A 115,343-nucleotide genomic window follows, 5' to 3' on the forward strand; every position below is an offset into this window, starting at 1 on the left:
CATGAGCCGCTGGTGCGTCAATATTGTGAGCTTGTGGTATCGACTCACTTATGGTGGTGTTAATAAAGCCATAAGTGAGAAGAAATTCTTAACTCATAATTATACCAATTCATAAGATTTAGCAATTTGATTAAGAATACGTTGAGCTGCTTGCCCGTCACCAAATGGGTTTTCTACGTGCGCCATTTTTTCATAGTGCTGTTGGTCAGTAAGTAGCTTTTCAGCTTCTTCAATAATTTTTTGTTGGTTTGTACCCACTAAAACACCTGCCCCAACTTCAACAACTTCAGGCCGCTCTGTAGTATCTCGTAAGATTAAAACTGGCTTATTAAATGATGGACTCTCTTCTTGTAAGCCACCTGAGTCCGTCAAAATAAAAGTAGATCGGTCTATGACTGCCAATAAACTAGGATAGTCTAATGGTTTAACAAGATGGATTTTCGGATGATCTTTAAACTTATCATGAACCACATCATGTACGGCTGGGTTTAAATGGACTGGCCAAATAAAATGTAAATCAGGATGGTCTTTGGCTAAATGCTCAACCGCATTGCAAATATTTTGAATTCCCCCGCCAAAGTTTTCACGACGATGAGCAGTAATAAGTACAACTTTGTCATCTTGCTTTAATTGAATTCCATAAGGTTCAAGCTGGTTCTTCAAATCAGATTTTTCGGAAATTAATTTACGTCCTAAATACACTGCATCAACAACGGTATTACCTGTAACTGTAATGAGTTCTAATGGAATTTGCTCATTGAGTAGATTTCTTTTTGATTGTTCTGTTGGGGCAAAATGCCATTTGGTAATACGTGAAACCAACTGACGATTTCCCTCTTCTGGAAAAGGATGATCTAAATCATAAGAACGTAAACCTGCCTCTACATGAGCCACAGGAATCTTCATTGAAAATGCGACCAAACCAGCCGCTAAAACAGTTGTTGTATCTCCCTGAATAACAATTGCATCTCTTTTTTGCCCATCCGTGTATACATTCTCGATTTGGCTCAAACCGTGTATTAGTAGCTGATTTAAACTTTGTCCAGCATTCATAATTTTAAGACGGTGGTCAATTTCAACCCCAAAGAAATCTATAGCATCTCTTACCAATTCATCGTGTTGTCCAGTAAAAATTACCTCAACTTGAAAACGAGGATCTTGCTTTGCCAATAAAATAACAGGGGCAAGTTTGATTAATTCAGGACGAGTTCCAAATACAATAGATATAAATATTTTCTTCATTTTAGAAATCCTTATAAAAGACGAGTTCTACTCGAGTATTGTTGTAGTGATCTTTCGTATTTACTGGTACATCTTTAAAGTAATTGCCATATAGTCGTTCAACACGTAGTTTTATCGGCTGATAATTAAAAGGCTGCCATGAAATGCCAGGGCCATATTCAAATAAATTATTGTAATATTCATCTTTACTGTCAGCTAAGCCATGCAATTTCATATAAGCCTGAACAGTTCCATTCTCGCCTTTATAGACATTCAAACCCGTACGTAAGCGTAAATCGCCAATAACGTTATAATCTTCTCTAGAATAAGTTGCTGCATTACCATATAAATCAGTGAAGTAATCATTAAAGCAAAGTGAATGATTACAACTATTTTGAGAATACCACTCTTGATACCCTGTCACCCCACCGACAACACTTTCACGAAATTTATCTCTATTTCGATCAATCAGATCGTAACTTCCGCCTACTTCTAAATACATGCGCACAGGTATAGATGTCCAAGGTTGGTAATTAGCGCCAACACCTAGAGTTACTGCATTTTCATCAATAATTTCAGGTCGTACCCCGCCCTGAGATTGGGTATCACGGTTTAGGTTTAAAAAGCCATACACCTGTGCTCGACCATTATCAAGATTCTTACCATAACGGGCTTTCAGAGGAAAAATCACATCGTCATAACGTGACTCATATGAAGGCGCAAAATACACATCACGGAAATAAGTTTTGACTTCCCCTCCACTTAAATTCTTTACAGCTTGTGTCGCCTTATTGGCAATATCCTCATCTTTAGATTGCGTAAGTTCTTTAAAAACCACCAAAGCTTCTTTATTATTTTTTTGAGAATTAAGTAGATAGGCTTCTTGGAGTTTTAAATTATCGTCTGCTGGGTCTAATGCCTCTGCTTTTCTTAAACTTTGCAAAGCGGCTTCTTGCTTGCCTATTCTGATCTGCAAATAAGTTAAACTTTTCCATACTTTAATATCTTGAGGTGTCATTTCGCCGAGTTCTAATAATAACTTCTCGGCATTTTCCGGTTGAGTCTTCTCAATTTTATAAAATTGGTCCCATTTATCATAAATCGGATTACCCGGTTTATATTCAGGATTTATTTGATCCTGTGCAAAAGCCGAGCTTATGTTTAGCACGCCTACACAAGAAATCACTGCTCCCATAATTAATATTGAATGAGTTATAGAATTTATTGTTTTGCTATTCTTCATTTTCACCTCTACAGTAAATTAGACTTATTAGGGAGGGCAAGTTCTTTGAATGACCAATAATATTATAATTAAAAAGAATAATTTACATCGTTAAATTAGGTTAAGCATTTTTAAAACTAATTATTTAGTCTCCATTTTTATTATTGATCTATTCTTTAGCATCCCCAAATTCCCTATAATGATGACATATTTTTTGATCAATAAATTGTAAAATTTCATAGCATCTATAAAACATTTATAAGGCAAAACACATGGCTTTTCCACATCATACAGAGCATCATGCAATTCACCGTTCAGGTTGGTTAAGAGCTTCAGTATTAGGAGCCAATGATGGGATTATTTCCGTCACTAGCTTAATTATGGGTATGGCAGCAAGTGGAGCCAATTCACACACCCTATTAATTACATGTATTGCCGGACTAATTTCTGGTGCTACATCAATGGCTGCTGGAGAATATATCTCTGTAAAATCTCAAGAAGATATTGAAAAAGCAGATCTAGCGATTGAAGCAAAAGAACTCTCGAAGCACCCTCAAAAAGAATTAGATGAGCTCACCCAAATTTATATTTCTAGAGGCCTGTCTAAAGAATTGGCTCAAGAGGTTGCTTTGCAGTTAACAACCCATGATGCATTAGGTGCTCATGCCCGTGATGAGATCGGTATTCACGAAAATACCGCAGCAAATCCGGTTCAGGCAGCGTTCTCATCTGCTGCTTCATTTTCTTTTGGGGCTTTTTTCCCTATGCTCGCTATTTTACTCAGTCCAGATATATGGATCGAAAAAACAGTCTTAATATTTGGCATTATTTCATTAGCCTTTTTAGGAGCGCTATCAAGTCATTTCGCAGGTACTTCCAAGCTTAAAGGGAGTCTACGCATTACCTTGTGGGGAATTTTAGCGATGGGCTTTTCAAGCTGGATCGGCTCTTTATTTCATGTTACTCCACTTTAAAAAATCAGAACTTATCAATGTTTAAGAACTAAATATTTAAAAACTAAATGCCCAATATTATTTGCTCTTGGTTCGGTTTTCACGCTATGGTGAATAGAAAGAAATGAGGTGAATAAAATGGACCTATTACAACAACTTGAAATTAAACATCCAATTTTTCTTGCCCCTATGGCAGGTGTATCTACACCTGAACTTGCAGCAGAAGTTTCTAATCAGGGTGGTCTTGGATCCTTAGGTCTAGGTGCAAATACGGCGCAAAGTGCACGTGAACAGATTTTAAAAACCCAAACACTTACAGAAAAATCATTTCAGGTTAATTTTTTCTGCCATCAACCCGAACAACTAAACCCTCAAACCTCAGCACAATGGATTGAATATTTACGCCCCCAATTTGAAAAGTTCGGAGAACAGCCTCCTCAAAACTTAAACTGTATTTATCCAAGTTTTCTTGATAATGATGATTTTCTAAATGTCGTATTAGAAACCAAACCTAAAGCGGTCAGTTTTCATTTTGGCATTCCCCATCCCCATCAAATTCAGGCATTAAAAGATGCCGGAATTATTACGATGGTGTCTGCTACCAATTTAGTTGAAGCACAAGCCATTGAAGCGGCTGGTATAGATATTATTATTGCTCAAGGGGTTGAAGCAGGCGGACACCGTGGAATCTTTAATAAAACCTTTGATGCAGCAATTAAAACGAGCGATTTAGTACACCTTATTGTCAAGCATTGCAAACCACCTGTGGTAGCCGCAGGCGGTATTATGAATGGAGCTCAGGCACGACATATGTTGAGCTTAGGAGCTACTGCGGTTCAACTCGGAACAGCATTTGTGCAATGCCATACATCAAATGCATCTGCCGAGTATCGTAAGGCTTTATTTAATGAGCCTGTGACACAAATCAGCGCCAGTCTTTCTGGGCGTCCAGCCCGTGGCCTGCTCAACCATTGGCACACACAAATTGATTTACCTAATCGCCCTCCTCAACCCGAATATCCATATGCATACGATCTAGCCAAGCAATTAAATGCCATTGCAAGCAAGAATAAAGACTATGGCTTCGGTGCTTTTTGGGCGGGTAGTAATGTCTCTCAAATACGAGAGCTAGATGCTGCTGATCTGGTTAACCAGTTAGTTGTAGAAATGCTAGAAGATGAGTAAATCTTAAAAAGCCAGTAATCATATACTGGCTTTTTATTTAATGGGTTTCTAGTAAGTTAACCTGCTCAACCTGAACATCACTCATCAAATTGCCTTCAGCTAATAACTGATTAAAATAGTTTTCGACCACTAATGCTTGTTCAGCAGTGCTTTCAACTTTATACATATTTTGGCGAAATTCGTTACTTGAGCGTAAACCTTTTGTGTACCAAGCAATGTGTTTGCGGGCAATACGGCAGCCAGAGTATTCACCATAAAATTGATAAAGTTCTGATAAATGTCCTAGTAACACCTGCTTCACCTCTTCAATATTAGGTGCAGCCAAATGTTCACCAGTTTTTAAATAATGAGCAATTTCACGAAAAATCCATGGTCGACCTTGAGCAGCACGACCAATCATAATTGCATCGGCCCCTGTATAGTCGAGTACATATTTTGCTTTTTCAGGACTATCAATATCACCGTTCGCAATAAGTGGAATATTGATTAATTCTTTGACATGTTTGATCAAATCATAACGTGCTGTATTTAAATACATGTCTTCACGGGTGCGGCCATGTAAAGCTAGCGCGGCAATCCCCGCTTCTTCTGCTCTTTTTGCTACTCTTAAAATATTTTCCTGACCATTTAAAAAGCCTAAACGGGTTTTCAAAGTCACGGGAACATCAACAGCAGCGACCACTGTATCAAGAATTCGAGCCACTAAGTCTTCATCTTGTAATAACGCTGAACCGGCGAGCTTATTACATACTTTCTTGGCAGGACATCCCATATTGATATCAACAATTTGTGCGCCATTTGCTACTTGATAGCGTGCAGCCTCTGCCAATTGTTCAGGATCAGAACCTGCAATTTGAGCAGAGATTGGAGCGAGTTCACCTTCAAAGTTCGCACGGTAGAGGCTCTTTTTGCTCATCCGCAAAGTTTTATCAGCAGTCATCATTTCACTGACTGCATGGCCTGCGCCAAAATACTTGCAGAGTGTTCTAAATGGACGGTCAGTAACTCCGGCCATAGGAGCAACAATTAAATTATTTGACAGTTGATAGGGACCAATATACATATATATTCATACAATTGATGATCAACATAGTATACTTCATCCGCTTAATCGGCTCATCTTTTTATGCAGGTGCTTTCCTCGCCATGAACAAACCGTTGTCTTCCCGTTTTTTATTAAAATCATTCGGTATGGTTGCCGTGTGCATGAGTTTAGCTGCTTGTGGAGATAAAGCTTGGTGGTCAAATAATGATGAGCCTGAATTAGAAAGCCAACAGATTAAACGTCTAATCCCATCGCGTGTACATGATCGTGAGTCATGGGCTAAAGATATTGACGACATTATGAAAGACTTGGATATTCCTAAAACCAAGAAAAATGTCTGTAGTATTGTGGCTGTAGTAGATCAAGAATCTAACTTTGTTGCCAACCCTCAAGTACCGGGATTAGGCCAAAAAGCAGTTGAAGAAGTTAGCACACGTTTAAATGAAAAGTTTGAAGATAAGCTTGGTAAAACCATTGGTGGAACAATTGCCGGTTATTTTGAAGAAGTGCTAAGAACTCAGCCTTCTCCCGATAACAACTATATGAGTCAAATGCGCAAGGTTAAAACAGAGAAAGACCTCGACTTACTTTACCGAGAAATTTTCGATTTTATGGCTAAGCATTACCATGTGAGTGCATTAACAGGTGCTGCCAAATTGGTTGGGCAAGATATTGGCGAGAAAATGAACCCTATTACCACCTTGGGTTCTATGCAAGTTCATATTAACTATGCGAAAGCCAATAAACGCTCAAGCATGAATACCGCTGCACTTCGTGATGACTTATATACTGAATATGGCGGTTTATATTATGGTATTCATCGTTTAATGGTTTATCCAGCAGACTATGATAAAGCCATTTATCGATTTGCAGACTATAACTCAGGTATGTATTCTAGCCGTAATGCTGCTTTTCAAAGCATGTTAAATGACCTAACAGATACTGAAATCAGTCTTGATGGTGATCTACTTCTTTACACAAAAGATGGTGATCCGCGTCCGACTCAAAGCCAGTCAGAAAAAGAACTGATTACTGTATTTGCAAAAAATAATGTATTGGTTACCCCACGACAAATTCGTGATGACCTTAAATTAGAAAAAGAGAAAAAGTTTGAAAGTACTCAAACTTATATCGCTCTAACGAAACTTTATAAAGCAAAGACAGGTAAAGAACCTATCTATGCAATGATGCCACAAGTGGTCATTTCTGGGCCAAAATTAAGTCGTGACTATAATACCAACTGGTATGCAACCCGCGTAAACGGACGATATGAATCATGTATGCAACGAGCGAAACGCATAAGACTATAAAAAGTCTCGCCCTGTTCGATTTTGATGGAACCTTGTGTAGTAAAGATAGTTTTACAGGTTTCATCTTTTATGCTTTGTCTAAGCGCCATATTGTTAAACAAGGTTTGAAAATCCTGCCATGGATTCAAGCCTACTATCTTAACTTTTATCCAGCTCATGCTATGCGTGCCAAGTTATTTCGCAGCATGTTCAAAAATACCCCTGCAATTGAACTGCAAAGATTAGGTGAAGAATATGCACAAGAGTTAGTCTCTTCGCTTTCACCTGAACTTTTCGCACAGTTACAACATCATCAGTTACGTGGTGATCGAGTGGTACTGGTTTCAGCTTCAATTGATGTTTATCTTGCTCCACTTTGTAAACTACTGAATATCGAATTAATTTGTACTGAAACTCAAATTAAAAACGGCATGATGACAGGTTACTACTCCACCCCAGATTGTAGTAGTGAACAAAAGAAATTAAGAATACATCAGCAATATACGCTCCAGCATTACCATCAAGTTTATGCGTATGGTAATAGCTCAGAAGACCTAGATATGCTCAGTCTCGCGACACACCCCTATATGGTAGGTGAAGACCGTGTGCTACCTATTTTAACGCCAGAAAAAAAGCTCGCATAAAGCGAGCTTTTTTTTATTTAGACATAACTTAATAAATTGCCATATGATCACGATGAATCATTTCAAGTGAACGAGCTTCACCTAACACTTGATAAACCTTATCTGAGGCTAAGCCTTTAATAATTTCAGCAGACCGTGAACTGAAATTCACTCGACCTACTGCAATACGTTTACCTTGTTTATCTACACATTCAACCACATCGCCCCGATCAAAATGTCCTTCAACAGTTTTAACCCCAACTGGAAGCAAACTGCGATGTTTTAATTTAATCGCTTCAACAGCACCATCATCAATTACAAGACGGCCTGCCGTTTGTAAATGAGCAGCGAGCCATTGTTGATGAGCAGTCATACGGTCTTTATCTGTAGTAAACAACGTACCTAGCATTTCACCTGCCATCGCACGTGACAAGACATTGTCACTTTCACCACTCGCAATGAGCGTTGGACAACCCGATTTAGCAGCTAAACGTGCGGCACGAACCTTAGTCACCATACCACCTCTGCCGAGCACACCACCACCGCCAGCCATTTCGAATAAAACATCGTCCATGGCACGAACAGTAGAGAGTAATTTAGCATCGGGATTGTGACGCGGATCTGAATCAAACATACCCTGCTGATCAGTTAAAATGATCAACAATTCTGCATGAACCTGACCTGCAACCATCGCAGCTAAAGTATCGTTATCACCAAAGCGAATCTCGTCGGTAGATACCGTATCATTTTCATTAATAACTGGAATCACACGCCAATCAATCAAGTTTTGCAAAGCATCACATGAGTTTAAATAACGACGGCGGTCCGCTAGATCATCATGGGTGAGTAAAACCTGAGCAGTACGAATACCATGTTCTTCAAGCACACTAGACCAAGTATGAATTAAACCCATCTGCCCAATCGCAGCACAGGCTTGTAGACTGGGTAGATCGGTGGGTCGACTTGCAAGCTTCATACGAACCATACCTTCAGCCACAGCTCCAGAAGACACTAGAATAATTTCGTGTCCGGCATTGTGTAGATCTGCAATCTGTTTCGCCCAATGCGAAATAGCATTCAAATCTAAACCTTGCCCATTGGCTGTGAGTAAAGATGATCCGATTTTAACAACGATTCGTTTACACTCACTGAGCTGACGTTGCCCATCGACCACTTCTATCATGTTTTCCTCGGTTTTTTAGTCACGAACGTAGATGCTTTCTACATCATTGTCGTCTTCATCATCGTCAAAATCATCATCATCGCCCAACATGCCTTCAAGACGTTGTGCTCGACGCATAGCACGATATGCTTCTTTTGCCGCAATGGTTTGTTCACGTGTTTCAACTTCTAGTTGTTCACGGAAAGCTCTTACTTCTGCTGCATATTCAGGATCTTCAACTTCGCGTTCACGTTGTTGTTCAATCTGATCCATGAGGTAATACACAACGTCTTTTGTACCTTCACTTAATAGACCTGATGTCTTAAAGACAGGCCCAGTCCACTCTAGTTCATCTAGAATATGCTGACACCACTCTTCACGACTTTCTTCAGCAATCTGATCCAGTTTATTCAGTACTAAAACAATCGGAAGTTTAGCCAAAGTAGGAGAAAACTTAGCTAACTCATTCATAATTGCTTTTGCATTATGCGCAGGATCCGAACCGTCAATTGGTTGCACATCAATAATGTGTAAAAGGATACGCGTACGTGCTAAATGTTTAAGGAAACGAATTCCCAAACCTGCACCTTCCGCTGCACCTTCAATCAAACCAGGAATATCGGCCATTACAAATGAACGATGACGGTCAGCATCTACAACACCCAAGTTTGGAACCATGGTTGTAAATGGATAATCTGCTACTTTTGGTTTTGCAGCACTTACAGCACGAATAAAGGTTGATTTACCAGCATTTGGCATACCCAATAAACCAACATCTGCCAATACTTTTAATTCAAGACGAATTTCACGAAATTCACCTTTGATGCCTGTCGTACATTTACGCGGAGCACGGTTAGTTGATGATTTAAAGTGGGTATTCCCTAAACCACCATCACCACCACCTGCAACCAGAATTCTTTGGCCATCTTCAACCAAATCGCCAATAATATCGCCTGAATCTGTATCAACAATTGTTGTACCAACGGGTACTTTTAAAACCACATCTTCACCACCACGTCCGGTACAGTTAGCGCCTGCACCATTCTTTCCGCGTTCAGCACGGAACTTACGTGTGTAACGGTAATCGACTAGCGTACTCGTATCATCATCAGCTTGAATATAGATACTTCCACCACGTCCGCCATCACCACCATCTGGGCCACCAAATGGTACAAATTTTTCACGGCGAAAACTGGCTACGCCATTGCCACCGTCGCCAGCCTCTACGGTAATGACTGCTTCATCAACAAAGCGCATCTGCCAATCCTCTAAAAACTCTAAAACCGCCTATTCTGCCATATTTTCATAAAATTCTCGAATAGAAAATGGGACAATTCCCATTTATAACGGTCTGTTTTTATCTTTAAGTCATCAAAAGCATTTTAGATTTACAAATACGGGCTTTACCCAACATAAAATGCAGAATAACTATTTAATTTTTAAGGATGGACATTACGTAATGGCAAGGTCATTTGCATATCAAGATTTGCTTTTGTTTTTGGAACCGAATTATACATGATCGCATTAAATGAAGAGACATTCCCCATTTCCATAGGGTCATTCACTTGTAGACTTGGGTTAAATCGATGTTTAACCGATAAATTTACTGGCTCATCAAATTCAAAATAAACAGGACCATCAAAAACAATTTTAACTGGAATGGTATAACTACGTTTTAAATTAAAAGGAACATCCAGCTTGATGGGAATATCTAGCTTAAGTGGAAATTTTGGCAAAAATTTACTTTGATAGACGAGGTCAGTCGTAGTTTCAAGAGGCATAATCTGATCAATTTTTAAAGTTGTTGAATAGTCAACACTCACTGTAATTGGTGTCTCTACAGCAAAACTTAAATCTGCCAGATATTTCCCTTTTAAAGGTAAAGTTAGTTGGCGGTCTATATCTAATGTTGTATCAAGTTTACCAATAGATTGGACCTGTAAAGTATTGCCAACTTGAATCTTTGTTTCTAAAGAGTCAGGTAAAGTAATATCGGCATTATGAGCCGAAACAACTAAATTAGCTTGAATATTGAGATATACCCAAAACATAACAGCAGCAAGGATCATCATTAAGAAAAAACTGATTAACATACTTTTGAGTGAACGAAACATTACTATTCACCCTATTGATCAGTTGTTGTCTGCGATGTTTCTGAACCCACTACCCGATTTAATCGCATAGTGGACAGAGGAATTTTCAACTCACCATTTGCAATCTTCACAGGCAATGTATTTTTCACATCGACCGAAGCATTTAGTGCTGTTTTAACAGGAACATTCAAATTACCCTCAATTGGAATATTAGTATCCAATCTTGCTTTTAGAGGAATATGGAGATTTTCTTTTAATACCGTCCGTACTGGCGCATCAAATTTTAAATGAACCTTTTGCTCAAGCGGAACATTAATATCAATCGGAACATCAAGTTTTAATGGAATTGTCCCTTTCAATGGTAAGGTAATATCACGTCCCAAAACCCTCACTTGAACCTTCGTATCGATTGGTAAATTCTGCTCAACTTTTAAAGTTTCTTTGACAGGAATTGTAGTGCTAATCGGCACCATATTATCGAAGTAAACACGCGGGGTTAATGTTTGAGTTAATGGAATATTCAGTTTCTCATCAATTGGAATACTGGCATTTACCCGCCCTTTTACATCCACGTTTAAAGCATCTTGTACTTTAACCTTAACTTGTAGAGGTTCTTGCAAGTCAATAGCAACTGCCTGATTTTTCAGTGGAATATAAATATTAAAGTGCTTAAATACCCATATTGCGATGAGTACACCACATAAATTGGCAATAATGATGAATATAAAAACGACCAACAAACGTTTAAACTGCGACAATTCCTATCCCTTACTATTTTCTTTTTTTCCTTAATTCCTATTCTCATTTATTTACAAAAAATAGTCAGCATATATTTTGTACGGTTGTAAAAAAACCCAGTCTAAACTGGGTCTTTTTGTGAAAATCTTTTATAGATCGTTAAATGATCTTAAGCATTCAATTCTGCTGGAATTTTTTTGTAGCTTACGCCGCACATTTGTTCAGCGATACGTAATACCTGACAGCTATAACCAACTTCGTTATCGTACCAAACATAAGCAGTTAAGCGGTTACCAGAAGTAATCGTTGCTTGAGCATCATAAACACCAGCAGTACGAGAACCGATAAAGTCACTCGATACAACTTCAGTCGAGTTGGTATAACCAATTTGACCTTGAAGGCTAGAGTTAATCGAAATTTGACGAATGTATTCGTTCACTTCTTCACGATCAACTTCTTTATCAAGCGTTAAGTTCAAGATAGCAAGAGATACGTTTGGCGTAGGAACACGTACAGAGTTACCAGTTAACTTACCTTTCAACGCAGGTAATGCTTTAGCAACAGCTTTAGCAGCACCAGTTTCAGTAATAACCATGTTCAATGTAGCTGCACGACCACGACGATCTGCTTTATGGTAGTTATCAATTAAGTTCTGGTCATTTGTAAATGAGTGAACAGTTTCAACGTGACCGTTAAGAACTTTATATTTGTCATCCAATACTTTAAGAATTGGAGTAATTGCATTTGTTGTACAACTTGCAGCAGAGATGATTTTGTCTTCATCTAAGATGTCTGTGTTGTTTACGCCAAATACAACGTTTTTCATTTCGCCTTTACTTGGTGCAGTCAATACAACACGTGCAACGCCTGGGCATTTCAAGTGTTGGCTTAGACCTTCAGCATCACGCCATTTACCAGTGTTATCGATTAAAAGCGCGTTTTGAATACCGTATTCAGTATAGTCAACTTCACTTGGGCTCGATGCATAAATCACTTTAATGAAGTTACCGTTAGCAATGATTGCTTCGTTTTCTTCATCAACAGCGATTGTACCAGCGAAAGTGCCATGAATAGAGTCACGACGAAGTAAAGAAGCACGTTTTGCTAAATCGCCATCAGAAGATTTACGCACAACAATTGCTTTAAGGCTTAGGCCACGACCTAAACCTGATTGGCTAATGATTAATCGAGCCAAGATACGGCCAATACGACCAAAACCATAAAGAACTACATCTTTAGGTTGTTCAGAAGTTGCACTACCTTTAATTGACTCAACTGCTTGAGCAACAAAAGCGTCAACATCACCGCCTTTTTCTTTATATTCAACAGCAAGTTTACCGATATCAACTTCTGCAGAACCAATGTTTTCAACTTTTGCTAAAGCTTCTAAAATTGGAAAAGTATTTACAACAGAAAGCTCAACATCTACAACACGTGTACGACGGTGAGTTTTCAAAATTTGAATAACAGAACGGTTAATTAAAGAGCGACCGTAAACAGATACGACAATATTTTTTTCACGGTATAATTGACCGATTACGGCAATCATACGTTCCGCGATTTCTTCACGGTTTTTCCAACGGCCTTGGTGTTCAGCATGCAGGGCGATGATAGTGTCTTTGCTCACAGATACGTCCTCTAATTAATTATATCTAGGCGTGATTTTTTAAACCCCGTAATTGTAATGGAATTATCGACAAGAATGAATCAAAAGCTGACGTTAGTGGCTAGATTTTCCTAAAATTCATCATAAATTCATAAAATACCTATAATTATTTTTTATTATCTTATTGTTTAAAGCAGCTAAATTTTTGCTTTTTCTTACTTTTTAGATTCTGATGCTCTAATCGTGAGCATCATTTTTTAATCTTTTTTGATATTTTGCGACGTTTAGCTGCAAATTTTTGGCTTTTTGACGTTGCTGATTAAGGTGAACCGCTCCTTCTAAAACGAGTACAAATACTGCACACCAGATCGGAATATAAGTAAACCATTCTTCTTGGCCAATACTCTCCCCTAAAACTAGAGAAGCTAAAGCAAGCAAAACTGGTTCCAAATACCCTAAAAGTCCAAACACAACTAAGGGTAAAAAGCGACTTGCCAGAATATAACTTCCTAAACCAATAGCACTTAAAATTCCAAGCCCAATAATGATCAAAGCAAGGCTCGGTTGATCTATAAATTTGCTATAAGGGAGTAAACCTGTATGGGTTAAATAAATCGCAATCGGCAAAATAATGACTAAGTCCCACCAAAAGCCGCCTAAATTGTCTGTTTTAATTTTTTTACGTAATAAAAAGTAGGCAGAATAGCCAACCGCAACCAATGCAGTTTCCCAAGCAATACTTCCTAAACGCCAGATTTCATGGCCCACGCCAATGACAGCAAGAATAATTGCGACCCATTGAAATTTAGATATTTTTTCGCCATATAGCACACTTCCAGCCAATACTAAAACAAGCGGCAATAGAAAATATCCTAAAGATACTTGCAGGCCTCGCCCATGCATAGGCCCCCATAAAAACAGCCAAAGTTGGACTGAAGTTAGAACGGAGGTGGTGATTAACAACAATAATAAAGATGGCTTAGCCAAAATACGCTGGTAGATATTTTTGATATACGCTAAATCGCCACTCCACCACATAAACAAAGTTAGAAATGGGATTGTTGCAATAATCCGCCATCCGAAAGTTTGCTCACTATCAAGCTGGCCTAACAATTGAGTATAAAAATAAAGTACACCAAAAGTGACAGATGCCATGACAGACAAGCTCACGCCCTTAAACATCACCACCCTCTTGGACTTTAGTAAAAACAGCTCACCACAATACTTGATTTATCCACTATAAAAAAGAAAAAACCATGTGAAAACATGGTTTTTTCTTAATCAGACATTTACATTTATTCTTTATGTTCTGTACGGATAATATCGCGAATATCAAAACCCAATGTTTTTGCATAATTTAGATATTCATCCACCACTTCTTGTTCAGGATGAGGAGTTCTTGATAATACCCAAAGATATTTACGAGAAGGTTCTCCTACTAATACAGTTTGATAGTCTTCATCTATTTTTAAAATCCAGTAATCTCCGCGTATAACTGGAATCCATCGCACAGCTTCCGGTAAGAAACTCACCTTCAATTTGCTGTTATATGGCGGGTTAACCACGAAGGCTTCACCAATAGATTGCTGTAATTGTTTTCTATTGTCATAGCAGCGATTATCTACAACCACATTTCCATTTTCATTTAAGGTGTAAGTTGCAGATACGTTATAAGCACATTTTTTTTGGAAAAATGCAGGCTTACGAGCGACTTCATACCAAACACCTAAATATCGGTCCAGTTCAACTTTATAAACAGTTTGCAAGGGTTTCGGCTGAGCATAGACATAGGTTCCGACAGCTAAACCAGCCAAAACGACACCGCCCAACGCAATTTTAGCCAAACGCCAACTCGCTTGCGGAACATTATTTCTAAATGCCATTGTTGCCCTCAACGATTAGTTGTGAATACAAAAGAACTCAAATATCTACAGTAGCTTGTTTTTTAAACACATTATGTAGCGTTATGTATTCATTTATTGCAACATCTGCGCTTTTAATCGAAGAATTTCATCACGTATCCGCGCTGCTTGCTCAAACTGTAAATCTTTCGAGGCCTTTAACATATCCTTTTCAAGCTTAGTAATATGTTTACTAAACAATTTAGGGTTAGAAAGAATATGTCTTTCATCGGCACTCAATGCTTGTGCTTGTTCAAGTACTTTTTCATCGATCTCGTCGTCTGAAAGTACCTCACCCGAGTCAATTTCTTTGACAGCCTGACGAACCGCACTACGTGGCGTAATACCATGCAACTCATTAAATTCAATTTGCTTGGCTCTACGGCGATCAGTTTCATCTATTGCCTTTTGCATAGAGTCAGTAATTCGGTCAGCATATAAAATTGCTTTACCTTTTACATTACGTGCAGCACGACCAATTGTCTGAATGAGTGAACGTTCCGAACGTAAAAAGCCCTCTTTATCTGCATCTAAAATAGCAACCAAAGAAACTTCTGGCATATCCAGACCTTCACGTAGCAGGTTAATACCGACTAAAACATCGAATACACCTGTACGTAATTCATGAATAATTTTGACACGTTCAACGGTATCAATATCTGAGTGGAGATAAGCCACCTTAACGCCATATTCTTTTAAATATGAAGTCAGATCTTCTGCCATACGCTTCGTTAAAGTCGTAATTAATACCCTTTCATTCAAATTCTTACGAATATTAATTTCCGAAAGAACATCATCCACTTGGGTTAATACAGGACGAATCTCAATTTCAGGATCGATGAGACCTGTTGGACGTACCACCTGTTCAACGATTTGGTCTGACTTTTCTAATTCATATTTAGCAGGTGTTGCACTTACAAAAATGGTAGTCGGTACAATACGCTCCCACTCTTCAAACTTCATTGGACGGTTATCAAGCGCACTTGGTAAACGGAAGCCATAATTTACTAAGTTTTCTTTACGCGATCGGTCACCTTTATACATCGCTCCAATTTGTGGAACCGTAACGTGTGATTCATCAATAATCAGCAAAGCATCTTCTGGAATATAGTCAAATAAAGTCGGCGGAGCTTCACCAGATGGTCGTCCAGACAAATGACGTGAGTAGTTTTCGATACCATTGGTATAACCCAACTGCTGCATCATTTCCAGATCGTAACGTGTCCGTTGCTCAATACGCTGTGCTTCGAGCAATTTGTCATGTTCACGGAAAAATTTAAGCTGATCTTGTAATTCATCCTTAATTGTATCGATGGCACGGGTTAGATGATCTTTTGGCGTTACATAGTGACTTTTTGGATAGATCGTTACCCGAGAAACTTTACGAACCATTTTACCAGTTAGCGGGTCAAACCAACGGATTGAGTCGACCTCATCATCAAATAGTTCAATGCGAATTGCATGTTGATCAGATTCTGCTGGAAAAATATCAATAATTTCGCCGCGAATTCGATATGTACCACGTAAGAATTCAAGTTCATTACGCGTATATTGCATTTCAACCAAACGGCGAATGATTTCATCACGGCTTACTCGGTCACCCTCGACCACATGCAGCAACATTTGCATATAAGCATTTGGGTCACCCAAACCATAAATTGCAGATACCGATGCGACAATAATTGCATCACGTCGTTCTAATAAAGCGCGTGTTGCAGATAATCGCATCTGGTCAATGTGATCATTAATGGCTGCATCTTTTTCGATGAACGTATCCGATGATGGAACGTAAGCCTCTGGCTGGTAATAATCGTAATAACTTACAAAATATTCAACCGCATTATTGGGGAAGAAAGATTTAAACTCACCATAAAGTTGGGCAGCCAAAGTTTTGTTATGGGCCATCACAATTGTAGGGCGCTGTGTTTGAGCGATCACATTTGCCATGGTATAGGTCTTACCTGAGCCAGTTACCCCTAGCAATAACTGATTACGAAAACCATGCTCGATACCATTGACCAGCTTTTCAATTGCCTGTGGCTGATCACCTGCTGGCTGATAATGAGTGACCAAATCAAAAGGTTGATTTTCGTTCAAAGTTATCTCTCTTTATGAAAAAATTGAATTTAACGTCTCCCCTTTTAATGGGGATTTTTATCTTAATTTAAAGTGCAAATTGAGTTGGAAATTCAATGTAAAAGATTAAGCATCTTAACACTTGACCAATACCATAATCAGTTGCAACATGAACCTATCCATTAAATAAAAAGCATAACCATGACCTATCAATATCATGATGAAAGTATTGTAACCGAACTCCCAGAAGATACAGTTTTTGTATTTGGTAGTAACCTTGCTGGACAGCATGGTAGCGGTGCAGCACGCGTTGCCAGTCAACACTTCGGTGCAGTTGAAGGTGTGGGTCGCGGCTGGGCTGGTCAAAGCTTTGCAATTCCAACTTTAAATGAACACATTCAACAAATGCCTCTTTCCCAAATTGAGCACTATGTTGAAGATTTTAAGATATATGCAAAAAATCATCCTAAAATGAAATATTTTGTCACTGCTTTGGGTTGTGGCATCGCAGGTTATAAAGTTTCTGAAATTGCACCACTTTTTAAAGATATTGATCACAACGTTATCTTTCCAGAATCTTTTAAACCTTATGTTGAAGATAATGCTGTTTCACAATTTCCAACATTAACTCAAAAGATGGTAAAAAGTTTCATTAATGATGAAGTAATTTTTTACTTTAATCACGGAAGTGAATCTTTCGAAGAAGCCTTAGATAAAACAGATTTATCCGCTGCTGAAAAAGCGATTGCTCTTATTGTTCTAAATGAAGAACTCTACCCTCGAGATCGATATGGCCGAGGCCGCGATCATGAGCTTAGCGATATTTTAGGTAAGCTCAACGGTAAAATTTTTGACCTGCATGGAAACTCTGAGGGCGCTATGATTTTTGTGAGTGCAGTCGTTGCACTCATGGAACTTTATGATTTTGACGAGCAAGACTTTATCAAGTTATGGCGTGGTGAAAAGAATATTGATCACCCAATTAATCGTTAATTTCTCTAATAAACTTATGAGCTAAGCAGATAATATCTGCTTTCTCATTATTTTATTTTTACTTACATTTAATTTTCTTATTTTTAATTATTCTAATAAATTTAAGTTCTTTATATTCCCAAATCTTAATTTTTCTCATTATACTTTAAGGCAAACTGAATACTTAAAGAAACATATGGAAACTTTAGATTCTTCAATTTTTGACCTTAGCCCAATTCCAATGTGGATTGAGGATTTCAGTGAAGTTAAACAACAATTTGATCTATGGAGAAATCAAGGTATTGAAAACCTCCATGAATTTTTAAGCCAAAATAAAAATTTAATTATTGAATGTGCGCATAAAATTAAAATTATTCGTGTGAATCAAAAAACATTAGAACTTTTTGAAGCAAAAACTCACGAAGAACTGTATTCGAGTTTAAATCTTATTTTTAAAAAAGAGATGTTTGAATCACATATTAATGAATTAGAAGAACTATGGAATGGTAAAACCCATTTTTCAAGTACGACTGTAAATTACACTTTATCGGGCAAACGTATTGATGTTCAGTTAAGAGGATCAATTTTACCCGGTTCTGAATCAACCTTTGAACGTGTATTAATTACCACCGAAGACATAACCCCCTATCAAAATGCGCTTCGTGAAGAAGAAAAAAATCGTCGCTTAGCTGAATCCATGTTTATCTACTCACCCACGTCTCTTTGGGTCGAAGATTTCAGTCGTATAAAAAATAGAATTGATCAACTTAGGCTATTGGGAATTGAAGATTTTAGAACTTTTCTAGATGTTCATCCTGAATTTGTCCGCCAGTGTGTAGAAGATATTCTAATTTTAGATGTTAATCAGGCAACTCTTGATTTATTTAAGGCTCCTGATAAGTCTACCCTCTTAAGAAATACACATAAGATTTTTGCGGAAGAAATGATTGAAACCTTTCGGGAGCAACTCATCGAATTATGGCAAGGTAATATTCATCATAAACGTGAAGCCATTAACTACGCTTTAGATGGCCAAATAAGAAATGTCTTGCTTCAATTTACGGTTTTTCCCGGTTATGAAGAAACTTGGGGGCTAGTACAAGTTGCACTTACAGATATTACCGCGCGGAAAAAAGCGGAAAACTATCTTGAATATTTGGGACAACACGATGTCCTGACCAAACTATATAACCGCGCTTTTTTTACAGAAGAACTTAACCGTTTAAACCGAAGCATTATTCGCCCTGTTTCTTCAATTTTCTTAGATATGAACGGATTGAAAGAAACCAATGATCAGTTTGGTCATGATATTGGGGATGGTTTATTGCGTCGCGTTGGAAATATTTTAAGTCAGGCCATTTTAAATACGCCCTATACGGCTTCTAGAATAGGTGGCGATGAATTTGTGATTTTAATGCCGGGGGCAGATGAAGCAAATGTTCTTATTATGCTTCAGACCATTCAGGAGCTTTTTAATATCGACAATCAATATTATTCAAGTCATCCAGTTCGGATTGCAATTGGACATGCAACTACTCAAACAAATGAACAAATTGAGGACATGTTAAAGCGAGCGGACCATCACATGTACCAAAAGAAAAAAAGTTATTATCAGGAAATTTTACTCAATCAATAAAAAACAGGCATATTGCCTGTTTTTCAAAATTAGCGTTTTCCCATAGAACGACGCGTACCACGTGGAGGCATCCACGTTCTATCTGCGTATTGCTCTGGTTTAGGACGTACTTGGTTGTGTACCGCATCGTCGGCTTGATTGCTTTCATTCGGCATTGGGAATGGCAATTTCACCAAAGCCTTTTTCTGTTTTGGCTGTTGCTCAGTCATGATTCATTCTCGAAATTTCGATTGCGACTTATTATAAATGATTTTTATCATTTCTTTCCAAAAAAGCTTCAATTGAATGAAACAGCGACAAGATCTTTCTTAAATCAAACTTTTTTACATCTAAAAATACCTACATCCGCAAATTACTTAATTTTTGCGATAAGATAGTATGCTTTTTATTTTTTAATCCCATAAGAGGAATATTGCCGTGGACGTACGTCTTTCTGATCGTGTCAATGCTATCAAACCGTCCCCTACACTTGCTGTAACCAACAAAGCTGCTGAACTTAAAGCTGCTGGCAAGAACGTGATTGGTTTAGGTGCTGGCGAACCAGACTTTGATACCCCGCAACACATCAAAGATGCTGCAATTGAAGCGATTAATAATGGTTTCACCAAATATACGGCTGTAGATGGTACTCCTGGGTTAAAAAAAGCAATTATTGCTAAATTTAAGCGTGATAATAATCTTGATTATCAAGCGAATCAGATTTTGGTTTCATGTGGTGGTAAGCAAAGCTTCTTTAACTTGGCACTTGCTCTATTAAACAAAGGCGATGAAGTTATCATTCCAGCACCTTTCTGGGTAAGCTATCCAGATATGGTCATTATTGCTGAAGGTACTCCAGTCATTGTGAAATGTGGCGAAGACCAACGTTTCAAAATCACTCCTGAACAATTAGAAGCTGCTATTACACCTAACACTCGCTTAGTTGTATTAAACAGCCCTTCTAACCCGACTGGCATGATTTATAGCAAAGCTGAATTAGAAGCTTTAGCTGAAGTTTTACGTCGTCATCCACAAGTATTTGTTGCATCTGACGATATGTATGAACCAATTCGTTGGGAAGATGAGTTCTACAACATCGCAACAGTTGCTCCAGATTTATATGACCGCACGATTGTTTTAAATGGTGTATCTAAAGCATATGCAATGACTGGTTGGCGTATTGGCTATGCAGCCGGTCCAGCAAAAATCATTGGTGCAATGAAAAAAATCCAATCTCAATCAACTTCTAACCCAACTTCTATTTCGCAAGTTGCTGCTGAAGCTGCATTGAATGGTCCACAAGATGTTTTAGAGCCAATGATTGAAGCGTTTAAACGCCGTCATGACTTAGTTGTAAACGGCTTAAATGACATCAAAGGTATCTCTTGCTTACCTGCTGATGGCGCTTTCTATGCCTATGCAAACATTCGCCCTCTTATTCGTGCAAAAGGCTTAAAATCTTGCACAGAGTTCTCTGAATGGTTACTAGAAGAAACTGGCGTAGCAGTAGTACCTGGTGATGCATTTGGTTTAGGCGGTTTTATGCGCATTTCATATGCTACAGCTGACGAAGTACTTGTTGATGCGTTAGCACGTATCAAAAAAGCTGCTGACTCAATTGAAGGTGTAGATGCTGCGATTGCATCTATTGAAGCTGAAAAAGCTGCGAAATAATCTGCATTTTGCATAAAAAGGGTTCTCTTTAGGGAACCCTTTTTTAATTGATCTATGCTTTGTTTTTCTTTGGCACCATATAAATAACCAGAAAAATTCCAAACAAAACCATAAAACCAGAGAAAATCACTCGCCCTGTTACAGCTTCATTCACAAATAAGCTTCCACCTATAATTGCCAAACATGGCACACTCAACTGCACGGTACTGGCCGTCATTCGATCAATATGCTTCAAAATTGCATACCAGAGTACATAAGCTACACTTGAAGTCACACCACCAGACAAAATCGCTAATACCCAACCCTGCAAATCAATATACCGCTCTTGATTAAGCAATACATTTGCCAACAAAACGATTGGCACAGCTAATGTAAAGTTTGCCAATGTACTGCCGACAGGCTGCGTCATATTACGACCAGCAATACTATATCCAGCCCATGCCAAACCAGATATCGCCATTATTAGTGCGTATCCCCAATCAGGTGCATGAGCACCAGGTAATAACAAAACAATAATTCCGGCTAAAGCAATACATAAGCCTATACCACGGTATATACCAATCTGCTCACCATGCCAATAACCGTAAAGCACCATAGTCAGCTGTACAACGCCAAACAATAGTAAAGCACCAATACCAGCATCGATTTGAAGATAGGCGCACGAAAATGCCAAAATATAAATCGCTAGAAAAAATGCGTTTTTTAGACTCCATTGGACTTTGGCTTGAGGTGATTTTGAATATGAAAATAGCCCCAATAAAACAACTGCACCACTTACTACTCTTACTAGACTAAAACTCATTGGGTCAATATGATGCCCTGCTAGAGCCAAACGGCACAACACGGAGTTTGCTGCAAAAGCCATCATTGCTAGTGCAATTTTTAAAAGCATTATCCCTATGCTCCTGCTATTTTTTTATAGTGTATAAGAAGAACCTCTTATCTATCTAATTCATTATGCAACTCATTTAATTCAATTTTTATAATAAAGGAATATTATATTAGATTGACAAGTTTCGAAGATTCACCTTATCAGTTCATTTTTTAACTATAGAATTGACATATCGATGACTTAATAATAGGCTAATATCAAGTTCCATTTTAGAACCTAAAGAATTAAAGGACTCAAAAAATGAAAAATCCGATGGAAATGACTGGCCTTGAATTTTTACAAGCCATGATAGATGGCCACATTCCAGCAGCGAGTATTAGTAAAACCATACCTATGCAACCTTCTGAAATTTCAGAAGGATCTGTTACATTCAAAGCCCAAGCAGATCATAACCATCTAAATCCACTAGGTGGCGTACATGGTGGTTTTGCTGCCACAGTTCTAGATTCGGTGACTGGTTGTGCAGTACATACGATGTTACCTGCGGGTGTAGGCTATGGCACAATCGACCTTAACGTGAAAATGTGCCGCCCCATTCCAAAGAACCATCCTTTAATTGCGACAGGAAAAGTTATTAATTTAAGTAAAAATTTAGGTATTTCCGAAGGAAAGATTATTGATGAGGAAGGTAAACTGTATGCCTATGCAACAGCAACCTGCATGATTATTCGTCCCTAAGAATTAAAGGCAGCCTTAAACTGCTGCCTTTTTTATTGAGTAATTTTGATTATTTGGACGTTCACAAGTTTGCGCAATCACATAAGGCGACCAAATATTTTTAAGTTGAAGTTCTATAATTTCTTGATGCTCAGTAGACCAAGCTAACACTTTATTTTTACCCAACAATAACTCCCCTTCCAATTGAAAAATATATAGAGATTTAGAGGAATTTAATAATTTCGAGCTTTTTAAAATTTTAAGTGAATTATGCACGTTCCATTTAGAACTAAACCAAAGTTGCAGTAAATCACCTAAATATAAATTCTGTTTTTTGAAAGGATAAACATCAATCCATGCATCTTCTACAGGTGTGTAATAAGATTCTGATTGAGTTAAGACATTAAGATAATTTTGTTGATAAAAATCAAAATTAGAAAAAAAAGAAGCGATCGTAAGCGTTTTCATACTTATCTCCGATTTAGCCATTTTAGTGCTGGCAAGTTGGTTTAAATCCACACTGTTTGGATTTCTCCAAACGCTTGTTCTTTCTTGAATCTAGCAACTGAATTTTTAAAGTGCAAGTAATTTCTTAACACAGCACCCAACTGATCAAATAAAAAGCATACAACACAAAAATGAAGTAAACATGACAATTTAGACTTGACCCTTCTCAAAATCTCCTTATAATCGCATGCAGATTCTCCCATAGCTCAGTCGGTAGAGCGACGGACTGTTAATCCGCAGGTCCCTGGTTCGAGCCCAGGTGGGAGAGCCAAATACTAAAAAGCCCGCAGCATTAAAGCGGGCTTTTTTTTGCCATAATTTTATTAATAGCTATAAAAAAATCCCCTATCAATATAGAGGATTTAATTTTCATGCTTGAACCCATTTAGTTAGCTTAATGATCTAATCTAAGTTTGAAAAAGATATTCCTTTCTTAAATCATTATTCCATTTCAACCACTTTTAAAGGATTAAAAGACTGGCTGGTCGGCATCATTTCAATACGATTAATATTAATGTGCGGAGGTTGTGAAGCAACCCAAGCTACCGTATTTGCAATATCTTCAGGCAAGATTGGATTCTTTTTATCATAAAGACTGTTCACTTTCTCTTGGTCACCTTTAAAACGTACCAAAGAAAACTCTGTACCCCCACAAAGCCCTGGTTCAATATTAGTTACTCGAATGCCCGTACCTGATAGATCAGCTCGAAGGTTTAAACTAAATTGCTCCACGAATGCTTTCGTTGCACCGTAAACGTTACCACCTGGATATGGGTATGTACCTGCAATTGATCCCATATTAATAATTAAGCCAGACTTTTTCTTTACCATGCTTGGCAAAATTAATCGGGTAACAGTAATAAGCCCCTTAACATTGGTATCAATCATAGTGTACCAATCATCTAAATCTGATTTATCGGCTGACTCCAACCCTAATGCTAGACCAGCATTATTTACCAATAAATCAATTTGACTGATTTGAAATTCGGTTGGTAAATCAACTAGTGCCTTATTTATATTTTCTACGGTATCTGTCATGTCAAATACTAAAGGATAGAACTTTTCACCAAGCTCTTGTTGTAATTCTTTTAGCTTTTCTTCCCGTCTTCCACAGCCAATAACTTTATAACCTGACTCAATCAGTTTTTTTGAAATACTATAACCAAAGCCCGCAGAGGCACCTGTAACTAATGCTAACATTCTTATATCCTTAAAATATTCGACTAATTTAGTTGAACCGATTATGAACAAAACTATCTTTATATTTACATAATATTCGTTATTACTTAAAAAAATAAAAGCAGAACACGCCTACCACCGAAGGTATAAAGCTTACTTAATAAAAAAGTTTACCTTTCACGGTAAACTTTTTTATTAAAACTTCTAATATTATGCAGGCACGCCACTGTGAAAACGGAAGGTGTCGTCAGGCGTTAAAATCAGATTCTTTTCAACTTCACGAATATGATCAATGCGCTGCTGAATATCCTCTTTAGGATTTTTCATTTTTGCAGTTTTTGCAACATCAAGTGCAAGTGCCAAGTAGTCCTCAAAATGACGAGACTCCGACTTAAGCAAATAGCGATAATAGCGTCCTAACTCATCATCTACACGTGGGGCAAGAGCATGAAAGCGTTCGCATGAGCGCGCCTCAACAAAAGCACCTACCACAAGTACATCAATTAAAGCCTCTGGCTCATAAGTACGAATCTCTTTACGGAGCCCACCAGCATAGCGCCCTGCACTTAAGCCATCCCATTTCTGACCACGCTTGGCCATAAGCTCAAGCACTTGTTCATAATGAAGCATTTCTTCCCGTACCAGCTGTGCAAGCTTTACTTGCAAATCAGGGAAGAAGCTATAACGGAACATTAAGTTCATTGCTGTACTAGCTGCTTTTTTTTCACAATTAGCATGATCTTGCATCAAAATATCTAGATTATTGATTGCCTCATCTAACCATGCTTTTGGCGTTTGACAGCCTAAAAAAGCCAAAACAGGTTGCATTAATTCATCGTAATTGATACTCGACATAACCAATTAACCCGCCACCTGAATTGCTGCTTTCATATCTTTAACAGCTTGAACTAGACCTACAAAAACACTATCTGCAATAATTGAGTGCCCAATGTTTAACTCGTGAATTTGTGAGATAGCAGCAATTGGAGCAATATTCTTAAGGTTAAGGCCATGACCAGCATTTACAACCAAACCTTTTGAAGCTGCGTATTCAACACCTTTGATAATACGCGCCAGCTCAGCTTGTTGATCTTGCTCTGTTGCCGCATCTGCATATGCACCCGTATGTAACTCAATCGTAGGTGCACCACATGCAACTGCTGCATCAATTTGAGCTAAATCCGCATCAATAAATAATGATACGTCGCAGCCAATAGCAGCTAAAGTCTGAGTTGCAGCTTTAACTTTTTCAAAGTTACCTACTACATCTAAACCACCTTCAGTGGTTACTTCTTGGCGTCTTTCAGGAACAAAACAAACATGCTGTGGCTGAATTTCTTTCGCAAACTCGACCATTTCATCAGTAACAGCTAACTCAAGATTCATACGTGTTTTTAATAATGGACGCATGCGGCGTACGTCATCATCTTGAATATGGCGACGGTCTTCACGCAAATGCAAAGTAATGCCCTCTGCACCGGCTTGTTCACAAATAAGAGCAGCTTCTACAGGATCTGGGTAAGTAGTACCGCGCGCCTGTCTCAAAGTAGCAACATGGTCTATGTTTACACCAAGCAATGCAGCCATAAATAAATCCTAATTACGATTGAGTTTGAGTGTTTTGAATCCACAATTGTCGACTTTTTAGGGGACGATCACCTAAAAGCGATGTAATCATTTGACGGTATAGTTTACCTAATAATTGCAATTGTTCGAGAGAAAAATCCTGCCCTTGCTCATAATCCAACATAGACAAAATCGCTTTCCCTGACAAAGAAGAACGACTCGCCTGCACAACAGGAGCGAAACCTTCTGTCACTTGAAATTGATAAAACTGATGAGCCTGAATCGGCTGTTGTTGGGTATCGACTGAGAAATCAATCGCGTATCCAAGTTCAGGAAGTAAAACATGCTCGAACTGGCGCAAAATCTGCCGAAGAAAAAGGTCAGGATTTTCGTGGGAAGATAATTCTTGTAATTGAAGTAAGGTTAACTGATATTGCTCAAACGTTTGTGGCATTGTCTCTTCTAAGGGACAAAGTCTAAGAACAACTTCATTTAAATAAAATCCGGCAAAAAAAGCATCACCAAAAAAGAAAACAGGCTGATTTAAGATTTCAAGCTTTGTAAAGTTTTTCAGCTCACTTTTACCCGTGGCTTGCAAGCGAATAGGCTGATATTGAGGAGGCGGAGTCTGCCTTAAAATACCATCGACTCGCCCATACTCCTGAGTAAAAAGATGCACAATATGACTTTTTTCACGGTATTTACGGTGATGAATCATATATCCATGGAGGACTTCATTGCGCATCATAAAAAGAAACTATTCCTCAGATTCTTTTTCTTTTTTGTCATCCTCATCATCACCATCAGGAATTACCGCCCCTACAACAGCCGCTGTACCTTTAACAACACCTTTTGTAGTTTTATAAGCAATACCTACTGGTACGGTTACAAGCTTATATACACAACCTTGTAACATCAATGTACATCCAATTATAGCGACCAATGATGTAATTGTTTTCATACCAGCATCCTTATCCTTTAGATATCACTATACCCTAAGCTTTTTAAAGCACGCTCATCATCAGACCAGCCACCTTTAACTTTAACCCACAAGGTAAGCATGATCTTTTGCTCAAACATTTTTTCCATGTCTTTACGAGCATCCATACCGATTGTTTTAAGCTTGGCACCTTTTTCACCAATCACAATCGCTTTTTGGCCTGCACGATCTACAAAAATCGTTGCATCAATATAAGTACAAGCTGGTTTTAAACGACCAGTTTTTTCATTAACAGTCTCTTCTTCCGTTTTGAAAGATTCAATTTGTACTGTTAAGTCATAAGGTAATTCTTCACCTAACTGACGCATGATTTTTTCACGAATAATTTCGCTAGCTAAAAAGCGTTCAGAACGGTCAGTAATCTGATCAAATGAATACAAAGGCGCTTGGTAAGGAAGATACTTCTCAATCGTTTCGCTCAAGTGCTCCAGATTTGCTCCGCGTAATGCAGATACAGGAACAATCTCGGCAAAATTCATAAGCTTAGCGCGCTCTTGAATCAAAGGAAGAATATCTCTTTTATCTTCAAAAGTATCAGCCTTGTTAATCACCAAAATAACTGGCATTTCAGCATTCTTGAGTTTTTCAAGCACCAAGTCGTCATTTTGTGTCCACTTATAAGCATCAATAACAAATAAGACCAAATTGACGTCGCGCAATGCAGAATGAGCTGCACGGTTCATCATTTTATTAATAGCGCGCACTTCTTTTTTATGCATACCCGGGGTATCTACATATACCGCCTGCATTTTTTCACGCGAATCAATACCAATAATTTTATGACGTGTTGTTTGAGGTTTACGCGAAGTAATAGAAAGCTTTTGACCTAACAAATGGTTCATGAGGGTAGATTTACCCACATTTGGACGTCCCACAATCGCCACAAATCCGCTCTTAAAATCCGAAGGAATTGTTACGCCTTTGGAACTAAAAAATTGATCAATCAGATTATTAGGATCTTGGTTCTCATTTGAATCTGGATTGATTTGATCAGAATGCATCGACATGCAGGTTATTGCTCCAATAACTTTAAAATTTCCGCCGCTGCTGCCTGCTCGGCAAAACGACGACTTGAACCCTCACCATGAATCTTTGATAAGCCATCTATCAAACATTCAACTTTAAAGTGCTGGTGAGGTGCATCACCCTGAATATCTACAACCTCGTAAACAGGGAGAGGTTTTTTACGTGCTTGTAGATACTCTTGTAAACGTGATTTAGGGTCTTTAAGTTGATCCGTAGGCTCAATATGGTCTAAATACGGTACATACCATTTTAGCACAATATCTGTAAGTAAGTTGAGATCACCACTATCAATATAAATTGCACCAATAATGGCTTCTACCGTATCAGCCAATATTGACTCACGATGATGACCACCAGATTTCAATTCACCCGTACTTAATATTAAACACCGACTAAGTTGCAAATCGGTTGCAATCTTACCTAACGCTTCCTGACGTACTAAAGTCGCCCGCATACGCGTTAGACGACCTTCGTTTTCATTTGGATAGGCATGATATAGATAATTGGCAATAATCATGCCCAATAATGAATCGCCTAAAAACTCCAAGCGCTCGTAATTGTATTTATGACTCACCGAACGATGAGTCAAAGCTAACTGTAACAATTCAAGCTGCTTGAATTGATATCCGATTCGACTCAATAAGCGAGGATCACTTAGTTTGAACTGATGTTTTATCAAAACTCTTCTCAAATGTTAAAACTAAATCAATATTTGATAAGAAGGGTTTTCTTACCTCATATTTCTTTTGGACTTTTAGACCAGATTCATTAAACACTTGCGCAATCTCTTTGAAATGAAGATCACGAATATTGTTCATTTCCAGTCGCTGATCCATTTGTGTCATAAACTTCTGCGGGGTGATGTCAGAAGAGCTTTCTTGTAAAAGCTCTTCTATTTGATTATTAATCAATCGATCATCCCAATATGCTGGCCAAACTGCAAGTACAGCTTTTACTGCAATTGCAAATATAACCACCCCAAATAAAATTGCTAAATACGAAGTACCTTGTTGTGCCTTACGCATTTCTTTTTTTCCTAATGGTTGTTTTTAATCTATTTTTCCATTTCGGCCAAAGTTAGGAAGATGTAAACCCGGTTCTTTATGCATCCAGACATAGAATGCTCGTCCTGTTAAATTCTCTTCAGGAACAAAGCCCCAGAAACGACTGTCTGCACTTTGATCACGGTTATCCCCCATTGCAAAGTAATGTCCTTTTGGAACAGTCACTTCCCAATATAAACCGTCTTGATTTGCATATTTACCATTTTCAACATAGTTGATAAACGGTGCTTGACGCGCCACATTTACGCCTTCAAGTTCACGCATTGTAAAAGTGTGCGTACCAATCGTCTCTTTATGATAAATAGACGTTGGTGTATCTAATACATCTTTTTCACGGCTAAACTGTGTTAATACTTTCGGTACTTTTTGTCCGTTAATAATCAATTGTCCATGATCATAAACAAGATGATCGCCTGGTAAACCGATTACACGTTTAATATAACTGATGGTAGGTTGAGGTGGATAACGGAATACAATCACATCGCCACGCTTTGGTTCCCCCACATCAATAATTTTCTTATTAACGATAGGTAAACGCACACCGTAATCAAATTTATTCACCAGAATAAAATCACCAGTTTCTAAAGTAGGTACCATAGAGTCTGATGGAATATTAAATGGTTCATAAAGGAATGAACGAAGTACAAGTACTACAGCTAAAACTGGCCAAAAGTCATAAGCCCATGTAATAACAAAATTTTCGTTCCCGCGCCCTTTATTTGCACGCTGTTTGAATACAAGTTTATCTAACAACCACACTGCAAATAGAATCAGCGTAACTGGAACAAGAATTAAATTAAAATCAAAATCCACACGACCTCACTCGCAGCCTAGCTGCTTGTCTTAAAGTAGGGAAAAGTAATGTCTTACTTCCCCCGACCTTCATTTCTTATCTTTCTACTTTCAATACAGCCAGGAACGCTTCTTGTGGAATTTCAACACTTCCCACTTGTTTCATACGTTTCTTACCTTCTTTTTGTTTAGAAAGTAGTTTTTTCTTACGTGAAACGTCACCACCATAACATTTTGCTAATACGTTTTTACGCATCGCTTTTACGGTAGAACGAGCAATAATTTGTGCACCGATAGCTGCTTGAATAGCAACATCGTACATTTGGCGAGGAATCAAATCTTTCATTTTCTCAACCAATGCAATACCACGATGACGCGCATCATTACGGTGACAAATCATAGCCAAGGCATCAACCTTGTCACTATTAATTAATACATCAACCTTAACTAAAGCTGAACTTTCAAAACGTACAAAGTTATAGTCTAGCGATGCAAAACCACGCGAGCATGATTTTAATTTATCAAAGAAATCCATAACGACTTCAGCCATCGGGATTTCAAAGGTAATAGAAACTTGATTACCCAAGAATTTCATATCTTTTTGAACACCACGGCGTTCAATACAAAGGGTCATTACATTCCCTAAGTACTCTTGCGGAACAAGAATATGACACTCTGCAATCGGTTCACGCAAATCTTCTACCGTAGATCCGTCCGGCATTTTTGATGGACTGTCGATATAAATCGTTTCGCCCTTCTTGGTTAATGCTTCATAAATTACAGTAGGCGCAGAACTGATGAGATCAAGATCGTACTCACGCTCTAAACGCTCTTGTACAATCTCCATGTGTAGCATCCCTAAGAAGCCACAACGGAAACCAAAGCCTAGTGCATCAGAACTTTCTGGTTCAAAGAATAAAGCTGAGTCATTAATCTGCAATTTTTGTAGCGCTTCACGGAATGGCTCAAAATCACTCGCATCAATCGGGAAAAGACCAGCATACACCTGTGGTTTAACCTTTTTGAAACCCGGTAAAATCGCTACATCAGGAGTAGAGGCAAGCGTAATCGTGTCACCTACTGGCGCACCAAAAATATCTTTAATACCCGCAATTACAAAACCTACTTCACCAGCTTCAAGAATATCTGTTTCCGTATGCTTCGGATTAAATACACCCACTGAAGTTACTGGATGAGTTTGACCTGTCGATTTAACCAACATTTTGTCGCCCTTACGGATACGACCTTGTTTAATACGTACAAGAGAAACTACACCTAGGTAGTTATCAAACCATGAGTCGATAATTAATGCTTGTAATGGAGCATCGCGATCGCCTTCAGGTGCTGGAATAACATCGACTAAACGCTCTAAAACACCTTCAACACCCAAACCGGTTTTTGCTGAACAGGTTGGTGCATCAGTTGCTTCAATTCCGATAATTTCTTCAATTTCATGAATTACACGTTCAGGTTCAGCCTGCGGTAAATCAATTTTATTTAAAATAGGAAGAACTTCGAGACCTTGTTCAATTGCTGTATAGCAGTTTGCAACTGATTGTGCTTCTACACCTTGTGCAGCATCTACAACCAATAGCGCACCTTCACATGCAGCTAATGAACGAGAAACTTCATACGAGAAGTCTACGTGTCCAGGAGTATCAATAAAGTTAAGTTGATATTCCTGACCATTAGGATGAGTATAATATAGCGTGACTGAAGCGGCTTTAATGGTAATCCCACGTTCGCGCTCAAGCTCCATTGAGTCCAAGACTTGAGCTTGCATTTCACGATCTTGTAGACCACCACACATCTGAATAAAACGGTCAGCCAATGTAGACTTACCATGGTCAATGTGGGCAATAATCGAGAAATTTCGTATATTTTTGATATCGACGGATTTTTTAGCTTGCGCCATGGGTTACCTTGAGAAAATATAGAGTGCTATGTAGCTTGTTTTAATACACAGCCAAAGCAGTTAAATAAATTGCGTGAGATTATAACAGATGGATATTTTAAAGTATCCAAAATAATCATGAGCTTTGTACTTATGTTTTAAAAATGACAATCACAGTGAGCCTATTGTTTCAGGTTATTGGGCATATGAAACCGTAAAATCATAAGGGTTTATGCTTGAATCAAGCGGCTTGTATGCATGGGTAAAAGTTGGTGACATTCGCTTTGGACGTCCTGTAGCAATTTCAATACATGCCCATTTTGTATTTCCAACAAATAATACGGCCTGATCTGATGGACGGAAAAATACATATTGGCGGAACGAATAAAGAGCATTGATATCATCTAACCATGTGCGTAATACAATTTGTTCGCCTTCAAATGCAGCTTTACGATATTGCACATGATGCTCAACCGCGACCATTGCATGTTTTAGTTCGAGATATTTAGTTACCCCGACTCCTAAGGTCTCAACATGAGCAGCAGCTACATCTTGCATCCACTGTACATACATCACATTATTCACATGTCCTAACGCATCAATATGATGTGGCTGCACCTGAATATGTAAATCAAAAATACTACTCACAAATATTCACTCTTATTTATTAACTTTTAAACTGAAATAAGTGTAGGTAGATATCACTATACGCTCAAGATAAATAACAAAAAACCACCCATGTTTAGGGTGGTTCATTGTTTCTTTTTTAAATTTACTGAATACGTAAACCAAGCATTGCGCGTTGTCCTTGACGAATAATTGCCACACGCGCTACCGTATTTTTTTGCAAGTTAGAAACGACTTTTGCAAAATCCTGACTATTTAAAATCTGGCTATTGTTGACTTGAACAATCACATCACCCGGAATGATATTTGACAATGATGCTAAGCCACCACGGCGAACATCTTGTACATAGATACCACCTTTCACACTTAAAGCACTTTTTTCTGGCTCAGCTAAATCACGAATGCTCATTCCTAAAACTGGTCCTTTAGATACCGTACTTTGCGCACCTGTGGCAGGCGTTTCATCTGGAGCAGTCGTTAAAGTTGCTGAAATATTACGGGTTTTGTCATCACGTAATACTTCAAATTGAACAGTTTGATTCGGCTGTACTTTGTTTAATGCGTAGAGTAATTCACTCGTGCGCGATACCGGATTACCGTTATATTTCAAAATCACATCACCCGCTCGCAAGCCGGCTTTTTGTGCAGGCGAGTTCGGAGAAATTTGAGTAATTAGAGCCCCTTCAGGTTTTGGTAACTTGTAAGCATCAGCAAGGTTTCGGTCAATGTCTTGCATCATCACACCAAGATAAGAGCGTGTTACCTTACCTTTAGTTTTAAGCTGTTCGGCTACATCCATCGCTACGTCAATCGGGATAGAGAAAGACAAGCCCATATAGCCGCCAGTACCACTAAATATTCGAGAGTTTACCCCGACTACTTCACCATTTTGGTTAAATAGTGGACCACCAGAGTTACCGGGGTTTAGCGCAACGTCAGTTTGAATAAATGGTACCGAAGTTTCACCACTCATATTTCGTGATTTAGCACTCACAATACCTGCCGATGCAGAGTAGTCAAAACCAAAAGGTGAACCAATTGCTAAAACTGGCTCTCCTACTCGCAAACGATCAACATTTCCTACTCGTAAAGCTGGATAGCTATTTCCAGTCACTTTTAACAATGCAACGTCTGTACGCTCATCACTCCCAACCACAGTTGCATCAATTTCACGGCGGTCATTTAAAGTAATACTAATGCGTGAGGCATTTTCAATCACATGGTGGTTGGTGAGTAGGTAACCATCTTTACTAATAAAGAATGCACTACCGTATGCAGTTTTTTCTTGTGGACCCTGTTGCTGTGGAATGATCACCTGATTTCCAAAGAAACGTTTCAAAATTTCAGGGACTTGCTGCTGCAATAGTTCATCCTGAGTCATTTTTTTTACGACGTTTACACTCACCACTGCTGGACTAACTTGTTCAACGAGGTTTGAAAAATCAACAGCAGCATTTGCCTGAACAGCAGCAACTGTAAATACCGCTGCATACATTCCTTGTTGTAAATAGCGAGTTTTCATTCGGTGCTCACCCACAATTGGTCTACGAGAATAAGAATAAAAATGTTGTATCACAACGCTTTGGGGTTGTGCGTAACAATATGTTTATTTGTAAGGCATCCTTACATTCATTATTTTACGCATTGCAACTTTTTAAGCCAATTGCAATTTTTCTCTGAGTTAGAGCGCTTAAGCTCTTGCCTTTTTAGATAAAAAGGGGTGTCATTAGCGGACGTTTTAGATTGTTGCGAATGGACATGCCTAATTTACAGACAATTCACCACTTTGACGTGATTATTGTGGGCAGCGGCGGCGCTGGTTTAAGTCTGGCTTTATCGTTACCAAATCATTTTAATATTGCAGTTTTAGCCAAAGCTGCTCTAACCGAAGCAAGTACCTTCTATGCTCAAGGTGGCGTTGCTGCTGTTCTTGACGAGACTGACTCTATTCAACAGCACATTAATGACACTATGATTGCAGGCGCTCATTTATGTGAAATGGACGCGGTACAACATACCGTAGAAGGCGGCCGCCCTTCTGTTGATTTTCTTTTAAAGCAAGGCGTGCAATTTACTCTAGATGAGGATGAGCAACTTCACTTAACTCGCGAAGGTGGTCACTCTCAGCGCCGCATTATCCATTCTGCGGATGCAACAGGTAAAGCTATTTCAACCACTTTGGTTGGACGTGCCAAAGAACGTAAAAATATCACTATTTTTGAAAACTATATTGCGATTGATTTAATCACTTCGCATAAATTAGGCCATACCGACCAAGCGAATCGTGCTATTGGTTTATATGCATTAGATGAAAACACTGAAAAGGTCCATACTTTCCTTGCCCCATTTACCGCGCTGGCTTGCGGCGGTGCAATGAAAGCTTACCTGTACACATCTAATCCAGATATTGCTACAGGTGATGGTATTGCAATGGCCTTCCGTGCAGGTTGTCGTGTAGCGAATATGGAATTTAATCAGTTCCATCCAACTTGTCTCTACCACCCTCAAGCCCGCTCTTTTTTAATTACCGAAGCTATGCGTGGTGAAGGCGCTTACTTGCGCTTGCCGGATGGCGAACGTTTTATGCTACGTTTTGATGATCGTGCAGAATTAGCTCCTCGCGATATTGTGGCACGTACCATTGACCATGAAATCAAACGTCTCGGTATTCGTCATGTCTGGTTAGACATTACCCATAAATCACCTGAGTTCATTAAAGAGCACTTCCCTACACTTTATGCAAGATTGCTTGAGTTAGGCATCGACATTACCAAAGACATGATTCCAGTGGTGCCGGCCGCACATTACACTTGTGGTGGTGTCGTGGTTGACTCAAATAGCCAAACCGATATCGAAGGTCTATATGCAATTGGTGAAACGTCATATACGGGCTTACATGGTGCAAACCGTATGGCAAGTAACTCATTACTTGAGTGCTTCGTTTACGGTATGAGTGCAGCAAAAGATATCGAAAATAAATTTGATGAAAACTTCAAATTACCGGAAGTACCCACTTGGGATGACTCACAAGTAACTAATCCAGATGAAGATGTGGTGATTTTACAAAACTGGGATGAGTTACGTTCGACCATGTGGAACTACGTTGGTATTGTAAGGACTACGAAACGTTTAGAACGTGCTTTACACCGTATTGAAATGTTAAAGCGCGAAATCACTGAATATTATCAAGATTACCGTGTCAGTAAAAACCTGATCGAGCTGCGTAACCTTGTTTTAGTATCTGAAATGATTGTGCGCTGTGCTATGCAACGCAAAGAATCACGTGGTCTGCATTACACACTCGATTATCCGGAAACTTCGAGTGAGATTCGTAAAACGGTTTTAACTCCTCCAAATTTTGCAGTAGAACAGCCCTTAGTTAATACTGATATTTAAGTTGTTCTTCTACAAAAAAGCACAGTTCAGACTGTGCTTTTTATTTGCTTTGATCTTTATGATTTAGGTGGGATTGAATAAGTCGCGGTCACATGCGCAACGGGTTCATCCAAACCGACCGAATAAATCCAAACCTCACCCACTACTAAACTCTTTCCTACTTTCATGAGTTTACACTCACTACGTAAGTCTTGATCGCCCGCGGGCTTTCTTAAAAAATTAATATTAAAGTTAGTGGTTACGGCTAAACCAACAAGGCCAATCTCACCTAATATCGCAATATATAAAGCAAAATCTGCCAAAGTCATCATGGTTGGGCCAGATATGGTGCCACCGGGACGTTGATGTCTTTGATCAACATGATAGTAAACAACTGCTGCTTTAGGTGTGACTGATTCAATCGTGCAATGTTCAAGACTGGGTGGAAATTCCTTTTCAAGAAATGCCACGATTTCTTCTTTTGAACTTTTCATCCTTGTTATTCTTCAATCTATAAAATCATATGTAAGATAGCATAAGAAAATAACAGATCTTTTCTATGACGTTTTAAATCAGAATTAACGTCATTTTTAACCACTCCCATTTTTATAAGAGTGGCTCATTCAATTGCTTATCCTAAATATTGCAATGCCTGTACGAACACCTGATCAGGACTTTGGGTTGCATCTATTCGCTTAATACGTTCTGGTTCAGCTTTCCACAAGGTTTCATAGCCTTCACGAACCTTAGTAAAGAAGCTTAACTTTTCTTGTTCAAAACGGTCTAATGCTCCACGCTCACGGGCACGGTTCATACCAAGTTCAATCGGTGCATCTAACCAGAAAGTCACTTCTGGCATGCGCGAAACAAAGTTCTGATTTAAAAGCTGTAATTTATCTTGGCTTAAACCACGACCAGAACATTGATAAGCAAAACTTGCATCAGTAAAACGATCACTTAATACAATTTTGTTAGCGTCTAGAGCCGGCAAAATAACCTGTTGCAAATGTTGAGCACGTGCCGCATAAATAAGCAATAGTTCAGTATCATGACTCATGTTTTCATCATGATTCACTGCTAAAAGCATTGAACGAATTTGTTCAGCTAGCGGCGTCCCACCCGGCTCTCGAGTTAAAACAACTTGTTTACCTTGTTCTTCAAAATACTGATGAATTTTTCGAATGAGTGTAGTTTTACCTACCCCTTCCGTGCCTTCAAAGCTAATAAACATCTCTTTTCCTTATTTCTTCGATCTCAACACGGATAAATAGTCCTGCACCGCTTGATTATGCGCCTGCAAACTTGCCGTAAATTTATGTCCACCATTGCCAGTCGCTACAAAATAGATGTTGTTTGAGTTATCTGGATGTAACGCTGCTTCAATCGCTTTTTGGCTTGGTAAAGCAATTGGAGTTGGAGGCAAACCATTAATGGTATAAGTATTATATGGCGTTGGGGTACGCAGGTCTTCTCGGGTAATATTGCCTTTATAGTTATTACCCATACCGTAAATAACCGTAGGATCTGTTTGTAAACGCATACCGAGTCTTAAACGGCGGACAAAAACGCCAGAAACTTGTGTAAGTTCACTGTCTAAACTTGTTTCTTTCTCAACAATAGAAGCCATAATTAATGCTTCATATTTGTCTTTATAAGGTAAATTCGGCGCACGATTTGCCCAAGCAGCATCTAAAGCTTTCATTTGACGATGATATAAATCGGTAAGAATTTTCTTGTCAGTCTCGCCTTTAGCAAAGAAATAAGTATTCGGCGCGAACAAGCCTTCTGGATGATCGTAAGGAATCCCAAGCGCTTTCATAAGCTGATCGTTAGGTAAATCCAATATTGTATTTTTTACATTTTTATCATTTTTGAGTGCAGTAATAAGCTGCTTAAAAGTTGTACCTTCAATCACCAAAACACGGTTCATCTGAGCATTATCAGCGTCAGATAACATCTCTAATACTTGTCTTACACTCATCCCTTGTTCAATTTCATACACACCAGCTTTCATGCTGTCATGAATTATAAACTTTTGATAAAGCTTCAATACGATAGGAAAGCTAATTTTGCCTTCTTTGGCCAAACGATCAATAAAACCAGAATAAGTTTCACCAGATGTAATCGATAACATCTGTTTTTTGCCTTCAACAGGATAAGCTTTGAATAGACTCGACCATAAAATGGCAAATGTAGAAATTAAGACAATAAACAGGCCAATTAAAACCAGTCGCTTAGAAAATTTTGGAGCTTGTTTCTTGTTATTTTTCTTGGCGTTTTTTGCTTTCGCATTCACAGGTGGCTTCGGCATATTAATGAATCTGATTTAAGTTAAGGATATGAAATAAATCTATGCATGCCTGTGTATCTAGCGTTTTTTCGCCTAAATGAGTGACTACTCGCATAGGGTTTAAAGCATTACAAAAGAATAGACTTTGTATTTCAGGTACTTCATCTAATTCAATTACACGTACTTCACAGGCAATACCATGGTGCTGCATACGCGCCAGAATTTCTGCCCGCATTACACCGTGGACGCCATTATAGCGAAGTTCAGGAGTAATCCATCTATCATTTAAACGAATAAAACAATTACTGCTGATCCCTTCAACAATATAACCTTGTACATCAGTAACTAATGCTTCAGCCCACCCGAGTTGATCTGCTTCTTTTTTTAGCAATACTTGTTCAAGACGGTTTAAAGATTTAAGTCCGACCAAGCTCGGCATGGTTAGACCTAGAGCCTGATTTAAGACACCGCACTGGATAGAGTCTGGCAAAAATGGCTCTAAAGCTTTTGGATAAAACCAGATATAAATATCTGCTTCATGCTTTGGCAAACTATAACCACGGTCACCTTCACCACGACTAATCACAATTTTTAAAGTGCCGTTGAGCACAAGATTTTGCTTTTGTAATTGCTGTAAGCTTTGTTCTATGAGTTCAAAATTCGCAGTTAAAGACAGTCTTTGACATGCAAGTTTTAGACGTTCCCAGTGTCTTTCTTTAAGCTCAATCTGGTTTTGAAAAACACGAATTGTAGTAAAGCACCCATCGCCATAATGAAATGCTCGATCCAATAAAGGAATGGTCTCAACAGGTTGCCCATTTTTAAAACACCACATGTTTGATCACCCTTTCTTAAAAATCGCACAACAAAAACAACACCTTTCATTTAAATAATAAATGATTGATTTTAAAAAATTATACCGATTTCGTATTAACTTTTAAAACTTGTTATATATCAAGATTTAAGAATAGTTTATCTCTTTTTACTATTTCTATTTTTTTCATATTAAATTCGTTTTTTATTATTTTTTTAGAATAAAGACTAGCGCTATTCTGCGTTCATGTTTTGAACATTTCATATTTTTTGAGGACTTATCTCATGCGTTTTTCACAATTAAAAGTCGGGGTTATCGCTGCACTTCTTTCTGTTTCATCATTTGCAGCTCAAGAGTTTTTAAATGTTTCTTACGATCCAACTCGTGAGTTATATACAGATTTCAACAAACAGTTCGGTACTTACTGGAAACAACGTACGGGTCAAGATATTGAGTTTAAGCAATCACACGGTGGTTCTGGTAAACAGGCGCGTGCGGTTATTGATGGCTTAAACGCAGATGTAGTGACATTGGCACTTGCGGCAGATATCGATGAAATTGCGGAAAAAGCAAAATTACTTCCAGCTGACTGGCAGAAAAAGTTACCGCAGAACTCTACCCCATACACTTCAACAATTGTGTTTTTAGTGCGTAAAGGTAATCCAAAACAAATTAAAGACTGGGGTGATTTAATCAAACCAGGTGTAGAAATTATTACGCCAAACCCGAAAACTTCAGGTGGTGCTCGTTGGAATTATCTTGCAGCTTGGGCTTGGGCAAAACATCAACCGGGTGGCAATGATGCAAAAGCACAAGAGTACGTTCGTCAAATTTATAAACACACTAAAGTTCTAGATTCGGGTGCACGTGGTGCCACGACTACTTTTGCTGAGCGTGGTATTGGTGATGTGTTACTCGCTTGGGAAAACGAAGCTCATTTAGCTCTTCGCGAACAACCGGGCAAATTTGAAATTATTACCCCGTCTCTTTCGATCTTAGCTGAGCCTCCAGTTGCAATTGTAGAGAAGAATGCAGCTAAAAAAGGCAACTTAACGATTGCTAAAGGTTATCTCAACTACTTGTACTCACCTGCTGGTCAAGAAATTGCAGCTCGTAACTTCTACCGTCCGCGTAACGCAGCTGTTCTTAAGAAATACGGCAATGTATTTAAGCCATTAAAGCTTGTAACCATCGACAAAGAATTTGGTGGTTGGACAAAAGTGCAAAAACAACATTTTGATAATGGTGGTGTTTTCGATCAAATCGTGAAAATCAATAGTGCAGAGAAATAATTCTTTGTTCTAAGGATAAGGAGAACAGACATGATTCACACTGTAATTGTTCCGGGTGTAGGTGGTAGTGAACATCAACATTGGCAATCTTGGTTGCAGCGTCAACTCGTGTCTAGTTCTCGTGTTGAGCAAAAAAACTGGGATAGACCCGTACTAAGCGAATGGGTTGAACAATTTGTTAAAACAGTTCAAGCAGCACCAACTCCTGTTCAGATTGTTGCACATAGTTTTGGATGTTTAACAAGTGTTGCTGCTTTAGCAGAGTACCCAGAATTAAGAAGCCAAGTGAAGAAACTTATTTTAGTCGCGCCAGCAAATCCAGCACGCTTTGGGGAAGCAGGATTTGCTCGTCATAGCTTGACCGACTACAAAGCGTATTTTCATCAATTAAAAATTGATGTGCCTGCAACGCTACTCATTAGTGAGAACGATCCTTGGCTCGGTCTTTTTGATGCTTTACAACTTGCAAAATCATGGAAGTTAAATCCAGTTAATCTTGGTGAAGTTGGCCATATTAATGTTGCCTCAGGTTTTGGGCCATTTCCAGATTTACTGAATTATTTGATTCCAGAAGATTCGATGTGTAGTTACTCATCTATCGACCCGGTAAAAACACATTTCTCTTTGAAATTTGCTTAATACCAATCTTTATACCGCACCGTTTATCTTTATTTATTCGCTTACTGGTTTCAGCAGGCTTTTCTCTTTGAGGAAATATCATGTCGCAGCGATCCCGAGTGCTGCCTGGGTTTGGCCTATCTTTGGGCTTCACCCTCGCCTACGTTTCTTTTATTGTGCTTATTCCATTAGCCGCAGTCTTTATCAAATCATTTGGAATTGGATGGGACGGATTATGGGAAATTTTAACCTCTGAGCGTATTTTAAAATCGCTTCAGCTCAGCTTTAGTTCAGCTTTAATCGCAGCCTTTATTAATGTTGTGTTTGGCTTACTTTTAGCTTGGTGCCTTGTCCGTTATAACTTTCCTGGGAAACGCTTGGTTGATGCATTAGTCGATTTACCTTTTGCTCTTCCAACTGCGGTTGCAGGTATTGCGCTTACCTCACTCTATGCACCCACTGGTTGGATCGGTCAGTATTTAGAACCACTCGGTATTCAAGTTGCATATACGCCAATCGGTATTACGTTGGCATTAATATTCATCGGTATTCCATTCATTGTAAGAACAGTACAACCTGTACTCAGTGATATAGAAACTGAACTTGAAGAAGCAGCTTCGGCACTCGGCGCAAATCGCTGGCAGACCATCACTAAAATTATTTTACCGATATTACTACCCGCTCTATTCACAGGCTTTGCTTTAGCATTTGCTCGCGGTGTCGGTGAATATGGTTCAGTTATTTTTATTGCAGGTAACCAGCCGTTTAAAACAGAAATCGCTCCGCTCATGATCATTTCACGCCTTGAAGAATATGATTATGCTGGTGCAACAACAATTGCTGCGGTCATGTTGGTTCTCTCTTTCATCATCTTATTTGCCATTAATTTACTTCAAGCATGGGCAAACCGTCGTACAGGGAGAAATATCACATGAACCTACATACTGACAGCAATGCACTTGCGCTTAAATTGCAATCACGAGATGCAACACGCGAACCAACTTGGGTACGTTATACCTTAATTACAATTGCGCTGATTTTTTTCCTCAGTTGTCTTATGTTGCCACTTATTCTGGTTTTTGTAGAAGCATTTAAACAAGGACTTGAAGTCTATGTTCAGGCTTTGATTGATCCAGACACGCTATCAGCAGTGAAATTAACCTTACTCACCGCAGCAATTGCTGTTCCAATTAATGTGGTATTTGGTGTTGCCGCTGCATGGGCTGTTTCTAAGTTCCAGTTTAGAGGTAAGGCAGTTTTAACTACCATTATTGATATGCCTTTTTCAGTTTCACCTGTTATCGCAGGTTTAATGATTGTACTGATTTTCGGTGCTCAAGGTTGGTTAGGCGGCTGGTTAATGGACCATGACATCAAGATTCTATATGCCGTACCTGCAATTGTTTTAGCGACTATCTTTATTACCGTTCCATTTGTAGCACGTGAGTTAATTCCACTCATGGAAGCTCAAGGAACTGAAGAGGAAGAAGCAGCTATCGTACTCGGCGCTTCCGGATGGCAAACCTTTTGGAAGGTCACACTCCCTAACATTAAATGGGGGCTAATTTACGGCGTAATTCTTTGTAATGCCCGTGCAATGGGTGAATTTGGCGCAGTATCGGTGGTTTCTGGTCACATTCGTGGTGAAACCAATACCCTGCCACTTCATGTCGAAATTTTATATAACGAGTACACCTTTAGCGCAGCGTTTGCCGTGTCCTCATTACTTGCTTTTTTAGCCATATTAACGCTGGTATTGAAAACGTGGTTAGAACTACATCAAGACAAACCAGAACCACATTCAACTGATTCGTAAGGAATGAAATCATGAGTATTCAAGTTAAAAATATTGAAAAACACTTTGGTGCATTCCATGCGCTTAAAAATATTTCCCTAGACTTTCCAGAAGGTGAACTGGTTGCATTACTTGGCCCATCTGGATGCGGTAAAACGACTCTACTTAGAATTATTGCAGGTCTAGAATCAGCCGATGGCGGTCAAGTGTTACTTGAAGGTGAAGATGCGACTAATGTACATGTACGTGAGCGTCAGGTTGGCTTTGTATTTCAGCACTATGCTTTATTCCGTCACATGACAGTATTTGACAATATTGCCTTTGGTTTACGTGTTCGTCCTCGTGCAACACGCCCATCTGAAGCCGAAATTAAAAAACGCGTTACGCGTTTACTCGATCTAGTTCAACTTGGATTTTTAGCAGACCGCTACCCTGCACAGCTTTCAGGCGGCCAACGTCAGCGTATTGCTTTAGCCCGTGCTTTAGCAGTAGAACCTCGAGTCTTATTACTTGATGAGCCGTTTGGTGCGCTAGATGCTAAAGTCCGTAAGGAGTTACGCCGCTGGCTACGCAACTTACATGATGAATTGCATATTACTTCAATTTTCGTAACTCATGATCAGGAAGAGGCACTTGAAGTTGCAGATCAGATTATTGTAATGAATAAAGGTAATGTCGAGCAGATCGGCTCACCTCGCGAAGTTTATGAAAAACCATCAACGCCATTTGTATTTGATTTCTTGGGTCAGGCAAATCGTTTTGAAGGTGAAAACACAGACGGTATTATCCGTATTGGCAATGACCGTATTCAATTACCAACGTTAGTTGAAGCACCTCAAGGAAAAGTGATTGCTTTTGCCCGTCCAGATGAGTTACATATTCACTCGCAACCGCAGGCGAATAGCATTGAAGCCATTTTTGTACGAGAAATCTGGATTGCTGGAAAAGTTGTGGCGGAATTACAAGACCGTAATGGACGTTTAATTGAAATTGCTCTGAGCAGTGAAGCTGCAAAATTACATGCATTTAAACCGAATCAAACTGTTTGGGTGAGTGCATCTCAATTGCACTTATTTGCAGATCAAGTTGCTTAAGAAATATATTTGGTAAGGAAAAGTGTGAATGAACTTTCAACAATTAAGAATTATCCGAGAAACTGTACGCCAAAACTTTAACTTAACCGAAGCATCGGCTGCACTCTACACGTCTCAATCAGGTGTAAGTAAACATATTAAGGATCTAGAAGATGAGCTCGGCGTACAACTTTTTATACGAAAAGGTAAACGTCTTTTAGGTTTAACAGAGCCAGGACAATCTCTTCTTGGTATTGTTGAACGCATGTTGGTTGATGCTGAAAATATTAAACGCCTTGCAGAAGACTTTAATAAAGTTGATGAAGGCACATTAACGATCGCAACAACCCATACTCAAGCACGTTATGTGTTACCTCCGATCGTAAACCAATTTAAGAAGTTATTTCCTAAAGTTCATTTGATTTTACAACAAGCCAGCCCTGTTGAAATCTCAGAAATGCTCTTACAAGGCGAGGCGGATATTGGGATTGCCACAGAGTCTTTAACAACTGAAGAAAACCTGGCTAGTATTCCTTACTATCAATGGCAACACAGCATTATCACACCGCAAAATCATCCTTTAGTAAAGGCAGACAAGATTACGCTTGAACTTTTAGCGGACTATCCACTCATTACTTATCATGGCGGTTTTACAGGTCGCTCTAAAATTGACAAAGCTTTTGAAGAAGCTCACCTTGATGCAGATATCGTAATGTCAGCTCTCGATGCAGACGTTATTAAAACGTATGTCGAATTGGGTATGGGAGTCGGAATTGTCAATGACGTGGCCTATGACACAGAACGTGATCATCGCTTAAAACAAACTAAAACTGATATTTTTGGTGTCAATACGACATGGATTGCAGTTCGTAAAGGCCATCTACTACGCGGTTATGGTTACGAGTTTATTTCCTTATGCTCACCTGATGCAGATATTAAAGCACTTAAGAAAATTGCTTACCCAGATGAATAAAAATTCAAAAATAAATAAAAGAGCTAAAAAGCTCTTTTATTTTATTAGATGCAAAAAAAACGAGCCGAAGCTCGTTTTTTATTTTAGATCTTACCAGTAGAAGTTCACACCAACTTTACCAACTGGTAACCATTGATATTTATCGTCATTCGCGATTTTACGCGCTTCCGCATTTACTGCTTCTTCAAGTGACTGATCACCTGTAGTAGTAGCTGAACCTGTTGAAACAAGTTTAACTGTTGGGTTACCAGTGTAGTAAGCGCCTACTTCACCAAATACACCCCAGTTTTTATTAATTTTAGGTGCAAAACCAAAACCTAAATATGGAGCAATGTCATTTTTATAAGACATTTTACCATTAATTTTTACTCCACCCTCATTAGCAAGGAAGTCTTGATTATTGACACGGAATGAACGAGTCGCATCAACGTTACGAGATAAATCGTAATCATTATCAAGATATGCTGCACCAGCCGCTACATATAAGCCTTGAGCCCAACGGTTAGTACTTGCACCCCATGGACGAATCTCAGCATTTAAATAGACATTGTTGTTGTCCATATCAAGATCATAAGTTGAGCCGTTGACTTTTACGTCGTCAGACCAAGAGATGTCACCACCATTATAACCAAGTGCCAAACCTACATATGGGTTTGCTTGCCACAATAAAGCACCACCGTAACCAGTTGTACCTACCTCAGCACGCGCCCCCACAGGAATTAATTGGTTTTTGTCAAATGCGTAGCTGTCATGAACAACGGCTTCATCTGCCATTACAGCACCAGCAGCGAATAAAGCTGTTGTTGTTACTAATACACGTAATGCTTTCATAGTTTTCTCCTCAAAAAGGCTCTGTTTTTAATTTTGTGACTAAAATCATAATAAAAGAGCTTAGATTCTTTTTTATACAAAAAATGCTAGATTTCTGTTATTTTTTGATACAAATTGAGTTAAATTTTTATTTTCTAATCATTTTTGTGTAAAAAACACTTGATTATCTAATAAGCTTAATTTCATTTAACCTATTTGCATCCTCAATTAAACGTAACACGTTTTTTCAAAGATTCTTGTCACAAATTAGTGTAAAATCTTTAAAATTTTTTATGGAAGGAAGATCATGTCTCAGCTTTCTACGATCATTGAGCAAGCATTTGAAGACCGCGCAAATTTTACTGCAGCAGATTGCTCAAGCGAAATCCGCCAAGCTGTTGAAGAAGCAATTGCTGGTTTAGATAACGGTACTCTTCGAGTTGCTGAAAAAATCAATGGTGAATGGGTTGTTCACCAGTGGTTAAAAAAAGCTGTTTTATTATCATTTAAACTAAATGACAATAAACCAATCGAGTCATGTGATCTTCGTTTCTACGACAAAGTTGAAACTAAATTCTCTGGTTGGACTGAAGAGCAATTTAAAGCAGCAGGTGTTCGTGTTGTTCCTCCTGCTGTAGCGCGTCGTGGTAGCTTCCAAGCTAAAAACGTAGTGTTAATGCCTTCTTATGTAAACATTGGTGCTTATGTAGATGAAGGCACAATGGTTGATACATGGGCAACTGTAGGTTCATGTGCTCAAATCGGTAAAAATGTTCACTTGTCTGGTGGTGTAGGTATCGGTGGTGTTTTAGAACCATTACAAGCTAACCCAACCATTATTGAAGACAACTGCTTTATCGGTGCGCGTTCAGAAATCGTTGAAGGCGTAATTGTTGAAGAAGGCTCAGTCATTTCAATGGGCGTTTTCATTGGTCAATCAACTAAAATTTATGACCGCGAAACTGGCGAAATCCATTATGGTCGTGTACCAGCAGGTTCAGTTGTAGTTTCAGGCAGCTTGCCATCTAAATGTGGAACTTACAGCTTATACGCTGCAATTATCGTGAAAAAAGTTGATGCAAAAACACGTGCAAAAACGAGCTTGAACGATTTGTTACGCGCTGACTAATTTGCTATAACGCTCTTGCGGAGCTTTAATCGCTCCTCATCTCTACGATCCAACTGATCGTAGAGATTTTATTTTTTATATAGTGTGGTATTTCTAGAATGGCTTCCTTACGTTCCTCTGCAATTCCTGTCTCTGACCCTGCGTCTGGTTTACGCATTACCGAGATTTTTTACTCGTTGCAGGGTGAAGCGAATGCTTCTGGTTTACCGACTGTATTCATTCGCTTAACAGGCTGTCCACTACGTTGTAGTTACTGTGATACGACTTATTCTTTTGAAGGCGGAGAACGTTTTTCACTTGAACATATCATTGAAACAGCTAAACAGTATCAAACACCTTATATTTGTGTTACTGGTGGCGAACCATTAGCACAGCCAAACTGTTTGATTCTATTACAACGCTTATGTGAAGCAGGCTTTGATGTTTCTTTGGAAACTAGCGGCGCGCTCGATGTCTCAAAAGTAGATTCGCGTGTTTCTAAAGTTCTCGATTTAAAAACTCCAACTTCTGGTGAAGAACATCGTAACCTCATCAGCAATCTTGACCATTTAACTGCACATGACCAAATTAAATTCGTCATTTGTAACCGCGAAGATTATGAATGGTCAAAGCAGCAAGTTGAAAAATATCAACTGCATAAAAAAGTCAGTACCGTTTGGTTCTCCCCTGCCTTTGCAGTTGAAAAAGGTGCTGTTGGCCTGCCACGTCTAGCACGTGATCTGGCACAGTGGATACTTGATGATAAACTCCCTGTTCGCTTCCAACTTCAGTTACATAAACTGCTTTGGAACGATGAATCAGGTCGTTAATCACTCAATAAAATAAATCATTCCGAATATGGAGAAAAATATGCGCCCTCGTGCCATTGTTTTGCTTTCAGGCGGCTTAGACTCAACCACTTGCCTAGCTTGGGCACAAGCACGCTATGAATGTATTGCTATTAGTTTTATGTATGGCCAACGCTCAACGACTGAACTCGATGCAGCAAAAGCATTAGCTCAACGTGCAGGTGTTGAACATCGTGTAATTAATATTGATTTGGCGAATTTAGGTGGGTCTGCACTTACAGACCACAACATTGCCGTACCAGAACAGTTACAAGAAGGTATTCCTGTAACTTATGTACCAGCACGTAACACTATTTTCCTCTCTTATGCTCTAGCAGCAGCTGAAGTATTTAATGCCGAAGCGATTGTTATTGGTATCAATGCTGTTGATTATTCAGGATATCCTGATTGTCGTCCTGAATTTATTGATGCTTTTGCGAATATGGCGCGCTTAGCAACTAAAGCTGGCGTAGAAGGAAAACCACTTAAGTTTGAAACACCACTGTTACATTTATCCAAAGCGAATATTATACGTTTAGGGATTGAACATGGCGTAGACTATAGTCAAACGGTATCTTGCTACCAAGCAGATGCTCAAGGACGTGCGTGTGGCAAATGTGACAGTTGCCGTTTGCGTAAAGAAGGCTTTATCGAGGCTGGTGTTGCCGACCCAACACGCTATATACCGTAATAAGTAGGTAAAATTTATGAAGTTGTTAAAATCAAATCTTATTCTTTCATCTTTGTTTTCAACAGTTGCGCTTATGGCTGGTGCAGCACATGCTGCCGAAAACCCAGTTCAAGCAGCATATAAAAGTACTAACGTTAAAGGTGCATTAGTTAACGTTTGTAAAGATCAAACAGCTAAAGGCGGTAAACTAAGTTCATCTGAAGTTAGCAAATTCTGTAGCTGCCAAGTTGAAGCACAAGGTAAAGTAACTGAAGCACAAAAATGGGAAATCCAAAGTGCAATTAATGCGAAGAAAAGCCCAAGCTCTCTAGGATTTGTACAACAACAAAACCGTGATCTTAAAGCATGTTTCGGTCCTCAGTTAACAACTAAACTTGAAAAATTAACTGAAGATGCAATGAAAGCTGCTCAACAACAAGCTCCTAAAAAATAAGCTTTTGTTATTCCAAATTAAGCCTGCATTTATGCAGGCTTTTTTGTAGCTCTGTTAAAATGATCTTATCGAACTTGAACAATTTATCCGAAATAAACCATGCAAGAACAATGGAAAACCAACGCAATAAATAAGACCTCTATTGTTTCATTCAGTGGTGGTAAAGACAGCTCCCTTGCACTCTACCATGCCATGAAAACTGGCACAGTGAGTGGGCTCATTGTCATGCTGGAAGAACAAGGTCAGCGCTCTCGTTCACATGCTATGCCACTTGATATTATTCAAGCACAAGCTAAAGCAATCGGCTTACCAGTATTCATGGCTTCATCAAGCTGGAATGACTATGAAGCTAAATTTATTGAATTGCTCACTCAGGCAAAACAACAAGGTGCTGAGGTACTTGTTACAGGCGATCTGGATATGCCTGAACATGGATGTTGGCATGATCGAATAACTCAACAGGTAGGACTCAAATTAGGAATGCCTCTTTGGCTTCGCCCACATCGTGAAGTTGTTGAAGAATTCATCAATCTTGGTTTCCATAGTGTGCTTGTAACAGTGAACTTAAAACTAGGAATGACAATTCAAGATTTAGGAAAAACTTTAACCTTAGAATATATAAAAGAACTTGAAAACCGTGGTATTGATCCATGTGGTGAAGGCGGTGAATTTCATACGACGGTAATTGATGGCCCAATTTTTAACAAACCAATTCCTGTAAGAAAGCTCGATATTGTTTATCATGAAGAATATGCTTTTTTACCACTTGAATTAGATCAAATTTAGCTTTTTTGAAGGATGAGAAATGACTGACAATATCCAATTACCAAATCAGATATTCCCAACAACACAAGGTGAAGTTAACTTGACTGAGGTCGAAAACGAATGGTTAATCATTTACTTCTACCCTAAAGATTCAACTTCAGGATGTACAACACAAGCAGTTGGTTTTTCTTGTCTAAAAGATCAGTTTGAAGCTTTAGGTGCTCGTATTTACGGTGTTTCGCGCGACTCAGTAAAAGCCCACCAAAACTTTACTGAAAAACAGGCACTGACTATTGATCTGATTAGTGATAAAGAAGAAGTACTGTGTAAGCACTTCGATGTGATTAAAGAAAAAAATATGTATGGCAAAAAAGTAATGGGTATTGAACGCTCTACTTTCATTTTCCATAACAAAACTTTAGTTAAAAGCTACCGTAAAGTTAAAGCTGCTGGGCATGCGGAACAAGTTCTAGAAGACTTAAAAGCCCTTCAAACAGCTTAATAAAATTAACAAAAAAAAAGCGAATTTTACACTCGCTTTTTTTTGCAAAGCATTACCCAATACTTTGACTTTGGCGTATCATAAAAATATTAGAATAATTATTTTAAGGCAATGATATGAGTCTACTACTCAAAACTTGCTCTTTGCTGCCTGCTACTCTTTTTATCGGTGCATGTAGTGCAAATACATTAGCAATATCCACTGACACGCCCACATCAATTGCTCAAATTCAAAAAAATCCCAATGAAATAAGCTGCCAAGATTTGCAAAACCCAGCCTATCAACAAGCTGTACTAAACACAATTAATCAGATCCGACAGCAATCACGCCAATGTGGTCAGCAGTATTTCCCAGCAACCAAACCTTTGAGCTGGAGTAATAATTTATATAAAGGTGCACTTTCTCATAGTGAAGATATGGCTGCACACAACTTTCTCGGGCATGTTGGCTCAACCGGTCTGGACTTAAAATCACGTTTGAAGATTTACAATACCCTTGGTAGAGCCAATGGTGAAAATGTCGCTAGTGGCCAAAAAACTTTAGGGCAAGTTATGTCTAAATGGCTAACAAGTCCCTTGCATTGTAGTAATCTAATGAATCCAAAATTCACAACTTACGCAATCGCGTGTGCTTCTGATCAGTCTATAAAGCAAAAGAGTTATTGGACTCAACAATTTGGTACACGTTAAAAGGAAAAATGATGCAATCTGGTTCAATCACTCCAATTTTAAGAATTTTTGATGTTGATTTAGCTCAATCATTTTATCTTGATTTCTTAGGTTTTCAGCTTGATTGGCAACATCAATTTGAAGATAACTTCCCGTTATATTTACAAATTTCTAAAGATAATTGTGTTATTCATCTATCTGAGCATTTTGGAGATGCAAGTCCACATAGTGCAATTCGTATTTATTGGGAACATATTTATGAACTGCACAGTGAACTAAGTCAAAAAGATTATAAATTTTGTAAACCTCAAGTTGAAAAAACAGATTGGGAAACACTCGAACTCAGCATCACCGATCCTTTTTCCAACCGAATTATCTTTTGGGCAGATGCTTAATCATTCAGTCCGCTAAAATTTGATAATGGAATACTTTCGATATAATTCTCCATTGATCATCTTCAAACACAAATGTAAGTGCATCATAAAAATATTTAGGGTGGATAACGCATTCAACATGGACTAGCGCCAACCGTTCATGAATCAAATTGATTGAACTGATTTTATCCTGTCGTGTTTGTTGCTTTGAAGCTGGAGAAATCCGACTCGCAACAATTGGAAAATATTCAGCCATGCTAAGTCGTAGTACAGGTTGCTCGGTTACATTGATATATATAGCATCAGGATGAAAAACATTATTTAGAAGTTGCACATCACAAAAATACAAACCATCGAAATATTGCTGTAGTTGTTTCTGAATCTCAGTAATAGGATTATTTTGCATTTTAAGTACTCAAACTTTGTCTTTTTCGTATCGCAGAAACAGTTTCACCTGCAACACCCCAGTTATCAGTTTCAACTTCATCAATGACTACAAATGTAGTTGCAGGATCTTTATCAAGTACACGAACCACAAGCTCTGTTGCTTCTTGAATTAATTGCTGTTTTTGCTGTATTGAGACATTTTCTTTGGTAATTTGAATTAAAATATAAGGCATATAGACCTCCTTTTATAATTTTATTTAATAACAAAAGTATTAGGCTGCTTCGGCTGCAATTGCGTCTTGAACTGTTTGGCGCTCAGAAATTCTGTTCATAAAACTGGCTAAATGGCTAAAGTGTGCTAAATCAAGGCCAATAAAATCAGCCCAGCGTGTGACAACAAAAAGATAAATATCAGCAATCGTAAAGTTGGTTCCTGTTAAGTAATTTTGCCCATTTAATTGTTGATCGACCCATGCATAGTGCTTATTGAGGGTTCTGCTATATACGTTTTTACTTTTTTCACTGTAAGATTCATTAAAAAATGGTGAATACGCTTTATGAATTTCAGAAGCAATAAAGTTCATCCATGAGAGAACCTCGTAACGCCCAGCGGTATTTATTTCAGCTAATAAATCTTTTCGTAAAGATTGATCAACAAGAAACTGGCTAATTACTGCACCTTCTGTTAACAATGAACCATCATCAAGTTGTAATAAAGGGACTTGTCCTTTTTGATTAAATTGATAAAAGTCTTCATTAAATTCAGTTAAATGTTGGTCCAAATCGACTTTGATTAATTCAAATGCAAGTCCCAGCTCTCTTAAAACAATATGTGGTGCTAAAGAACAAGCATTGGGTGAATAATATAGTTTCATAAAATAACTCCATACAAGATATGAAAATCATCTTATTATTTACTTATATGTGCTTAAATAGCCCAGAACTTAAATCATTTTTTACATGGTGTAATAAATGGCTCAACAACTAAAAAGAATGATGTTTAGTAGCGTAGAGCTATTTTGCTTAGTCGCAGAAAACGAAAGCTTTTCCAAAGCAGCACTTCATGCAGGTGTTAGTCCAGCAGCTGTAAGCCGTTCAATCGCCCGATTAGAAAAGCATTTAGCCACACCACTTTTTGTGAGAACAACTCGACAAGTACGTTTAACACCACAAGGAAAAATGTATTTTGAAGAATGCAAACAAGCGTTAAATCAAATTCTAGAAGCTGAGCAACAACTTAAAAACCAAAAACAACAACCTTCAGGTTTGATTCGAATTAGCGTACCAACACCTTATGGGCATTATCGAATATTGCCATTATTAGCAAAATTCTCGCAGCAATATCCAACCATCGAAGTGGATGTTCAACTCACCAACAAAAATGTGGACTTTATTGCAGAAGGATATGACTTAGCGATTCGTGGACGACAATTTGCTGATTCGAATTTGATTGCACGTCAGCTCGAACAAGCTGAGCTAGTTATGGTGGCCTCACCGCAATACTTAAAACATTTCGGCACACCGCAAAGCATTGAAGATTTACAGCATCATCAATGCATTCAATTTGTGCTACCCAGTACAGGGAAAAATGTACCGTGGCTATTCAATTCAAACCATCAAATTATTGAATATCAAAGTACAGGTAAAATCCGCTGTTTAGACGATATTCTAGGTACCATCACCCTAGCAAAACATAGTGCAGGATTATTACAAACCTACCGTTTTATAGTAGAAAAAGAGCTACAAAATGGGGAGTTGATTGAGATTCTTACAAAATTTTCAGGAACTTCACGTCCGTTTTCTCTACTCTACCCACTCAAAAAACACGAATCTTTTCATATTCGTGTTTTTATCGAGTTTCTGATCAAAGAGTTAAAACCACAAACTGAATTAATTTAGATTGGTTTTATCATCTATAAGATATTTGCGTTGTAGTTCAGCATAAACTTCAGTCTCTTTAAATTCATCTAAAAATTTAATCGTTCCTACAGGAAAAAATTCCGTTTGGATTTCACCACGATAATAAGCTTCACGCATTGGCGTTGCCGAAATTGAATCTTTTAAGCTATCCAGCTCAACCATGATCCACTCTGGAAATAATCTTAAATAATATGAAGACTCATCCTTAAAATGCCCAATTAAACCAACTTTTGAGTTCGGTTCAATCACGCCATTCACTAAAGTTTTGACTTGTTTTACCCACTTTTCGTCGTTATAAACATCCACTACATGTACAAAAAGAATGCGCTTTTGTTCTTCTAGAGAAAAATTTGACAAGATCATTTGCTCACGCTCTATTGCTAAGAACGGATTTTTAATATTACGTTCCATTTGAGCAGAGCCTAATGCCAAAACCACATAATGGCTTTGTTGTAAGGCAATTTCAATTGTCTGCATATGAGCCAAATGAAATGGTTGAAAACGCCCTATAAAAACGAGATAGTCAAATTTATACATAATTAGATTTTCACTTTTTATGAACTCATCAGTAACGCTCATTACAAAAAATATGCGCCATAATGAGAACCTAAAAATTAACAACGTGGTTTAAAGCAAGGATAGTACGATGACACTTAGCTGTATTCAACAACCTCATCAACATTTAAACGCAAATTTAGAAGGTGGCGTACTCACCTTAGCCATAAATCGCCCAGATGCAAAAAATGCACTCTATGGCGAACTTTATTTATGGATTGCCAAAGCATTGAATGAAGCCGACCTTAATAAAGATGTTCGAGTAGTTATTCTACGTGGTGTCGAGCAAGATTTTACCGCTGGCAATGACATGAAAGATTTTATGGGTTTTGTACAAAATCCAAACATGGGGCCAGCTGGAGAAGTTCCACCATTCGTTCTACTTAAAGCGGCTGCCAAATTATCAAAACCACTTCTTATTGCAGTAAAAGGTGTGGCAATTGGAATTGGCGTTACGATTTTATTACACGCAGATTTAGTTTTTGCTGACAACACTGCCCTATTCCAAATTCCATTTGTAAGTCTTGGCCTTTCTCCAGAAGGTGGTGCAAGTCAGTTACTCATTCAACAAGCGGGTTATCACAAAGCAGCTGAGCTTCTGCTTACTGCAAAAAAATTCAATGCTGAAACCGCAGTACAAGCTGGCTTAGTTAATGAAGTAGTTGAAGATTCTTACGCATCTGCTCAGACAACAGCTCAGCATTTAGCAGCTTTGCCCCTTGCATCATTAAAGCAAACAAAAGCGCTTATGAAGCATAATTTAGAGCAAATTATTGAATGTATTGATCATGAAGCTGAAATCTTTATGCAGCGCGTTCACTCACCTGAAATGCTAGAAGCAGTACAAGCATTTATGCAAAAACGTAAACCAGATTTCTCTCAGTTTAATTAAAATCAATTTCTATGATTTGAATAAACTCAAAGGCAGGCTCTTCATAAGGATGGCTTGCCTTTAATGCTTTCGCTACGGTCTTGGCGTTTTCTTCAATTACAATTGTTTCTACACGCCACTCATCAACTTGTTCAAGTTCACCTAGCTCTCCGATGTAAGGATCGGCGCCTTTAACTGGCTTAAACTGCCCTATTCCTTTCACTTGCCATGCGCAGTGTTCATAATTACCAATACCACCTGCACCAGCAGAGAAAATGGCTTGTTTAGTCGACTCAAGATGTGACTCAGGTACGTAATAAATCAGCTTTAACATGGGCAAAATGACTCAAAAACTAGCGAACTTGCTTTAAATCATACCCTTAAAAAAGCCTCAAAATCAAAGTCAGCTCATCATTACTAAATAATTTGCTCCAATAAAGAGGATTTGAATTGCAAGCGCTAAGCCAAATAAACGCCAGCCCATATCTTTTTTATAAAACGTTTTTATGTGATTTCCATTTTTCATCATTTTGATCTCCGATTTTTTATCGTTGTTACAGAGAAAGCAAAAATTGAACCAACCTCAAATAAAGCATAAGTGGTTAAATAGTAAGCTGCTTATACTTTTATACGTTTTTTTAAAATGCTTCAAGAGCTTCAACACTCCATATGTAGCTATTAGTTTGAAGAAATTTGAAAATTCAATAATTTATCTTCATCCATATAATTTTAAGCATCCGATTTCTTTAAATATCTATTTTCATATATTGTCATAGCGAAAGCTAAACCACACAAAATGACAAAACCACAGGTCATTGGAATTAATGTACCGTTATATAATTGCCCAATAATAGAGGCAAGAATAAGGGACAAGACAGAAGAAGCTGCACCAATAATAGCCGACGCCATTCCAGCAACATGCCCCATTGGTTCCATCGCAATCGCGTTTAAATTACCAAATAGAGTTCCGAATAATAAAAATAAAATGCAGGCATAAAGCATAAACATCCAGAATGATACAGCCACGCCTAAAAACTGAATTCCTAAGAAAATTAAAGAAATTAAGCACAAGCCTAAAAAGCCATAAATACAGATTGGACGCATACCAAACTTCATAACAATTTTAGAGTTTGTAAATGAGGCAATTCCCATCACACCAGCAAGTACAGCAAAATAAGCGCTAAATTCTTGTCCTGTTTTACCAAACTGCTGCATAAAGATTTGTTGAGAAGTTCCCAAATAACCAATGAATCCACCAAAGCAAAAACCTGCACATAGCAAATAGCTCATGGTGGTTTTATTACTTACAACTTCTTTAAAGCCCTCTTGAAATGCTTGCAACCGCATAGGTAAACGATTTTCAGGCACTAAGGTTTCTTCTAATCTTAAAGCAACCCATGCTCCAATCACTGTGGCATAAACCATATATAAAACAAAGATCTCACGCCAACCAAAGAAATGGATTATGAGTTGCCCTAAACTCGGTGCAACTGCTGGAGCCACCATAAATACCATCATGATTAAAGACATGATACGAGCCATTTGAGCTCCACTGTATTTATCTCTAACAATTGAAATAGTAGCAACATAAGGCCCTGAAACACCAATACCTTGAATAAAGCGCCCAACTAAAAACCACTCAAAACTTTGTGTTGTAAAGCACAATAAACTTCCCAGGAAATAAATAATAATTCCTGTGAATAAAATGCGTTTACGCCCAATCGCATCGGATAGAGGCCCCGCAATGAGCTGCCCAATGGTCATGCCAGAAAAGATACCAATGATGACCCACTGTGACTGATTATTATTTTTTAATTCAAAAATACGTCCAATCTCGCCTAAAGCAGGCAAAACTGCATCTATCGAAAAAGAAACAATCGACATGAGCAATGCCATGAGCAATGCGAATTCACGGAAATGGATTTTTGATTTCATTTTTCTTCTCTACTATTTATTCTATTTACATTGTACTACATACAAATAAGCCACCTTACGGTGGCTTATTTCACTTTTTATATTAACCAATAAACTTACGTGCATTACGGAACATACGTAACCATGCACCATCTTCAGTCCACTCTTCTGGACTCCAAGAGTGCTGAATTGCACGGAAAGTACGCTCAGGGTGCGGCATCATAATCGTTGCACGACCATCTTTAGAAGTAACACCAGTAATCGCTTCAGGTGAGCCATTCGGGTTCAATGGGTAATGTTGAGTCGGGTTACCGTGGCTATCAACATAACGCAATGCAACTTGGTTAGCTGCGTTCAAGCTTGCAATGTTAGCTTCACTTGCAACAGCACGACCTTCACCATGTGCAACAGCAATCGGTAAGATTGAACCTTCCATACCATCAAGCAATACAGAAACAGATTTTTCAACACGAACGTTTACGCTACGAGCTTCAAAAACTTCTGACATATTGCGGTGGAAACGTGGCCAGTGCTCAGCACCCGGAATAAGTGGTGCTAATTGTGACAACATTTGGCAACCATTACAGATACCTAAGCTGAATGTTTCTTCACGATGGAAGAACTGTTCAAACTGATCACGTAATTTAGCATTGAACAATACTGATTTTGCCCAACCACCACCTGCGCCCATTACGTCGCCGTAAGAGAAACCACCACAAGTCACTAAACCTTCGAAATCACTTAGGCTTACACGACCAGCAAGTAAATCGCTCATGTGTACATCAATCGTATTAAAGCCAACTTTGTCAAAAGCTGCGGCCATTTCAATATGACCATTTACACCTTGCTCACGCAAGATTGCCATATTAGGACGACGTGTATTAATGAACGGTGCTTCAATAGGTTCATTCAAATCGAATGTTGGTTTAGCAATTAAACCTTGGTGTGCATTGTCAGTAATTAATGAAAATTCCTGATCAGCAGTTTCTACGTTATCACGTAAACGTTGGATCTGATGAGATACCTCAGACCAAGCTTGTTGTAATTCAGCACGATCTAAGGTTAAACCATTTACAGATAATTGATCTGAGTTATTTACACGACCAACTACAGCAATTGCATCTTTTAAGCTAGAAGCTGCGATTTCTGCCTGTAAAGCGTTCCAATCAGTTGCTTTGACTTGAAGTACTGCACCAATTTCTTCTGCAAATAAGCCCGCAGTAGTCTGGTTTTCTAACGCAACACCTAAACGTGCAGCAAACATCATTTCAGCTACAGAAGCTAACAAACCACCATCACCGATGTCATGGTAAGCCTGAATTAGGCCACGATTGTTCCAGTCTTGGATTAAAGCGAAGAACGCTTTGAAATCATCAAAACTATCAACGTCTGGAGTGATTGAACCGATTGCTTTATATACTTGAGCAAGAATCGAACCACCTAAACGGAACTGACCTTTAGATAAATCAATACGTACAAGTACTGAATCTTCTAAATTTTTAAGTTCAGGTGTTAAGGTTTTACGAACATCAGTTACTGGAGCGAATGCAGTAATTACACCCGTCATTGGAGATGTTACGGCTTTATCTTCACCGTTGTCATTCCAAGTCGTGCGCATTGAAAGCGAGTCTTTACCTACAGGAATCGCAATTCCTAAAGCAGGACACATTTCCATACCAATTGCTTTCACGCCTTCAAACAATGCTTGATCTTCACCTTTTTGACCAGCAGCAGCCATCCAGTTTGCAGAAAGTTTGATATCGCTAATTTGTTCAATGTTTGCACATGCAATATTGGTAATTGCTTCAGCAACTGCCAAACGAGCAGATGCTGCTGGATTTAACAATGCAACTGGTGGACGTTCACCCATTGCCATTGCTTCACCAGTGAAACCTTGCAAACTTGTTGTCGTTACTGCTGCATCCGCAACAGGAACCTGCCAACGACCAACCATTTGATCACGTGCAACCATACCTGTAATTGAACGGTCACCAATTGTGATCAAGAATGATTTAGACGCAACTGTAGGGTTTTTCAATACACGGAAAATCGCATCTTTCAAATCAACTTTTGAAGCGTCAAAATCATCGCCACTACGTTCAATAGTTTCATAAGAACGCTGCATGCGTGGCGTACCGCCAAGCATCACCTGCATTGGCATATCAACAGCATCATTTTGGAACAATGGATCTTCAACTGTTAAGTGACGTGCTTCAGTTGCTTCACCTAACACAGCAAACGGACAACGTTCACGTGCACAGATTGCTTCGAACTGCTCTAAAGATTCTGGACGAATAGCAAGAACATAACGCTCTTGTGCTTCATTTGACCAGATTTCCATTGGGCTCATGCCCGGCTCTAATGAAGGAATCTTACGAAGGTTAAGAACTGCACCTAACTCATGATCGTTCACAAGTTCAGGCATAGCATTTGATAGACCGCCCGCGCCAACGTCGTGTACAGAAACGATTGGGTTGAAGTCTTCTAAACGCCAGCAAGTATCGATTACTTCTTGACAACGACGCTCCATTTCTGGGTTTTCACGTTGTACAGAAGCGAAATCAAGGCTTTCACCCATTGTACCGCTATCTACAGAAGATGCTGCACCACCACCAAGACCGATTAACATTGCAGGACCACCCAACACAATGAGTAAATCACCTGGTTGAATCGCATCTTTTTCTACATGGTCAGGACGGATATTACCGTAACCACCAGCAATCATGATTGGCTTGTGGAAGCCTTTCACTTCACCATTTACATTCTGTTCGAAAGTACGGAAATAACCATTTAACGCAGGACGACCGAATTCATTGTTAAATGCCGCGCCGCCTAATGGACCTTCAATCATGATTTGTAATGGCGAAGCCATACGTGAAGGTTTACCGTAGTTTTCTTCCCAAGGTTGTTCAAAACCAGGAATATTTAAGTTCGAAACTGTGAAACCTGTTAAACCAGCTTTTGGTTTACCACCACGACCAGTTGCACCTTCATCACGGATTTCACCGCCTGAACCTGTTGCAGCACCAGCAAATGGAGAAATTGCTGTTGGGTGGTTATGAGTTTCAACCTTCATTAAAATATGAGCAGCTTGGCTCTTATATTTATAAACAAAGTGACCATTTTCATCCGCTTTCGGATAAAAACGCATCGTGTCATAACCCACAATTACTGAAGCATTATCTTTATAAGCAGATAACACATCCGTTGGAGATTCTTTATAAGTGTTTTTAATCATCTGGAACAATGATAATGGTTGTTTTTCACCATCAATTGTCCATTCAGATCCAAAGATTTTATGACGACAGTGCTCAGAGTTTGCCTGTGCAAACATCATCAACTCGATGTCATTTGGATTACGACCAAGCTTAATGAATGCTTCAGTTAAGTAATCAATTTCTTGTTCAGATAACGCAAAACCAAACTCATTATTAGCTTTAACCAAAGCTTCTTTGCCTTGACCCAAAATATCAATTGAATTTAATGGTTTTGGAGCTGTTTCTGAAAATAATGCTTTTGCATCATCAATTTGAGCAAAAACTGTTTCTGTCATACGGTCATGAAGTACTTGTTTAACTTCATTCGTAATTTCAGTAACACCTTTTAATGTGAATAAAAGACCACGTTCTAAACGGTGTACTGGTGTATTACAGTTTTTGAAAATATCAGTTGCTTTAGAAGACCAAGGTGAAATAGTACCCACACGTGGTGTAACTAAAATCTGAATCTCATCACTTGCAGATTGACGAAGTTCAAAAGACTCACCGTCATTCAATAATTGCAAAGCAGATTGATGTTGCTGCTCGTTGAGCGCTTGATCAAACAAATAGACCCATTGGCTGTCAAAAGATTGAACAGAACTAATTGACGATAAACGTGTTAATAGTTGAGCTTTCTTAAAAGAAGAATGTGCTGCTGCACCGGCCACGATAAACATGTTGATTTTGGCTCCACGGGCAGGTCTTGTGAACCTTACCGCAATGTGACTTTAGAGAGAGCGCATATTCTACTGCTTCTTGCTAAAATCAGCTAGATGTAGAATCAGTATTCTGTAACCTAATTCTGCAAGAAGTGAGTAGTTTTTTGTTCAAAATCATTTTTTTAGGCATTCTAGCTAAAAATAAATTGTTTCATGTTTATTCAATAACATAATAAAACCTGAACTAAGACAAACTATGTCGCACCAAGCTAGTGCTTTTAACTTTTTTTTGGCATGATCAGGTTTTACAGTTTTGAATAATGATAAATGGAACAAATGCGTTGGTTAGAGCTGCTTTCTGCAGTTCGTTTAGGTAGTAAAAAAAGCAGTACAGAACTGGCTCGTAGCCCATTCCATAAAGATTATGACCGCATTATATTTTCTCAAAGTTTTCGTCAGCTAAACCGTAAGACGCAAGTTCACCCTTTAGCACAGCATGACGGTATCCATACCCGTTTAACTCACTCTCTTGAGGTTTCCTGTATTGGCCGCTCAATGGGTATGCTTGCTGCAGAAAAAATAAAAAATGAATTACCTGTCTGGATTTCCCCTGCCGATGTCGGCGCAATTATTCAAGCAGCTTGTCTTGCCCATGACATTGGCAATCCACCTTTCGGACATGCAGGTGAATATGCAATCCGTGAGTGGTTCGATGATGCATCACATGATGATTTTTTAAAAAAGCTAAGTCCCGAAGAAGAAGCCGATGTTCGCCAGTTTGAAGGTAATGCTCAAGGATTACGTTTATTAAGTCGCATTGACTATCATCCAAATGATGGAGGTATGCGTTTAACCTATGCAACCTTAGGCGCTTATTTAAAGTATCCATGGCTTTCAAAAACCATTGCGTCGCAAGGTGATCGCCCTTCTCATCAACGAGCAAAGTTTGGTTGTTATCAATCTGAAAAAGAAATTTTAAAACAGATTGCCGAACAGCTTGGCCTTATTCAGTTAGGCGAATATCATTATTGCCGTCACCCACTCACCTATTTGTTAGAAGCTGCGGATGACATTTGTTATGCCTTAATTGACTTAGAAGATGGCATTATCTTAAATATGTTGAGTTACCAAGAAGTTGAACCAATTTTCTTAAACCTTATTGCCGACTATGGTCAGCCTGAAGAATTGTCACATCCAAATAGTACATGGCAACAAAAGATTTCGGCATTACGTGGTCGTGTCATGAAACGGCTTGTAGATGAAGTCACTACAGCCTTTGCTAAACATCATTATGAAATCATTACAGGCCAGCTTAAAGGTAACCTTTTACAATATTGTTCACCCGATATTGCAATTGGTATCGAAACAGCCAAGAATCTGGCACGCGACAAAATTTTTGAACACCCACAAAAATCGGGATTAGAAATTATTGCGCATCAAAGTTTGCAAACAATTTTGGATGCATTTGTGCCTCTGACCACGCCACATAAATCTTTGAGCTTTAAAGAACAACGTTTAATGTCTATCCTTAATCTGTATGGTGCTAACTTTAGCAATAATCACTACAGTAATATTATGCAAGTGCTCGATATTATCAGTAAGTTCTCAGATCATCAGGCTTATAGCTTGGCTCAAGAGCTACAAGGTAATAAAATTGGCTTGTTTTAAGCTGGCTTAATATAGAAAGAAATAAAACCTGTATCGTTTTCAATAAATGTTAAAACGATCAGATTTACAGTTATGAATAAGTGAAATTACTCTATGATCGGATGTTTAATTGGCGAAGTGTTTGCCCTAGAAGCCCCTACTGTCTTACTGAATGTAAATGGTGTGGGATATGAAATCGATACGCCACTTTCAACATTTTGCCAATTACAAAAAGGCCAAAAAGTTACGTTATGGACGCATTTAGTTGTCCGTGAAGATGCACAGCAACTCTACGGTTTTAGTGATGCTCAAGAAAAAACAATTTTCCGCACCTTATTGAAAGTAAATGGTGTTGGTCCGAAAATGGCATTGGGTATTCTATCGACACTAAGCGTTGAGCTATTGGTTCACACCATTGAACATGATGATATTAATACGCTGGTCAAAGTTCCGGGTGTTGGCAAAAAAACAGCTGAACGTTTAATGATTGAGCTTCGTGACCGTTTCAAAACATTAGCCCAAGGCACTTCTACTTCAGCTAGCCTGCCTCAAATTCAGTTCGCTGCAAACTCGCCTGTGGCAGAAGCAGAAGCCGCTTTGCAATCTTTAGGTTATAAGCCACTTGAAGCACAAAAAGCTGTTGCTGCGGTTAAAGCCGATTACACAGAATCAGCCGATATTATTCGTGCTGCTCTTAAATCAATGATGAAGTAAAACACTTATGCAAGACCGTCTAATCAGTGGAGCGGAAAAACCTGAAGATCATTTTGATCGGGCGATTCGACCAACTTCTCTTGCCGACTACATCGGACAGCCTGTAGTCCGCGAGCAAATGGAAATTTTCATTGGCGCAGCTCGCGGTCGTGGTGAAGCACTTGACCACACGCTGATTTTTGGTCCACCGGGCTTAGGTAAAACCACCCTTGCCAACATTATTGCGCGTGAAATGGGCGGTAATCTGAAATCTACTTCGGGACCAGTTTTGGAACGTGCCGGCGACTTAGCTGCAATGCTGACCAACCTCGAAGAAGGCGACGTCTTGTTCATTGATGAAATTCACCGCCTTTCACCAGTGATTGAAGAAATTCTTTATCCAGCGATGGAAGACTACCAATTAGATATTATGATTGGTGAAGGCCCTGCTGCTCGTTCAATTAAACTCGATTTACCCCCTTTTACACTTGTCGCGGCTACAACACGTGCGGGCTTGCTCACCTCTCCTCTACGTGACCGTTTTGGGATTGTGCAACGTCTTGAGTTTTACTCTGTAGAAGACCTCACTCATATTGTGTCACGCTCTGCAAACTTGATGAATGTACCCATTACAGTTGAGGGTGCAGAAGAAGTTGCACGCCGTGCACGCGGAACACCTCGTATTGCCAATCGTTTATTACGTCGAGTTCGTGACTATGCTCAAGTGAAAGGTACAGGCGAAGTGACTCATGAAATGGCACAACGTGCGCTTGATATGCTCAATGTTGATAAAGCTGGCTTAGACACCTTAGACCGCCGTTATTTGAGCATGCTGTTAGAGCGTTTTGATGGCGGCCCTGCTGGAGTCGAAGCACTTGCAGCAGCAATGGCTGAAGATAGCGGTACACTTGAAGATGTGATTGAACCTTATTTAATTCAACAAGGTTATGTGATGCGTACTGCGCGAGGCCGCATTGCAACGAACCAATCTTATTTACAGTTTGGAATGACACCACCAGAGCCTAAAAACTAATTGAAGGAAGAGAATTTTCTCTTCCTTTTTTAATTCTTCTATTCTTCCAACTCAAATAATTATTTTCTTATCAATAGATTAGTTACTCGATACCTTTTAAGTCTTTCTTTATACCTTATTGATTTTTTAATATTTTCAAAAACTGAATTATAAGAAATCTAGATATTAAATCTTATGAACAATAATATTTTTAGGATAAGGACATGTATAAGAAAGCCGCTTTATTTTTTCCACTTGCCTTCATGACTCAGCTAAGCCTAGCAGATTGGGTCAGCGATGCTACCCAACAAAATGAAAATCAAGTCATTCAGCTAAGACAAAACATTCATCAACACCCTGAACTCGGCAATATGGAATTTAAAACCTCCGCCCTTGTTCAAAAAGAATTAAAGTCTTATGGCATTCAAGTCAAAACAGGCTATGCGAAAACAGGTGTAATTGGCATCTTAAAAGGTAATAAACCTGGCCCCACGATTGCACTTAGAGCAGATATGGATGCTTTACCTATGGAAGAAAAGAGTGGTGTTCCCTTTGCCAGTAAACAAAAAGCAATTTATCAAGGTAAGGAAACCTATGTGATGCATGCATGTGGACATGATGCACACACAGCAATGTTATTAGGCGCAGCAAAAATTTTAGCTGCGAATAAAGATAAAATCTCGGGCACAGTTATTTTTGTTTTCCAACCTGCTGAAGAAGGTGGTGCAGATATAGATAACTTCACTCAGGGTGATCAAATCGGTTCACGAAAAATGATCGCTGATGGTGCTTTTAAAGACTACAAACCAGAAGCTATTTTTGGAATGCATGTGATTGCGGGTATGAAAAGTGGTCATCTTTATTATAAAGATGGTGCCATTTTAAATAGTGCAGACCACTTACGTATTCAGGTCAACGGCAAGCAGGTTCATGGTTCGACACCATGGTTAGGCAGAGATCCAATTTATGCATCGGCACAAATGATTAATAATTTGCAAAGTCTTATTAGCCGAAGAACAGATCTAACCCAAGGTATGGGCGTGGTCAGTATTGGCAATATTCAAGGTGGTACAGCAGGAAATGTGATTCCCGAACAGGTCAATATGATTGGTACCATTCGCTCTAATAACGAAGAAATAAGAAATAACATCTTAAAAAGTTTACCAGTCATGATAGAGCACAATGCTCAAGCCAATGATGTAACTGCTAAAGTTGAAATTGCACCTTATGCACCAGTAACCATGAATGATAAAACCCTTACTCAACTTATTCAGCCAACATTAGCCAAAGTTGCAGGAGATTCAAAACTGCATGTGCTTGATCACAATGCAAGCGCTAGTGAAGATTTTGCCTATTATGGCAAGTTAATGCCCTCATTCTTTGTCTTCTTAGGGGCGACACCAGAAAATCAAGACTTAAATCAGGCTGCACCGAATCATAATCCCTATTTTATTGTAGATGACAAGACCTTAAAAACTGGAACTGAGCTACATGTAAGGTTCGTATTAGATTATCCGAATATATCAAAACAAGTCCAAACTTCATGGAAGCCCTCTTAACTTAAAAAGCTTGCTAGCCATAAGATGTAGCGTTTTTAGATTAGAAATTCAGCAATCGCAATTGAAAGGTTGTGCCATAGGACTTAGTATGCAATCTGCTAAACTGCCCCGTATTTAAAAGCAGATGTATGGCTTTTGAATGGAACTAATGTTTTATTCAGCAGTCATATTTTAAATGCAAAGCTCTATAGTGAACTAAAACGGAATCCTCTCATGGCGAATCATTTTGAATTCAACATTCGTGTTTATATTGAAGATACGGACGCAGGCGGTATTGTTTACCATGCCAACCACATTCGCTATATGGAACGTACCCGTACTGAATGGCTCCGTGCTTCTGGCGTTGATCATTACTGGCATCAAAAAGACTACAACTTTGTCGTACACAAAATTGACGTAAAATACATGCGTCCTATTTTAATGGATGATTTAATTACTGTTACAGCACGTGTAGTTTCATGTAAAGCTGCGTCATTTGTGTTGCAACAAAATATTTATCGTGGTGAAATCTTGCTTGCTTCTGGCGAGGTTGAGTTGGCATGTTTAAGCAAAGAACTTGTAGCTCGTCGTCTTCCAGAAGAAATACGTGATCTTATTCGTAAAGAATTGGAACAAGACTAAAAAAACAACCGGCATATGTAACTATGGCAACAAACATTGAATCAACCCTGCATATTTCTGACCTTATTTTACAGGCAAGTCCAGTCGTTCAGTTGGTCATGCTAATTTTATTATTAGCATCAATCTTTAGTTGGTATCTGATTGCCAAGTTACATATGAGTTATAAAAAAGCCCATCAAGAAGATGAACATTTCCAGAAAATGTTCTGGTCGGGTGCTGAACTCAATACGCTTTACAACAATGCTCAGCTCAACTCAAAACGCTCAGGTCTTGAAGATATTTTTTATCAAGGGTTGAGTGAGTTTTTTAAACTTAAAAAACGTCAGGCCCCTGTTTCACAAACGATTGAAGGGACTGAACGTATTTTACGTGTAGGTTTGAGTCGTGATCAGAGCCATCTAGAATACGGCTTAGGTACTTTAGCAAGTATTGGCTCTGTAGCTCCTTACATCGGTCTATTCGGTACCGTTTGGGGGATTATGAATGCGTTTATCGGTTTAGCTGCTGTTGATCAAGTCACTTTGGCAACTGTTGCACCGGGTATTGCCGAAGCACTTATTGCAACCGCAATTGGTTTATTTGCTGCAATTCCTGCTGTATTGGCTTTTAACCACTTCACTTCCAAAAGTGAAAGTGTTTACTCTGATCGTGCCTTATTTGCTGAAGAGATGATTGCCTTATTGCAACGTCAGTCTGTGGGTTCATCACAGGAAGATGCATAATGGCAATTCAGCGTTCAGGGCGCTTTGAGCGCATAAAAAAACCACTAAAAAGTGATATGAACGTCGTACCTTATATTGACGTTATGCTCGTACTTTTGGTTATTTTTATGGTAACTGCTCCCATGATTACCAGTGGTATCAAGGTTGATTTACCTCAAGCAAATAACCATCCTATCGAATCAAAAGATATGCCAGCCATGGTAACCATTGGTAAAGATGGCAATATTTATCTTCAGTACGAAGATTACAAAGATAGTGAACCATTGTCTCGTGAAAAACTTGAAGAAGTTTTAAGCGGTGCTCAAAAACAAGCTGAACAAGAAAATAAACAACTCACAGTTTTAGTCAATGGTGATAAGTCTCGTCCTTATGGAGAAGTCGTATCATTGATGGCAAGTTTACAAGAAGCAGGTTTAACTCAAGTTGGCCTTCTGACAGAGCCTTTAAAATAAGCTATGAATAAAAATCAAAAGCCACACTTTAAACAAAATGCGATTGCATTGAGCTTTACACTAGGAGTTCATGCAATTGCCATTGTTGGCTTGCTTTTTTTAGGCTTGAGTAAACCACCTGAACAGCCAAAAAAGCTAACAACTATTTTAGTTAAGCCAGAAGATTTACCTCCTCCTTTAGCCAAAGAAGTTGAACAAGAGACTACAGCTACCAATGAAGCAAAAGAGGTATTAGCCCCTATTGTGGATGAAACGCTACCTCAAAATCTTCCAGTTGCACCTCCTCCTCCAACAGCTCAACAACTTGCTGCTCAAAAGCAAAAGGCCGAACAGGCCCAGCAAGCCAAGTTAGCTGAGCAAAAGCGTAAAGCTGAAGAAGCTGCGAAAGCGAAACAAGCAGCAGAACAGCAACGCATAGAGGAAACTCAAAAACAGCAGGCTGAAGCTAAACGCCAAGCTGAGGCTAAAGCAAAAATAGAAGCCGAACAAAAACGTAAGGCTGAACAAAGTGCAAAAGCTGATGCTGAAGCTAAGGCCAGTCAAAAAGCTGCTGAAGACGCTAAACGTAAAGCTGAGGCCGATGCAAAATTAAAACGTGAAGCTCAAAAGGCTGAAAACGCTAAACTTCAAGCACAACAAGAAGCTAAGCGAAAAGCCGAAGCTGATGCTAAAGCTAAGCAACAAAAAGCTGCTGAAGATGCTAAACGTAAAGCTGAAGCAGATGCTAGAGCTAAGCAGCAAAAAGCAACTGAAGACGCTAAACGTAAAGCTGAAGCAGATGCTAGAGCTAAGCAGCAAAAAGCAACTGAAGACGCTAAACGTAAAGCTGAGGCCGATGCGAAAGCTAAGCAGCAAAAAGCCAATGACGATGCTAAACGTAAAGCTGAAGCAGACGCTAAAGCTAAACAGCAAAAAGCTGATGATGCTAAACGTAAAGCTGAAGCAGATGCTAAAGCTAAGCAGCAAAAAGCCAATGACGACGCTAAACGTAAAGCTGAAGCAGATGCTAAAGCTAAGCAGCAAAAAGCTGACGACGCTAAACGTAAAGCTGAAGCAGACGCTAAAGCTAAGCAGCAAAAAGCTGCTGATGATGCTAAACGTAAAGCTGAAGCTGAGGCCGAAGCAAAAGCTGCATCTGCTCAAAAAGCACAAGAAGAAGCAGCTCAGAAGAAAGCCGAAGCTAAAAAAATTGCTTCTTCTGCTAGACGTGATTTTGAGCAAAAAATTCGACGCTCTTGGGATGTTCCGACTGGCAATAGCGGTAAAACAGTTGGTGTTCGTTTTACCCTTTCAGACTCAGGTAGCGTTAATTCTATTGTGATCACACGTTCAAGTGGCGATGATGCTTTAGATGCAAGTATTAAGGCTGCAATTCAAGCCGCAGCACCATATCCTATGCCATCAGACCCTGATGCAAGACGCGAAGCAAGAAGTGTTAACTCTACATTTAGAGCGCAATAATTTTGAAAGAGTTACATGCTTTAAATAGTTTAAGGCATGTAACTATGCTACAAAATCAACAGTCACAAAAATACCTGCTATGACTTTAAACTTATGAATACGAGCCGCAAACACCTGCTATCTTTAGCATTGATCACCGCCTTAAGCCCTATTGCTTCTACAACTGCTTTTGCCCAGTTATATCTGGAAATTGCCAAAGCACCAGATCAGGCACCAAAAATTGCTATTGTCCCGTTTAACAATGACAATGGGCTTTCTCCTATTGTTGAAACTGACTTAAACCGTTCTGGACGCTTTACAAGCTCATCTAAAAATTTGCCTGCCAATGCTGCAATCAATCAGATTCAAGCTTCTGACTGGCAAGCTGCCGGAATTCCATATGTAGTTACTGGACAAATTAAACAAACAGCTACAGGTTTTGAAGTTCATTACCAACTTTATGATGTACAAAAGCAGCAATACATTTTAAATGAACTTTTAAATGTACCCGCTTCACGCATACGTCAAGCTGGCCATATGGTGAGTGATGCTATTTATCAGGCACTTACTGGTATTCCAGGTGATTTTAGTGGCCGTATTGCATATGTACTCAGAAATCCTGCCACCCCTGCAGAGCGTTATACTCTACAAATTGCAGATACCGATGGCGAACAGCCAAAAACTGTTTTGTCATCTCGTGACCCAATTCTTTCTCCAGCATGGACACCAGATGCCAAGAAAATTGCTTATGTTTCTTTTGAAACCAAACGTCCAGCAATTTATCTACAAGATTTATCTACTGGAACACGTGAAGTACTCACTAGCTTTAAAGGCCTAAATGGCGCACCGAGTTTTTCACCTGATGGCCAATCAATGCTATTTACAGCATCAATGAATGGCAATCCAGAAATCTATCAAATGGATTTATCAACTCGCCAAGTTAAACGTATGACAAACGACTCGGCAATTGATACAGAAGCACGTTATACACCAGATGGAAAATCGTTTATTTTCACTTCTGACCGTGGTGGTTCAGCCCAAATCTATCGTTATACCTTTGCTGATGGTTCAGTAAAACGTCTAACGTTTAAAGGTTCATTTAATGCACGCGGAACTTTGAGTGCAGATGGCAAAAAGATTGCTCTTGTTCATCGCCCAAGTGGCAGCAGTTATAAAGTTGCAATTCAAGACATTAATACCGGCATCACCAATATTCTTACTCCAACCAGTTTAGACGAATCACCAAGTTTCTCACCGAATGGGCAAATGGTGGTCTACGCGACTCGTGAAGGTAACCGTGGCTTGTTATCTATCATGTCTACTGATGGACGTTTCCGTATGAATTTACCAAGTGAACAAGGTGAAGTACGTGAACCAGCTTGGGCACCAAAATAACTTTTAATTCCATTGATGGAGAAGATCATGAAATCAATCAAATATTTAGCTTTACCCTTTCTTAGCGTAGCACTTGTAATGACGGGTTGTGCAAGCCGCAAACCAGCAACAACTACTGCAACTGGCACAAATCCAAGTACAGTTAACACTTCTGGTTTAAGTGAAGATGCGGCATTAAATGCTCAAAATTTGGCTGGTGCTTCATCGAAAGGTGTAACTGAAGCAAATAAAGCTGCCTTGGCTAAACGCGTTGTTCATTTTGATTATGATAGCAGTGATTTATCTACTGAAGACTATCAAACGCTCCAAGCTCACGCTCAATTCCTTATGGCAAATGCAAATTCAAAAGTTGCATTAACTGGTCATACAGATGAACGTGGTACACGTGAGTACAATATGGCTTTAGGCGAGCGTCGTGCTAAAGCGGTACAAAGCTACTTAATTACCAATGGTGTAAACCCACAGCAACTTGAAGCTGTAAGTTACGGTAAAGAAGCGCCTGTGAATGCAGGACATGATGAATCAGCGTGGAAAGAAAACCGCCGTGTTGAAATTAATTACGAAGCAGTGCCTCCTTTATTAAAATAAGGCATATGCATAAAAAAACGCTCATATTTTATGAGCGTTTTTTTATAACAACACAACTTAAGAAGATTTCTTTTCTTCTTCAGAATGTTGCATAGATTCAATCAAATCGTGCTTATTAAAATCTTTATATTCAGGTTTAGCCTCGTAGTCTTTCCAAGCTTCCTGAACATTTTCTTTCGAAATTTCATCTAGATTGATTGGTTCACCTGCTGTTGGGGTCGCATCAAACTTCTTTGTTGTCATTTCGATTCTCCTAAAAATATACAGTCCGTTGCCATATAATCAACATACCATTTAAAATGGGGGTTGTAAGCATAAATCCAACACAAATAAAGTAAGATAATTTTTATTTTGTGACATTCTCATCTAGAATATGCCACGTATTTATCTGACTCATTTTGATGCTTGAAGCACAGGAGCTTTTTTTATGTCCAACCTCACATTGTCCCAATTTTTACAACAACAAAAAGGGAATCTAACACCTGAGTTGGCTCAAGTCATCGACACTATCGCCACCACCTGTAAAACGATCGATCAAGCCTTACAAAAAGGTGCACTCGCTGGTATTTTAGGTAGTGCTGGTAATGAAAATGTTCAAGGTGAAACACAGAAAAAACTTGATGTGATTTCAAATGACTATTTAATTGATGCTTTAAAAGTTCATCCACAAGTGGGTGGCCTCGCTTCTGAAGAACTTGATGAGTTCACACCTGCACAAGAAAATGGTAAATATCTGGTTTTATTTGATCCATTAGACGGCTCAAGCAACATCGACATCAATATGTGTGTAGGCACAATTTTCTCTATTCTGCCTGCGAAAAATGCGGTAACCCAAGCAGAAGATTTCATGCAAGCAGGTACACAGCAAGTTGCTGCTGGTTACGTACTTTATGGCCCATCAACTATGATGGCCTTAACTGTAGGAAATGGCGTAGTATTCTTTACTTTAGACCCAGAAACTCAAACATTCTTGCTTACTACTGACAATGTTCAAGTTTCAGCAGATACTCAAGAGTTTGCAATTAACGCATCTAACCAACGTCATTGGGAAGAGCCTGTAAAACAATATATTGATGAATTACTTGCAGGTAAAACATCTGTACGTGAAAAAGATTTCAATATGCGTTGGGTAGCATGTATGGTGGGTGATATTCACCGTATTTTATGTCGTGGCGGTATTTTCCTTTATCCATACGACTTAAAAGACCCGAAAAAAGCAGGTCGCTTACGTTTAATGTATGAAGCAAACCCAATGAGTATGCTGATAGAACAAGCTGGTGGCACCTCAACTACAGGCCGTGTTCGCATTTTAGATATTGAACCGACAGAACTTCACCAACGTGTTCCTGTAATTATTGGTTCTAAAAATGAAGTTGAGCGTGTAACAAGCTATCATTAATAATTTTAATTATTTAGGGCATCATAGTATCATGATGCCCTTTTGTTGGATATTTTCTCATGGCGGTTATTTTTTTAGAATCAAAAGACAATGCAAAAATTAAACATTTGCGTGGATTAATCGAACTTAATAGCGCCCGAAAAAAGCACCAACAAACAGTCCTTGAAGGTACCCATCTCTGCTTGACATGGTTACAACAGCAAAAGAAGATTTTTTCTTTATTTACGACAGAACAAGCATTAGAACACACTGATTTAAAAAAAATAATCGAACTGCATCAAGGTCATATCTTTGTTATTAGTGAAGTTTTATATAGAGATTTAAGCACATTAGGTACAAGCTTACCTTGTTTAGCTATTATTGATTTACCTAAAACTGCATCAACAATTGACTATAAGGTAGATACTTTAATTCTAGAAAATATACAAGATCCAGGTAACGTAGGCACCTTGCTACGTTCAGCAGCGGCAGCAAATATTAAACAAATTATTTGCACACAAGGATCTGCATCACTTTGGTCGCCACGAGTTTTAAGAGCAGGCATGGGGGCTCATTTTAGCTTACATTGTTTTGAAAACTTCCAACTCACAGATATTCTTCCAAAATTTCAAATTCCAGTTTTTGTTACAAGTTCTCATCGCTCAACTAGTCTTTACTCAAAAGATCTTTCAAAACCATGTGTCTGGATTTTAGGAAATGAAGGCCAAGGTGCAAGTGATTACGCCTTAGATCACGCAGAATCTGTGACTATTCCTCAGCCTGGTGGACAAGAGTCACTAAATGTAGCAATTGCAGGATCAATTTGTTTTTTTGAGATGGTTCGTCAACGCCAATAAAACGTTAATTTATTTTACATCTCACATATTTGTGAAAAAAATCAATTACACTAGTAAAAAATAACCGATTGTTGTCAACCTCCCACCTCTTTTCAACGTTATATAAGAGATATATTGAAGATAAGGTGGGTATGTCCAATGACAGGATTTTCCATCTCCATGGATTTAGCACCGAAAAAGTCTCGATCGGAAACATCTAGTGCTCATGCAAGCACGGCTGAACAACGCCTGAAAGTTTTCATGCAAGATGTTACTGGTCGTGCTTTGGTGATGATGGAGAGTGCTACCCAAGGTCAACAAGGTATTGCAATGGATTTGGTTCAAGAAGCATTTATTGCTTTACACAAATCTTATGCCGATAAAAGTACTGAAGAATGGTATCCCCTGTTTTATACTATTTTAAACAACAAACTTCAGGATTGGCGCCGCAAAGAATCTCGTAGAGCAAACCCATTTTCATTCTTCAAAAAAGTTAGTCTGGATAATGACGACGATGAAGTTATTGATGTAGTTGATGAAAAAGCCATTAATCCTGCGGATTTTCTTGATCAAGCAGTGACTATCGAAGAAATTCGAGAAGCAATTTCAAAGCTACCTGTTCGTCAACAACAGGCATTTATGTTACGTGCGTGGGAAGGTTTTGACACACACACAACGGCTCAGATCATGAACTGTACTGAAGGTAGTGTAAAAACCCATTATCACCGAGCAATTCAGGGACTTAGAGAGTACTTAGCCCATTTAAATCCCTTGGGAGGTTCTGATGAATCATGATGATTTCACTAAAAAGGTGACGTCTAAACTTGATAGTTTGGCACATCACCATAAAAATAAAACAGTGGTCATGAATCATGTGCTTGACCATATTCAACAAAAACCAGCCTCTTTTTATAGTGTCTGGAAAATGTCTGGTTTTGCACTTGCAGCTGCGATCACAGGTTTTGTAATTTTACCTAATTCAGCAGATATTGTTGATAAGCCGCAGAATCAAGTGATTGTAAATCCTAAATTATCTCCACAAATGGTGGAAGATTTAGAAATGCTAATGGTCTTGGGTGAGGATAAAGTACAACATGGCAGCTAAAAAATTAGCACTTATCCTTTGTTCATTAAGTTTCCTGCAAACGAGTTTTGCAGGTTTTGAACGATTTTGGATTTTTTCTAAGGATGCCAATACACAAGTTGATGACACATGGAATGCTCTTTCTGAAGAAGAACAACGGGCAGTTATTAAACGCTACCAGAGCTTAAAAGAGTTACCAGCAAATCAAAGTACGAACCTGCAGCAACGTATGGACTGGTTTACTCAACTTCCCGATGCTGAAAAAGAAAAAATGCGTGAAGCATGGCAAAAAATGAGCACACAAGAACGTAATGATTTACGCCAGCGTATGCTTAAAGCGAACGGCGAAGAAAGAACAGCTATTCGTGAAGAATATATGAACAAGTATTTAGAACATTAAATATAACTCTGTAAAATTCGTATGAAGTGAATTTAATGTATTACATAACTTCTATAAAAAAGCCTCCAATTGGAGGCTTTTTTATTTTATATCGTTTATTTACGGTAGCGTCTATACGCTGCTAAACCAACTAAAGATGCTATAGATAGAATTCCTAAGCCACCACCACCGCCACTTCGAGAATCATCCGTTGTAGTTGCTGTACTTATCAAGTTAATTGTGCCAGCTTTAGATGAAATTTTACCATCTGCATCATAAACGTTATAACTTAATGAATCATTAAAAACGTTAAAGACGTTATTTGCCTGTATATAAATATTTCCACCATAACAAGTTTTATCTTTATCATCCTTAGGACAAGGTCCTTCTCGATCTGCTTTAACGACCTTAAAGATTCCATCTTTTGAAGTTTTGCTTGGTAAATAAATTGGTAACTCCACACCGTCTTCATTTACCCAAAATTGTGATTTAGGTTTTAAAAGCGTATTTACAGGTCCATCACCATCATCATTCGCATATTTAAGCAAGTTCAATGGAATAGTTTCATTTGCAAGATATTTAAATGTAATTGTTCCATCACCAGACACTGGTTCAATATTATTAAAACGAGCTTTAATCAAACCGCTTGAACTTAATTTATTATCGGCTGTAGTAATTGTATATTTACAATAAGCATAGGTACCAGCTTGAGTAACTACATCGTCCTTGCGATAAAAAACAATTTGCTGTAAAGCACTATTCCACTCACAGAATAACTTGTCCTGATCAGATAGATCTTTAACTTGTTGAGCATCATATTTATCATCAAGAGATCCAATACCTAATGGCTCAGTTGTAATACGATAGTCTGTTGTGTTGAAGAACTTCAGCACATGATTAGCATCTTCTGTCGGTAATGGTAAATCATAGTTCTTTAAATCAAGATAAATTGCGCGATATTTAAGATTTGCCTTAGTTGTATCAATTAGATTCTTAAACTCCTCTAAACGTACTTTATAGTAAGTAATAAAGTTAGAAGGTGTCTTAGGGTCTTTAATATAATTATCAAATAAATCATAATTTTGTTGATAAGTATCAATTAAAGTCGTTAATGAAATATTACTAACATCCTCTAAATCACCTGCAGTGAGCTTCATTAACTCGACAGAACCAATATCACAACTATTACGACTTTCTGGCTGATAATATGAGGTACTATCTGTCAAACGGTTTAAACCACGTTGATCAATTGTGGCACAACTTCCTTTACTATCTTGATCAACGTCAATTAAATCTGTGCTAGAAGAAATATTTTTTGGATAGTAAATAGGTAAGAACCCAGTATAAGCAGTTGCCGCTTGTAAAGGACTTAATAAATTGCTGAATGCTTGTGTACTAATATTAATATTAGTCTGACCATCTGGCAAAGATTCCTTTGGAACATCACACTTTGCTGTTGCTGATGTCCAGTCAAGTGCATTGAAATCTAGCGTTAGACCTACACTCTTTTGCTCTGCTGCCGCACCTAAAAGATATTTACAGGCATAACTTCCGGTATTATAAGCCAATACGTTAAAACTTAGCTTTTTTGCGCCCAATTTATCGTAGAGGAAAGTACTATTCGCGTTGTTTTCAACAATTGTATTATTTAAAAGTACTAAACTACTGCTTGAACTTAAAATACTTGATGTATTGGCTGGATTATTGGTATCACCAGTAAACTTGATAATACTGCCGTTAGTGTTATTGGCTATATTTTGTGCAATAGTATTAACCGATAATGTCGCAGTAGGTTTACCGCAAAACTCAAATGCACTTGTTGTAGATGTATTACCATTATTCACAATACTATTTGATGTAAGAGTAATAGTACGTGGCGCATAGACGGTGTCACTAAAACACCCCATTGATAAAACACTACCTTGTGTTGCGTTATTGCCTTTCAGTAATGAATGATTCACTGATAAAGTAATATTCGGTGAAGCTAAATAAATTGCCCCTCCGCTTGTTGCCCGAGATGATAAAATTTGGCTATTTTGTAAAGCAATGTCAGCACCTGCATAAATTGCCCCACCCTGACCAGTTGTGACACCATTTTCAAGAATTACATTATTTATGCTTAACGGCTGTTTATAAGTAGTCGTATTAAAAATGCGTGACTTACCTTGAGCATTAATAAGTGTTTGTAATTCAAGTTGTGCAGGATAATCATTGGTTAATACACTTTTTTTCTGCCAATCTACGGGATCAGCACCAAAAATAGCAATATTCGCATTTGGAACTAATTCCTTATTTAGAGTGTACATTCCTGCTTTAAGCTGAATCGATTTTTGAGTAGTTTCACGTGTATCAATAACAGCACATCCGCCATATGACTTACGTAGCTCAGCAGTCTTTATCGCTTCACGCAATGAACAGGCATTCGTATTTTCACCATCTTCATCATCAAAAGTTGTAACGTCAATTCTTCCAGTCGTAGTATCTGCAAATAATGGCATTGCAGCAATCACAGCTAATGCTAAAAAAGCCTTTTTATAATTTTTCATAGCCTTTATCATCCTTGATTATGACTTTAAACGTCTTAGAGCAATTAAACCAAATAAACCTAAAACTAAACCACCACCTACACTTCCGCCACCACCCGTGCTTACAGATTTATCCTCAATACCTGATGGTGGATCTTGTACAATTTGAACTGGAATTGTTAAATAAACATCCGCAGCATCATTAAAACGTGTGGTAGTAGTAACGACTAAAAGGTTAAATACATCTGCTCCATGCCAGTTTCCATTTGGAACATAAGTTAGATTTCCCTGAGCATCAATAGACAAAGTTCCTTTAGATGGTGTACTTGTTTGAACAATCTTCATACAGCCTGACTGCCAAGCTTGACCATCTGTTCTTTTTCCAAACATTTTTTCACATGTTTGTGGAGAAACTAACTCTCCATCACCTACCACATCGGCAATATTAAATTTGGCAATTTCACCATATTTAATATCTTGGCCATGTGTACTAATATCATCGCGGTTAGTAATTAATTCAATTGCCCCTAAATCACACAACTCATCATAACCACTTCTATTTTTTCCACGTTGATCTTGTTTTTCACAACTTGCCAGACCTACAGAAGTCCCATCACTATATAAACGACCTTTGTTAATTAATAATGATTGCGAAAGACTAGTATATTTATCTAAAACTCTTGGTTTAAAGAATCCTAAAAAGCTATTGCTCGGTGTTGAATAAGGACATAGCAATCCATCTGCTGGTGGAACATCACAGGTTCCTTCATCTGCATTTCCAGCAATTAGTTTTTCACTTGCAGGATATAGAATATTTGGTAACTCTGCAGAAGCATTACGATTACATTCTGTTGTTACTAAATTGCTCTGCACAATCGTTTTATCTGTTGTAGATACCTTACAGTTTGTTGTATTACCTACTAGAATACTATTAGAGACAGACGCTTTTCCTTGTGGGGCATCAAAATACAAACCTCCCACATTTTTAATGAGTGTAATATTATTGATTACCATGCCATCACGAACATTGGCAATGAAACTACCTTTATTATGAAAAATCGTACTATTACTTAAACCAATAATACGAGAAGTTAAATATCCGCCCGTACTTTCATCTGCAAATTTAGTTTCAGCATGAAACAATGCGCCATCTGCTGCAGTCACTTCATTATCACGCACTACAGAGCGACTGATATAGTAAAGTGGCATATCACTATATAAAACACCCCCCTGACTCGCTTTATTATTTTGAAGCAGGCTATTAATAATCGTTACCGAACCTGCTGTTTTAGTAGTATTTGATAAATTGCCAGCATTATAAATTGCGCCCCCATTTGTTGCATACCCATCCATTAAACGAGAGTTTTGAATAACCAATTGTTCATGATTATAAATTAATCCACCGTTACCTTGAGGTATTACACTCTTTGAGCCAGCACCTTTTAAATTGATATCAACAAATGAAACTGTAAAAGAAGCTTTTTCAACACTACCATCATCTATACGGAATAGTTGATCCGTACCCGCCATTTTAATAGTTGCATTATGAGAGTTGGGCGCTCCCTCCTCAACTAGAGTAGAATCATTTTTTGCTGTACTAATAGCTACAGGAACCGTAATTATTATACTTTTATTTAAAGTATACTCTTTATCACGCTGCAAAATAATATTTGATGAGGCATCTTTATTACCACAACCATTGTAGCCATTTGCATATTTTTCAACATCAGCTGCATTAGATGATGCACGATATTTTAGAAATTCTATTGCTTCACGTAATGAACAGACAGTGTTATCGATGTCTTCATCAGTTGTAGTTGTGACTTGAATATCGGCAGAATAAGCGTGTCCAGCAATAGCCAATAAAGCAAAAGCAATGCTCCGTTTGAGCATACCCATCTCCTTACATCTTTTTTTCATTTTTCTTTGTCAAAATTGCAAAATTTCCGCTTTTGCAATCGCATCCTTTGTGCGTACTTTGTCACAGCAAGTAGAATTTCTCAAGACATTTTGGTCGGTCTGTAGAGTCATTTTTGAACCAGCTTACAAAAAGCTTCATACATTTAAAAAACTTTTTTAAATACAAAAATGTGAATGGTTTAAAATTAGAAGAAGCTTTAAAAGATGTAGAAGTAAGTGCTCTGAAATTAGAAATCTTATGTCAGAGACTCTATTTTTAATAGTTTTTTATATGCGCAGGTGAGGCAATAAGACAAGATTAAAGGATATCTATTGTTGATATTCATCAATCAAAGCATAAATTTGTCTTAAAGTTGCATTCGAAAGTTTTGTTTTTTCGCCTTTGAGAAGTTTTTCTAACTGAGCAACTGTCTGTAGTAAAAGAGAGGCTTGATGAGGGCCATGTAATAATAAGTAGTCAACAATTTGCTGATCAAAATGGATACCACGTCTAGACATTACAGACGTAACTAAAGAGTAGCGGTCCGCATATAAGCTTCCACTCGGTACTTTAACACTAACAGCTTGCGTAAGTCGTGACTGTAAGTCTGGCAATTCTAACTTTAATTCGATAGGCGCTACACGTGAAGAAAATACTAGCTGTCCTTCGTGATTATTCATTAAATGAAAAACAGCTTTTTGCCAATGAGGCACCCCACTAATTGATTCAATATCATCCAAAGCAACAAGATCATAATGCTCTAAAGAAGTAATTGCTTCGATAGGAGCATCGAGGAGTTCAAGCAAAGAAACTTTAATTGCAGATTTGCCTATTTCTAAATAAGAGTCACAAATTGCGGAAAGTAAGTGACTCTTTCCTGTTCCTGCTCCCCCGTAGATATAAAACCTACTCACCAGACCAGCATGTAGTTGACGCACAGCATCGACTACATTCCCCCAACTTGGTCCCGAAAAATCACTGATTCGGGCATCAAGTTGAGGTTCTATATCCAGTTGGAGTTGACGCATATATTGAATTAACCTTGAAATTATTTCTGGTTAGGGGATTTCAGTTCATCTGTATCTTGCTGTGTTTTAACTTCAAGATCAAGCTTAGTGCTTTCGGTTTCTACATGAATTTGCTCAATATCGCCATGTTGGATCACTAATGTAGAAGGTGGAGCATAAAGTGAGCTTCTTTCATAATTCTCTCTTAAATGCTTCAACAACACTACAATAACAGCAGCAACAGGCAATGCAATTAGCATTCCTAAGAATCCTGCAAGCTGTGCACCTGCCAATACGGCAAAAACAACTGCCACAGGAGATAAACCAATTTTATCGCCTAGTAGGAATGGCTGAAGAATATACCCCTCTACGGCTTGGCCAATCATGAAAACCACACCAACCAGTAATAAATGCATCCAGTCCAATCCGAACTGGAATAAGCTCGCGATAACCGCAGCAATAATACCGACAGCAAATCCTAGATAAGGAATAATACTGGCAAGACCAGCCACCATACCAATAATAAGACCAACTTCCAAACCAATGAGCTGTAAACCAACTGCGTATACCACGCCTAGCAATAGCATGACGAGAAACTGACCTTTAACAAACGCTCCTAAAACGCTATGGCATTCACCAACGATCTGTAAAGTAGTTGCTTCATATGGGCGTGGAATGAGACGGCGTAAGTTTTGTAGCATACGGTCCCAGTCTAATAAAAAATAAAAAGCAATAATTGGAATTAGAACAACTGTTCCACCAATTTGAATAAAATTGAGCCCTGATTGTGCAAGCTTTAATAAGACAGCTTGAATACTATCGGCACTGTAATTTGTCTGAACATAATCCATGACAGCTTTGGACATTTGATCAGTATCAATTTCCATTTGCTGAACATTAAATGTCGAAGAAACCCATGGCAATAGTTCTGCATTAATCCAGTGAATACCTGCTGGAATGCTATCTCGGGCGTAAACCAATTGTTTCCAGATCAGAGGAACCAAATACCATAATGCAATGGTTAGTGTTACACCAATTCCGATGAACACCACGCTAATTGCTAACCAGCGCGGCAATTTGATTTTTACCAGAACATCAACGAGTGGACTGAATAAATAAGCCAGGAAAAAAGCACCGATAAAAGGAATGACTACAGGCTTGAGTAAGTACAATACCCATACCAGCAATACAATACCTGCGAGTAAAAGAATACGGCGCAGTATACGATCTTGCATAAAATCTAGCCTTTTTTGATTTAATCGTTATAAATGAAAAAATATTTTTATTAAAGATAGCATTTTCGAGCATAAATAACATAAGAGTTTCGTATATTCAGGTTATAATCTGCCGCCAATGCGGAGACTTCATTTATGAGCAACTCAACTTCTACCCCAAATACCGGTTTAAGCTATAAAGATGCGGGTGTCGACATTGAAGCGGGCGACGCACTGGTCGATCGTATCAAGTCAGTCGCTAAACGTACAAGTCGTCCTGAAGTAATGGGCGGTCTTGGTGGCTTTGGTGCACTATGCAAAATTCCTAAAGGTTATGAAGAGCCTGTTTTAGTTTCTGGAACCGATGGTGTAGGAACTAAATTACGTTTGGCACTTAATCTTAATCGTCATGACACAATCGGCCAAGATCTTGTGGCTATGTGTGTAAATGACCTTTTAGTTTGTGGTGCAGAACCATTATTCTTCCTTGATTATTACGCGACTGGTCACTTAAATGTTGACGTTGCTGCAAATGTTGTTACTGGTATTGGTAAAGGTTGTGAGCTTGCAGGTTGCGCACTTGTAGGTGGTGAAACCGCAGAAATGCCAGGCATGTATGAAGGCGAAGATTACGATCTTGCTGGTTTTGCGGTTGGTGTTGTTGAGCAAAGCAAAATTATTGATGGCACTAAAGTAAAGTCTGGTGACGTACTTATCGGTGTTGCATCAAGTGGTGCTCACTCAAATGGTTACTCATTACTACGTAAAATTTTAGACGTTAAAAACGTTGATTTAACTCAAATAATTGATGGTCGCCCTCTTGCAGATGTTGCAATGGAACCAACACGTATTTATGTAAAACCAGTTCTTGAACTTTGCAAACAAGTTGATGTGCATGCTATGGCACACATCACTGGCGGCGGTTTACCTGGTAACTTACCACGTGTATTACCAAATGGTGCTCAAGCAGTCATTGATGAAGCTTCTTGGGAATGGTCTGAGTTATTCCAGCTTCTACAACGCGAAGGCAATGTAGAGCGCTTTGAAATGTACCGTACGTTTAACTGTGGCGTAGGTATGGTCATTGCTGTTGATGCAAATGATGCTGAAAAAGCAATTGAAGTGCTTAATGCTCAAGGCGAAAAAGCTTGGAAAATTGGACACATCCAAGAAAATGCTGAATCAGTGGAAGGTGCAGACGAAAAAATTCGTGTGATCTTTGCATGATAAAAATTGCTGTTCTAGTCTCTGGGAATGGCAGTAATTTACAAGCCTTGATAGATGCAAATCTATCAGGGCAAATTGTAGGTGTACTGTCTAATAAAGCAGATGCTTATGCCCTAGAGCGTGCTCAAAAAGCCAATATTGCTACAGCCGTTATTTCTCATAAAGACTTTCCAACTCGTGAAGTGTTTGATGAAGCAATGCATCAACAGCTCTTGGCTTGGCAAGTGGATGTGGTTATTTTAGCCGGTTTCATGCGCATTTTAACTCCCACCTTTGTCAACAAATGGCAAGGGAAAATGCTGAACATACATCCCTCACTTCTTCCAGCTTATAAAGGTGTGAACACTCATCAACGTGTTTTAAACACAGGTGATCGTTTACATGGTTGTACCGTACACTTTGTAACGGCTGAACTGGATTCTGGTCAATCAATTGCCCAATCCGCTATTTCAGTTAAAGAACATGATACTGCCGCTTCATTAGCAAATCGAGTGCATGCACTTGAGCACTTTATCTACCCACAAGTAGCAGAGTGGTTATGTAACGGTCAACTTACATGGAAAAATGGCCAAGCTTATTTCCGTGATCAAGTTCTTGAACACCCTATTCGTTTTGCAAATTGGTAAAACTTTTTACTCAAAAGCAAAAATAAAAAAGGACATGCCAGCATGTCCTTTTTTATAAGTCTAAAAATTAATTTGGCTGATGATGAATTAATTTCTTTATAGAATTCACTGTATCAATTGGATGCTCTAAAGGGAACATATGCCCCCCTTCAACCACAGTAAACGGAATTCCCATTTTTCGCTTTGCCATTTGAGGAAAGCCTCTCTTTAAGAAATCACTTCCTTTACCTACAACTAAATGCACAGGCATCTTAGGTTTTGGCATAGGCAGCCACCACCAAGAAGGATTCTTACGGAAAATTGCAACTTCATCCTCACGAGAAATCGTTAAAGTAACTCCACCGCGAACCGAATCCTCTTTCAAAGCATAATCAATATAAGCCTGAAAACAATCTTCATCAAAATCTTTATAGAAACCTTTAGGACGTAGTAACTCAGCAGCCTGCTCTCTCGAGTCCCAATGTTCACGACGGCGTGCAGATAAACCAGCTGGAGTCATCGCATCAACCAATTTAGGACGAAATAATTTTGCCATATGAAAAGCAAATGAATATCGTCCTAAAATAAGAGGCGGATCTAACATAATGACTTGAGAAAAGAGTTCAGGACGCTGAAAAGATGCCATCAACGTTAAAACCGAACCAAGAGAATGCCCAAGTCCAATCACTTTACGTCCTTTCGCCTGTCGTACAATACTGTCAATTACCTGATCAACCAAAGCAGGCCAATGGTTAGTCACAGGATAGCGTTTATCAGGACCAATCAGGGGAACATAAATAATGTCATATTCCCCTTTTAACTGGTCAAACAGTTTTTGATACACTTTTGATGGCACGCCATTCGCATGAGCAAAGTGTATAACTGGTTTCATTGACATACCGCTATCCTAAAACAGATTTTATTGTAATTTTGCGCTTTGACGAGTCTGCACTTCTTGAGCAATAGATTCACTTACCCCTTGCCCGATTTGTGCTCCCATACGACCTAAAATGGATTGTAATGGGTTGCGCTCAATTGTGTAGTCAACTTTATTATCAAGGTTTAGTTCACGCATCAAGCTCGTAATGTTACCTGAACGGTCAGCAACGCCCAATTGGATTGCTTGTTCGCCAGTCCAGAATAAACCAGAAAAAATAGCTGGATCGTTCGATTTCAAACGCTTTCCACGCCCTTCTTTAACTGCAGTGATAAAGTGAGTGTGGACATTATCAAGAACAGATTGAATATGTTGCTTTTGCACAGGATCAATCGGTTTTGTCATACTTAAAATGTCTTTATTCGTTCCTGCCGTTAAAGTGCGATCTTCAATGCCAAGTTTCTGAGCTAAACCAGTAATCCCATAGTTAGGCATGATCACACCAATTGAACCGACTAGACTTGATGGATTGACAATAATCTCATCCGCAGCAGACGCAATATAATAAGCACCTGATGCGCCCATATCACCAATTACAGCGTAAACCTTTTTATCTGGATGCTGTTTTTTCAAATAACGAATCTCTTGCCAGATTTCATCAGACTGAACTGGGGAACCGCCAGGTGAGTTAATATTAAGTGCAATAGCTTTACTATTTGAAGCTTCAAAAGCACGTTTAAGCGCTTTATTGGTATCTTCACTATTTACTGATTGATTACTCGAAGCATCAATAGTTCCAATAATATCCACTACAGCCAAATGGGCACTACTGCTACTTACAGCAGAGCCTTCTTTGCTGGTTGAACAGCCTTTACCCATGAGTACAATAATGAATAATAAATAAATAAAAGTTAATGTTTTAAAGAAGATTCCCCAACGGCGACTACGGCGCTGCTCCTCTACTGAAGCAAGTACAGCCTTCTCAAGAATTTGCCATTCTGGTCCATTTTGTTTAGGGATTATAGGTTCATTTTGTGGTTTTGGTGGCCAATCGGACATAAAATTCCAATCCAAATTAATCTAAAATGATGTCATTATATACGTTGATTTGATAAAAACTGTCTAAATAATATGATTTCATTTATAATAATTTTATCTTTTTTTAATTATTGCTTCCTTTTTACCGCGATAGATGACCAAATTAGATACAAAAAGCATGAACTACTACCTACTCAAAACTTTTAGCCGCCAGCCAATTCAATTTGGACGTTTTCTTGCTCGTATGTTGGCAGGGTTAATCAATACTTTAAAAATTACTAAAACATCAAAAAGTATAGAACTAAATCTACAAATCGCCCTTCCACATTTAACGCCACAGCAGCGAATAGAAATTACGCAACAAGCTATTCGTAATGAAGTCACCTCATACTTTGAATTTTTAAGTATTTGGGGCTCATCAAATAGTAAGAATATCGAAAGAATTCATCATATTGAAGGTGAGCATTACTTTCACGAAGCACTTGCAGCAAAAAAAGGTGTGGTTTTGATTGTTCCACATTTTGGTACATGGGAAATCCTGAATGCTTGGTGTTCACAATTCACTTCAATGACAATTTTATACAAGCCAGTAAAGAATGAAGATGCAGACCGTTTTGTTCGAGAAGCACGTAGTCGTGAACAAGCTCACTTGGTTCCTACTGACGAAACTGGTGTAAGACAAATTTTTAAAGCTTTAAAACAAGGTGAAACTACCGTAATTTTGCCTGACCATACGCCTAACGTCGGCGGCAGTATGATCAATTATTTTGGTGTTCCCCTTGCCTCAAGTAATTTAAGTACCAAGCTTATTCAAAAGACTAAAGCAAGAGCTTTATTCCTTTACGCGATTCGTAACGAAAATGACGGTTTTACGATGCACGTTGAACCTATGGATGAGAAAATCTACGAAGGTAGTGCAGATGATGGAACTTATGTCATTCATCAGGCTATTGAACAACTTATCCATCGTTATCCAGAACATTACCATTGGAGCTATAAACGTTTTAAAGCAAATCCTGCTTTAGATAATATTTATAATATTGATCCAACTGAAGCTCTTCAAATTGTGGATAAGCTTAAAGCAGAAGCTTCACAAATTTCTGTGAAGCCAAGTACGCTTGAAACGTCGAGTGTATAAAATCATTTGATGATTCTCAGATACAAAACTTAATGTTCCTTGCTCAACTGTGGTTTTAAATGGAATATTAAGTTCTTGTATTCTCGCTAAAACCTCTTTGCTTGGATGACCATATCGGTTATTAAAGCCGGCAGACGCAATAACAAGCTTGGGGTTTAACGTCGCCAAGAAGTCATAGGCTGAACTATGCTTACTACCATGATGACCTAAGACCAAAACATCTACTTTTAAATCAGGATATTCTTTTATCAATTGATATTCGGCTTCCCATCCCGCATCCCCCATAATTAAATAATTCTGATAACCCCCTACTTGTTTTAAATGAATATAAACGACACAAGAATATTCATTTTGATTAGAAGGAACTAAATTTAAATCATTTTCTTTAGGCCAAAGTATCTCAATATCTAACTGTGGATATTGCCATTTTTGCCCTTGATGACAATAGCTAAATGGTTCTTTCACCTGCTCTGCCCATAGCTGATTTGATATGACTTGTTTGATAGGAAAAGCCTGAGCGATAAAAGGAAATGCCCCACTATGATCTTGGTCAAGATGAGATAACACCACATGATCTAGTTGCTTAATACCTTTCTGACGTAAATATGGAATTACTACATTTTGACCAATACTGAAAGCCTTCTCATCATAAGAACCACCCGTATCAATTAACCATGTCTGCTCTGGATATTGTAGAAAAATCGCTTGTCCTTGGCCTACATCTATAATATTTAATTGAATTTGCTGAAAGGTTTTATTCGGAATGACTAAGGGTAAACAACAAATAAGACTCCAAGATTTTGGTAAAACACCACGTGGTAAAAATAAAATAATAATGGCACAGCTTAAGCCTATCAAAGCCAGTGGTGTCAGACTAAAACCTTGCAACGGTAGAGATAATTTCTCTAAAAGACTAAAACATGTCAGCACCATACTGAGCAAAATATCATTAATCTGAAAGAGCACATTTCCAAGTGAATTAAAAATAAGCCACACACAAGCAGCGAAAATATTTAAAGGAACAATAACTCCTCCTAACAGAGGAACAGCAATAATATTTGTAAGAGGTGCTACCCATGAAATCTGCTGAAAGAAAATCAACATTAGAGGACATAGAGCAATAAATATTTTGCCCTGAGATTCAATTAGGGTTTTAGCTAAAAGCATTATTCTAGATAGCAAACTCAATGAGGCAAGATTTGGTGCCTGTACTATGGTTTGATAAATGCGTAATAAAATAAAGCAAGAACCATAAGAGAGCCAAAAACCTGCTGATAAAACACTAAATGGATCAAAAAGTAAAAGTAGACTTGCGCTATAAACCAAGAGCGAAAATGGCTTAACTGGCAGTTTGACCAACAATAAAAAGGCAAATAAAAATACTGAGAGTAACGTTCTTAAGGCTGGAATTTCAAAGCCGACAAAAGATGTATAAATCAATACTCCAAAACATAACGGAATCATTGCCCATATTTGTTTGGGTTGCCACAAATAAAGCTGGGGATAATAACGTCGTACTAATTGATGTAATCCCCAAGATAACAAGATTGCAAAAATGAGGACATGAGGCCCTGAAATGGCCAACAAATGAGAGATTCCTAACTGTTTAAATTGATTTTTAATGTCTTCATTTAAGAGACTTTCATCCCCTGTTAGAAGCGCTAATAACAATCCTTTATTCTGAAATGGAGATTTTTTTAGCATTAATCTAAATTTTAGACGGAGTTTTTCTATATTTAATTGTTGTCTAGTCAAAAAATTTTGTTGCTGTTTTAAGTGACTTTGATAACCCAACCGATAAATTTCATTCGAGTTTAAAGGCTCAATATGCTGAACACTAAAACCTGACATTATGTTTCGTTGAATGAACCATTGTTCTTGATCAAAAGCACCTGATACTGCATAACTATGAGCTGGTCTGGTTTTACCCGAAATTCGATAGTAATGACCTAATTGTAATTTTGGCCCCTCTATTAATGCCCTCTCATTTTTATTTTTTAAATATAGCAACCAATTCACCGTATGGGATGACCGCCCTAGAACCTGAGCGAGTTGCTGTGTCTTATTATCTTTTTCTTCACTTATTCGGTCTATATAAACCACAATCTCTAAAGACTCAGGTTGCATCTCCCGTAGTTGTAGTCTTTCATTTAAGGCATGCTGAGCATACTGATGGCCTATAACAAAAAGGCTTAGACCACAGATTAAATAATAAACTCCTTTTAATATGGGACGATTTACAACAAGATGCCGCTTAAAAATATAAAACATTAAACAGATAAAGAGCAAAACTTTACCAATCCAACCATATTGCATTATGAGAGGAAGATCTATTCCCATAAATGCAATACCTACAACCCACCCCAATAAAATAAGCTTTAACATTTAAAATCATATCGTTATCTTTTTAGGGGCAAAATTAAAGCCCAACTGAGTGGGCTTTAACAATGTGATTTAATGACAATTTTTAAGAACCACTCACCCAGAGTCCATCTTGCATATGCAAAATAGAATCAGCAGCCTGAGCTAAATGCTCATCATGGGTCACAATTAACATTGCCATGTTGAGTTCTTTCTTAAGATCGGTCAGTAACTCAAAAATACCTAGAGCTGTTTTACGGTCCAAATTACCCGTTGGCTCATCCGCTAAAACTACGGCAGGTTTAGTGACTAAAGCACGCGCCAAAGCAACACGTTGGCGCTCACCACCTGAAAGCTCACCAGGTTTATGATCCATACGGTGAGATAATCCCACTCGATCTAGTAAATATTCAGCTTGCACTTTTACCGATTTGTATTGACTGTCTGCTCGAAGCATTAAAGGCATTGCCACATTTTCAAGCGCAGAAAACTCAGGTAATAAGTGGTGGAATTGATAAACAAAACCAAGGTATTTGTTCCGTTGAAAACCACGCTCGGCTTCACCTAAATTATCAAAACGCTGACCATTTAAGAATACTTGTCCTTGTGTTGGTTGCTCTAGACCACCTAACGCATGAAGCAAAGTACTTTTACCTGAACCACTCGCACCAACAATCGAAACAAACTGTCCTGCTTCAACTTGTAAAGAAAGACCTTTAATGACTTCAACCTTAGATTTACCGTCATCAAAATGTTTATATATTTCTTTCGCTTCTAAAACAATTTTACTCATAGCGCAGTGCCTCGGCAGGTTGAACTTTGGCAGCACGAAGCGCCGGATAGATAGTCGCCAAGAAGCTTAAAAGTAAAGAAACAATCACGATAATCGTCACATCTTGCCATCTTAAATAAGAAGGAAGGTAATGCACGAAGTAAGCATCAAATAGATTTAAGCCCAATACATTGTTAAACCATGAAATGATATCACTAATGGTTAAAGCTAAAATTACACCTAAAACTGTACCAGCAACTGTACCAATCACACCAATGACAGTACCCTGCACCATAAAGATTTTAGTAATCATTGATGGGGAAGCGCCTAATGTACGTAAAATGGCAATATCTGATTTTTTATCAGTCACAACCATGACTAACGACGAAACAATATTAAATGCTGCAACCACAATGATAAGTACAAGCAATAAACCAACGAGTGTTTTTTCCATTTGAATGGCATTAAACAGATTGCCATGCGTATAGGTCCAGTTCGTTGCATAGAAATTGCTTGGTAAACTTTTTACCAAATCATCTGCAACTTGTGGCGCGGCAAAAATATCATCTAGTTTTAAACGAACACCTTGAGCACCATCAGGTAAGCGTAATAAGGTTGAAGCATCATATAGGGCGATATAACCCACCATAGAGTCGACTTCAGCGCCTACACTAAAAATACCAACCACTTTAAAACGCTTGAAACGAGGTACAACACCGGCTGGAGATGGCGTTGCTTCAGGTAAAACTAATGTCACACTGTCATTTAGACGTAAGCCCAATGAATCAGCCATATCTTTACCAAGCACAATACCAAACTCACCCTTTTTAAGTGAATCTAGACTCCCGGCAACAATATGATTTTGAATAATAGAAACATTCTTTTCATATTTTGGGTCAATACCCGTCACCATAATACCAGCGACTTGCCCTTGCGCGGTTAACATACCTTGCAATTGGGTAAAAGGTGCAACCCCAGTTACATGTGGATGATGTTCAACTCGTTTTACCAGTTCAGGCCAATCCGTGAGGATTTGTGTAGATGAAACTGTCGCTTGCGGCACCATTCCCAAAACACGGTTTTTCAATTCGCGATCGAAACCGTTCATTACAGAAAGTACCGTAATCAGCACTGCGACACCTAGTGTCAAACCGACCATCGAAACCAATGCAATAAAAGAAATAAAATGATTACTGCGTCTTGCGCGAGTATATCTCAACCCTATATACAGTGAGATTGGTTTAAACATACCTTCTAAATCCAAGGTGATTGATGGGAAATAGCAGATGCTAATGTCAAATTACATTCACATTTACTATTTGGCCATATCGTTAGATGCTGTATTAAGGTTTAAAAATCAGTAAGTTCTGATCTTCCCTTAACAATCCTAATATTATATTGCTGCGCTATTTTCTACTACTTAAGTTAGGAGATCAATTTGATCATGCATTTCGCTACGAATTAGAACAATTTAATGAATAAGCTCAACAAATTACCCCAATCTTCTCCTATTTAGACTTCATATGTTGAGCAAAGTTCCGGTTTGCCTGAATGTCTTTATAGAAATATAAAAAGAGTCCAGACAAGATAATTAAAGCCCCTACAAAAACCATAATCGAAAGTTGTTCATGATTTAAGGCAGCTCCAATCATCATCGCTAACATTGGTGTAATTACTGTCGTTAAAGATAAAGTCGTTGGCTGAATATTTTGTATAAGTTTGAAATAACAAAACATGGCGACTAATGAAGCCATCAGTACCGTATAAATTAGGGCAAATAAAGATTTAGCTTCTGGCAAATGTGTCGGTGCATATTGCCAAATAAATGGAATAAAACAACTAGCAAAAATAGAAGACACTAAAATAGAACCTGTTGCCTGAGCCATTGGCTGAATCTGAGCATTAACTTTCTTAACCCAGAAAATTGAAAAAGAATAAACAAACACACTGATCAGCATAAGGACAATACCAAACGGATGCACGTGCTGATTTGCACCGCTCAAACAAATAATCGCTAACCCACTGACAGCAATTGCCATGCCCAGCCATTGCAGCTTATAAAGTTGCTGGCCAAATGCAAACCGACCAATAAGCCCTGCCATAATAGGGGCTAAGCCAAACATAAGTGCAATCATGCCTGAACTTAAATATTGGGTTGCGGCATAAGTAAAAATTTGGGAACCAATTAAGCTAAAAGATCCAGCAATGTAGCTATGAATTGCTTGTCGATGAGTCGGAAAAGGTGTTCTTAAAATCAGTAATATGATTACTGCCAAAGGCAATGCAATAAAAAAGCGTAACAACAATGCCCACATCAGATGTAAATCAGACACACTCCAAACAATAGCCAATGGAGTGGTTGCCCAAATGAACACTAACAAGGCATAAGTTAAAGCCAAATTGGTTTGCGATGGCATGTGATGCTCACTTAGCTGTTTTACGTTTTTGCTTTAAAATTGTTTGATCTAATGAACTTGAAAATTCACGCTTATCTCGCTCGGAAATAGGCGGCGGCCCACCAGTTTGCACACCCGCGCCACGAAGCGTATCCATGAAATCACGCAGATGTAAACGTGCTTTAACATTCGCGGTTGTATAGACTTCACCACGTGGATGAATAGCAACGCCACCTTTCTCGATCACTTGAGCTGCCAGTGGAATATCTTGCGTAATGACAATGTCATTTTCAGTCATACGATCAACTATTTCTTTATCGGCCTGATCTGCACCACTTAAAACCTGTATTGACTTAATACGAACAGAAGGTGTAATCCCAACATTCTGATTGGCAACAAAAATAACTTCTAATTGATAACGATCTGATGCACGCAAAATTACTTCACGTAAAATTTTTGGTAAGGCGTCTGCGTCTACCCATAGCTTAAATGGCAGCACGTTATTCTCTATTTCCACTAAAAATCTAAGTCTAACAGATGCTTTTCGAAGGTGAGTAGAAATAAACATTAAACTTATTTTTAATTTCAACATTCAAGTTTTTATAGATGAAGCTTCCTTTTAATTTATAAATAGAAGCCGCATTTCTCTTTAAATGACTAAATATGTGCTTTTACAAGAGAATTTACACATGATGACTTGAAAAATAGTAAACACCCTCGATTTAATATAACAAGTAATGTGAACCCAACAGCATCGTGCTTATGAAAAATCAAAACAGTCCAGAAGTAATTAAAGTAAATGACCAAAATTTTGGTAGTCATGGCGAACATTGGAATCTATTGACGTCCCATCCTGAAACAGATGTACCAAAATGGTTAGGACTAGCACTTGATGAACCTGTAATGCCGATGGGCTTATGCGAACATGAAGAAGATATGGATCAATCTTTTTGGTTGATTCAAGGCCCACAAAACCAAAAAGTTACAATCAACCAGATTATTGCTGTTGAAAACCAAAAGCCTCGAGCACTTAAAACAGCGTTTCCAAGTTTTGAAAGTCCATATCAATATAATGCAAAAATTGAACGTATCATTACTTGTGACTCTGCGACGCAAGCCGTGTTAAGTTTAAGACTAAATAAAAATACAACTGTTTATGCATTTGATAATTTATTTAGCGTTAACGCTTGTCAATATGACAAAAATCAAAACTATCAAGTTCAATTTAATGCATGGGCATATGAATTAGAACCGGTTCCAGCAGGCGAGAAAATTGTTGTTGATGACCCAGCTTCAATTAAACATCACCGTGCATTAAATGCAATTTTGACTGAACATAATGGTGTTGCTCCTGAAAACCTACAGGAACTCATTAATGAATGGCAGCCAAAAACCCCAGAAGATCAAGAACCTGTAACTGTTGATTTTTCTAAAATGGTTGCATATTTATATGGCGAAAATCTTGGTCAAGAAGATGAAGCATGGTTCCAAGGTAATATTGTTGGCAAAACTTCTATGACATTTATGGGGGCAGAATATACCCTTTATGATGTCACTTTAGTTTTAGAAGATGATCTTCCTGCCATATTAGTGCGCATTGCGACTAAAAACGATTTGTATAAAAACTTTAATATTGGCGAATATATTCGCGGTAATATCTGGATTCAGGCGACTATTTGTGCTAAAAAGGGTGAAACTAATTGAATTTCACTAATATTTTAATAATTAGGTTATTGAATGAAGATTATACCCGAACAAACTACCAGCCTTATTCAATCTAGTAGCCTGCGCGTAAAGGTCGATACTGGTGCGTTTTGCTTTTTTGTATTGGGTATGTTTTTAGCTGCCATATTCATGCACCAACTTGGTTTAGTGCCTTTTTAGTTTATAAAATTTATTCAAAAATAAAGCCCTCATTTGAGGGCTTTATTTATTTGATTTGCTTAACCATTACGTTTTGCAAAATCATCCATAAAGCTAATTAAAGCCTGTACGCCTTCTAATGGTACAGCATTATAAATACTTGCACGCATACCACCTACAGAACGGTGTCCAGCTAAATTCAACAAATGGTTTGCTTCCGCTTCTTTTAAGAATTGCTTGTCTAAAGCTTCATCTGCCAAGGTAAACGGTACATTCATAATTGAACGGTTCGGAATTGCAATCGGGTTATTGTAGAAATCGCTTGAATCGATATAACCATATAACAACTGAGCTTTTTCAAGGTTAATTTTATGGATAGCATCTACCCCACCCTGCTCTAGCAACCATTCAAATACCAAACCAGATAAGTACCAAGCGTAAGTCGATGGAGTATTTACCATAGAACCATTTTTCGCTTGATCACCATATTTTAAAATGCTTGGAATTTCTGGTTTAGCTTGATCAAGTAAGTCATCACGAATAATGACAATTGTTAAACCAGCGGGACCAATATTTTTTTGTGCGCCAGCATAGATTAAACCAAACTTGGTCACATCTAATGGAGCAGATAAAATACTTGATGAATAGTCACAAACGAGTGGAGCTTTTACATCAGGAATTCCTGCGAACTGTAAGCCACCAATCGTTTCATTATCCGCATAATGTACATAGGCTGCATCGTCAGATAAATTCCATTCGCTTTGCTCAGAAATTGCGAACTTACCATCTACTTTAATACCAGCACTTACAACATTAATGTCGCCATAACGTTTTGCTTCTTTTAACGCTTTTTCAGACCAGATGCCTGTGTCAATATAATCAGCTTTACTGTTCTTACCTAAAAGGTTTAAAGGAATCGCAGAAAATTGTAATGACGCACCGCCTTGTAAAAACAGTACTTTATAGTTTTCTGGAATATTCATTAGCTTGCGTAAATCTGCTTCAGCTTTTTCAGCCACAGCAACATAGTCAGCACTACGATGACTCATTTCCATGATGGATAGACCTTTACCTTGCCAATCCAACAATTCTTGTTGAGCTTTTTCTAAAACGGCAGTAGGTAATGCAGCAGGACCAGCACAGAAATTGTACGCGCGCATGATTTTTCCCTTGTATAAAGTCAAACACAATAAAAATGGCATTTAACCACAGATTGCTTAAGCTTGCAGCAGCTTCTCAAGTAAATATTTCAATGCTGGACTGTATTTAAGTTTATTTTTTCAATTATTGTTGTCGTTATTTCTATACTTTTAATTACTGGCTTCCAAATTTAAAAAGATTTTAAGCAAAAAGATCAACTTGACTTGTGATTACAATTTCACATACCTTGATAGATATTAGAAAAAATATTGGCTTAGTAAATTCAATAATTAAAGGAGCTAAAATCAAAATGTTTTTATACAAATGTATAATAAACAATATGATAATTGAATTTAATAACAAGAAATTTAAACTATAAGGGATGCCAGAAATTGTTATTTAAAATGCCAGCACATCGATATAGACAGTCTATTTTTCCCTTTTCATTTAAACCTAAACATCTTGCTTTGGCTTTAGGCTTTTTTTTCACTAATCATTTATATGCCCAAAGCTTAAGTTATGCAGAAGCAGAACAACAAGCTTTAAAAAGTTCATATAGCACCCAAGCCAACCAAGCATTACAGCAAGCATCTCAATTAGAAGCTGAAGCAGTAAAGGGCCTCGGATTACCTCGAGTTGATTTAAATGTGAGAGCCTATGCTTTTCACAGTGAAACAGATGTACCTCTTGGCTCTTTTAAACAAAAACTTGAGAATGATTTAAGCCAAGGGCTGAATGACAAACTTTCACAGTGGAACAATGTCATTCCATCGGATGTGCTGGGACAAGTTCAAGAAGGCGCCAATCAAACCATACATGACGGTATAAACCGCTTTCCAGATTATGCGAATCTGACCATTGAAGATCAGGTTGTACGCCCTTCTATTTCAGTAGTTATGCCACTCTATACAGGTGGTTTAACCAGCAGTGCAAAAAAACTAGCAAATATTCAAGCACAGCGTTCGGAGCTTTCAAGCCAACAACAACAAGATATACAGCGGTTTGAAGTAGTACAAAGTTACTTTAATGTGCAATTACAGCAGCAGCTGGTCGCAAGTAGCTTATTTAACTTTAATGCGATGCAGAAACATTACAGCAATGCCCTAAAGCTCGAACAACAGGGATTTATTAGTAAAGGGCAACGCATGCAATTTGAAGTCGCCCGTAATAATGCAGAACGTACTTTACAAAATACTCAAGCCAACTTAAATGCCAGTCGCTTTAGTCTTAATAATCTTTTACATCAACAAAACAATATAGATTTAAGTACACCTTTATTTGTAAACAACACTCCAAGCCAGTCTCTAGAATCTCTTTTAACCAGTTATTCGCAAAAATCTAGCCTTGTACAAAAAATGCAGATGGATACTCAACTGGCTAATGTAAATATTCAAGCTCAAGAAGCTGCAAAAAAACCAAGTCTTTTTGCATTTGGTGAATATGCTCTCGATAAAAATGAAAACTGGATTGTCGGTGTAATGGCAAAATACAACCTATTTTCAGGTGTAGATAAAAATAAGAATATTCACGCTGCCGAATTGAAGCGCTATGCCTCTGAACTCATGACTGAACGAACTAAACAAGAGATCGAAGCTCTTTTGAATAAGTCATATAACGAACTTAACTCTGCTCAACAAAGTCATCAGCTCTTACAAAGAAACGTAAATGCTGCTCAAGAAAACCTACGTATCCAAGAGCTTTCTTTCCGTGAAGGAATGGGTACAGCAACCCAAGTAATTGATGCACAAAATGCATTAAGCGCGTTAAAAACTGAAATGGCTTTAAATGCTTATAAATATGTCATGTCACTTGCGACCCTACTACAAAGTCACGGCTCAATTGATGAGTTTAAAGCTTACGTTAATCAACCACATACCGACTATATTCGTTAAGGGGAGTATAAATGAATCAAGACTCAGCTCATTCAGAACAAGATGCTCCTGTTGCGGATACAGCAGAAACCAACCAAGTTCAAAAAGATGACCAAGCTGGTGATCAGCAAGAATCAAGCACAAATAAAAGTGATTCCACACCACCTAAAAATTCAAAAATTAAACTGATTATTGGTTTGATCATTATTGCCCTATTAGGTTTAATTATTTTTGGTTTGTGGAAAAGTTATCAGCCAAAGCCTATTGAACTACAAGGCCGAGTTGAAGCCGAAACTATTCACGTAAGCACAAAAGTTCCGAGTCGTATTGAAGAAATTTATGTACAAGAAGGCCAGAAAATTTCCAAAGGCCAGCCACTTGTTCGTTTAGTTAGCCCGGAAATAGAAGCTAAAAAACAACAAGCTTTGGCTACCTTACAATCTGCTTTAGCATTTCAATCTACGGTAGACCGCGGTTCTCAACAAGAAAATATCGATACTCTTTATGCCAATTGGCAAAGCACGAAAGCACAAGCAAATCTTGCAAAAACCACTTACCAACGTGGTGAAAATTTATATAGACAAGGTGTCATTTCGCGTCAAAGACGAGATGAAATGCTCGCAGCACAAACTTCTGCTCAAGAATTAAGTGAAGCCTCTTATCAACAATATGCTCGTGCAAAACGTGGCAGTACGAGCCAACAAAAATCTACAGCAGATGCACAGGTTGAAATTGCAAAAGCAGCTGTAGGTGAAGCAAAAGCACTAGAGGAAGAGACACGTTTACTCTCTCCTATTTCAGGTACGGTTTCAAAAACTTATGGTAAACCTTCTGAATTAGTCGCTATGGGTGTACCTGTTGTCAGCATTTTAGAAGATGATGATTTATGGGTAAGTTTAAACGTGGGTGAAAATCAATATGCCTCTGTTTATAAAAATAAAACCCTTGAAGGATTCATTCCAGCACTTAATCAGAATGTGAATTTTAAAATTAAGAATATAGATGCAGAAGGTGAATTTGCCACCATAAAAACGACTCGCCAAACTGGAGGCTATGACATTCGCAGCTTTAAATTGCATCTTGTGCCTGAGCGTCCAGTGCAAGATTTAAAAGTTGGGATGAGTGTTCTATTTAAAATTAAAGAAGAAAAATAAAGCATGTTTGCCAGTATATTACGTGAACTAAACTATCTAAAAAGCAACAAATGGGATTTGTGTATGGTGACACTCATCCCCGCTTTTATCATTTTTATGTTTAGCAGCATGTTCTACGCGGGTAAAGCTGAACACTTACCAATTGCGATTATTGATCAGGACCAAAGTGAACTTAGCCGTAATATTGAAAAGTATCTTTCGTTAAATCATACAGTAGAGATTAAAACAATTACGGCAAGCTCTACAGAAGCGGAACAACTACTCAATGAAACCAAAATATGGGGCTATGTTTTCATTCCAGACGGCGCTGAAAAGCGTTTTGTGAAAGCGCAAGATGCTCAAATCAGCATTGCTTTTAACCAGTCTTTTTTTAGTGTCGGGAATACAATTTCTTCAGCAATGTTGGTCAGTACCTTCAATGCTTTAGCAGACTATGCAGGCCAAAGTTATCTCGCAAATAATATCCCCTATTTAGATGTTCCTACTGCTCATGTCAAAATCTCCACGCTTTATAACCCAAGCATGAGCTATGAGTTTTATTTAGAACCCTTCATGGTTCCAGCCGTATTACATCTATTGCTATGCTGCTGTGTTGCCTTTGCCATTGGACAAGAACTGAAACGTGGCACATTAACATCGTGGGTAAACCGAGAAAGTTTTATTCAAGGCTTATTGGCTAAAAATTTGCTCTATAGCCTTATTTTCTGTTTCTGGACATGGTTATGGATGTTCTGGCTGGTTGAAATTCGTGGCTGGTTTGTAGCGGGTTCTCTTAGTTTATTGCTATTTGCACAGTTCCTACTTTATTTTGCCTACGCTTTGATTAGCAGCACAGTTATTTTAGCAACCAAAAATTTAAGCAAAACTTTTGGCTTTATCGCTGTCTATGGTGGGTCATCTTTAAGTTTCGCAGGCGTTACACTACCTTTGAATAATGCTCCTATTTTTACCAAATTTTGGTCACTCATTATTCCCTATACCCCTTATGCCAAGCTGCAAACTGAACAATGGGTGATTGGAAGTCCAGTTTTCATTTCTATGATTCCTTTTTTAATACTTATGGGTTATTGCCTTATTTATTTCTTCTTAAGTTGTTTGCTTCTTAAAAAACTAATTCAGGGAGCAGCACAATGAAAGAGTTTTTAAATGCATATTTGCAAACTTTTAAAGATATTGTAGGGAATAGTTCAGTTTTCACGACTCTGATTTTATCGGTCATTCTTTATAGTTTTTTTTACCCTACTGCCTATAAAGCTGAGCGGGCAGAATCAATTCCAATCGTCATTGTTGATGAAGAGCAAAGCCTCTTAACTTCTCAATTAATCGGTCAAAGTGCAAATAGCCCGCATGTTCATATTGTTACCGTTACAAGCAACTTCTTACAAGCAGAACAAATGGTTCGTGAACAAAAAGCCGATGGTATTTTACTTTTACCAAGCAACTTAACGCAAAGCTTACGCCGTGGAGAAACGGGCGGAATTGGCTTATATTTGAGTACAACGAACTTTTTAAAAACTAAAGAAATTGGTTTAGGCCTAGCTACATCCATTGAAGCCACCTTAAAAGAATATGTCGAAAAATTTGGAGAGCGTACTCATTTCCAACCCGCACTTTCTATCCATCAGGTTCCTTTATTTAATCCCCTTTCAGGATATGGAAGTTATATTTTTCCGGCTGTTGCATCTTTAATTATTCATCAAACCATTGTGTTAGGTTTAGCGATGTTGATTGCAAACTATCGTGAGCAACACCAAAAAATTACAGCTGTTCGCTTCGCTGGAATTTTTGCAAGTATATTTACCATTGGTTGTTTAAGCAGTTTTTATCTTTTTGGTTTTACCTTGTGGTTCAACGACTATCCACACGGTGGAAACTTCACAGGTTTACTCGTTGCTGTTCCTATTTTTATTAGCTGTGTGATTGGATTAGGCATGCTGATTGGTTCACTTTTAGATATGCCAGAACGTGCCGGACATATTATTGTGTTTAGCTCTGTACCCTTATTCTTATTAACTGGCGCTGCATGGCCACATCAAGCAATGCCTGAATGGCTACAATGGTTCGCGTGGTGTTTACCATCAACACATGGGGTACAAATGTTTGTACAACTTAATCAGATGGGTGTTCCGTTAGCCACAGTTGTACCAAAACTGATATTTCTTACGACAATCGGTCTTATTTTTTTAATCTGGGCATATTCACGTTTAAAAGCCTCCAAGTGAAGAGTTTTCTAAACTTGGAGCATAAATTATATTTTTATTTACTATGAAATCTGATAGTTAAAAGTCATTTCTTAAAAATTATTGACCATAAAAATATAAAAAAACTAATAAATTCAAATTATTAATTGGTAACAATTGTCATAAAACCTTAAAAAAACTTTAAGTTGAAATTAAGGAAATTTCTCCATAGTAAAACTGTTTAGTTTTTCAGCAGCCTAAAAGGGTAACTCTGCTACCCTGTTCTATGACGGAATTTGATATGGCAAAGGTATGTTATTGCGCAGATGACTTTGCAATGAATGCAGAGATATCTCATGCAATTATTCAGTTAATTGAAAGAGGAGCACTGCAAGCGACCTCATGTATGACCCAATCTGAACTCTGGGAAACAGCTGCTGCCAAACTTAAACCTTTCTCGAATCAAATTGATATTGGCTTACACTTAAATTTCACTCATGCGTTTACTTCAGGTAATACGGTTTTCTCATTACCTGCACTCATGTTTCGCGCATGGTCATCAAATCTTAACCGTGAATTAATTACCCAGTGTATTGAAGAACAATGGGATGCATTTGTTTCAGTCGTGGGAAAGCAGCCTGATTTTATTGATGGGCACCAACATGTTCATCAATTTCCGTTCATACGGGATATTTTGCTACAGCTTTTAAAAGAGAAAAATTTCACTGGTTGGATACGTAATTTACAACATCCAATTTATCTACCGCATTATCGTTTTAAAACTCATATGCTTTCTGCACTTGGCTCAAATGCCTTAGCAAAAGCATGCCAAACCTACCAGTTTAGCCAAAATGAATATTTCGCTGGTATCTATGACTTTAAACAAACTGATTATGCCGAACTGAATCAATATTGGCTTGCTCAAGCAAAAGACCACTTACTGATTATGTGCCATCCCTCACTTTCTACACCAAATGAGCAAGATCCGATCCAGCATGCACGAATCCAAGAATACCAATATTTTTCTTCTGATCAGTTCCCTCTTGATTGCCAGAAAAATGGCATTCAACTTACCAGACTAGGGGCAATGCAATGAGCACAAAACCTTTTTTATCCTGCGTTGTTCCCGCTTATAACGAAGCAGAGAATTTAAAGACATTTATTCCAGCTTTAGCAAACAGCTTAAAGCAACAAAATCTTAGCTATGAAATTATTGTGGTCGATGATGGCAGTAAGGACGATACTATTCCGATCTTGCAAACGATGATCGAAGATTATCCTTTAGTTGTACTGGAATTATCACGAAATTTTGGTAAGGAAGCTGCTTTAAGCGCAGGTTTAGACCATGTAAATGGTGAAGTTGCGCTACTCATTGATGCTGACTTTCAACATCCTTTTGAAGCTATTCCGACCATGATTAACCTTTGGAAAAATGGTTATGACATGGTTTATGGCATTCGTAATCGTACTACTGAATCATGGTTAAAACGAACCTTAACCCACGGTTATTACCGCATATTAAACTTAAGCTCGCCTATTGATATTCCTGAAAGTGCTGGTGACTTTAGACTTCTAGATGCAAAAGTTGTCGAGGCGATTAAACAATTACCAGAAAAAAATCGCTATATGAAAGGCCTCTATGCATGGGTCGGTTTTAAAAGTATCGGAATCAATTTCTCGGAGCAAGAACGTCAACATGGTCGTTCTAGTTTTAACGTAAAGTCATTATTCAATCTGGCAATGTCGGGTCTAACTGGGTTTTCAGATTTACCTTTACGAATTTGTATTTATCTAGGTGCCCTATTGGCTTTAGGCGCTATGAGTTATGGTGTCTGGATCATTATTAAAACTCTGATTGAAGGAATTTCTGTACCTGGTTGGGCAACTCTTGCAGCAGGTATGACGCTATTAGGTGGCATTCAATTGTTATTCATTGGAATTTTAGGTGAATACATTGGCCGAATTTATGCAGAAGTTAAAAATCGACCAAAATATATTGTTTCAACTGAACATTCTCGTATTAAGCAAGAACACCCAATCACTCACTCCGAAAATACGTTCTCTAGTTTCTAATGTTTGCCCATATTTTTCAGCTTGCGCGGTTTACCACGACTGGGGCCGCAGCGGCACTTACACACTACAGTATTGTCATGCTCTTGTTTAAACGAAACATTGCATTGCAGTATGCCAATTTAGTGGCCTTTCTACTTGCCTATTGGGTGAGCTATTTTGGGCATCGTATTTTTACTTTTAAAGCTCAGCATATTTCTCATCGACGCACACTACCCAAATTTACATTAGTCGCTGGATTAGGTTTTTTATTCAATGAGAGTTTTCTCTTACTTTCTAATTTGTATTTCAGCGCCCCTGTTTCAACATTGGTTTGTGTGGCTATTGTCCTGACTTCAATTGTGACTTTCTTGCTTAATCGTTTTTTTGCATTTCAACATTAAGGATTATGTATGCAGCAATGGCTTCGTAGTTCCAAATTCTTATTAATATTTTTACCGATTTGGTTATTTGTTCTGTCTTGGATAAGACCTCTCTCTGTGCCAGATGAAGGACGCTACGGAGATATTAGTCGATCTATGTTTGAGTCGGGAGATTGGTTGATTCCCCGTATCAATAGCTTGCCATTTATGCATAAACCCCCTCTATTACACTGGTTAAGTTCTATATTTATGGAACTGTTCGGTATACATATTTGGGTGTTGAGATTAGTTCCAGTGCTAGCAGCTACACTCATGCTCGTCAGCCTATTCTTATTCGTTAGAAAGCACATTTCAGAACGTGTAGCACAACTTACTGCCATTATTTTAGGCACCAATTTACTGTTTTTTGGTAGTAGTGAATATATTAACCATGACCTACTGCTTGCTTCATGGATTACAGTCAGTGTTTTATGTTTTGTTGATTTCACAATTTCAGCACGCAAATCTATTTTATTTTTAGGATATTTTGCAGGCGCGGCTGCGTTCTTAAGTAAAGGCCTGATTGGTGTGTTAATTCCCGGTATGATTCTCTTACCGTGGTTGCTTTACACCAAACAATGGAAAAAAATCCCGTCATTGCTTAACCCTTTGGCGATTTTGCTATTTATATTATTGGTTAGTCCATGGCTCTATGCAGTTCAACTTAAATACCCTCAATTTTTACATTATTTCTTTATAGACCAGCAATTTAGTCGATTCAGCTCAAAAGAGTTTAATAATAAGCAACCATGGTGTTTCTATCTGCTTATTTTATTTGTCAGTTTTTTACCGTGGATTCTTTCGAGTAGATTTCAATCTATTAAAGCCGTATTTCAAAATTATAAGAAATCCGCTTTACTAGCCTTACTTGTATGGTGGTTTATTTCTGTTACGGTTTTCTTCTCTATTCCTCCATCTAAGCTAGCTGGCTATATTTTACCAGCTGTGCCTCCGCTCGCTGTTTTCTTGGCTCTTGTTATCAACCATGTAATTGAAAGTGACTATAAAACCAAATTACAGGTTTGGGGTTTACCTATATTTATTATGTTTGTTGGAATAGGTATTGCTGCTACACCGCATTTCATACGTGCACATCAACCTTTTTTCCAAAACCAAGCGGTATTTATTTATATCATTGGCGCGCTATTGGTTATGCTTCCACTGGCTCTAGTCTGGTTATATAAAACGCAGAAATTAAACTATTTGAACTATATTTTTATCAGTTTAATTGTTCTGTGTAGTTCAATCCCCTTTGCCGTTCGTATTTTAGATACCAAAAATAATGTGGGACAAACAAGTTTTTCTGAATATATGACACCATCAACAAAAATAGTTTTCTACAATTACTATTTCTATGATGTGCCTTTCCTTTTACAGCTAAAACAGCCTGTATATATTGTGAATCAATGGGATACAGTGCATTCAGATAGTGCTTCTTTAGAAATTAAAGATGGGGTATTGTTTGAACCACAACGCAAAAAATACTTATGGAGTGAGCAACAGCTTCAAGATGCTTTAACACAAAAACAAGATTTGATTGTCGTAAGTCAGCCTAATAATTTTGCAACTAAAGATCCATCTGTTAAAACACTACATTATCGAAATTATGATGTGTTTATCTTCCACTCAAACAAATGAATAACCCAATAAAAAAAGGAAGCTTACGCTTCCTTTTTTTATTTAATTAAGACTTACTCTTCTGACACATCGTCATTCGTAGAAACTGCATCTTCACCATCTACTTCTGAAGTATCAACTTCTCCTTCGAGAAACTCCTCTTCATCTTCGACAGCTTCAATAGACACAACGCCCACTAAAGTTTCTTCTTCGCTTAAACGAATCAGACGAACACCTTGTGCATTACGACCAGTCATTGCAACTTCAGCAGCACGAGTACGAACTAATGTACCACCATCAGAAATAAGCAACAGTTCTTTGCTTTCATCAATAGATACTGCACCTACAAGCTCACCATTACGTTCACTTGTCTTAATCGCAATAACGCCCTTACCACCACGTTTTTTGGTTGGGAAGTCATTTACAGGAGTACGTTTACCATAACCATTGGCACTCGCACACAACACTTCGCCCGTTTCAGGAACAACAACAAGCGATACGATGCGACTTACGACATTTAAATCTGCTGAATCTTCGTTGTCATCAGATTCATCATTTTCAACTTCTGCATCTTCTTCACTTAAAGTGCTGCTTGCAAAGCTAACACGCATACCACGGACGCCTTTAGCAGTACGACCCATTGAACGCACATCAGTTTCTGCAAAACGAATTGCCTTACCTTCATTCGAGAACAACATGATTTGCTGATTACCATCAGTAATCGCAACACCAATCAAGGTATCTTCTTCATTCAATTCAATTGCACGTAAGCCATTTGAACGAATGTTAGCAAACTGCTCCAAATCAACACGTTTAACCGTACCTGAAGCTGTCGCCATAAATACATAATGGTTTTCTGGGAACTCAGTTAACGGCAAGATAGCTGTTACTGTTTCATTCGCATCTAAAGGTAACAAGTTTACAATCGGACGGCCTTTAGCACCACGTGATGCTTGAGGCACTTCAAATACGCGAAGACGATACACTTTACCTACGTTAGTAAAGCAGAGTACAGTCGCATGGTTTGAAGCCACAATCAGATGTTGAATAAAGTCATCATCTTTCATTGAGGTTGCAGACTTACCACGTCCACCACGGCGCTGAGCCTGATAGTCTGAAAGTGGTTGAGTTTTTGCATAACCTGTTTGTGAAACCGTTAATACAACTTGTTCTTCAGGAATTAAATCTTCACGGCTAAAATCAATACGTGATTCAATAATTTCTGTACGACGACCATCACCATACTGTTGTAGTACTTGCGCTAATTCTTCACGAATCACAGCCATCAATAAATTGAAATCATTAAGAATTGCCGTAAGTTCAGCAATTTGACCTAAAATTTCAGTATATTCTGCATGTAATTTGTCTTGCTCAAGACCCGTTAAACGATGTAAACGCAATTCTAAAATTGCACCCACTTGCGTTGGTGATAAACGGTAAATTGATTCAGTTAGACCAAATGGACGATCTGGGTTTTCACCTTCGATTTCATCTGGGCGAACAGAAATAGCGCCAGCTTTTTCAAGTAAAGAAATAACGCCACCACCAGCCCACTCACCCGCTAGTAAACGCTCGCGCGCTTCAGCTGGGTTAGCAGAAGTTTTGATGGTTTCAATAATTTCATCAATATTGGCTAAAGCAACAGTTAAGCCTTCTAAGATATGACCACGTTCACGTGCTTTACGTAATTCGAACATGGTACGGCGTGTCACTACTTCTTGGCGGTGACGAATAAATGCCGCAATAATATCTTTCAGATTCATCAATTTTGGTTGTCCGTTATCAAGACAAACCATGTTGATGCTGAATGAGTTTTCAAGCTGTGTATTTAAGAATAAGTTATTTACAACGACTTCTGCGTTTTCACCACGTTTCAAGTCAATCGCAATACGCATACCGTCTTTGTCAGACTCATCACGAAGCTCTGAAATACCTTCAAGTTTTTTCTCTTTAACTAACTCGGCAATACGTTCAATAACTCTTGCCTTGTTAACTTGATATGGAATTTCAGTAAAGACGATGGTTGTACGGCCTGTCTTTTCATCTTCTTCGAAATGGTACTTACCACGAATGTGTAGTCGGCCTTTACCCGTACGGTAAGCATCAACAATACCTGATTTACCGTAAATAATACCGCCTGTAGGGAAATCAGGACCAGTAATGTATTCCATCAATCCTTCAATCGAGATATTCGGATTGTCAGCATAAGCTAAGCATGCATTCACAACTTCTGTCATGTTATGCGGTGCCATGTTGGTTGCCATACCTACGGCAATACCAGCAGCGCCATTAATTAACAGGTTAGGAACACGTGTTGGAAGCACCTGAGGAATACGCTCAGATCCGTCGTAGTTATCTTCCCAGTCAACTGTGTCTTTTTCTAGATCTGCAAGAAGCTCGTGCGCTAACTTAGTCATACGGACTTCGGTATAACGCATTGCAGCCGCGCTATCACCATCGATCGAACCGAAGTTACCCTGACCATCTACCAATAAATAACGTAAGCTAAAATCCTGAGCCATACGTACAATAGTTTCATAAACAGCTGAGTCACCATGAGGGTGATATTTACCGATTACGTCCCCAACAACACGTGCAGATTTCTTGTAGGCTTTGTTATAGTCATTGCCCAATTCGTGCATGGCAAATAGCACACGACGGTGAACAGGTTTCAGACCGTCTCTCACATCCGGCAATGCACGAGATACGATTACACTCATTGCGTAATCTAAATATGAATGCTTGAGTTCATCCTCAATGGCAATCGGTCGGATTTCCGATACGCTCATGCATACTCCTTCTTACAGATAGAAATTTCCATCTGCTAATATGTCTTGATCTTGCAAAAAATTTAGTTCTGAAAACTGAACTAAAATCGAAAAAAATATAGCTGTATAGTATAGCACAAACTGCTCGTTAACTGGGAGTTTAGCAATCTGAAAATAGCATTTTTTTACAATAAAAATTTCATTAGAATTAATAAGTTAAAATTAGAGAATTCTAGTTTTAAATGTATTTCTTAAAACTCAACAGTTCGACCAAAATATAGACAACATAAAAGTGCTCTCTTTAGAGCACTTTTCATCTAATCTTAAGAACAAAACTTAGTTTATTAGCCAAAATAAATAATATTTAGCTTCAACATATTTGTTTTGCCGTAAATCTATTATTCTTTTAAGTTCTTTAAATAATAGGTTTGAAATGTCATTTTGTAGGCCGATATTGAGCAGGAATCCACTGATATCCTTTTGAGCCTTTGCCAATGTGTCCAATACCAGGAAAAGCGATATGTGCTGCCCCTACCCACCATTGGTTTTTATAGGCTTGTTCAAAAATACTTTTACGAACAGCTATAGCCTGATCCGAGTGAGTATCGGGTTTGTAGCTTGCTTCAGGATAAGGAAACTGTACTGCACCATAATGCACAACATCACCTAGACCTAAGAACTTTTGACCGTTTTGTCCATCTACTAAATATGAAGAATGACCTTCAGTATGACCATGAGTAACGATGAGTTGAACATTCGGTACGTTAAAAGAAGTTTTGGTAAAAGCGACGAGTTGCCCTGCCTTTTGATATGGCTGCAATGCATCTCTCGTCATTTTAAATATTGGCTTAAAAAAATCGGTAGCTTTTGCTTCATTCGCTGGTGATGTCCAAAAATCTACATCCTCTTTAGCCAGATAAACTTTCGCATTCGGATAAGCCATTTTGCCATCAAGTGTAATACCGCATAAATGATCAGGATGAGCATGTGTAATCAAGATGGTATCTATTTGTTCAGGCTGTACGCCTGCGTTCTTTAAATTTTCACGTACATGACCCAAGGTTGGACCAAAACATTTTGCAGTGCCAGCATCAATTAAAATATTTTGTGTGGGTGTTTGAACAAGATAGGCAGAGAAATCTGTGACAATCTGATTATGCTCATCTACAGGAACAAAGTTTTCTGCAAACAGTCGATTGGCTTTTTCAGCTGAAATACCTAGTAAATCACTACGAGGCAGTCCCAGTTCCCCATCAAACAATGCTGTTACCTTAAGGTTGCCTACTGGTTGTAAAAAGTAACCATCGACTTGATGTACACTTGGCGTTTGTTCTGCATGGATAACTGTACTGGCACTCAGCAGTAATAATATCGTAAGTGATTTTAATGATTTCATCATAGAGTCCTTGGTATCTTCATACTTTAACTCTATTGGTTTTGATCTGCTTAAATCGCTCAATAAACTATAAGAAACGCTCAAATTGACTTATTCGGCAGCTAGAACAGCAGGATCTATACCATAACGCTCTACAAAGCGATCACGAAAAATAGCAACAGACTGGTACCCAGATTTTGCCGCAATAGTTTTCATAGGTAATTTTTTCGAATACAACAGCTCAAGTGCAAAAGTAAGCCGTGCGTGGGTAACCGTTTCTCTTAAGGATGTGTCTTCATGGCTAAGCTTACGGCGCAGTGTCGCACTGCTCAAACCTAGTCGCATTTCAAACTCACTAGACTGCCAATGGTGCTGTGGATTCTCTATGACCCAATCATGAATGATTTTTGTCAATTTAGGTGGCGGTACAATTAACACATCTGAACAATGCTGTTGGCATAACTGTACAAGTATAGTGGTAATACATAAACGTGCTTTCACCACATCATGATTAAATAAAGCCGTTTGCCAGTCAGCTAAAGATGTAGCGAAATCATCAATTGAAAACTTTAATATTGCTTCAGTTCTATCTACAACTGGCTTAGCCCAAATCATTTGTGCAGCTTGAATGACTTCGTCACACATAGGCACAAGAATAGTGAGATATTCACCCGTTATAGGATCAGGCAAATTAACTACATCGATAACCGTATCGGGTTTTATAATGTATAGATCGCCGGCATTAAAATTGATTTGTTTTGTTTGAAGATTTAATTGTTGTTGCCCATATAAAATAAATCCCATGTGCAACTGACTAACTTTAATATTAGACAGTCCATGCTGATTTTTCGAACGAATACATAAATAATCTCGTGCCATATCTGCCCGTGCCAATCTTACAAGTGATTGATGCAATTGGTGGGCCTCTATGGAAGCGGAATAATTAATATTCATAATGATGATCTAAATAAAAAACGCCCTTGGCTATTTATAGCACAAGGGCGTTTTTCGAATAAGTGACAAGCTGTAAATTACAACTTGCTTACTAACTCTGGTACTACAGTGTTCAAATCACCAACTAACCAGTAGTCAGCAACACTGTTGATTGGCGCTTCTTCGTCTTTGTTGATTGCAACAATAACTTTAGAATCTTTCATACCAGCTAAATGCTGGATCGCACCAGAAATACCTACAGCAACATAAAGGTCAGGCGCAACGATTTTACCAGTTTGACCCACTTGGAAGTCATTAGGTACAAAGCCCGCATCAACTGCCGCACGTGAAGCACCTTGTGCTGCACCAAGCTTGTCAGCTAAAGGATCAAGTACTTTATGGTAGTTTTCACCAGAACCTACACCACGACCACCAGAAACTACGATGCGAGCCGCAGTTAATTCTGGACGATCAAGCTTAACGATTTCTTCAGATACAAAATGAGAAATACCTGCATCTTTCGCTTCACTTACTGCTTCAACCGCAGCAGAACCACCTTCAGCAGCTACTGGATCAAAAGCAGTACCACGAACTGTACCTACAATGATTGCTTCGTCAGATTGAACAGTCGCAATCGCGTTACCTGCATAAATCGGACGCTTGAATGTATTTGCAGATTCAACAGAAATAATGTCTGTGATCATGCTTACATCAAGAAGAGCAGCAACGCGTGGAAGAATGTTCTTACCAGTTGTTGTAGAAGCAGCTAATACGTATTTGTAACCTTTAGCTAAATCAGCAACTAAAGCAGCTACGTTTTCAGCTAACTGGTTTGCATAAGCAGCATTGTCAGCAAGTAAAACCTTGCTTACACCAGCAACTTTAGCAGCAGCATCAGCAACTGCCTGAGCACCAGAACCAGCAACTAATACAGTAATATCACCACCGATTTTTTGTGCTGCAGCAACAACGTTTAAAGTAGCACCGTTAAGTACTTGGTTGTTGTGATCAGCGATAACTAAAATACTCATGATTTTATCCTTCCGTATTAGATCACTTTCGCTTCATTTTTCAATTTTTCAACAAGCTCATCTACAGATTTCACTTGTACGCCAGCTTTACGTTCTGCTGGAGCTTCAACTTTAACAGTTTTAAGCTTAGTACCAGCTGTAACGCCATAATCAGCAGGAGCTTTAGTATCAAGTGGCTTCTTACGAGCTTTCATGATGTTAGGCAATGCTGCATAACGTGGCTCATTCAAACGCAAGTCAGTTGTAATGATTGCAGGAAGTGCCAGTTCAACAGTTTGTAAACCACCGTCAACTTCACGAGTTACTTGTACTTTGCCGCCATCAACTTTCACTTCAGAAGCGAATGTACCTTGGCCCGCACCTAATAATGCGCCAAGCATTTGACCTACTTGGTTAGAGTCATCATCAATTGCTTGTTTACCAAGAAGGATAAGTTCTGGTTTTTCAGCATCAACAACACCTTTTAAAATTTTAGCAACTTCTAAAGCGCCAATTTCATCAGTGGTTTCAACTAAAATACCGCGGTCTGCACCCAAAGCCATTGCAGAACGGATTTGTTCTTGAGCTTCTTTAGGACCTACAGAAACAACAACGATTTCTGATACTGTTCCTTTTTCTTTTAAGCGAACCGCTTCTTCCACTGCGATTTCACAAAATGGGTTAATTGACATTTTAACGTTAGTTAGGTCAACCCCACTATTGTCCGGCTTAACACGAACTTTGACGTTGGCATCAACCACGCGTTTTACAGCAACAAGAGCCTTCATGTAATCCTCGGCTGTTCTAGCAAAAGTAAATGTTGAGAAAAGTATATTAACTCTTCAATTAAAATTTTTTAGGTACCCTATCTTGCAATGTGTTTGGCATTTCGGTCAAGTCACAATTTTCCAGAACAGCACAAAAAAAATGAAACCATCAGTTCATAAAAAAAATATTATGCCTTATTCGGTGCTATTTCGTTCTTTTTGCACTCTATTTTATATATTGATTTTTATTATCTTTTTATCTTATTTAGCTTATTAGTCAGAAACATAAGATCGCCTTAAAATAATCGAGATTAGATGTTTTTGACTCAGGGGTACCGACAAAATATCTCAAGATCAAAATGGTCAATTTGACTATTTCCCCTATTTCTCTTAAACAAATTTCTAAAAAAATACAAATGATGTCTACATTCGTATAAGACTTGCCATTTTAATCAACTTTATTATTAAGATCGTTCTTAAATCTATTCATTCTTTTGTGCTCTCGGATGAGCTTGATCATAGACTTGCGCCAAATGATCAAAATCGATATGCGTATAAATTTGTGTCGTAGACAAATTACTGTGGCCTAACATTTCTTGTACTGATCGCAAATCACCACTACTTGATAACATATGGCTAGCAAAACAATGCCGTAATAAATGAGGATGTAAATCGACATTTACACCTGCTCTTTGCGCTTGAAGCTTTACACGCTTTTCAATTTGCCGTGGAGTTAACACACCACCTCTTTGAGAAATAAAAACAAAAGCATTTTGATCAAAATGGCCTTTCCAGATTTTGTAAATTTTCAGCCAATTCAATAGGCTTTCTTTCGCCTTTTTCCCAAATGGTACAATCCGGGTTTTATTTCCTTTACCTGTAATACGTACCAGTTGACGGTTAAAATCGATATCTTTAATTGTTAAACCTTGCAGTTCAGCCAGACGCAAACCACTTGAGTAAAGTAACTCGAGCATGGCTTTATCACGTAACCACAATTGCTGATCAATTGGTTTTTCAGGCACAGGCTGATCTAAAATCTGATTAACCGTTTCTATGTCGATCATACCCGGCAAGGGTCTAGGCTGACGTTTTAACTTAAAGTCATCAGTAGGGTTAATTTCAAGATATTTTCCTTGTTCAGCCCATTTCATAAACTGGCGAATTGACGTGAGATGACGCTGCATACTGCTTGAACTTAACTGATCCTGCTCAACACGCTGGGCCAAATATTCACGTAAATCTGAAGCTTCAATATTTCTTAAATCAATTTGTTTGAGCTCACAGAACTCAAGAAAGCTTTTAACATCTCTTTCATAAGCTGTAATTGTATGCTCAGACTGGTTCTGAATTTTTCTTTCTTTTAACCACATTGAGAGCAGCTGTAATCCAAAATCCAAATTGCTCTCCATTTATTTGCTCATTTTATTTTTTCAGTGTATCAAAAAGTAGTTGTTCAGGAAATTTAATACCGCACAACCTAATGCTGATCTAATTTATATATTACAATTTAAACCAAGTATTCATTGGACCTTGCTGCCATGATCACCATACTCATTCCTTATTTAATTGCGATTACCTTACTTACACTGACCCCTGGTTTAGATACGACTTTAATTATTCGTACAGCAACGCTTGAAGGTAAATCGAAAGCGTTTCAAGCAGCGGTCGGCATTAGCCTTGGCTGTATTGTATGGGGAATTGTGGTTGCATGTGGTCTAGGTGCTTTGCTCATGGCATCTGATCTCGCTTTTAATATTCTGAAATGGATGGGAGCAGCTTATCTAGCATGGTTAGGTTTGAATATGATTTTAAAACCGCGTAGCCAACTTGCAGATATGCAAGAAAGCAACTCAAATGTCCCTTCTTCACAGAATTGGTTTATTAACGGTTTTTTGGGTAACTTACTTAATCCCAAAGTTGGTATTTTTTATATTTCATTTCTTCCACAATTTATTCCACCACAAGCATCGGCTGTCACTTGGATTATGGGGCTTGTGATGATTCATGTCGTCATTGGAACCTTATAGTCAATTTTATTAATTTTGGCTATGCAGCCACTGTCACGTTATCTTAAGCAACCCAAATTTGTGAAATATATGGACCGAATTACAGGCAGTATTTTTGTGTTGTTTGCTTTGAAATTGGCTTTGAGTAAAAGATAAATTTTAAAAAGCGTGCTGATAGATAGCACGCTAAATAAAACTTAAAAACTTATGTTAGTTTTTCTAAGTAGATTTTTATTTGAACTGAAACTTCATCGGCATGTTTTTCTGCTAATTGATGGTCGCCACCTTTCACAACATATAACGTCGATTTTTCAAACTTTTGATTTAAATATTGACCTACCTGAACGGGGCTTACTGGATCGTCATCGCCCCAGATTAATAAAGTTTCAATGTTTATATCTGATAAAAACTCTTCGTAGTTGGCATTAGTAGTGATAAACCAATCTGGATATTTTAAAAATGCTTGGCGATATGCTTCTCGCCAGTCTTGCACATTAAATCTTTCAAGGTTGATTCCACCAGAAGTTGCAATCAAAACCTGCCCTTTCACCAGCTGAGGTTTTTGCAATGCTGCCGAAACAGCAAAAATGCCACCCATAGATTGCGCAACAATTACAGATTCTTCATTAATTTGATCAACCACATGATTTGTTAGGTCTTTAAAATTTTTAATACCTACAGATTCTGGTGTATCTCCAAAGCCTGGATAACCAATATTTTTTGTACGGTAATGCGGAGGTAATTTTTCAATTAAGGGATGCCAAAATGTCGTACTGCCTGATGCACCGGGTAAGAAAATTAAATTATTCATATTTTTATAAAGTAATAAAATTAAAAAATTATTCTACATATAAAGAAAGCCTCTTTTATCACTTTAGCTGATGAAAGAGGCTTCTTTTTAGGTTACGCGATTAACCTTGGAAATAACGTAAATCCAAACGCCCATCATATACATGAGTTGTTGGACCAGTCATCCAGACCACATCGCCTTCTTGCCATTCGATTTGTAGCTTACCACCAGCAAGTTCAACTTCAACTGAGTTAGCAAGTAAACCACGGCGCATACCACTTACCGCAGCAGCACAAGCCCCTGTGCCACATGCAAGGGTTTCACCTACACCGCGTTCAAATACACGTAAACGTACATGCTTTTCATCAATGATTTGCATAAAGCCAGCATTCACACGCTCAGGGAAACGTTTATGTGACTCAACTTGTGGACCAATGCCAGCAACATCTGCTGTGAGTACATCTGGAACAATCGTTACAGCGTGAGGATTGCCCATATTGACCACATCAATACTGATGTTTTGGTCGTTGGCTAACTCAAGTGTATATAAAGCTTCAGGTTGTTCAGCAATAAATGGAATTTCATTCGGCAAGAATTTCGGGTAGCCCATATTCACGCGAACCCAACCATTTTGCCCCAGTTCAGGTTTAACAATCCCTGCTTTGGTTTGAACAGTAATACTAGTTTTCGTGGTTAAATGACGCTCATGTACAAAGCGAGCAAAACAGCGCACACCGTTACCACATTGTTCAACTTCAGAACCATCAGCATTAAAAATACGGTATTTAAAATCTGCTTCCGGCAAATCAGGTGGTTCAACAATTAAAAGCTGATCAAAACCAATACCGAAATGGCGATCAGCTAAGCGTTGAATTGTTTCTGTATCTAAATAAGCACGTTGGCTGATTAGATCAACCACCATAAAGTCATTACCTAGGCCATGCATTTTAGTAAATTCTAACAACATTTCATTTACTCCTCAGGCAATAAACTTTCTTTTTCCCAAAGCGACTCAACCGTTTCACGCTCACGAATTAAATGAGCTTTATCGCCAGTCACCATCACTTCTGCGGCACGTCCACGTGTATTGTAATTTGAACTCATTACAAAACCATAAGCACCAGCGCCAAGAACAGCTAATAAGTCATTTTCTTTTAAAGCCAATGAACGATCTTTACCAATGAAGTCACCTGTCTCACAGATTGCACCCACGAGATCCCAGGTTTTTTCTTCAGTATCTGAACTTGGCACCACAGGTTGGATATCCATCCAAGCTTCATATAAAGCAGGGCGAATTAAATCATTCATTGCTGCATCAATAATGGCAAAATTACGATGGCTCGTTGGTTTGAGTAAATCCACTTTGGTTAAAAGCACACCTGCATTTGCACTAATGCTACGGCCCGGTTCCATATAAACCTTGAGACCTAGCTTTTCTAAAGCAGGTTTCATTGAATTTGCATATTCTTCAACACTTGGTGGTGTTTCATCTTTATAACAAACACCTAAACCACCACCGATATCAATATGTTTAAGATTGATACCAAGTTTTTTCAACTCTTCGATCATCACCATGACACGATCTAAAGCATCAACAAATGGTTTAGTCTCGGTTAATTGCGAACCAATGTGGCAGTCAATTCCAATGATTTCAAGGTTTGGTAAAGATGCCGCATATTGATAAGTTTCATAAACGGTATCACTTGGAATACCAAATTTATTTTCTTTAAGGCCTGTTGAAATATAAGGATGTGTTTTTGCATCTACGTCTGGATTTACACGTAAGGAAATCGGCGCTTTTTTGCCTAGACGAGCTGCAACTTTTTGAAGACGATCTAGTTCGGCATAAGACTCTACATTAAAGCAAGCAATGCCTACATTTAACGATGTTTCAATATCAGCTTCAGTTTTACCCAAGCCAGAAAAAACAACTTTAGATGCATCTCCACCCGCTT

At 38.3% G+C, this 115,343-nt stretch carries 116 protein-coding genes, 1 tRNA gene and 2 pseudogenes (2 of these 119 cut by a window edge); 57 read left to right on the forward strand and 62 right to left on the reverse strand.

Features of this window, described 5'->3' with window-relative positions:
• Positions 1 to 115, forward strand: partial view of a hypothetical protein gene (locus ACS125_RS17705; RefSeq protein WP_174759435.1) — the 3' portion only. The gene continues 806 nt to the left of window position 1, outside the view; 115 of the gene's 921 nt are visible here — the last part of the coding sequence; the start codon falls outside the window, past its left edge; it ends in the stop codon at positions 113 to 115.
• On the opposite strand, the gene wecB is transcribed toward ACS125_RS17705, so the two are convergent.
• Together wecB and ACS125_RS17715 are read right to left on the reverse strand one after the other, a co-directional pair.
• On the reverse strand, positions 100 to 1,242 hold the full coding sequence (wecB, locus tag ACS125_RS17710; protein WP_443273651.1) for a non-hydrolyzing UDP-N-acetylglucosamine 2-epimerase: 1,143 nt from the start codon (positions 1,240 to 1,242) through the stop codon (positions 100 to 102). The genes ACS125_RS17705 and wecB overlap by 16 nt on opposite strands.
• Position 1,243: 1 nt before the next feature.
• Entirely contained in the window at positions 1,244 to 2,464 is a 1,221-nt protein-coding gene (locus ACS125_RS17715) for a tetratricopeptide repeat protein (RefSeq protein WP_443273653.1), read from the reverse strand.
• A gap of 251 nt (positions 2,465 to 2,715) precedes the next feature.
• Here ACS125_RS17715 and ACS125_RS17720 point away from each other — a divergent pair, with 251 nt between their 5' ends.
• Both ACS125_RS17720 and ACS125_RS17725 read left to right on the forward strand, forming a co-directional pair.
• Positions 2,716 to 3,417 carry a VIT1/CCC1 transporter family protein gene (locus tag ACS125_RS17720; RefSeq protein WP_443273655.1) on the forward strand — a complete coding sequence of 234 codons (702 nt, stop codon included), beginning with the start codon at positions 2,716 to 2,718 and terminating at the stop codon, positions 3,415 to 3,417.
• Between the two features lie 117 nt (positions 3,418 to 3,534).
• Complete coding sequence (locus ACS125_RS17725) at positions 3,535 to 4,581, forward strand: NAD(P)H-dependent flavin oxidoreductase (RefSeq protein ID WP_443273657.1); 1,047 nt, start codon at positions 3,535 to 3,537, stop codon at positions 4,579 to 4,581.
• A gap of 37 nt (positions 4,582 to 4,618) precedes the next feature.
• On the opposite strand, the gene dusB is transcribed toward ACS125_RS17725, so the two are convergent.
• A complete protein-coding gene (gene dusB / locus ACS125_RS17730; RefSeq protein WP_443273659.1) occupies positions 4,619 to 5,644 on the reverse strand; it encodes a tRNA dihydrouridine synthase DusB in 1,026 nt (341 codons plus the stop codon).
• Between the two features lie 83 nt (positions 5,645 to 5,727).
• Here dusB and ACS125_RS17735 point away from each other — a divergent pair, with 83 nt between their 5' ends.
• Positions 5,728 to 6,936, forward strand: coding sequence for a DUF1615 domain-containing protein (locus ACS125_RS17735; protein ID WP_034596550.1), 1,209 nt, complete (start codon positions 5,728 to 5,730; stop codon positions 6,934 to 6,936).
• Positions 6,903 to 7,559 carry an HAD-IB family hydrolase gene (locus ACS125_RS17740; protein ID WP_111854459.1) on the forward strand — a complete coding sequence of 219 codons (657 nt, stop codon included), beginning with the start codon at positions 6,903 to 6,905 and terminating at the stop codon, positions 7,557 to 7,559. The genes ACS125_RS17735 and ACS125_RS17740 overlap by 34 nt, the downstream gene beginning before the upstream one ends.
• Positions 7,560 to 7,587: 28 nt before the next feature.
• On the opposite strand, the gene proB is transcribed toward ACS125_RS17740, so the two are convergent.
• The 8 genes from proB to uvrB form a co-directional block, all read right to left on the reverse strand.
• Positions 7,588 to 8,721, reverse strand: a complete 1,134-nt coding sequence (gene proB, locus ACS125_RS17745) for a glutamate 5-kinase (RefSeq protein WP_004790764.1) — start codon at positions 8,719 to 8,721, stop codon at positions 7,588 to 7,590.
• Positions 8,722 to 8,736: 15 nt separating this feature from the next.
• Positions 8,737 to 9,957, reverse strand: a complete 1,221-nt coding sequence (cgtA, locus tag ACS125_RS17750) for an Obg family GTPase CgtA (protein ID WP_004790763.1) — start codon at positions 9,955 to 9,957, stop codon at positions 8,737 to 8,739.
• A gap of 182 nt (positions 9,958 to 10,139) precedes the next feature.
• Positions 10,140 to 10,814 (reverse strand): hypothetical protein, encoded by a 675-nt coding sequence (locus ACS125_RS17755; RefSeq protein ID WP_238611841.1) that lies wholly within the window; start codon positions 10,812 to 10,814, stop codon positions 10,140 to 10,142.
• A gap of 11 nt (positions 10,815 to 10,825) precedes the next feature.
• Positions 10,826 to 11,551: a hypothetical protein gene (locus tag ACS125_RS17760; protein ID WP_004790761.1), complete on the reverse strand. Its 726-nt coding sequence runs from the start codon at positions 11,549 to 11,551 to the stop codon at positions 10,826 to 10,828.
• Positions 11,552 to 11,700: 149 nt separating this feature from the next.
• Positions 11,701 to 13,158, reverse strand: a complete 1,458-nt coding sequence (locus tag ACS125_RS17765; RefSeq protein WP_004790760.1) for a glyceraldehyde-3-phosphate dehydrogenase — start codon at positions 13,156 to 13,158, stop codon at positions 11,701 to 11,703.
• Between the two features lie 216 nt (positions 13,159 to 13,374).
• Entirely contained in the window at positions 13,375 to 14,322 is a 948-nt protein-coding gene (rarD, locus tag ACS125_RS17770; RefSeq protein WP_443273664.1) for an EamA family transporter RarD, read from the reverse strand.
• A 110-nt stretch (positions 14,323 to 14,432) separates the two neighbouring features.
• Positions 14,433 to 15,020: a lipocalin family protein gene (locus ACS125_RS17775; RefSeq protein ID WP_005307444.1), complete on the reverse strand. Its 588-nt coding sequence runs from the start codon at positions 15,018 to 15,020 to the stop codon at positions 14,433 to 14,435.
• Positions 15,021 to 15,113: 93 nt separating this feature from the next.
• Positions 15,114 to 17,135, reverse strand: coding sequence for an excinuclease ABC subunit UvrB (gene uvrB, locus ACS125_RS17780; protein ID WP_443273666.1), 2,022 nt, complete (start codon positions 17,133 to 17,135; stop codon positions 15,114 to 15,116).
• Between the two features lie 180 nt (positions 17,136 to 17,315).
• Between uvrB and ACS125_RS17785 the strand changes: the two genes are divergently transcribed.
• Both ACS125_RS17785 and ACS125_RS17790 read left to right on the forward strand, forming a co-directional pair.
• Entirely contained in the window at positions 17,316 to 18,107 is a 792-nt protein-coding gene (locus ACS125_RS17785) for an A1S_2505 family phage non-structural protein (protein ID WP_004790757.1), read from the forward strand.
• Between the two features lie 175 nt (positions 18,108 to 18,282).
• Positions 18,283 to 19,722, forward strand: a complete 1,440-nt coding sequence (locus ACS125_RS17790; protein ID WP_174740115.1) for a sensor domain-containing diguanylate cyclase — start codon at positions 18,283 to 18,285, stop codon at positions 19,720 to 19,722.
• A gap of 29 nt (positions 19,723 to 19,751) precedes the next feature.
• Here the strand turns inward: ACS125_RS17790 and ACS125_RS17795 are convergent, their stop codons facing one another.
• Complete coding sequence (locus ACS125_RS17795; protein WP_002118942.1) at positions 19,752 to 19,931, reverse strand: hypothetical protein; 180 nt, start codon at positions 19,929 to 19,931, stop codon at positions 19,752 to 19,754.
• Positions 19,932 to 20,139: 208 nt separating this feature from the next.
• Here ACS125_RS17795 and ACS125_RS17800 point away from each other — a divergent pair, with 208 nt between their 5' ends.
• The gene (locus ACS125_RS17800; RefSeq protein ID WP_004790755.1) at positions 20,140 to 21,375 is read left to right on the forward strand and encodes a pyridoxal phosphate-dependent aminotransferase; all 1,236 of its coding nucleotides are present in this window, start codon (positions 20,140 to 20,142) and stop codon (positions 21,373 to 21,375) included.
• Between the two features lie 52 nt (positions 21,376 to 21,427).
• Here ACS125_RS17800 and ACS125_RS17805 read toward each other — a convergent pair whose 3' ends face one another.
• The gene (locus ACS125_RS17805; protein ID WP_312821078.1) at positions 21,428 to 22,267 is read right to left on the reverse strand and encodes a DMT family transporter; all 840 of its coding nucleotides are present in this window, start codon (positions 22,265 to 22,267) and stop codon (positions 21,428 to 21,430) included.
• 240 nt (positions 22,268 to 22,507) lie between these two features.
• Between ACS125_RS17805 and ACS125_RS17810 the strand changes: the two genes are divergently transcribed.
• Entirely contained in the window at positions 22,508 to 22,945 is a 438-nt protein-coding gene (locus ACS125_RS17810; protein ID WP_151964171.1) for a PaaI family thioesterase, read from the forward strand.
• Positions 22,946 to 22,960: 15 nt separating this feature from the next.
• On the opposite strand, the gene ACS125_RS17815 is transcribed toward ACS125_RS17810, so the two are convergent.
• Entirely contained in the window at positions 22,961 to 23,392 is a 432-nt protein-coding gene (locus ACS125_RS17815; protein ID WP_443273670.1) for a hypothetical protein, read from the reverse strand.
• Positions 23,393 to 23,433: 41 nt separating this feature from the next.
• The gene (locus ACS125_RS17820) at positions 23,434 to 23,580 is read right to left on the reverse strand and encodes a hypothetical protein (RefSeq protein ID WP_443274022.1); all 147 of its coding nucleotides are present in this window, start codon (positions 23,578 to 23,580) and stop codon (positions 23,434 to 23,436) included.
• Between the two features lie 46 nt (positions 23,581 to 23,626).
• Between ACS125_RS17820 and ACS125_RS17825 the strand changes: the two genes are divergently transcribed.
• A tRNA-Asn gene (locus tag ACS125_RS17825) sits at positions 23,627 to 23,702 on the forward strand.
• Between the two features lie 170 nt (positions 23,703 to 23,872).
• On the opposite strand, the gene ACS125_RS17830 is transcribed toward ACS125_RS17825, so the two are convergent.
• The 12 genes from ACS125_RS17830 to ACS125_RS17885 all read right to left on the reverse strand — a co-directional run bounded on the left by ACS125_RS17830 (position 23,873) and on the right by ACS125_RS17885 (position 34,101).
• Complete coding sequence (locus tag ACS125_RS17830) at positions 23,873 to 24,631, reverse strand: SDR family oxidoreductase (RefSeq protein ID WP_443273672.1); 759 nt, start codon at positions 24,629 to 24,631, stop codon at positions 23,873 to 23,875.
• 189 nt (positions 24,632 to 24,820) lie between these two features.
• The gene (locus ACS125_RS17835; protein ID WP_004790750.1) at positions 24,821 to 25,465 is read right to left on the reverse strand and encodes a tRNA-(ms[2]io[6]A)-hydroxylase; all 645 of its coding nucleotides are present in this window, start codon (positions 25,463 to 25,465) and stop codon (positions 24,821 to 24,823) included.
• Between the two features lie 6 nt (positions 25,466 to 25,471).
• Complete coding sequence (gene pdxJ / locus ACS125_RS17840) at positions 25,472 to 26,197, reverse strand: pyridoxine 5'-phosphate synthase (RefSeq protein WP_004790748.1); 726 nt, start codon at positions 26,195 to 26,197, stop codon at positions 25,472 to 25,474.
• A 13-nt stretch (positions 26,198 to 26,210) separates the two neighbouring features.
• Positions 26,211 to 26,924, reverse strand: a complete 714-nt coding sequence (gene recO / locus ACS125_RS17845) for a DNA repair protein RecO (protein ID WP_443273675.1) — start codon at positions 26,922 to 26,924, stop codon at positions 26,211 to 26,213.
• A gap of 9 nt (positions 26,925 to 26,933) precedes the next feature.
• Positions 26,934 to 27,137, reverse strand: coding sequence for an NF038104 family lipoprotein (locus tag ACS125_RS17850; RefSeq protein WP_004790744.1), 204 nt, complete (start codon positions 27,135 to 27,137; stop codon positions 26,934 to 26,936).
• 17 nt (positions 27,138 to 27,154) lie between these two features.
• Positions 27,155 to 28,177, reverse strand: a complete 1,023-nt coding sequence (gene era / locus ACS125_RS17855; protein WP_081399272.1) for a GTPase Era — start codon at positions 28,175 to 28,177, stop codon at positions 27,155 to 27,157.
• A gap of 11 nt (positions 28,178 to 28,188) precedes the next feature.
• Entirely contained in the window at positions 28,189 to 28,881 is a 693-nt protein-coding gene (rnc, locus tag ACS125_RS17860; RefSeq protein ID WP_004790741.1) for a ribonuclease III, read from the reverse strand.
• On the reverse strand, positions 28,853 to 29,227 hold the full coding sequence (locus ACS125_RS17865; RefSeq protein ID WP_016137377.1) for a DUF4845 domain-containing protein: 375 nt from the start codon (positions 29,225 to 29,227) through the stop codon (positions 28,853 to 28,855). Before ACS125_RS17865 ends, rnc begins: the two co-directional genes overlap by 29 nt.
• Positions 29,228 to 29,251: 24 nt before the next feature.
• A complete protein-coding gene (gene lepB / locus ACS125_RS17870) occupies positions 29,252 to 30,079 on the reverse strand; it encodes a signal peptidase I (protein ID WP_004790734.1) in 828 nt (275 codons plus the stop codon).
• 76 nt (positions 30,080 to 30,155) lie between these two features.
• A complete protein-coding gene (gene lepA / locus ACS125_RS17875; protein ID WP_009393568.1) occupies positions 30,156 to 31,973 on the reverse strand; it encodes a translation elongation factor 4 in 1,818 nt (605 codons plus the stop codon).
• A gap of 174 nt (positions 31,974 to 32,147) precedes the next feature.
• Complete coding sequence (locus ACS125_RS17880) at positions 32,148 to 32,600, reverse strand: acyl-CoA thioesterase (protein WP_005067822.1); 453 nt, start codon at positions 32,598 to 32,600, stop codon at positions 32,148 to 32,150.
• A gap of 124 nt (positions 32,601 to 32,724) precedes the next feature.
• Positions 32,725 to 34,101 carry a Do family serine endopeptidase gene (locus tag ACS125_RS17885; RefSeq protein WP_217484027.1) on the reverse strand — a complete coding sequence of 459 codons (1,377 nt, stop codon included), beginning with the start codon at positions 34,099 to 34,101 and terminating at the stop codon, positions 32,725 to 32,727.
• A 230-nt stretch (positions 34,102 to 34,331) separates the two neighbouring features.
• Between ACS125_RS17885 and nadB the strand changes: the two genes are divergently transcribed.
• Positions 34,332 to 35,975 carry an L-aspartate oxidase gene (gene nadB, locus ACS125_RS17890; protein WP_443273680.1) on the forward strand — a complete coding sequence of 548 codons (1,644 nt, stop codon included), beginning with the start codon at positions 34,332 to 34,334 and terminating at the stop codon, positions 35,973 to 35,975.
• A gap of 56 nt (positions 35,976 to 36,031) precedes the next feature.
• Here nadB and ACS125_RS17895 read toward each other — a convergent pair whose 3' ends face one another.
• From ACS125_RS17895 to pabC, 4 genes are all read right to left on the reverse strand, one after another.
• Positions 36,032 to 36,448 carry a PaaI family thioesterase gene (locus tag ACS125_RS17895; RefSeq protein ID WP_016140286.1) on the reverse strand — a complete coding sequence of 139 codons (417 nt, stop codon included), beginning with the start codon at positions 36,446 to 36,448 and terminating at the stop codon, positions 36,032 to 36,034.
• A 137-nt stretch (positions 36,449 to 36,585) separates the two neighbouring features.
• Positions 36,586 to 37,185 carry a dTMP kinase gene (gene tmk / locus ACS125_RS17900; protein WP_443273682.1) on the reverse strand — a complete coding sequence of 200 codons (600 nt, stop codon included), beginning with the start codon at positions 37,183 to 37,185 and terminating at the stop codon, positions 36,586 to 36,588.
• 9 nt (positions 37,186 to 37,194) lie between these two features.
• A complete protein-coding gene (gene mltG, locus ACS125_RS17905) occupies positions 37,195 to 38,265 on the reverse strand; it encodes an endolytic transglycosylase MltG (protein ID WP_353155067.1) in 1,071 nt (356 codons plus the stop codon).
• Between the two features lies 1 nt (position 38,266).
• Positions 38,267 to 39,079 carry an aminodeoxychorismate lyase gene (pabC, locus tag ACS125_RS17910; RefSeq protein WP_174741015.1) on the reverse strand — a complete coding sequence of 271 codons (813 nt, stop codon included), beginning with the start codon at positions 39,077 to 39,079 and terminating at the stop codon, positions 38,267 to 38,269.
• Between the two features lie 263 nt (positions 39,080 to 39,342).
• On the opposite strand from pabC, the gene ACS125_RS17915 reads away from it, so the two are divergent.
• From ACS125_RS17915 to ACS125_RS17940, 6 genes are all read left to right on the forward strand, one after another.
• On the forward strand, positions 39,343 to 40,350 hold the full coding sequence (locus tag ACS125_RS17915; RefSeq protein ID WP_004790716.1) for a sulfate ABC transporter substrate-binding protein: 1,008 nt from the start codon (positions 39,343 to 39,345) through the stop codon (positions 40,348 to 40,350).
• Positions 40,351 to 40,380: 30 nt separating this feature from the next.
• Positions 40,381 to 40,989: an RBBP9/YdeN family alpha/beta hydrolase gene (locus ACS125_RS17920; RefSeq protein WP_004790715.1), complete on the forward strand. Its 609-nt coding sequence runs from the start codon at positions 40,381 to 40,383 to the stop codon at positions 40,987 to 40,989.
• An 80-nt stretch (positions 40,990 to 41,069) separates the two neighbouring features.
• A complete protein-coding gene (gene cysT, locus ACS125_RS17925) occupies positions 41,070 to 41,903 on the forward strand; it encodes a sulfate ABC transporter permease subunit CysT (protein WP_005307499.1) in 834 nt (277 codons plus the stop codon).
• Positions 41,900 to 42,784, forward strand: coding sequence for a sulfate ABC transporter permease subunit CysW (cysW, locus tag ACS125_RS17930; protein ID WP_443273686.1), 885 nt, complete (start codon positions 41,900 to 41,902; stop codon positions 42,782 to 42,784). The genes cysT and cysW overlap by 4 nt, the downstream gene beginning before the upstream one ends.
• Before the next feature lie 11 nt (positions 42,785 to 42,795).
• Positions 42,796 to 43,857 carry a sulfate/molybdate ABC transporter ATP-binding protein gene (locus ACS125_RS17935; protein ID WP_151964182.1) on the forward strand — a complete coding sequence of 354 codons (1,062 nt, stop codon included), beginning with the start codon at positions 42,796 to 42,798 and terminating at the stop codon, positions 43,855 to 43,857.
• A 28-nt stretch (positions 43,858 to 43,885) separates the two neighbouring features.
• Positions 43,886 to 44,809, forward strand: coding sequence for a CysB family HTH-type transcriptional regulator (locus tag ACS125_RS17940; RefSeq protein ID WP_004790709.1), 924 nt, complete (start codon positions 43,886 to 43,888; stop codon positions 44,807 to 44,809).
• A gap of 90 nt (positions 44,810 to 44,899) precedes the next feature.
• On the opposite strand, the gene carO is transcribed toward ACS125_RS17940, so the two are convergent.
• On the reverse strand, positions 44,900 to 45,640 hold the full coding sequence (carO, locus tag ACS125_RS17945; protein WP_005307508.1) for an ornithine uptake porin CarO type 3: 741 nt from the start codon (positions 45,638 to 45,640) through the stop codon (positions 44,900 to 44,902).
• Positions 45,641 to 45,926: 286 nt separating this feature from the next.
• Here carO and dapD point away from each other — a divergent pair, with 286 nt between their 5' ends.
• The 8 genes from dapD to ACS125_RS17985 all read left to right on the forward strand — a co-directional run bounded on the left by dapD (position 45,927) and on the right by ACS125_RS17985 (position 51,029).
• Complete coding sequence (gene dapD / locus ACS125_RS17950) at positions 45,927 to 46,748, forward strand: 2,3,4,5-tetrahydropyridine-2,6-dicarboxylate N-succinyltransferase (protein ID WP_004699931.1); 822 nt, start codon at positions 45,927 to 45,929, stop codon at positions 46,746 to 46,748.
• A gap of 98 nt (positions 46,749 to 46,846) precedes the next feature.
• On the forward strand, positions 46,847 to 47,557 hold the full coding sequence (gene queE, locus ACS125_RS17955) for a 7-carboxy-7-deazaguanine synthase QueE (RefSeq protein WP_133747135.1): 711 nt from the start codon (positions 46,847 to 46,849) through the stop codon (positions 47,555 to 47,557).
• Positions 47,558 to 47,597: 40 nt separating this feature from the next.
• Positions 47,598 to 48,266 (forward strand): 7-cyano-7-deazaguanine synthase QueC, encoded by a 669-nt coding sequence (queC, locus tag ACS125_RS17960; RefSeq protein ID WP_004790702.1) that lies wholly within the window; start codon positions 47,598 to 47,600, stop codon positions 48,264 to 48,266.
• A gap of 16 nt (positions 48,267 to 48,282) precedes the next feature.
• A complete protein-coding gene (locus ACS125_RS17965) occupies positions 48,283 to 48,699 on the forward strand; it encodes a hypothetical protein (RefSeq protein ID WP_003650267.1) in 417 nt (138 codons plus the stop codon).
• Positions 48,700 to 48,798: 99 nt separating this feature from the next.
• Positions 48,799 to 49,485, forward strand: coding sequence for a diphthine--ammonia ligase (locus ACS125_RS17970; RefSeq protein ID WP_443273690.1), 687 nt, complete (start codon positions 48,799 to 48,801; stop codon positions 49,483 to 49,485).
• Between the two features lie 19 nt (positions 49,486 to 49,504).
• Entirely contained in the window at positions 49,505 to 49,966 is a 462-nt protein-coding gene (locus ACS125_RS17975) for a peroxiredoxin (protein WP_443273692.1), read from the forward strand.
• 116 nt (positions 49,967 to 50,082) lie between these two features.
• Positions 50,083 to 50,655: a CAP domain-containing protein gene (locus tag ACS125_RS17980; protein ID WP_443273694.1), complete on the forward strand. Its 573-nt coding sequence runs from the start codon at positions 50,083 to 50,085 to the stop codon at positions 50,653 to 50,655.
• 11 nt (positions 50,656 to 50,666) lie between these two features.
• Positions 50,667 to 51,029, forward strand: coding sequence for a glyoxalase superfamily protein (locus ACS125_RS17985; RefSeq protein ID WP_443273696.1), 363 nt, complete (start codon positions 50,667 to 50,669; stop codon positions 51,027 to 51,029).
• A 4-nt stretch (positions 51,030 to 51,033) separates the two neighbouring features.
• On the opposite strand, the gene ACS125_RS17990 is transcribed toward ACS125_RS17985, so the two are convergent.
• From ACS125_RS17990 to gstA, 3 genes are read right to left on the reverse strand one after another with little or no spacing between them, the layout of a single operon-like run.
• Positions 51,034 to 51,414 (reverse strand): nuclear transport factor 2 family protein, encoded by a 381-nt coding sequence (locus tag ACS125_RS17990; protein ID WP_107882916.1) that lies wholly within the window; start codon positions 51,412 to 51,414, stop codon positions 51,034 to 51,036.
• Position 51,415: 1 nt separating this feature from the next.
• Positions 51,416 to 51,628, reverse strand: a complete 213-nt coding sequence (locus ACS125_RS17995) for a tautomerase family protein (RefSeq protein WP_004790691.1) — start codon at positions 51,626 to 51,628, stop codon at positions 51,416 to 51,418.
• A 39-nt stretch (positions 51,629 to 51,667) separates the two neighbouring features.
• Complete coding sequence (gstA, locus tag ACS125_RS18000; protein WP_443273699.1) at positions 51,668 to 52,270, reverse strand: glutathione transferase GstA; 603 nt, start codon at positions 52,268 to 52,270, stop codon at positions 51,668 to 51,670.
• Positions 52,271 to 52,367: 97 nt separating this feature from the next.
• Between gstA and ACS125_RS18005 the strand changes: the two genes are divergently transcribed.
• Entirely contained in the window at positions 52,368 to 53,294 is a 927-nt protein-coding gene (locus ACS125_RS18005) for a LysR family transcriptional regulator (protein ID WP_174730645.1), read from the forward strand.
• On the opposite strand, the gene ACS125_RS18010 is transcribed toward ACS125_RS18005, so the two are convergent.
• Positions 53,286 to 53,852 carry a nicotinate-nicotinamide nucleotide adenylyltransferase gene (locus tag ACS125_RS18010; RefSeq protein WP_151964186.1) on the reverse strand — a complete coding sequence of 189 codons (567 nt, stop codon included), beginning with the start codon at positions 53,850 to 53,852 and terminating at the stop codon, positions 53,286 to 53,288. The genes ACS125_RS18005 and ACS125_RS18010 overlap by 9 nt on opposite strands.
• Positions 53,853 to 53,961: 109 nt before the next feature.
• Between ACS125_RS18010 and ACS125_RS18015 the strand changes: the two genes are divergently transcribed.
• Complete coding sequence (locus ACS125_RS18015; RefSeq protein ID WP_437118394.1) at positions 53,962 to 54,762, forward strand: enoyl-CoA hydratase-related protein; 801 nt, start codon at positions 53,962 to 53,964, stop codon at positions 54,760 to 54,762.
• Here the strand turns inward: ACS125_RS18015 and ACS125_RS18020 are convergent.
• From ACS125_RS18020 to purL, 4 genes are all read right to left on the reverse strand, one after another.
• The gene (locus tag ACS125_RS18020) at positions 54,755 to 55,075 is read right to left on the reverse strand and encodes a hypothetical protein (protein ID WP_004790680.1); all 321 of its coding nucleotides are present in this window, start codon (positions 55,073 to 55,075) and stop codon (positions 54,755 to 54,757) included. The two genes, ACS125_RS18015 and ACS125_RS18020, sit on opposite strands and share 8 nt — an antisense overlap.
• A gap of 69 nt (positions 55,076 to 55,144) precedes the next feature.
• The gene (locus tag ACS125_RS18025; RefSeq protein WP_004790678.1) at positions 55,145 to 55,270 is read right to left on the reverse strand and encodes a KGW motif small protein; all 126 of its coding nucleotides are present in this window, start codon (positions 55,268 to 55,270) and stop codon (positions 55,145 to 55,147) included.
• A gap of 200 nt (positions 55,271 to 55,470) precedes the next feature.
• Positions 55,471 to 56,676: a multidrug effflux MFS transporter gene (locus tag ACS125_RS18030; protein ID WP_443273702.1), complete on the reverse strand. Its 1,206-nt coding sequence runs from the start codon at positions 56,674 to 56,676 to the stop codon at positions 55,471 to 55,473.
• Positions 56,677 to 56,758: 82 nt separating this feature from the next.
• Positions 56,759 to 60,592: a phosphoribosylformylglycinamidine synthase gene (gene purL, locus ACS125_RS18035; protein ID WP_174730640.1), complete on the reverse strand. Its 3,834-nt coding sequence runs from the start codon at positions 60,590 to 60,592 to the stop codon at positions 56,759 to 56,761.
• 309 nt (positions 60,593 to 60,901) lie between these two features.
• On the opposite strand from purL, the gene ACS125_RS18040 reads away from it, so the two are divergent.
• The 10 genes from ACS125_RS18040 to pal all read left to right on the forward strand — a co-directional run bounded on the left by ACS125_RS18040 (position 60,902) and on the right by pal (position 70,703).
• Positions 60,902 to 62,242, forward strand: a complete 1,341-nt coding sequence (locus ACS125_RS18040; RefSeq protein ID WP_004790671.1) for a deoxyguanosinetriphosphate triphosphohydrolase — start codon at positions 60,902 to 60,904, stop codon at positions 62,240 to 62,242.
• A gap of 93 nt (positions 62,243 to 62,335) precedes the next feature.
• Entirely contained in the window at positions 62,336 to 62,935 is a 600-nt protein-coding gene (gene ruvA / locus ACS125_RS18045) for a Holliday junction branch migration protein RuvA (RefSeq protein WP_005307546.1), read from the forward strand.
• A gap of 7 nt (positions 62,936 to 62,942) precedes the next feature.
• Positions 62,943 to 63,947 carry a Holliday junction branch migration DNA helicase RuvB gene (gene ruvB, locus ACS125_RS18050; protein WP_004790665.1) on the forward strand — a complete coding sequence of 335 codons (1,005 nt, stop codon included), beginning with the start codon at positions 62,943 to 62,945 and terminating at the stop codon, positions 63,945 to 63,947.
• 203 nt (positions 63,948 to 64,150) lie between these two features.
• Positions 64,151 to 65,485, forward strand: a complete 1,335-nt coding sequence (locus ACS125_RS18055) for a M20 family metallopeptidase (RefSeq protein WP_174727942.1) — start codon at positions 64,151 to 64,153, stop codon at positions 65,483 to 65,485.
• A gap of 213 nt (positions 65,486 to 65,698) precedes the next feature.
• A complete protein-coding gene (ybgC, locus tag ACS125_RS18060) occupies positions 65,699 to 66,106 on the forward strand; it encodes a tol-pal system-associated acyl-CoA thioesterase (protein WP_004699892.1) in 408 nt (135 codons plus the stop codon).
• Between the two features lie 23 nt (positions 66,107 to 66,129).
• Positions 66,130 to 66,828: a protein TolQ gene (gene tolQ / locus ACS125_RS18065; RefSeq protein ID WP_004790660.1), complete on the forward strand. Its 699-nt coding sequence runs from the start codon at positions 66,130 to 66,132 to the stop codon at positions 66,826 to 66,828.
• Positions 66,828 to 67,280: a protein TolR gene (gene tolR / locus ACS125_RS18070; RefSeq protein WP_004790658.1), complete on the forward strand. Its 453-nt coding sequence runs from the start codon at positions 66,828 to 66,830 to the stop codon at positions 67,278 to 67,280. The genes tolQ and tolR overlap by 1 nt, the downstream gene beginning before the upstream one ends.
• Positions 67,281 to 67,283: 3 nt before the next feature.
• A complete protein-coding gene (gene tolA, locus ACS125_RS18075; protein ID WP_443273707.1) occupies positions 67,284 to 68,741 on the forward strand; it encodes a cell envelope integrity protein TolA in 1,458 nt (485 codons plus the stop codon).
• A gap of 93 nt (positions 68,742 to 68,834) precedes the next feature.
• Positions 68,835 to 70,115, forward strand: coding sequence for a Tol-Pal system beta propeller repeat protein TolB (gene tolB / locus ACS125_RS18080; RefSeq protein WP_016137340.1), 1,281 nt, complete (start codon positions 68,835 to 68,837; stop codon positions 70,113 to 70,115).
• 27 nt (positions 70,116 to 70,142) lie between these two features.
• The gene (pal, locus tag ACS125_RS18085; protein WP_013197071.1) at positions 70,143 to 70,703 is read left to right on the forward strand and encodes a peptidoglycan-associated lipoprotein Pal; all 561 of its coding nucleotides are present in this window, start codon (positions 70,143 to 70,145) and stop codon (positions 70,701 to 70,703) included.
• A 57-nt stretch (positions 70,704 to 70,760) separates the two neighbouring features.
• Here the strand turns inward: pal and ACS125_RS18090 are convergent, their stop codons facing one another.
• Entirely contained in the window at positions 70,761 to 70,946 is a 186-nt protein-coding gene (locus ACS125_RS18090) for an NF038105 family protein (protein WP_004790651.1), read from the reverse strand.
• A gap of 184 nt (positions 70,947 to 71,130) precedes the next feature.
• Between ACS125_RS18090 and ACS125_RS18095 the strand changes: the two genes are divergently transcribed.
• The 5 genes from ACS125_RS18095 to ACS125_RS18115 all read left to right on the forward strand — a co-directional run bounded on the left by ACS125_RS18095 (position 71,131) and on the right by ACS125_RS18115 (position 74,401).
• Positions 71,131 to 72,102, forward strand: coding sequence for a class 1 fructose-bisphosphatase (locus ACS125_RS18095; protein WP_013197070.1), 972 nt, complete (start codon positions 71,131 to 71,133; stop codon positions 72,100 to 72,102).
• A 59-nt stretch (positions 72,103 to 72,161) separates the two neighbouring features.
• Complete coding sequence (locus tag ACS125_RS18100) at positions 72,162 to 72,938, forward strand: TrmH family RNA methyltransferase (protein ID WP_005307562.1); 777 nt, start codon at positions 72,162 to 72,164, stop codon at positions 72,936 to 72,938.
• Positions 72,939 to 73,097: 159 nt separating this feature from the next.
• Entirely contained in the window at positions 73,098 to 73,712 is a 615-nt protein-coding gene (locus ACS125_RS18105) for an RNA polymerase sigma factor (protein WP_004790645.1), read from the forward strand.
• Entirely contained in the window at positions 73,702 to 74,022 is a 321-nt protein-coding gene (locus ACS125_RS18110) for a hypothetical protein (protein ID WP_004643705.1), read from the forward strand. The genes ACS125_RS18105 and ACS125_RS18110 overlap by 11 nt, the downstream gene beginning before the upstream one ends.
• A complete protein-coding gene (locus tag ACS125_RS18115) occupies positions 74,012 to 74,401 on the forward strand; it encodes a DUF3106 domain-containing protein (RefSeq protein ID WP_004790640.1) in 390 nt (129 codons plus the stop codon). Before ACS125_RS18110 ends, ACS125_RS18115 begins: the two co-directional genes overlap by 11 nt.
• A 95-nt stretch (positions 74,402 to 74,496) precedes the next feature.
• Here the strand turns inward: ACS125_RS18115 and ACS125_RS18120 are convergent, their stop codons facing one another.
• The 4 genes from ACS125_RS18120 to cxpE form a co-directional block, all read right to left on the reverse strand.
• The gene (locus ACS125_RS18120; protein WP_443273711.1) at positions 74,497 to 76,926 is read right to left on the reverse strand and encodes a CSLREA domain-containing protein; all 2,430 of its coding nucleotides are present in this window, start codon (positions 76,924 to 76,926) and stop codon (positions 74,497 to 74,499) included.
• A gap of 18 nt (positions 76,927 to 76,944) precedes the next feature.
• On the reverse strand, positions 76,945 to 78,804 hold the full coding sequence (rbtA, locus tag ACS125_RS18125; protein WP_443273713.1) for a rhombotarget A: 1,860 nt from the start codon (positions 78,802 to 78,804) through the stop codon (positions 76,945 to 76,947).
• A gap of 330 nt (positions 78,805 to 79,134) precedes the next feature.
• Positions 79,135 to 79,833, reverse strand: a complete 699-nt coding sequence (gene hda / locus ACS125_RS18130) for a DnaA regulatory inactivator Hda (RefSeq protein ID WP_144732148.1) — start codon at positions 79,831 to 79,833, stop codon at positions 79,135 to 79,137.
• A 20-nt stretch (positions 79,834 to 79,853) separates the two neighbouring features.
• Positions 79,854 to 81,047, reverse strand: coding sequence for a chloramphenicol efflux transporter CxpE (gene cxpE, locus ACS125_RS18135; protein WP_004790632.1), 1,194 nt, complete (start codon positions 81,045 to 81,047; stop codon positions 79,854 to 79,856).
• A gap of 135 nt (positions 81,048 to 81,182) precedes the next feature.
• Here cxpE and purM point away from each other — a divergent pair, with 135 nt between their 5' ends.
• Both purM and purN read left to right on the forward strand, forming a co-directional pair.
• Positions 81,183 to 82,253: a phosphoribosylformylglycinamidine cyclo-ligase gene (gene purM / locus ACS125_RS18140; protein ID WP_004790630.1), complete on the forward strand. Its 1,071-nt coding sequence runs from the start codon at positions 81,183 to 81,185 to the stop codon at positions 82,251 to 82,253.
• On the forward strand, positions 82,250 to 82,879 hold the full coding sequence (gene purN / locus ACS125_RS18145; protein ID WP_004790628.1) for a phosphoribosylglycinamide formyltransferase: 630 nt from the start codon (positions 82,250 to 82,252) through the stop codon (positions 82,877 to 82,879). The genes purM and purN overlap by 4 nt, the downstream gene beginning before the upstream one ends.
• Positions 82,880 to 82,946: 67 nt before the next feature.
• On the opposite strand, the gene ACS125_RS18150 is transcribed toward purN, so the two are convergent.
• Positions 82,947 to 83,756: an alpha/beta fold hydrolase gene (locus ACS125_RS18150; RefSeq protein WP_004790626.1), complete on the reverse strand. Its 810-nt coding sequence runs from the start codon at positions 83,754 to 83,756 to the stop codon at positions 82,947 to 82,949.
• A gap of 21 nt (positions 83,757 to 83,777) precedes the next feature.
• Complete coding sequence (sppA, locus tag ACS125_RS18155) at positions 83,778 to 84,794, reverse strand: signal peptide peptidase SppA (protein WP_004790623.1); 1,017 nt, start codon at positions 84,792 to 84,794, stop codon at positions 83,778 to 83,780.
• Between the two features lie 133 nt (positions 84,795 to 84,927).
• Here sppA and ACS125_RS18160 point away from each other — a divergent pair, with 133 nt between their 5' ends.
• A complete protein-coding gene (locus tag ACS125_RS18160; RefSeq protein ID WP_174727924.1) occupies positions 84,928 to 85,911 on the forward strand; it encodes a lysophospholipid acyltransferase family protein in 984 nt (327 codons plus the stop codon).
• Here the strand turns inward: ACS125_RS18160 and ACS125_RS18165 are convergent.
• The 3 genes from ACS125_RS18165 to ACS125_RS18175 all read right to left on the reverse strand — a co-directional run bounded on the left by ACS125_RS18165 (position 85,864) and on the right by ACS125_RS18175 (position 90,293).
• Entirely contained in the window at positions 85,864 to 88,296 is a 2,433-nt protein-coding gene (locus ACS125_RS18165) for a DNA internalization-related competence protein ComEC/Rec2 (protein WP_443273717.1), read from the reverse strand. The two genes, ACS125_RS18160 and ACS125_RS18165, sit on opposite strands and share 48 nt — an antisense overlap.
• An 82-nt stretch (positions 88,297 to 88,378) precedes the next feature.
• Complete coding sequence (locus tag ACS125_RS18170; protein ID WP_443273719.1) at positions 88,379 to 89,065, reverse strand: ABC transporter ATP-binding protein; 687 nt, start codon at positions 89,063 to 89,065, stop codon at positions 88,379 to 88,381.
• Positions 89,058 to 90,293 (reverse strand): lipoprotein-releasing ABC transporter permease subunit, encoded by a 1,236-nt coding sequence (locus tag ACS125_RS18175; RefSeq protein WP_004790618.1) that lies wholly within the window; start codon positions 90,291 to 90,293, stop codon positions 89,058 to 89,060. Before ACS125_RS18175 ends, ACS125_RS18170 begins: the two co-directional genes overlap by 8 nt.
• A 149-nt stretch (positions 90,294 to 90,442) precedes the next feature.
• Here ACS125_RS18175 and ACS125_RS18180 point away from each other — a divergent pair.
• Positions 90,443 to 90,523 (forward strand): annotated as a pseudogene (locus ACS125_RS18180) (PilZ domain-containing protein); the annotation flags it as partial.
• Positions 90,524 to 90,552: 29 nt separating this feature from the next.
• Here the strand turns inward: ACS125_RS18180 and ACS125_RS18185 are convergent.
• Both ACS125_RS18185 and ACS125_RS18190 read right to left on the reverse strand, forming a co-directional pair.
• Positions 90,553 to 91,461 carry a DMT family transporter gene (locus tag ACS125_RS18185; protein ID WP_144732157.1) on the reverse strand — a complete coding sequence of 303 codons (909 nt, stop codon included), beginning with the start codon at positions 91,459 to 91,461 and terminating at the stop codon, positions 90,553 to 90,555.
• Positions 91,462 to 91,468: 7 nt separating this feature from the next.
• Entirely contained in the window at positions 91,469 to 91,957 is a 489-nt protein-coding gene (locus tag ACS125_RS18190; protein WP_014207405.1) for a YaiI/YqxD family protein, read from the reverse strand.
• A gap of 245 nt (positions 91,958 to 92,202) precedes the next feature.
• Here ACS125_RS18190 and ACS125_RS18195 point away from each other — a divergent pair, with 245 nt between their 5' ends.
• Positions 92,203 to 93,144 carry a hypothetical protein gene (locus tag ACS125_RS18195; protein WP_443273722.1) on the forward strand — a complete coding sequence of 314 codons (942 nt, stop codon included), beginning with the start codon at positions 92,203 to 92,205 and terminating at the stop codon, positions 93,142 to 93,144.
• A 33-nt stretch (positions 93,145 to 93,177) separates the two neighbouring features.
• Positions 93,178 to 93,324, forward strand: coding sequence for a hypothetical protein (locus tag ACS125_RS18200; protein WP_004790612.1), 147 nt, complete (start codon positions 93,178 to 93,180; stop codon positions 93,322 to 93,324).
• 59 nt (positions 93,325 to 93,383) lie between these two features.
• Here ACS125_RS18200 and serC read toward each other — a convergent pair whose 3' ends face one another.
• The gene (gene serC / locus ACS125_RS18205) at positions 93,384 to 94,463 is read right to left on the reverse strand and encodes a 3-phosphoserine/phosphohydroxythreonine transaminase (protein ID WP_443273724.1); all 1,080 of its coding nucleotides are present in this window, start codon (positions 94,461 to 94,463) and stop codon (positions 93,384 to 93,386) included.
• 384 nt (positions 94,464 to 94,847) lie between these two features.
• On the opposite strand from serC, the gene ACS125_RS18210 reads away from it, so the two are divergent.
• The 8 genes from ACS125_RS18210 to ACS125_RS18245 all read left to right on the forward strand — a co-directional run bounded on the left by ACS125_RS18210 (position 94,848) and on the right by ACS125_RS18245 (position 103,757).
• Positions 94,848 to 96,335, forward strand: a complete 1,488-nt coding sequence (locus ACS125_RS18210; protein WP_174743406.1) for a TolC family protein — start codon at positions 94,848 to 94,850, stop codon at positions 96,333 to 96,335.
• An 11-nt stretch (positions 96,336 to 96,346) separates the two neighbouring features.
• Complete coding sequence (locus tag ACS125_RS18215; RefSeq protein ID WP_174740036.1) at positions 96,347 to 97,468, forward strand: HlyD family secretion protein; 1,122 nt, start codon at positions 96,347 to 96,349, stop codon at positions 97,466 to 97,468.
• 3 nt (positions 97,469 to 97,471) lie between these two features.
• Positions 97,472 to 98,602 carry an ABC transporter permease gene (locus ACS125_RS18220; protein WP_443273727.1) on the forward strand — a complete coding sequence of 377 codons (1,131 nt, stop codon included), beginning with the start codon at positions 97,472 to 97,474 and terminating at the stop codon, positions 98,600 to 98,602.
• Complete coding sequence (locus ACS125_RS18225; RefSeq protein WP_440202665.1) at positions 98,599 to 99,690, forward strand: A1S_2622 family ABC transporter permease subunit; 1,092 nt, start codon at positions 98,599 to 98,601, stop codon at positions 99,688 to 99,690. Before ACS125_RS18220 ends, ACS125_RS18225 begins: the two co-directional genes overlap by 4 nt.
• Before the next feature lie 259 nt (positions 99,691 to 99,949).
• Positions 99,950 to 100,744 (forward strand): ChbG/HpnK family deacetylase, encoded by a 795-nt coding sequence (locus ACS125_RS18230; RefSeq protein WP_443273729.1) that lies wholly within the window; start codon positions 99,950 to 99,952, stop codon positions 100,742 to 100,744.
• Positions 100,741 to 101,721 carry a glycosyltransferase family 2 protein gene (locus ACS125_RS18235; RefSeq protein WP_151964207.1) on the forward strand — a complete coding sequence of 327 codons (981 nt, stop codon included), beginning with the start codon at positions 100,741 to 100,743 and terminating at the stop codon, positions 101,719 to 101,721. The genes ACS125_RS18230 and ACS125_RS18235 overlap by 4 nt, the downstream gene beginning before the upstream one ends.
• Positions 101,721 to 102,101 carry a GtrA family protein gene (locus tag ACS125_RS18240; protein WP_151964208.1) on the forward strand — a complete coding sequence of 127 codons (381 nt, stop codon included), beginning with the start codon at positions 101,721 to 101,723 and terminating at the stop codon, positions 102,099 to 102,101. Before ACS125_RS18235 ends, ACS125_RS18240 begins: the two co-directional genes overlap by 1 nt.
• A gap of 9 nt (positions 102,102 to 102,110) precedes the next feature.
• Positions 102,111 to 103,757, forward strand: coding sequence for an ArnT family glycosyltransferase (locus tag ACS125_RS18245; protein ID WP_443273732.1), 1,647 nt, complete (start codon positions 102,111 to 102,113; stop codon positions 103,755 to 103,757).
• A 53-nt stretch (positions 103,758 to 103,810) separates the two neighbouring features.
• Here the strand turns inward: ACS125_RS18245 and gyrA are convergent, their stop codons facing one another.
• The 6 genes from gyrA to xerA form a co-directional block, all read right to left on the reverse strand.
• Entirely contained in the window at positions 103,811 to 106,525 is a 2,715-nt protein-coding gene (gene gyrA, locus ACS125_RS18250; RefSeq protein WP_004790593.1) for a DNA gyrase subunit A, read from the reverse strand.
• A 415-nt stretch (positions 106,526 to 106,940) separates the two neighbouring features.
• Positions 106,941 to 107,900 carry an MBL fold metallo-hydrolase gene (locus ACS125_RS18255; protein WP_443273734.1) on the reverse strand — a complete coding sequence of 320 codons (960 nt, stop codon included), beginning with the start codon at positions 107,898 to 107,900 and terminating at the stop codon, positions 106,941 to 106,943.
• A gap of 90 nt (positions 107,901 to 107,990) precedes the next feature.
• A complete protein-coding gene (locus tag ACS125_RS18260; protein WP_312821131.1) occupies positions 107,991 to 108,833 on the reverse strand; it encodes an AraC family transcriptional regulator in 843 nt (280 codons plus the stop codon).
• 77 nt (positions 108,834 to 108,910) lie between these two features.
• The gene (locus ACS125_RS18265) at positions 108,911 to 109,843 is read right to left on the reverse strand and encodes an electron transfer flavoprotein subunit alpha/FixB family protein (protein WP_004790587.1); all 933 of its coding nucleotides are present in this window, start codon (positions 109,841 to 109,843) and stop codon (positions 108,911 to 108,913) included.
• A 17-nt stretch (positions 109,844 to 109,860) separates the two neighbouring features.
• Entirely contained in the window at positions 109,861 to 110,610 is a 750-nt protein-coding gene (locus tag ACS125_RS18270) for an electron transfer flavoprotein subunit beta/FixA family protein (protein ID WP_443273737.1), read from the reverse strand.
• Positions 110,611 to 111,071: 461 nt separating this feature from the next.
• The gene (gene xerA, locus ACS125_RS18275; RefSeq protein ID WP_174742225.1) at positions 111,072 to 111,962 is read right to left on the reverse strand and encodes a site-specific tyrosine recombinase/integron integrase; all 891 of its coding nucleotides are present in this window, start codon (positions 111,960 to 111,962) and stop codon (positions 111,072 to 111,074) included.
• 168 nt (positions 111,963 to 112,130) lie between these two features.
• Between xerA and ACS125_RS18280 the strand changes: the two are divergent.
• Positions 112,131 to 112,754, forward strand: a pseudogene (locus ACS125_RS18280) (LysE family translocator).
• Positions 112,755 to 112,803: 49 nt separating this feature from the next.
• Here ACS125_RS18280 and ACS125_RS18285 read toward each other — a convergent pair.
• From ACS125_RS18285 to lysA, 3 genes are all read right to left on the reverse strand, one after another.
• On the reverse strand, positions 112,804 to 113,409 hold the full coding sequence (locus ACS125_RS18285) for an alpha/beta fold hydrolase (RefSeq protein ID WP_443273739.1): 606 nt from the start codon (positions 113,407 to 113,409) through the stop codon (positions 112,804 to 112,806).
• A 100-nt stretch (positions 113,410 to 113,509) separates the two neighbouring features.
• A complete protein-coding gene (gene dapF / locus ACS125_RS18290; RefSeq protein ID WP_016140226.1) occupies positions 113,510 to 114,355 on the reverse strand; it encodes a diaminopimelate epimerase in 846 nt (281 codons plus the stop codon).
• A gap of 5 nt (positions 114,356 to 114,360) precedes the next feature.
• Positions 114,361 to 115,343 carry the 3' portion of a diaminopimelate decarboxylase gene (lysA, locus tag ACS125_RS18295; protein WP_238611875.1) on the reverse strand. The gene runs 268 nt beyond the window's last position, so the window shows 983 of its 1,251 coding nt (coding positions 269–1,251); its start codon lies beyond the right edge, outside the window — the gene reads right to left on this strand; the stop codon is at positions 114,361 to 114,363.

Source organism: Acinetobacter sp. PFS20, from assembly GCF_052261015.1.
Taxonomy (GTDB): Bacteria; Pseudomonadota; Gammaproteobacteria; order Pseudomonadales; family Moraxellaceae; genus Acinetobacter.

What these genes read in the sequence shown, in the direction of transcription:
- wecB (WP_443273651.1), bottom strand. Translation starts at nt 1,242, where the DNA reads ATGAAGAAAATATTTATATCTATTGTATTTGGAACTCGTCCTGAATTA.
- ACS125_RS17715 (WP_443273653.1), bottom strand. Translation starts at nt 2,464, where the DNA reads ATGAAGAATAGCAAAACAATAAATTCTATAACTCATTCAATATTAATT.
- ACS125_RS17720 (WP_443273655.1), top strand. Translation starts at nt 2,716, where the DNA reads ATGGCTTTTCCACATCATACAGAGCATCATGCAATTCACCGTTCAGGT.
- ACS125_RS17725 (WP_443273657.1), top strand. Translation starts at nt 3,535, where the DNA reads ATGGACCTATTACAACAACTTGAAATTAAACATCCAATTTTTCTTGCC.
- dusB (WP_443273659.1), bottom strand. Translation starts at nt 5,644, where the DNA reads ATGTATATTGGTCCCTATCAACTGTCAAATAATTTAATTGTTGCTCCT.
- ACS125_RS17735 (WP_034596550.1), top strand. Translation starts at nt 5,728, where the DNA reads ATGAACAAACCGTTGTCTTCCCGTTTTTTATTAAAATCATTCGGTATG.
- ACS125_RS17740 (WP_111854459.1), top strand. Translation starts at nt 6,903, where the DNA reads ATGTATGCAACGAGCGAAACGCATAAGACTATAAAAAGTCTCGCCCTG.
- proB (WP_004790764.1), bottom strand. Translation starts at nt 8,721, where the DNA reads ATGATAGAAGTGGTCGATGGGCAACGTCAGCTCAGTGAGTGTAAACGA.
- cgtA (WP_004790763.1), bottom strand. Translation starts at nt 9,957, where the DNA reads ATGCGCTTTGTTGATGAAGCAGTCATTACCGTAGAGGCTGGCGACGGT.
- ACS125_RS17755 (WP_238611841.1), bottom strand. Translation starts at nt 10,814, where the DNA reads ATGTTTCGTTCACTCAAAAGTATGTTAATCAGTTTTTTCTTAATGATG.
- ACS125_RS17775 (WP_005307444.1), bottom strand. Translation starts at nt 15,020, where the DNA reads ATGGCATTTAGAAATAATGTTCCGCAAGCGAGTTGGCGTTTGGCTAAA.
- ACS125_RS17785 (WP_004790757.1), top strand. Translation starts at nt 17,316, where the DNA reads ATGACCTATCAATATCATGATGAAAGTATTGTAACCGAACTCCCAGAA.
- ACS125_RS17790 (WP_174740115.1), top strand. Translation starts at nt 18,283, where the DNA reads ATGGAAACTTTAGATTCTTCAATTTTTGACCTTAGCCCAATTCCAATG.
- ACS125_RS17795 (WP_002118942.1), bottom strand. Translation starts at nt 19,931, where the DNA reads ATGACTGAGCAACAGCCAAAACAGAAAAAGGCTTTGGTGAAATTGCCA.
- ACS125_RS17805 (WP_312821078.1), bottom strand. Translation starts at nt 22,267, where the DNA reads ATGCTTTTAAAAATTGCACTAGCAATGATGGCTTTTGCAGCAAACTCC.
- ACS125_RS17810 (WP_151964171.1), top strand. Translation starts at nt 22,508, where the DNA reads ATGAAAAATCCGATGGAAATGACTGGCCTTGAATTTTTACAAGCCATG.
- ACS125_RS17815 (WP_443273670.1), bottom strand. Translation starts at nt 23,392, where the DNA reads ATGAAAACGCTTACGATCGCTTCTTTTTTTTCTAATTTTGATTTTTAT.
- ACS125_RS17830 (WP_443273672.1), bottom strand. Translation starts at nt 24,631, where the DNA reads ATGTTAGCATTAGTTACAGGTGCCTCTGCGGGCTTTGGTTATAGTATT.
- ACS125_RS17835 (WP_004790750.1), bottom strand. Translation starts at nt 25,465, where the DNA reads ATGTCGAGTATCAATTACGATGAATTAATGCAACCTGTTTTGGCTTTT.
- pdxJ (WP_004790748.1), bottom strand. Translation starts at nt 26,197, where the DNA reads ATGGCTGCATTGCTTGGTGTAAACATAGACCATGTTGCTACTTTGAGA.
- recO (WP_443273675.1), bottom strand. Translation starts at nt 26,924, where the DNA reads ATGATGCGCAATGAAGTCCTCCATGGATATATGATTCATCACCGTAAA.
- ACS125_RS17850 (WP_004790744.1), bottom strand. Translation starts at nt 27,137, where the DNA reads ATGAAAACAATTACATCATTGGTCGCTATAATTGGATGTACATTGATG.
- era (WP_081399272.1), bottom strand. Translation starts at nt 28,177, where the DNA reads ATGCATTCTGATCAAATCAATCCAGATTCAAATGAGAACCAAGATCCT.
- ACS125_RS17865 (WP_016137377.1), bottom strand. Translation starts at nt 29,227, where the DNA reads ATGCGTAAGGCACAACAAGGTACTTCGTATTTAGCAATTTTATTTGGG.
- lepA (WP_009393568.1), bottom strand. Translation starts at nt 31,973, where the DNA reads ATGGCGCAAGCTAAAAAATCCGTCGATATCAAAAATATACGAAATTTC.
- ACS125_RS17885 (WP_217484027.1), bottom strand. Translation starts at nt 34,101, where the DNA reads ATGAAAACTCGCTATTTACAACAAGGAATGTATGCAGCGGTATTTACA.
- nadB (WP_443273680.1), top strand. Translation starts at nt 34,332, where the DNA reads ATGGACATGCCTAATTTACAGACAATTCACCACTTTGACGTGATTATT.
- ACS125_RS17895 (WP_016140286.1), bottom strand. Translation starts at nt 36,448, where the DNA reads ATGAAAAGTTCAAAAGAAGAAATCGTGGCATTTCTTGAAAAGGAATTT.
- tmk (WP_443273682.1), bottom strand. Translation starts at nt 37,185, where the DNA reads ATGTTTATTAGCTTTGAAGGCACGGAAGGGGTAGGTAAAACTACACTC.
- mltG (WP_353155067.1), bottom strand. Translation starts at nt 38,265, where the DNA reads ATGCCGAAGCCACCTGTGAATGCGAAAGCAAAAAACGCCAAGAAAAAT.
- pabC (WP_174741015.1), bottom strand. Translation starts at nt 39,079, where the DNA reads ATGTGGTGTTTTAAAAATGGGCAACCTGTTGAGACCATTCCTTTATTG.
- ACS125_RS17915 (WP_004790716.1), top strand. Translation starts at nt 39,343, where the DNA reads ATGCGTTTTTCACAATTAAAAGTCGGGGTTATCGCTGCACTTCTTTCT.
- ACS125_RS17920 (WP_004790715.1), top strand. Translation starts at nt 40,381, where the DNA reads ATGATTCACACTGTAATTGTTCCGGGTGTAGGTGGTAGTGAACATCAA.
- cysT (WP_005307499.1), top strand. Translation starts at nt 41,070, where the DNA reads ATGTCGCAGCGATCCCGAGTGCTGCCTGGGTTTGGCCTATCTTTGGGC.
- cysW (WP_443273686.1), top strand. Translation starts at nt 41,900, where the DNA reads ATGAACCTACATACTGACAGCAATGCACTTGCGCTTAAATTGCAATCA.
- ACS125_RS17935 (WP_151964182.1), top strand. Translation starts at nt 42,796, where the DNA reads ATGAGTATTCAAGTTAAAAATATTGAAAAACACTTTGGTGCATTCCAT.
- ACS125_RS17940 (WP_004790709.1), top strand. Translation starts at nt 43,886, where the DNA reads ATGAACTTTCAACAATTAAGAATTATCCGAGAAACTGTACGCCAAAAC.
- carO (WP_005307508.1), bottom strand. Translation starts at nt 45,640, where the DNA reads ATGAAAGCATTACGTGTATTAGTAACAACAACAGCTTTATTCGCTGCT.
- dapD (WP_004699931.1), top strand. Translation starts at nt 45,927, where the DNA reads ATGTCTCAGCTTTCTACGATCATTGAGCAAGCATTTGAAGACCGCGCA.
- queE (WP_133747135.1), top strand. Translation starts at nt 46,847, where the DNA reads ATGGCTTCCTTACGTTCCTCTGCAATTCCTGTCTCTGACCCTGCGTCT.
- queC (WP_004790702.1), top strand. Translation starts at nt 47,598, where the DNA reads ATGCGCCCTCGTGCCATTGTTTTGCTTTCAGGCGGCTTAGACTCAACC.
- ACS125_RS17965 (WP_003650267.1), top strand. Translation starts at nt 48,283, where the DNA reads ATGAAGTTGTTAAAATCAAATCTTATTCTTTCATCTTTGTTTTCAACA.
- ACS125_RS17970 (WP_443273690.1), top strand. Translation starts at nt 48,799, where the DNA reads ATGCAAGAACAATGGAAAACCAACGCAATAAATAAGACCTCTATTGTT.
- ACS125_RS17975 (WP_443273692.1), top strand. Translation starts at nt 49,505, where the DNA reads ATGACTGACAATATCCAATTACCAAATCAGATATTCCCAACAACACAA.
- ACS125_RS17980 (WP_443273694.1), top strand. Translation starts at nt 50,083, where the DNA reads ATGAGTCTACTACTCAAAACTTGCTCTTTGCTGCCTGCTACTCTTTTT.
- ACS125_RS17985 (WP_443273696.1), top strand. Translation starts at nt 50,667, where the DNA reads ATGCAATCTGGTTCAATCACTCCAATTTTAAGAATTTTTGATGTTGAT.
- ACS125_RS17990 (WP_107882916.1), bottom strand. Translation starts at nt 51,414, where the DNA reads ATGCAAAATAATCCTATTACTGAGATTCAGAAACAACTACAGCAATAT.
- ACS125_RS17995 (WP_004790691.1), bottom strand. Translation starts at nt 51,628, where the DNA reads ATGCCTTATATTTTAATTCAAATTACCAAAGAAAATGTCTCAATACAG.
- gstA (WP_443273699.1), bottom strand. Translation starts at nt 52,270, where the DNA reads ATGAAACTATATTATTCACCCAATGCTTGTTCTTTAGCACCACATATT.
- ACS125_RS18005 (WP_174730645.1), top strand. Translation starts at nt 52,368, where the DNA reads ATGGCTCAACAACTAAAAAGAATGATGTTTAGTAGCGTAGAGCTATTT.
- ACS125_RS18010 (WP_151964186.1), bottom strand. Translation starts at nt 53,852, where the DNA reads ATGTATAAATTTGACTATCTCGTTTTTATAGGGCGTTTTCAACCATTT.
- ACS125_RS18015 (WP_437118394.1), top strand. Translation starts at nt 53,962, where the DNA reads ATGACACTTAGCTGTATTCAACAACCTCATCAACATTTAAACGCAAAT.
- ACS125_RS18020 (WP_004790680.1), bottom strand. Translation starts at nt 55,075, where the DNA reads ATGTTAAAGCTGATTTATTACGTACCTGAGTCACATCTTGAGTCGACT.
- ACS125_RS18025 (WP_004790678.1), bottom strand. Translation starts at nt 55,270, where the DNA reads ATGATGAAAAATGGAAATCACATAAAAACGTTTTATAAAAAAGATATG.
- ACS125_RS18030 (WP_443273702.1), bottom strand. Translation starts at nt 56,676, where the DNA reads ATGAAATCAAAAATCCATTTCCGTGAATTCGCATTGCTCATGGCATTG.
- purL (WP_174730640.1), bottom strand. Translation starts at nt 60,592, where the DNA reads ATGTTTATCGTGGCCGGTGCAGCAGCACATTCTTCTTTTAAGAAAGCT.
- ACS125_RS18040 (WP_004790671.1), top strand. Translation starts at nt 60,902, where the DNA reads ATGGAACAAATGCGTTGGTTAGAGCTGCTTTCTGCAGTTCGTTTAGGT.
- ruvA (WP_005307546.1), top strand. Translation starts at nt 62,336, where the DNA reads ATGATCGGATGTTTAATTGGCGAAGTGTTTGCCCTAGAAGCCCCTACT.
- ruvB (WP_004790665.1), top strand. Translation starts at nt 62,943, where the DNA reads ATGCAAGACCGTCTAATCAGTGGAGCGGAAAAACCTGAAGATCATTTT.
- ACS125_RS18055 (WP_174727942.1), top strand. Translation starts at nt 64,151, where the DNA reads ATGTATAAGAAAGCCGCTTTATTTTTTCCACTTGCCTTCATGACTCAG.
- ybgC (WP_004699892.1), top strand. Translation starts at nt 65,699, where the DNA reads ATGGCGAATCATTTTGAATTCAACATTCGTGTTTATATTGAAGATACG.
- tolQ (WP_004790660.1), top strand. Translation starts at nt 66,130, where the DNA reads ATGGCAACAAACATTGAATCAACCCTGCATATTTCTGACCTTATTTTA.
- tolR (WP_004790658.1), top strand. Translation starts at nt 66,828, where the DNA reads ATGGCAATTCAGCGTTCAGGGCGCTTTGAGCGCATAAAAAAACCACTA.
- tolA (WP_443273707.1), top strand. Translation starts at nt 67,284, where the DNA reads ATGAATAAAAATCAAAAGCCACACTTTAAACAAAATGCGATTGCATTG.
- tolB (WP_016137340.1), top strand. Translation starts at nt 68,835, where the DNA reads ATGAATACGAGCCGCAAACACCTGCTATCTTTAGCATTGATCACCGCC.
- pal (WP_013197071.1), top strand. Translation starts at nt 70,143, where the DNA reads ATGAAATCAATCAAATATTTAGCTTTACCCTTTCTTAGCGTAGCACTT.
- ACS125_RS18090 (WP_004790651.1), bottom strand. Translation starts at nt 70,946, where the DNA reads ATGACAACAAAGAAGTTTGATGCGACCCCAACAGCAGGTGAACCAATC.
- ACS125_RS18095 (WP_013197070.1), top strand. Translation starts at nt 71,131, where the DNA reads ATGTCCAACCTCACATTGTCCCAATTTTTACAACAACAAAAAGGGAAT.
- ACS125_RS18100 (WP_005307562.1), top strand. Translation starts at nt 72,162, where the DNA reads ATGGCGGTTATTTTTTTAGAATCAAAAGACAATGCAAAAATTAAACAT.
- ACS125_RS18105 (WP_004790645.1), top strand. Translation starts at nt 73,098, where the DNA reads ATGGATTTAGCACCGAAAAAGTCTCGATCGGAAACATCTAGTGCTCAT.
- ACS125_RS18110 (WP_004643705.1), top strand. Translation starts at nt 73,702, where the DNA reads ATGAATCATGATGATTTCACTAAAAAGGTGACGTCTAAACTTGATAGT.
- ACS125_RS18115 (WP_004790640.1), top strand. Translation starts at nt 74,012, where the DNA reads ATGGCAGCTAAAAAATTAGCACTTATCCTTTGTTCATTAAGTTTCCTG.
- ACS125_RS18120 (WP_443273711.1), bottom strand. Translation starts at nt 76,926, where the DNA reads ATGAAAAATTATAAAAAGGCTTTTTTAGCATTAGCTGTGATTGCTGCA.
- rbtA (WP_443273713.1), bottom strand. Translation starts at nt 78,804, where the DNA reads ATGGGTATGCTCAAACGGAGCATTGCTTTTGCTTTATTGGCTATTGCT.
- hda (WP_144732148.1), bottom strand. Translation starts at nt 79,833, where the DNA reads ATGCGTCAACTCCAACTGGATATAGAACCTCAACTTGATGCCCGAATC.
- cxpE (WP_004790632.1), bottom strand. Translation starts at nt 81,047, where the DNA reads ATGCAAGATCGTATACTGCGCCGTATTCTTTTACTCGCAGGTATTGTA.
- purM (WP_004790630.1), top strand. Translation starts at nt 81,183, where the DNA reads ATGAGCAACTCAACTTCTACCCCAAATACCGGTTTAAGCTATAAAGAT.
- purN (WP_004790628.1), top strand. Translation starts at nt 82,250, where the DNA reads ATGATAAAAATTGCTGTTCTAGTCTCTGGGAATGGCAGTAATTTACAA.
- ACS125_RS18150 (WP_004790626.1), bottom strand. Translation starts at nt 83,756, where the DNA reads ATGTCAATGAAACCAGTTATACACTTTGCTCATGCGAATGGCGTGCCA.
- sppA (WP_004790623.1), bottom strand. Translation starts at nt 84,794, where the DNA reads ATGTCCGATTGGCCACCAAAACCACAAAATGAACCTATAATCCCTAAA.
- ACS125_RS18160 (WP_174727924.1), top strand. Translation starts at nt 84,928, where the DNA reads ATGACCAAATTAGATACAAAAAGCATGAACTACTACCTACTCAAAACT.
- ACS125_RS18165 (WP_443273717.1), bottom strand. Translation starts at nt 88,296, where the DNA reads ATGTTAAAGCTTATTTTATTGGGGTGGGTTGTAGGTATTGCATTTATG.
- ACS125_RS18170 (WP_443273719.1), bottom strand. Translation starts at nt 89,065, where the DNA reads ATGAGTAAAATTGTTTTAGAAGCGAAAGAAATATATAAACATTTTGAT.
- ACS125_RS18175 (WP_004790618.1), bottom strand. Translation starts at nt 90,293, where the DNA reads ATGTTTAAACCAATCTCACTGTATATAGGGTTGAGATATACTCGCGCA.
- ACS125_RS18185 (WP_144732157.1), bottom strand. Translation starts at nt 91,461, where the DNA reads ATGCCATCGCAAACCAATTTGGCTTTAACTTATGCCTTGTTAGTGTTC.
- ACS125_RS18195 (WP_443273722.1), top strand. Translation starts at nt 92,203, where the DNA reads ATGAAAAATCAAAACAGTCCAGAAGTAATTAAAGTAAATGACCAAAAT.
- ACS125_RS18200 (WP_004790612.1), top strand. Translation starts at nt 93,178, where the DNA reads ATGAAGATTATACCCGAACAAACTACCAGCCTTATTCAATCTAGTAGC.
- serC (WP_443273724.1), bottom strand. Translation starts at nt 94,463, where the DNA reads ATGCGCGCGTACAATTTCTGTGCTGGTCCTGCTGCATTACCTACTGCC.
- ACS125_RS18210 (WP_174743406.1), top strand. Translation starts at nt 94,848, where the DNA reads ATGCCAGCACATCGATATAGACAGTCTATTTTTCCCTTTTCATTTAAA.
- ACS125_RS18215 (WP_174740036.1), top strand. Translation starts at nt 96,347, where the DNA reads ATGAATCAAGACTCAGCTCATTCAGAACAAGATGCTCCTGTTGCGGAT.
- ACS125_RS18220 (WP_443273727.1), top strand. Translation starts at nt 97,472, where the DNA reads ATGTTTGCCAGTATATTACGTGAACTAAACTATCTAAAAAGCAACAAA.
- ACS125_RS18225 (WP_440202665.1), top strand. Translation starts at nt 98,599, where the DNA reads ATGAAAGAGTTTTTAAATGCATATTTGCAAACTTTTAAAGATATTGTA.
- ACS125_RS18230 (WP_443273729.1), top strand. Translation starts at nt 99,950, where the DNA reads ATGGCAAAGGTATGTTATTGCGCAGATGACTTTGCAATGAATGCAGAG.
- ACS125_RS18235 (WP_151964207.1), top strand. Translation starts at nt 100,741, where the DNA reads ATGAGCACAAAACCTTTTTTATCCTGCGTTGTTCCCGCTTATAACGAA.
- ACS125_RS18240 (WP_151964208.1), top strand. Translation starts at nt 101,721, where the DNA reads ATGTTTGCCCATATTTTTCAGCTTGCGCGGTTTACCACGACTGGGGCC.
- ACS125_RS18245 (WP_443273732.1), top strand. Translation starts at nt 102,111, where the DNA reads ATGCAGCAATGGCTTCGTAGTTCCAAATTCTTATTAATATTTTTACCG.
- gyrA (WP_004790593.1), bottom strand. Translation starts at nt 106,525, where the DNA reads ATGAGCGTATCGGAAATCCGACCGATTGCCATTGAGGATGAACTCAAG.
- ACS125_RS18255 (WP_443273734.1), bottom strand. Translation starts at nt 107,900, where the DNA reads ATGAAATCATTAAAATCACTTACGATATTATTACTGCTGAGTGCCAGT.
- ACS125_RS18260 (WP_312821131.1), bottom strand. Translation starts at nt 108,833, where the DNA reads ATGAATATTAATTATTCCGCTTCCATAGAGGCCCACCAATTGCATCAA.
- ACS125_RS18265 (WP_004790587.1), bottom strand. Translation starts at nt 109,843, where the DNA reads ATGAGTATTTTAGTTATCGCTGATCACAACAACCAAGTACTTAACGGT.
- ACS125_RS18270 (WP_443273737.1), bottom strand. Translation starts at nt 110,610, where the DNA reads ATGAAGGCTCTTGTTGCTGTAAAACGCGTGGTTGATGCCAACGTCAAA.
- xerA (WP_174742225.1), bottom strand. Translation starts at nt 111,962, where the DNA reads ATGTGGTTAAAAGAAAGAAAAATTCAGAACCAGTCTGAGCATACAATT.
- ACS125_RS18285 (WP_443273739.1), bottom strand. Translation starts at nt 113,409, where the DNA reads ATGAATAATTTAATTTTCTTACCCGGTGCATCAGGCAGTACGACATTT.
- dapF (WP_016140226.1), bottom strand. Translation starts at nt 114,355, where the DNA reads ATGTTGTTAGAATTTACTAAAATGCATGGCCTAGGTAATGACTTTATG.